Consider the following 115,343-nt stretch of genomic DNA (forward strand, 5'->3'; position numbering starts at 1 on the left):
CTACCGCTCCTTTTAATAAACTTTCTTGTTTCAGTTTATGCGAAGACATAATGTGTACCGAAATATGTTTGGTATGAGAATGATTTTTTAATTCTTCCAGAACCTGCCATCCACTTTTTATTGGAAGTTCGATATCCAATAAAATTCCGATTGGTCTATAAATTAAAGCAAAATTCAAGGCATAATCACCTCTTACTGCCACTACTCCTTTATAGCCTTTTTTCTGAGTGAAAGCCAATAATGATTTGGCAAAATTGATGTCGTCTTCTACAATCAAAATCACTTTATCATCTTCTACAATTGAATCTCTGTCATCTTCAATTTCTTGCGGAATAACTTCACTGATGTATTTCGGTCTTTCCTCATCACTTTCAGTTGTTACTTCGATTTCTTCTGCATGTGGAATTTTATTTACCGAAACTTTATTGATCGCAAATCCTAAAACGGGAAGACACAACGTAAACGTACTTCCTTCGTTTACTTTACTATGCAATACAATTTCTCCTCTTAGTAATTTGGCCAACTCACGGCTAATTGACAATCCTAAACCAGTTCCGCCATACTTGCGTTTTGTTGAACCGTCGGCTTGCTGGAAGGCTTCAAAAATTAAGGGCTGTTTATCTAACGGAATTCCGATTCCGGTATCTTTTACAATAAAACAGATTATTTTCTCATCGTCTGTATCTACTTTTATTTCAAGAGAAACGGTTCCTTTCTCGGTAAATTTAATGGCATTCGAAATCAGGTTTTTCAGAATCTGCTCCAAACGCATTTTGTCTGTTTTAATGACAATTGGCGCATCTTTGGCAATAATTTCAAAATTAATTCCCTTCTCTTTTGCAACCAGATAAAACAAGTTATATAGGTTATCTGTAATTTCTTTGGTCGAAACATCCAAGAATTCCAGATCCATTTTTCCAGCTTCAATTTTAGATAAATCAAGGATTTCATCAATTAAACCTAATAAACTATTTCCTGAACTCTGAATTACTTTTGCAAATTCAATTTCTTCATTGTTCATTGTTTTATTGTTATTCTCAGACAATAAACGACTCAGCAATAAAATCGAATTCAGCGGTGTTCTCAACTCATGAGACATATTGGCCAAAAACTCCGATTTGTAACGCGTAGTCAATTCTAAAGCTTCTGATTTCTTTTGGATTTCAGTGTTTTTTTCTTCTAATAAAACGCTTCTTTCAGACAATTCTTCATTAGTTTGTTCCAATTCTTCCTGCTGTACGCGAAGTTCTTCTTCCGATGCTTGCAGTTTTTCGGTCTGTGCTTCCAATTCTGCATTTATAGCTTCCAATTCGCTATGTTGAATCTGTAATTCTTCTGACTGAGATTTGGTTTCTTCCAGAAGTTCCATTACCCTTTTACGGTTTTGGGTCGCTTTAATCGCAATTCCAATATTATTTGCCACAATATTCAAGAATTCAAGCTGCAAAACAGAAAATCCGTAAATGCTAGCCAGTTCCACTGCGCCTTCAATCTTGAAATCCATTAATGGCAATGCCACGATATGCGTAGGTTTTATTTCTCCCAATGCATAATTGATCTGAATATCATCTGGAGAAAGCGTTTTAAGTTCCAGCATTTTCCCAGAAACAATAGACTGGCCAATTAACCCCTCGCCTTTCTTGATTCTTTCTCTGTTTTTACTCGGTATGTAACTGTAACCTCCTGTAACTGTCAATTCTTCTCCATCAATCACATACAAAACTCCGGCACTGCTATTGGTATATTGGCATAAAAATTCGATTACATCTTTAGATAATTTCTGGATTGTTTTTTCTCCCAGCATTTTATCGTTCAAAGTTGCAACTCCCGATTGAAGCCATTCTTTTTGAGATAATAATTCGAAAGAATCTTTTAATGAATCTTTCATATTATGAATGGATGCGCCCAAAGCTCCTAAAGTATCTGATTTTCTATCGTCTATCTGAACATCATAATTTCCTTTAGAAATTTGTGTTGCAATACCGCTTATTACATCAAGTCTTTCAGCTGTTTCTTTATCTTTTCTCTCTAATTCCAGCTGCAATAAAGTTCTCTCGTTGTAATCCTTCAGAATTCTGATTAGGAAAACAATAGAAATAAGAAAGGCTATAAAGAAAGCAACAACAATTAAAGCTAAGCTATAATTCCCGTAACGTTCTGAATTGGAGTTGCGTTCTTCTAAAAGTTTTTGTTCTGTATTTTCAACTTTCCTGACGATCGCCTTAATCTCGTTCATCATATTTCTGCCTTCATTCAAATCAAAAATCAACGTTTCTTTGCTTAAACGTTTTTTGACAATCTGATTGTTTAGATATTTAAAGAAACCGGAACGTTTAGAGCGTAATTCTTCTAGCAATTTTTTCTGTGAAGGATTGTCAGATGTAAGTTCGTCCAACTTATCAAAATAAGTATTTGATTTCGCTTCAGCATCATTAAAACGGTCCACAAACTGCTCATCGCCTGTAAGTAGATAACCTCTCATACTGGTTTGGGCTTCTGTAATAATTGAGGAACCTTCGTTTAGGTTATATATTACATCCTGAGTATGGTTTACCCAAAAGTTACTGTTTAGTAGACTTTTAATACTAATAAAAGAGGCAACAGAACTAATCGTAAGTACAAGCAGTGAAACTAGTGAACTGATTAATAAATTTCTTTTAAAATTACCATTCATATATTCTAAATTATTTTTATTCGTATTTTAAAGGAAGAACAATGATAAAGCTTGCACCTTCTCCCACTTTACTTTTAGCTGTAATTAATCCGTTATGTTTTTCGATTATTTTCTTAGCAATTGCCAGTCCAATTCCTGTTCCTTCGTAAGATTGACGATCGTTTAAACTTTGAAAGATAATAAAAATACGATCAAGATAAATCTCATCAAAACCAATTCCGTTATCTTTTACTGTAATCCTGCAAAATTTGCCTTCTGGCGAAGTCGGACTTTCGATTGATTTTTCTAAAATAGTTTCCGAAGTAATTTCAATTACCGCTTTTTCTTCATTACCCGAGAATTTCAAAGCATTTCCTATTAGATTTTGAAAAACCTGGCGCATCTGGCTCGGAATACTATCTATTGTTGGAAGTTCGTTGGTTTTTATTGTGGCATTTTTGCGCTCAATTAAATAATCAAAATCTCCCAACACTTCCTGCAGAACAACATTCAAATCTGTTTTTTCAGGTTTTACCTGAGCAGAAAGCCTTGAATAAGCCAAAAGATCGGTAATTAAAGTTTGCATTCTTTCTGCCGATTTTATTGTTCGGTCAACATAATCGATTGCTTTGTCGTCTGCCTTTAAGTAAAGGTCTTTTATTATTTTGATAAAGATTTGAATCTTTCTAATTGGCTCATTTAAATCATGCGATACCACCCAAGAAAACTGTTGCAATTCGTGATTTCGAAGTTCCAGTTCTTCATTTTTCTGAACCAGTTCTTTTGTTCTTTCCGCGATTTTTATTTCAAGATTGTCCTGCGCTTCTTTTCTAATTTTTATTTCTTTAGAAAGAAGGTCTTTCATGACTTTAAGTTCATTTTGCTGTTCGTAGATTTTAATGAAGGTTTTTACTTTTAAAATCAGTAAATCGCTATCTACAGGTTTGGTAATGTACTCCACAGCACCTGTTTCATACCCCTTAAAGATGTATTTTTTCTCGGTATTAAGTGCCGAAAGAAAAATAACAGGAATATCTTTTGTACGTATATTTCCAGAAAGAATTTTTACTACCTCAAAACCATCGAGTCCCGGCATTTGAACATCCATAATAATCAGACAATAATCTGTTTTTAGGATTTTCTTTAAAGCTTCTTCTCCAGATTCGGCACTATCGACATCGATATTATGCAGCTCTAATGTTTTCTTTAAGGCAATAATATTGGCCCTTATATCGTCTACAATTAATACCATGCCATGTTGAAGCTAAATCGGTTGTAAATCAAAACTCTTGAATTTAAAGTGAAATTTAAAAATTTTCTTATTTTTTTAAAGAATCGCCGAAGTAACTCTTAAAAATTATGTGGAAATTCTCAAATGTATAAAAAAAATAACGAGCAGGTTTTTTATCTAAATCGAAAATAGTTACAAAATTCCCATCTTTCACTATCACATGAAACATATTGCATGATTCTTAACTTATTAGAAATTTCTTATTTTTTTAACTTCACAGCCCATTAGATGTATTTTCATACAAGTTTTCCCTTTTTGATTTTATTGAGGCAAACAAAATATCTTTTAAGACAAGTAAAATTGCAGTTATCTGGTAATTTTAAATGACACTACAAGCTTAAAAAAGAGTAAATCATGAAAAAGAAACAAACATTTCCCGAGCAAAAACAAAATCTTCCCGGCAATGAACACATGATGAATCCGGAGCCTGAAATTATACGAGAAAACTATGTTGGAAGCGGTAAATTATTCGGAAAAACGGCTTTTATTACTGGTGGCGACAGCGGAATTGGCCGAAGTGTTGCGGTACATTTTGCAAGAGAAGGCGCTAATATTGCAATTGTATATTTAAAAGAAGATAAAGATGCACTTGAAACCAAAGCAATGATCGAAAAAGAAGGCCAGCAATGCCTGCTGATTAATGGTGATTTGAAAGATGAAAAGTTTTGTAAAAGTGCCATTAAAAAATGCCATACTACTTTTAAAAGTCTTGATGTTTTGGTAAATAATGCTGCAACTCAGTTTCCGCAAACAGAAATAGAAAAAATAACTTCGGCGCAGCTCCATAAAACTTTTGAAACTAATATTTATCCTTTCTTTTATATCACAAAAGCAGCGCTTGCTTTCTTAAAGGAAGGTGATAGCATCATAAATACTACTTCTGTTACGGCTTTTCGCGGAAGCGAACACTTAGCAGATTATGCGAGTACAAAAGGCGCAATTGTGAGTTTTACCCGTTCGCTTTCGACTATGCTGGCAAAAAAGAAAATACGCGTAAATGGCGTTGCACCTGGACCAATCTGGACGCCCTTAATTGTAGCCACTTTTGATAAATTATCTGATTTTGGAAAAGACAATCCGATGGAAAGAGCTGGACAACCTTCTGAAGTGGCACCAGCTTATGTATTTCTGGCTTGCGAAGACAGCAGTTATATTACAGGGCAATTTATTCATATTAATGGAGGGGAATTGGTTGGTTAGTTTCTAAGATGCTGAGATTCTGAGATGCTAAGGTTCTGAGTTTTTTAACCATCAAGAGCCCTAAAGATTTTGTGATTTTATCTCGCAAAGGCGCAGAGTCGCAAAGCCTTTTACTAAGCTAAGCTATAGAAACAAAACTTTGCGACTCTGCGCCTTTGCGAGATTATTTTAAACCAACTTAACAAATCTTAAAAAATGAATTTTATAGATATCATCGGACTTTTTGCTGGAGGGTGTATTACACTGTCTACGATTCCGCAAATTATAAAGGTTTGGAAGACCAAGAAAGTAAAAGAAATTTCGCTACGGATGTTCAGTATTTTGACCTTTGGAATCGCGGTATGGATTGTTTACGGAATTCTCAAAAAAGACTTTCCAATTATACTGACCAATAGCATTTCTTTCATTTTAAATCTCATCATGGTTTATTTCATTATTTACTATGAAAAAGAATAAATAATAAAATAAAAAAAACAGCTCGATCAAAGCTGTTTTTTTGAAAAGTGAAGAATATGGGATGCTTACTAGCTAGCTAATTTTTGGTTGTATGATTTTAATTCCAATTGGTATTTTCGAGGTTGTAAGTTTCGCTTTAAAAACTGTACGGGCGCTGTAATAGCGGCTAATTTCATATGAGATAATTTTTTAATCTCGCTTAATTGTTTTACTGCAAAGTTCAAAATAGGTTCAAACGGAGTAAAATAATTATAACTATGTTGCGCAATCTCAAGTTCTAAAACTTCGCGAAGAATACCTTTCATTAGTATATAACGAACTAATCCTTGAGTTGGAATTCTTTTAAGCTCTTGAAATTTCTCTCCTATTTTGTGGTTTTCATCTCCTATATAAATGTAATTTCCAGAATTGCTCGTAAATATTTTTTTTACTTGAGAAACAAAATCGCTTTCTTTATTTTCGATTGTGGTTGGCATTCCAATTAAAGAGAATTGAATATGCTGGTGACTTTGAAAATGCAATACACTGTTAATAGTAGAAGAATTGCTCATAATACCTGATTGCTGTTTTTTAAGGCAATGAGTTGCCCCATCGGCACCAAAACTATGCAAAACGTTTCCTTTCTCGCAATACGCAAAAAACACAGGCGCAAACGGATTCGATTCGATGCTTAAACTAAGTTCTTGAGTAAAAGTTAAATCAAAACTCAGATATGACATCTCTTTTTCAAAACGAACGCCAGAAATGCTTCCCTTTGCCCATTTTGATTTAATCGTCAAATTGTATTCATTGGCAGAAACTTTTAATTTCCCTCCAAAACTCTCTTTAAGATTATTAAAAACAGCATCAAAGCTTCCTGTATTTATGTAAAGTTTTTTCATTATATGGTTTGGTTTTAGTAAAAGCGGTTAGTTGTTTATTTACGTATAAAAACCAACCTTGGTTGCTAACTTTCTATAATCCAAATTTCGTTTATATTGTCAGTCAATTCTTTATACAATTTTGTGCAGATATTTCATAATTATTATTTTGAGGTTCTAAGGTGCTAAGATTCTAAGGTTCTGAGACTCTAAAAAGGTTTATAATCTTTGCCTTAAGCCTTTTTGATGAAGAAAAAATTTGAGGAGCTAAGGCTCATAGGTTTATAAATCTTTAGACAAAGAAAAACCTTAGTCCCTTAGTCCCTTAGCCCCTCAGAACCTTAAAAAAAAAAGCAGCTGCCTCAAATAAATTTGAAACAACTGCTCATCAGCAAAATAAAAATACCAATCTATTTTTATTCTTTTATGTTAATTCGTTTATGTCTGCATTTTTGGAATAATTGGCTTTCGGAATGTCTTTAAAAAATTCGGCTTCTTCCAAATCTGCCGTTGGACCATATCCTAATAAATGAGTTCCCTTGCCTCCGTCTTTAGTTTCTATTATGTATAAGATTGACATATCATCGGGATCACTCATACCTTCATAACGATGATGCGCCACAATAAAAATATCTTCTGGTTTATAGGCTACTTTGCTTTCTGAATTTATCAAATGGTCGTTTTCGAATAAATAATTTACCATGTATCCTTCCTCTTGATATCTCTTTATATTATCGGTTTCGTGTTTTGAATCTTCCCTTTTCATTGTTTTTTATTTTTAACTGTTATTCAAATTTCCGCATAGGAAAGCGATAAAATTAACTCTAACGATTTTAATCTTGCCTCATTTAAAAATCACTTTTCTGCGAATATTTATTTTCACTAATTTTAACAAAACATAATTCAAAAACAAGAATTTACTAAATTTAATACGAATGAAAAGTAGCTTGTTAACAAGACGAAAAATAAGATTTTAATGAATAGCAACAAATATGATTTTCTAGCAAACGGAGGAGAAATGGGTATGCTTACTCGCGACAAAGATTGGAGTAAAACTGCCATTGGACCTGTGGAATCATGGCCTCAAAGTCTTCGAACTACTTTAGGAATTCTTCTAAACTCTAAATTCCCCATGTTTTTATTTTGGGGACAAGATCATATTTGCTTTTATAATGATGCCTATCGTCCAAGTCTAGGAAATAACGGTAAGCATCCTTCTATTCTAGGCCAAAAAGGAGCCGATTACTGGCCTGAAATCTGGGATTTTATTAAGCCTTTAATCGATCAAGTGCTTCAAAACGGGGAAGCAACATGGCACGAAGACCAATTATTGCCAATTTATAGAAATGGAAAATTGGAAGATGTTTACTGGACATTTAGCTACAGTCCTGTAAATGATGAAAACGGAAAAACAAGTGGCGTTTTGGTAATTTGTAATGAAACTACCAAACAGATAAATACTCTTAAAAAACTCGAAGAAAGCGAAAGACGTTTTAGAAATACAGTTAAACAATTGCCTCTTGGAATTTGTGTTTTAAAAGGAGCCGATCTTATTGTCGAGATGGCCAATACCACTTATCTGCATATCATTGATAGAGAAGAAAGTGCCATATTAAACAAATCTATTTTTGAATCTGTTCCCGAAACTAGAGAAACTGCCTATCCTATTATAAAAAAGGTTTTCGAAACTGGCGAACCTTACTATGCAGATGAATTTGCTGTAACCTTAAATCGTTACAACCAAGAAGAACTAGCTTATTTCAATCTCGTCTTTTATCCTTTAACTGAAGAAAACGAGATTACGGGAGTTATTGTGGTTGCGTATGAAGTAACCGAAGAAGTAAAAGGCAGATATCTTCTGGCAGAAAATGAAAAAGCTTTTCGCAATATTGTAATAGATTCTCCTATTGCAATGGCAATTTTTAGAGGAAAAGATTTCGTTATCGAAATGGCCAATAAAGCCATGATGCATAACATTTGGCAAAAGGAAGAAAAAGAATGTATTGGAATTCCGTTACTAGATGTTTTTCCTGAATTGAAAAACCAAAAATATCCTGAATTATTACATGATGTTCTTAATGGAAAAACGATTCGGGAGAATGAGGCAGTCGCTTATGTTGACATTAAAGGAAGTCTAAAAAAATTCTATCTGGATTACGAATATACTACGCTATACGAAAAAAACGGAAAGGCATCTGGCATAATGTGTACGGTTTATGATGTAACTTCTAAAGTTAAAGCCAGAAAAAAACTGGAAACTGCCGAAGCAAGAACGCGTTTGTCTACTGAAATTGCCCAAATTGCCATGTGGGATTTAAATCTTAAAACAAAGAAACTAATCTACAGTGATACTATTCTAGACATTTTCGGATTTGAGAAAAACACAAAGATTGTGCATCAGGACATTCGAAGTCGTGTACTTCCAGAAGACGAGGATATTGTTCTAGACGCTTTCGCGGAAGCATTAAAAACAGGAATTTACAAATATGAAGCTCGAATTTTAAAAGTAGATCATTCGATTGCATGGATTAAAGTTCAGGGTAAAATCTTTTTTGATGAAAACAACGAGCCTTCTAAAATGTTGGGAACTGTGATGGATTTTACAATCGAAAAAGAAATTCAGCATGTTTTAATGAAGAGCGAACAAAAATTTAGACTTCTCGCCGATTCTATACCTCAATTTATTTGGACGAGCGATACCCTGGGAAATTTGAACTATTTTAATGAAACGGTTTATAGCTATTCTGGATTGTCTAAAGAAGAAATCGAGAAAAACGGCTGGCTCCAAATTGTGCATCCCGACGACCGCGAGGAAAATGTAAAACTATGGATGGAATCTGTAAAAACAGGAAATGATTTTCTGTTTATTCACCGTTTTAAGCGATATGATGGCGAGTACAGATGGCAGCTCAGCCGTGCAATAGCGCAATTGGATGAATTTGGAAAGATTCAAATGTGGGTTGGAACAAGCACTGATATAGAAGAACAAAAGAACTTTACCAATAAACTAGAAGATCAAATTATAGAGCGTACCACACAATTGGAACTCAAAAACAGGGATTTGATTAATATGAATATAGAATTGCAGTCATTTGCTTATATCTCAAGCCATGATTTGCAGGAACCGCTGCGAAAAATTCAGACTTTCGCAAGTCGATTGGCTACTTTGGACGAGCAGAATATTTCGGCAAATGCCAGATCTTATTTAGCTAGAATTGAGTTTTCGGCAAAGAAAATGCAAAATCTAATTCAGGATTTATTAACCTATTCCCGCACCAATTCTGCCGATCGTATTTTTACAACGGTTAAAATAGACGAAATTGCAGAAGAAGTAATAAGTGATTTTTCTGATCGAATTGAAGAAAAAAATGCTATTGTAGAATATCACGATTTAGGAGAAGCCAATCTTATTCAGTTTCAATTTAGACAGTTATTACATAATTTGGTAGAAAATGCCTTGAAATTTTCTATTCCTAGTGTTCCTCCAAAAGTGAAAATTTCTGCTACGCAAATTGATGGAAAATCGCTTCCTAATGCTGAATTTAAAGACAAAAATTACCTCCATCTTCAAGTTGAAGATAACGGAATTGGTTTTGAACCTATTTATAAAGAAAAAATCTTTGAAGTTTTTCAGCGCTTAAATACCGACAGTGAATACAAAGGAACTGGAATTGGTCTTGCAATCGTGAAAAAAATCGTTGAAAACCATAGAGGTTTCATCACAGTTTCTAGCGAAAAAGGCAAAGGCTCTACTTTTAATATTTACATTCCCGATTTGTCTGAAATTAATATTTAAACACAAAATTGGATTGATTAGGAATAAATTTTTCCCAATCAATTTGCATCGCGTGCTCTATAGATTTTATAATGTCTTTCATTAAAACTGGCTTTGTAATAAAGCAATTGGCGCCAAGTTTACGGCATTTTTCAATAATTCCAGGTTCGCTTGAAGTAGAATAAATTACAACAGGAATATCTTTTTTATAATCTGAAGTTCGAAGTTCTTCTAGAACATCAAACCCATTTTTTCCAGGCATGTTTAAATCTAAAAAAACGACATAAGGCGTAACAGGCGGATGGGAAATTGCGTTTAAAAAATTCTGCCCACCAGAATACGTTTGAAGTGTAATGTTCTGAGGTATAGATTCTACGGCATCAGCAAAAATACACAAATCATCTTCGTCGTCGTCGGTATAGAATATAGTAAACTCTCTCATGCGTCTTTTGGCTTAGAATTTTAATCTCTCAAATATAATGTAATTTTATGTAACAAACAGATTTTGAACTAATTTCTTACAAAAACAGCAAATTGAAATCTCATAATTTATAAGCTTAATTATATAATCTAAAAAAGGGTAAAAAGAGCCAACTTTACTTGTAGCTATTATCAACGACAAACAAAATAGTATTTGTCAAGCAATTAACTATAAAATATAACTTAAAAGTATACTATTATGGGCGATCATAAAGACCTTACAGACGAATTTGCAGTAGATAAAATAAAAGATCTAGCTGAGCACATTAAAACTTGTATGTTTTGTACATACAATGAATATAGATTACAGTCACGACCGATGTCTGTTCAGAAAATTGATGATTTGGGGCAGCTTTGGTTTTTATCTGACCGAAACAGCAGTCAGAATGCAGAAATTACTTTGAATCCGATGGTTGAAATATTCTTTTCTGAACCGCATGATAAATTTCTAACGCTTCACGGAACCGCAAGCATTTCATACGATCGAGAAACTATCGAAAAATTATGGAATCCTATAGTAAAAATCTGGATGCCTGGCGGTGTAGACGATCCGAATCTAAGTGTTATAAAAGTAGTCCCTGAAGATGGTTACTATTGGAACAACAAAAACGGAAAAATGGTTGCCATTGCTAAAATGACAGCGGCTTTTGTAACAGGAAAAACGATGGATGACGGAATTGAAGGAAGCTTGAAATTATAGCTTTTTTAAAGTTTTTTAACCGCAAAGAGCGCAAAGTATACGCTAAGTTCGCTAAGATTTTTTCTTTTGCTTGCCTTGTGTATACTTTACGCTCTTTGCGGTTATTTTTTTGCCATAGATTAAGAGGATTAAAAAGATTTAAAATAGATACGAATTACTTCGCCTATTCGTCCTTCATCCTCGAGTCATAAATTATTTTTCCCGCAGATTTAGCAGATTCAGTAGATTTTGAACATAGAATCAGCCTAATCTGCTAAATCTGCGAGAGAGAAATAACAAGTTAAAAAGTTATAATTTTGTGAAACAAATTATTCCGAAAGCAAATTAAACTCAAAGCTTTGCGAACTTTTTCACGCATGCATTAAGCCTTCAAAATAATAATAAAAAACTTTGCGCACTTTGCGTTAAAAAAAAACTGCTATCGGGAGCCTGAAACAAAAATTATTCAGCAAGCAAATTAAACTCAAAGCTTTGCGAACTTTTTAACGCATGCATTAAGCCTTCAAAATAAAAAAAAACTTTGGGAACTTTGCGTTAAAAAAAATACAGACAGACTTAAGCATTCATTCTCTTCAATTCCAGAGCATTCAAAATACCCGCTTCGCTTGCTGTATTATTAAAATATACAAATCCTTTTTTGGAATGAATCTGATGGTTTATTTGCTGTAATTCTTCTGTAGAATAACTAGAATGAAATAATTTCGGGATTCCGTGAAAACGAATGTAAAGCAGTGGAAAATCTTTAAAAATAGTTTTAGGAAGATTAGGATAACTTACACTGCAAAAGGTAATATTATTTTCTTTGAAAACAGTCCAAACCTCATCATTCCACCAGCTTTCGTGACGAAATTCGACTACATTTTTAAAATTATAATCCAAACTATTGATTATGGTTTCTAATTTTTCTCGGCTAAAAACGTAACTCGGCGGAAATTGAAATAAAACTGTTGCCAGCTTTTCCTTCATTCCTTCTTTACAAACTTCATAAAAGTCATTGAGAAGAGTTTCACATTCTTGCAATTTTTTTATATGCGTAATTTCTTTTGGCACTTTAACCGAAAACTTGAAAGATTCAGGCGTTTTATTATACCAATTTTGAAAAATACGAACGGTCGGAAATTTATAAAAACTTCCGTTAAACTCATACGTATCAAAATGATGGCAATAAAAATCAAACCATTGCTTTGAAGGCAGATTTTGAGGATAAAAAATATTTTTCCAAAAACTGTTATAAAAACTTGAACATCCTATTATTACTTGATTTTTCATTTGTATAGTTGTTGACAATTGGTGCAGAAAAAGCTTCTGCGTTTTCGTTCTCCCGTCTGTTTTTTTTCAAATGGCAGATTACATCGTAAGCAAATACTTTTGGTATAAGCTTCCCAATGTTGTTTCAGTTCAAATTTCTTTTTCCAGTATAAAAATTCAAAACTGTAAATAGAAGATTCAGCAATTAGCTGGCTTATAAGATGAGGCGGAATCTTCTCCACAATCGACTCTGGATGAACATAGCAGCGATACAAAACCTCATTTTTTATGATATTGCCCACTCCAGAAAAAATATCCTGATCTAATAGTACATCACAGATCATTTTCTCAGGCATTTTTTCAATACTCATCTGTGCTTTTTTCGGATTCCAATCTTCATTCATTACATCAACGCTCCAATCATAATTAGAATTGATATCGCCCTCTATGATTTTAACTGAGCAGGTGTAGAAATTAATTTCGCCCTTATCAAAAACCAAACTCAGTCTGGGTTTTGAAGTTTTGCGTTCGTTAACTCGATAGGTTCCAAACATCAGCATGTGAATTTTTACTGTAAAAGAATCAAAACAAATTAAAAAATGCTTCCCCCAGGTTTTAAAGGCAAGAATCGTTTTATCCTTCAGTCGAGAAATATCAATATGGGTATTTCCAGATACAGAAATTATTTTCTGTCCGGTAAATTGCTGCACTTCTTCTTTTAAGATTACTATAGACGGACCTTCGGGCATATACTGTATTTTTTATTCAACTAAAAAAAGTGCAGTTTTAGTACTGCACTTTTATTTCATTTTTCAAACCGCTATTCAATTTCGGCAGCTTCAAGATTCACTGCATTTACAGCGACTTCTGTAAGGGTTTTATCGGCTCCTTTTTCTTCATCGAGTGTTTGTTCCAATAAAGTTGCTGCTTCTGGCAAACCAAGCGTTTCTGCAAATTGTCTTAAAGTACCGTAAGTGGCAATTTCGTAATGCTCGATTTTCTGACTTGCCGCAATAATTCCTGCATCACGCACTACTCCAAGCTCCGTTTCTTCCAGCATTCCTTTGGCTTCTTCAATTAAACCTTCCATCGCATCGCATTTTTTTGCCGTTGCTTTTTTGCCAATAATTTTAAATACCTCTTCCAAACGGACAATTTGTTCTTCTGTTTCGGTTAAATGATTATCAATTGCATCTTTCAATTCAACAGAAGAAGCATTTTTAACCATTACAGGCAAAGCTTTTATCAGGGCTTTTTCTGCCCAATAGATGTCTTTAAGCCCGTCTTCAAATAATTCGGTTAATCCTGAAGCGGCATTAGATTTCGGCTTCGTAACGCCTCTCGGTGTAGTTTCTTTTGCAGCAGCTGCATTTTTACTATCTGTAGTTTTCATGGTAATAGTTTTTATGATTAATATGATGGTAAAATTACTGCCTGTACTATCAGACTGGTTATATGATTACAAGTTAAAATTCCATTCTAAACATCTGTTAATTATAGAATTACACTAAATAATTTTATAATATATTCCGCCAACTTCATGCTAGCTTTGTATATATAATCATTAAAAAACAGCGATCATGAATACTATAGATAAAAACAACAGCACAAATAAAGATTTCAAAAATCATTTCTCAAATGATCGAAACCTTGCAGAAGATCTTAAAGATGATATTAAAAAACCCGATAATGATAATCGCGAAATTGCAGAACGAGGTTATACGGTAAGAAACGGCTACAATCCGAACAGACCAAATCCAGATCAAGACGATTTTGTAAGTGATGATGATTTGGACGATCTAAACGACGATTTTCATACTGACAGAGATCTCGAAGACAACAACGACGATGTTTATGAAGTTGAACTGGAAGATGATAATTATGCCGAAGAAAATGACGAATTTGATAATCCTTCCGATTTAAAAGAAGACGAATACGACTTTAACGAAACCGAAGATGTTTTGGAAGACATTGATGATGAAGACGATGACGATGATGATGAAGACGAGTACATCGAAGAGGATATTGATGAAGAAGATGATACTGATTATATCGAAGACGATGTTCAGGAAGATAAGGATGATGAAAGGTATCCAGAAAATGATCCGCGAAGATTGTAATAGTTCATTCTACGAAAAAATAAAAACCGTCTCGTTAAACAACGAGACGGTTTTTTTGAGTCTAAAACTTAACTACTTAATCTCCAATAATTTTCAATACTGGAATATCGTCCATTCGGGCTAAACGCTCGGCTAATCCGGCTCTGGCTTCATTAAGCTCTTGCTCAGCTTTCCCTAATTCTATATACCATTTTTCTTTACCGACTGGCGATGACTCTATTTTTCTGATAATTTCATAAATCTCACCCTCTGCTTCCATTACTTTTAGCCTTTTATAATAAGTCAGACTTTCGGTCATGTGTGCAAGCGCAATCATAGCGGTCAAAAACGGATGGTTATTGGTCACATTTACATCTTTTACCCTACCGTGTTCCAACTCTACTTTTAATGCAAAAGCGAATTCTTCCATATTAAAAGCTTCATGTTTGCTTTTCGGATCCAGATAAGCTTTTATTGCATGAACATTATTCATTGTAGAAAGATCAACATCGGTGTGATTCTTATCATTTAAATCTTTAAAAACCACATTTGCAATAGCTCGTGCTTCTGCAGTTGTCGGATCATTTTCAGGATTTTCAAAATCACGTACCGACCAATCCCAATCTTTAGGATGAACAGGTTTTATATACTTTTCACAAAAATCTGTCACATCATTCTTTAGGCTTACCATTTCATCTTCTCTTTTGATATAAACATCCTGGTAAGCACCGCTTTTTGTTCCCATGACTTGGCTTTTTTTATTGAAACCACAAACGACACATTTACTAAATGAAATGTGCCGTTTTTGATTTGTTTGTATTTACTGATACTTCTTCTATACTCTTGTTGATCTTCCGCTTATTAAAGAAATAACAAAAAGAACTAAAAATATAAAGAATAAAATTTTTGCTATACTAGCAGCTCCAGCGGCAATTCCACCGAAACCAAATATTCCCGCCACTATGGCTAGAATAATAAAAGTGACTGTCCAACGTAACATAATAATAGTTTTTTAGTTAATAATGATTTTGTTTGTATTCCAAACTTTTGAAGCTTTTGGGAGAGATGCTCCAACTCTTTTTATTGACATGATGCTTCTAGATTGATCTCATAATTTTGAATCAATTCCGAGAATGCGCTTTCTGTTTTTGTAAAATATTTTTTAGTGCTTCTGCTTTTTTTGACCTTATCAAAATACTCCTGAATAGAACCATCTTCATAAGTCGAAATCAAAAGCGGATGAACGTAATAATCTTTGCATACTTTTCTGGTGTTTCCGAGCGCTTCGGCTGTCAGATCAAAAGCAGTTATAATATTCTGCTTGATTTCTTTTTCGTCTGAAGTCACTCCTATTTCCATCAGGCTTTCAAAGAAAATAATAGAGGCTGCCCAGGTTCTAAAATCTTTCGCGCTGAAATATTCGCCCGATATATTATGCAGATATTCATTGACCATATGACTGTCCAGTACTTTTTTCTCTCCGTTTTTATCGTAATATTTAAAAACTTCCCAGCCTGGAATTTCTTCACAACGGCTCACCAGTTTGATCAATTGTTTGTTTCGGGTCGTAATGGTATGCTGTTTTCCTTTTTTGCCAACAAATTCAAATCGAAGCGAATTCTTATTGATATTAATATGACGTTTTCTAAGAGTCGAAAGTCCGTACGATTTGTTGTCTTTGGCATATTTCTCATTTCCGATTCGAATATGCGTTTCTTCCATTAATCGAATGACCAAAGCGGTTACTTTTTCTTTAGACCATTCCTTCTGTTCCAGATCAAGATCAACTTGCTTTCTAATCGCTGGGAGTTTAGACCCAAATTCAGCAATTTTATAAAACTTGGTCTGATTTCGAATCAAATTCCATTTTGGATGATAACGATATTGTTTTCTATTTTTAAGATCAGTTCCTACGGCTTGTAAATGTCCATTTGTAATATCGGTGATACGAACATTCTCCCAAGCTGGCGGAAGTACCAGACTATTAATGCGTTTAATTTCATGTTTGCTTTTTACATTCTTTCCGTTCTTTTTATAAACGAAATTTCCTCCTTCGCGACAGCGTACAATTGTCAATTGATAATCATTGATGTACTCCAAATCTAGTTTTTCAATTACTAAATGTGGCGCTTTTATCAGCTGATTCATTAAGATTTCTTTTTTGGCTGTGGCGTTCATGATATTGCTATTTTTATCGCATTAATGTTTTGTTTTAAATTTTAGTTATTTCTTAAAGACTCAATCAAGGCTTTTTTATTCATATAAGATCTTCCTTTTATGCCAACTTTACTTGCTTGTTTCAGAAGTTCCTCTTTTGTCCATTCGTCATAAGGTTTTGCTTTTCCACCTTTCTTCCCCGCATCTGGAGTATTGGCAATACGAGCCGATTTTTCTTTGCTGTATCCTTTTTTTACCAATGCTTCATATTGCTCTTCATTCTTAATTCTTGGATTTGGCATGACTTAAATTTTTAATATTATTTCTAAAAATCTGATAAGTCAAAGTTCTTTAAAAAGTAAGGTGATTCTGTTATAGAATTTTGGCTGGAAATTTCATTTTTGTGGGATGGGAATTGTGAAAGGCGAAATGTAAAATTTTGTTTTTTTGTAAAAAGTGAAATGTTAGATTCAGAAATAAAAAAAAGATTGCCTTTGTGGGCAATCTTTTTTAAGTCGAAGATGGGAATTGTAAAAGTATATTTTGATAATAGAATGGAACTGTAATTATTCCGTCTTAACTTTTATGTATGCATAAGATATTTTATCTGATCCATTGTTAAAAATATTAATTTCATTTACACCTTCAATATTTTTCCATCTAATTAAATCTCGAGGATTTTTAAAATCTGGAACAGAATATGGCAAACCGAAAATCTCAATATTGTCCTCAGAAAAATCATATTTCGATAGGTCATTAATAGTTATCCAATCTGATTTTCCATTAATAAATATAATTTCAAATTTAAGCTAAACAATCCCCAAAAATCTCCTCCTACATCAATTTTCTGAATCAATTTATCGGTCTTTTTTTCGATGATTTTTACTCCCGAAATTCTTTTTTCTTTTGAAATAATTAATTTAAAATAATTCCCTTTTAAAGAAACGGGCTGTAGAATTTCCCTTTGTGTCCCTTCTTCACCATTATTATAATTAAGGTCAAATTCTTTTGTCAAACAAATTTTAAGTTCTTTTCCCGAAATCAAATCTTTCCAAATTCCGTTTAATTGATCGCTTTCTGCATTATAATTTTCGAAACTTAATTGGGCCGTTTCTTTATCATTTTTATCTTTTTCAGTGAATACCAAAGTAGTTCCTTTCAACTTAGCGTTTAAAACAATTGGAGTGTCATAATTGGAATAAGCATAAATTGCCGATCCTTGCCCGTCAGAATAAATATCGGTTACAAATTCAATTGGATATTTATCAATGAAACCTTTATAATTGATTTGGCCTGATACAAGAGCTGTAGCTAAAAGAAATAGAATTGTAATTTTTTGTTTCATGAATAATCTTTTTACTTCCTAATATACAAACATACATTTTCTAATTATAAAAGAGCATCCAAATCCTATAACAATCTCTCAAAATCCTGTAAGACATTCCTGTATGTTCTTAATAATTTTACATCATAACATTTAAACTATTAAAATCATGAAAAAGTTATTATTAGCCGGAAAAGCCATTTTAGGAGCAGGACTTATTATATTATTCCTTCAATCTTGTAAAAACGAAACTAAACAAGAGGATCCAAAAGAAGTTGCAGAAGATGCAAATGAAGCAAAATTTGATTCTATTGACAGCAAAGAAGATGATTCTGAATTTTTAGTAGATCAAGCTGAAATTAATTTAGCTGAAATCGAAATCGGTAAACTGGCACAAACAAAAAGTACAAACCCTGAAGTGAAAAAATTTGGTAAAATGCTTGTTGATGAGCACACTAAATCGGCTTCGGAAGTTAGTGCTTTAGCAAAAGCAAAAAACTTTACTCTACCAACTTCTCTAACTGAAGAAGGTCAAGAGGAATACAATAAACTAAACGAAAAAACGGGAGTTGATTTCGATAAAAAATTCGCAGACATGATGATTGATGGTCACGAAAAAGCGATTAAAAAACTAGATAAAGCTGCAAAAGATGCTAATGATCAGGAAGTAAGAACTTGGGCTTCTAACAATATTGCAGGTTTAACAGCGCACTTAGAACATGCTAAAATGCTGAAACAAAATCTAGACAAAAAGTAAAAATGTATTAAGACGCTAAGATTCTAAGGTCCTCAGATTCTAAGTTAAATTATCTAAGAACCTCAAATCTTTGCTAAAAAAACCCCTCAAGAGTTGAATTGCTTGAGGGGTTTGTTTTTTTTAGATGCTTTTTTTTAGATGCTAAGATTCTAAGTTGCTAAGGTTTTGAGTTTTCTCTTAGTTGCTTAGTATCTTAGCGTCTTAGAATCTCAGAAACTTACTTCCCAGCTATCTTCTGCAGATGTTCTGGGTATCTTGATCCTTCAATTGTAATTTTTGAAGCTGCATTTTCGATTTCTGCTAGATCTTGTGCAGAAAGTACTAAATCTGTTGCGCCAAGGTTTTCTTCCAAACGATGTAGTTTGGTTGTTCCTGGAATTGGTGCAATCCAAGGTTTTTGAGCCAAAATCCATGCAAGCGCTACCTGTGCGTTTGTTGCTCCTTTATCAGAAGCTATTTTAGATAATAAATCTACTAAAGCTTGATTTACTTTTCGGGCTTCTGGCGTGAAACGCGGAAGTGTATTTCTAAAATCTGTACTGTCAAATTGCGTGTTTTCATCAATTTTAGCCGTTAGAAAACCTCTTCCTAGCGGACTAAAAGGCACGAAACCAATTCCTAATTCTTCTAATAGCGGAAAAATTTCTTCTTCTGGAGTTCTCCACCAAAGAGAATACTCGCTCTGAAGCGCTGTTACAGGCTGAACTGCATGTGCACGTCGAATACTTTCTACGCCCGCTTCTGAAAGTCCAAAATGTTTTACTTTTCCTTCCTGAATTAAATCCTTTATAGTTCCTGCAACGTCTTCCATAGGAACATTTGGATCAACACGATGTTGGTAATACAAATCGATTACCTCGGTGTTTAATCTTTTTAAGGATCCTTCAATGCTTTTTCTAATCCATTCTGGACGGCTGTCTAATCCTTTTTTAGAATCGCCTTCCAAAAAACCGAATTTTGTGGCAATTACAACTTTATCACGAAAAGGCGATAATGCCTCTCCCAATAACTCTTCGTTCAAAAATGGTCCGTAACATTCTGCCGTATCAAAAAAAGTAATTCCTTTTTCGTAAGCAGAACGCAACAAACTTATCATTTCTTTTTTATCATGAGCTGGCCCGTAGCCAAAACTCATTCCCATGCAGCCCAGTCCCAACGCGGAGACTTCTAAGCCACTATTTCCTAGTTTTCTTGTTTGCATGTTTTTTTTTAAAGTTTCTAAGATGCTGAGATGCTAAGGTTGTAAGTTTTCTTTACTTTGTCTTTAAATCTCGGTTATTTTTTAAAGTTTCTAAGATGCTGAGACGCTAAGATTCTAAGTTTTTTTCTCTTTAATCCTACTTAATCTCTGCTCCTTGTTTTTTTACATAATTTCTAAATTAGCCAAGATTCTAAGCACTAAAGAGAAAACTTAGCATCTTAGTATCTTATATAATTTTCTTTACTTTGAGCTAAATCAACATCCTATTTTATCACTTTCTAAATTAGCCAAGATCTAAGCACTAAAGAGAAAACTTAGAATCTTAGAATCTTAGCAACTTAGCATCTTATTTAAGCGACTCCATATCAATTACAAAACGGTATTTAACATCTCCTTTTAGTAATCTTTCGTAAGCGTCATTTACATCGTTAACACCGATTACTTCAACGTCTGATGTGATATTATGTTCGGCACAGAAGTCTAACATTTCCTGAGTTTCAGCGATTCCTCCTATCAAAGATCCTGAGAAACTTCTTCTTCCTAAAATCAAGCTGAAAGAAGTTACAGGAAGCGGATCCATTGGCGCTCCAACTAAAGTTAATGTTCCGTCTACTTTCAATAAATTTAAATACGAATCAATACTGTGTTCAGCAGAAACGCAGTCTAAAATGAAGTTTAAACTTCTAGCGTGTGCTGCCATCTGCGCTTCATCTGTAGACAATACAACCTCATCTGCTCCAAGGCGTTTTGCGTCTTCTGTTTTAGATAAAGATGTAGTAAAAACCACAACGTGAGCTCCCATAGCCTTCGCTATTTTTATTCCCATATGGCCAAGACCGCCAATACCTACAATTCCAACTTTTTGACCAGGACCAACTTTCCAATGTTTTAATGGTGAATAAGTTGTAATTCCTGCACACAATAATGGTGCAACAGCAGAAAGTTCTAATTTATCTGAAATATGCAGTACAAAGTTTTCATCAACTACAATACTTTGAGAGTAACCTCCATAAGTTTGTCCTCCTAAGTGTTTGTCAGGCGAATTAAATGTTTGGATATTTCCTTCATCACAAAATTGCTCTAAATCATTTTTGCAGTGCTCACATTCTCGGCAAGAATCAACCATACAGCCCACTCCCGCTAAATCTCCAATTTTGAAACCTTTTACATGATCTCCAACTTTTGTTACACGACCTACAATTTCATGTCCAGGAACAATCGGATAAATTGTACCATGCCATTCATTTCTAGCTGAGTGTAAATCGGAGTGACAGATTCCGCAATATAAAATTTCGATTTCTACGTCGTGTGCCTGTACTGCTCTTCTTTTAATATCTAGGGTCTTTAACGGTGCTTCGGCAGCTTCGGTACCAAAGGCTTTAATGTCTTTTGTTTCCATAATTTATTGTTGTTTTTTGTTTCAAGTTTCAAGTTTCAGGTTTTAAAACTGTTGAAAAAAGGCATAGAAATTCTACCAAATCATATTGATTTACAAATAGTTATATAAATTTCGATTATTTTTACCTAATCAAAAAATATAATGTGTTATAAATCAGTAAAATCTGCGCAAAACTTAGAATCTCAGAATCTTAGAAACTTAGTGTCTTAGTATCTTAGAATCTTAGCAACTTAGCATCTTTCAAAAGAATAATATTCTTCATCAGTAACACTTTCCAGCCAAGTTCCATGACCTTTGTCTATTTCTGTTACAATGGTAATATGAGAATATTTTGTCGTTGGTGTTGCTCCGTACCAATGCTCAATTCCAGGTAAAACCGTGATTACTTTCCCTTTTTCGATAAGATTAATTTGTCCGCCTCTTTCTTGGTAATAGCCAACTCCATCTGTTACAATGATCAACTGCAGACTAGCGTTACTGTGCCAATTGCTTCTCGCTCCGGGTTCAAAAGAAATATCTTTGATAACAGTATTTTCAGGATGAATTTCGCTTGTCTGCTTTTTATATGACACTTCGCCTGTCATATAAGTATTTGGAATTTTACCTTCTTCGGTTACGGCAGTGAAATGTGTCGACATAATTTCGTTGTTTTTAGGTTAATAATTAATTTTTAAATTCTTATAAGCTTATTTGAATGAAATAATCAGTACATCGAATCTCTTGATAGAAGGAGATTTTGATTTTAATTAATACTTTAAAAATTTTATATTTTTCTATTATCAAAATTTAAAACTAAATGCAAAGCGGAGCATGCTTTTGTGAAGTGTTATTTAGTCATTAAAAAAACTGATACAAAGATTCGTTGTTTATTTCAGGGCAAATGTAGTACAATACTACAATGCCGAAATAACAATATTCAAACAAAAAATTAAGAAATTGAAACAATTTACATTCGAAGCGATTTCGGAACCGTTCCTGTAAGTCTTTTAAAATAATTATTGAAATAACTCGGATATTCAAATCCAAGCGAATAACCAATATCAGAAATACTCCAGTCTGTGTGCTGCAATAAAGCTTTTGCTTCATTGACAACTCTTTCTGTTATGTGTGCCGTGGTTGGTTTTCCTGTAACTTCTTTTACCGAACGATTTAAATGATTGACGTGAACAGAAAGGCTCTGTGCGTAATCTTGAGGTGTTTTTAAAGCTAAAGGTTGATCTTTGGTTTCTATGGGAAATTGTCTTTCTAATAATTCTAAAAACAAAGAAGTAATTCTCGAAGAAGCATTTTTATGTTTAAAGAAGTTCTCCGAAGGCTGCATTTTCATTGATTCATGAATAATCAAATTGACATAACTGCGCATTAAATCGTCTTTGAAGGCATAATCGGTTTCGTATTCTTCGATCATTTTTTGGAACAAGGAATCGATAAACACCTTTTGTTCAAGAGTTAACGTAAAAATTGGAGTTCCTCCTATTTTAAATAAAGGCGATTCCTGAAGGGTTTCAGAACGGTCTTTGGTTTTAAAAAATTCTTCGGTAAAAACGCAGGCATAACCTTCGAATTTCTCAGAAATAGTTTCCCAAGAATATGGAATAATCGGATTACCAAAAAACAGAATCGTCCCGTCAGTTTCTATTCCGCGGTCAGCGTATTGTATGATACTTTTACTAGTATTAATACAGATTTTATAAAAGTCTCTTCGGCTGTAAACGGGAACTTTACTGAAATCTCCATTTATAGGATAAACTTTAAAACCTTTCATCTTCAAATCTGAAGTGAAATCGCAATTCTGAGTTTCTGATTGATTATTCATTTTGCAAAGTTATGAAAATCAAACAATATTTTTTGTTTCAGGTTTAAAGTTTCAAGTTTTAAACCGCAAAGTTCGCTAAGAATTACGCAAAGGTTCGCAAATGAATTTACAGTTAAATTTAGAAATTCAGATTTGTCCTCCTGAGCGAAGTCGAAGGATATGCGCATTTTATATTGCATGTCGAGTCACTTACGTATCCTTCGACTTCGCTCAGGAAGACATAAATTGAGAAAAAACTTTGCGAACCTTGCGTAAATCTTAGCGTGCCTTGCGGTTAAAAAAACTACTTCACCACAATCACACTATTCTTTAATCCTTGCGCGGAAGCAGAAAGTACAGCTTCCTTCACATTTTCATCTTTCTGGATGATGATTTGCGCATAACCATTAAACAGCTTTCTTTTCCAAGGTTCTGCTGGCGTTATTACTTGAATAATTCCGGGATCGGTATTCATAACATCCCAGTCTTTTACTTTTTGCAAAGGCGTTGCTGCAATGTGAATCGTGTTTTTCCCTTCTTTTAAAATAGCCGAATTCAAAACATATTTTTGAGAATCATCTTTACTTGGTCCAACTTTATTTCCGTTGACGAAAACCACTGTTTCAACTCCTAATTTTTTGTAAAAGAAACTCACAACATTCGAAGCGGAGTTGTTTTTCAAATCAAATTCTCCTTTATAAATGTAAGACGACGCTTGTTTTTTGTAATCGCGATCTTTAAAAGCTTCTGTCCACTCTTTATCTGAATAATTAGACAATTCCTGAGGCAGAGAGGCAGTTGTTGCTTTTTGTTCCATAAAATTACTTATAGCAACCAAGGTGATATCATCAATAATTTGATCGCTTTCTAACGAAGTTGGATCTCCGTTTCCTACTCCTAAAATTTTACCGCCTTTAATAGAGAACATAATTTCATCGTTTGCTGTCGGAATGTGCAAGCCATTTTTATCTGTGGTTTCAACCGTTAAAACAGAAACATTTCCTTTCAATATATTTTCTTTATCTAAAGAAAGTTTGATGTTTTCTGCTTTTCCGGTAGTTTTGTGAACATCAGAAAGTACTTTTTTGCCGTTTTTATAACCAACCGCTTCCAAAGTTCCTGCAGTATACTTTACTTTCCATTCTAAATGACTATTTTGCTCCATTTTCTTTTTCCCCAAGCTCTTTTTGTTAAGGAAAAGCTCCACTTCATCACAATTCGAATATGCCCAAACATCAATTTCTTTGCCTTCCATTCCACTCCAATTCCAATGTGGCAATACATGCAAAACGGGTTCTTTTCCCCACCAAGATTTTAAATAGAAAACATTGTCTTTCGGGAAACCGCAAACGTCCATCATTCCGAAATAAGACGTTACAGACGGCCAACCATACGGCGTTGGCTCTCCGCGGTAATCAAAACCTGTCCAGATAAACATTCCTGCCAAATAAGGTCGTTCAGCATAAAACTTCCAGCCTTCTTCTATACTATAAAAAGTTGGTCGAGGTTTTTTATCGTAAGCACTTTGATAATGTTTGGCATCATCTGTAAAATAAATGCCTCGGGTTGCAAAAGTCGAACCTTCCTCGGTTCCCATTCCCGGCTGATTTTTAAACTGATTTCTATGCGCATCAATATCTCCGTTTCCGAGATAATTATATCCCATAATTTCTACAACAGAAGAGATTCCGCTTTTAAATCCGCTGCTGATTCCTACCGTTACAGGTCTCGTCCGATCGATGCTTTTACTAAAATCCTGCATGATATTGGTAATTCTTTCACCTGTAATTCCGCCCTCAATCTGCCATTCTTCATTTCCAACTGACCAGCAGAAAATACTCGGATGATTTCGGTCACGCTCCATCATTCGCTGTAAATCATTCAAATGATACTCATTGATTCCCATGAGACGGGTTTCGTCAATAACCAGCATTCCTAATTTATCGCAAGCATCAAGCAATTCAGGCGTTGGCGGATGATGCGAACAGCGGTACGCATTTGAACCCATTTCTTTCAGTTTTGCAATTCTATAATACTGAATTTCATCTGGAAGTGCTGTTCCAATTCCCGCGTGATCCTGATGGTTGTTTGTTCCTTTCAGTTTTACAGGTTTTCCGTTAAGGAAAAAACCATTTTCTGGATTAAACTCAATTGTTCTAATCCCAAAAGAGGTTTTATAGCTGTCAATTACTTCTCCATCCTTTTTTATTTCAGTAATTAGCTGATATAAATTAGGGGAATCAATATCCCACAAAAGCGGATTTTCCACTCGTAATTTTGAACTATAATTTATAGTTTGATAAAATTCTGGCGCCAATACATTTTCAGAAGAAATTGCAACCTGCTTGTTTTTATTATTTAAAATGGTTTGAACAACTTCTATCGAACCTTTAAACTTTCCGTTGTTTTTAATTTTTACATCTGCCGTAACTAATGCATCATTTCCCATCAATTCAGAAGTAACATAAGTTCCATTTTGAATTATGTGAATCGGATTCGTTTTTTGCAAATAAACATGTCTATAAATTCCAGCACCTTCATAAAACCAGCCTTCTTCCATAGAAGCATCTACCCGCACTACAATTGTATTTTCGCCTCCATAATTAACATAAGCCGATACATCATATTCAAAACCATTATAACCACTTTCTTCGGTTCCTAAATAAAATCCGTTGAAAAAGACTTTTGAATTTCTAAAAACGCCATCAAATTTTAGAGAAATAATTTTCCCTAAATCTTCATTCGGAATATTTATCTTTTTTCTATACCAGCCAATACTTTTCTCTGGGAAATTTTTGCCTGCTGATTTGAATCCGTGACTGAAACTTGCGGTTTCACTAAAAGGCTGTTCAACTGCCCAGTCATGTGGCAAATCCAATTTTCTCCAAGCGCGATCATCAAATCCAGAAGCCGCTGGTCCATCACCAAAGCCCGTTTTGGTTAAATACGAAAAATAACCTTCGGCGTGACCGAAATCTTTTTTGGTATCGTATTGATGACCAAATGAAAAGCTCCAATCTTTATCGATTAAAACAAGCGCTCTCCCCGATTTATTTTGAGCCAATAAATGGAATGAACAGACAAGAAAAAAACAGAGAATTGTTTTTTGAACAAAAGTGGTTTTCATAAGTTTGGTTTGTTAGTAAAATCAAATAGTGATAAAAATAAAGTTTTTAGAGAAGAAACATTAATAGTATTTTATCAAAATATGATAACTCGTTCATAACAAATGTTTCTAGAATAGGCTTTCAAAATTTAGAATGAATCTAATGGCTTCAGATTCAAAAATGATTTTCTTTTAATGTAATTTTATATTGAAATCTTAAAAAGCAATTCTACTATGAGTACTATTATGAATGAAAATAGACTCCAAACGACTTTCAAAAACCTTGATCATAAGATTAACAAACTTAATGATCAAAAGATTGTGGCTTTTTTTGAATCTTTAGGATTATTAGAAAGAAAAGACGTTCCGAAGGACTTTTTGAACTGGGAAAACATATTAATTGTGGTTCCCAATCGACATGTTTCTCACGAACTGAAATACTATAAATATACCATTTCACGAATTTCATTCTTAACAAATCCTTACGCAGATCAAATTCACATTTTTGATCTCAAAGATTGGAAAAGCGCATCGGGAAACAAAACGCAGTTTCAGATAAGAGAAATGCTGAAAACGAGTTTTGGAGGTGTAAAAAAAGTGATTAAAGAGTCTTAGAAATTAAAAGCCCAATATTATCGATTGGGCTTTTTTGTTTTTAACCGCAAAGAGCGCTAAGGTTTACGCAAGGTTCGCAAAGGTTTTAAATTCTTAGCGTGCTTAGCGTAAACCTTAGCGCTCTTTGCGGTTAAGGAAAATCTATTGAACCTCTAAAAGCTCTCTAATTTTATCTTCTAAAGCCTGTCCGTGAATATTTTTTGCTAAAATAATTCCGTTTTTATCAATTAAAAAATTCAATGGAATAGATTGCAACATATAATCTCCAATAACCGGAGATTGCCAGTATTTTAAATCACTCACATTTGTCCAAGGCAATTTTGCTTTTGCGATTGCTCCTATCCATAATGGCTTTTTGGTATCCATAGAAACTCCGTAAATTGATAGTTTGTCTGGATACGCATTGTGCAATTTTATTAATAGAGGTTGTTCTTTAATGCAAGGTCCGCACCAAGAAGCCCAAAAGTCTATTAAAACTAAAGTTCCTCTTAAAGAAGAAAGTGCAACTTTCTCTCCTTTTGTATCTGGAAGATCAATTTCTGGAGCAATATCTCCAATATCTACACCTACAACTTGAGCTTTAGAACTGGTAATTACACAACACAAGAACGCTACGATAAGTAAAGTTTTTTTCATAATAGATTAAGTTTTATTTGTTTTGGGGCATTTTATCGATTTGACTTGTCATTCTGAGGAACGAAGAATCACACTAGATATTCCACATGTAAAATCTCCAATCTTTGTAGAGTTTCTGGTGTGATTCTTCGTTCCTCAGAATGACAGAAATGACGTAAAATTGTTTGCGTCATTATCTGAAAAGCAAATATAATTTTTTTATCAAACCTTGCATAGTTCTTCCCTACCATTCTGCTCCCAATCATAAAATTATCCTAAATATTTTTCTTTAAATCCATATATCGGGAAAAGTCGATATATTTGCACCATGGAAACGATAGAAATTTTTAAAGCATTATCGAACAAATCCAGACTACAAATGCTGGAATGGTTAAAAGAGCCCGAAATTAACTTTCCGGGACAGCTTGAGCATGCCGGATTTGAGCATGGTGTCTGCGTTGGGCAGATTCAGGCCAAAGCTGGTTTGACACAATCCACAGTATCCGAATACCTGTCTATTTTACAGCGCGCTGGTTTTATTGAAGCCAAACGTGTTGGACAATGGACTTATTATAAACGTAACGAAGGTGCCTTTGAAGCACTCAGTAAATTAATTCAATCTAATTTGTAAAATTACTATGAGTACAAACAACCTATTTTCAGAACTTAACCTAAAATCGTTAAACCTGAAAAACCGAATCGTAATGGCGCCAATGACGCGCTCTTTTTCTCCTAACGGAGTTCCAACTGATGAAGTCGCAGCTTACTACCAAAAAAGAGCTGAAGGCGAAGTTGGTTTAATTTTATCTGAAGGAACTGTTATTGACAGAAAATCTTCTTCTAATGATGCGAATGTTCCTCACTTTTATGGCGATTTAGCTTTAAACGGATGGAAAAAAGTGATTAACGAAGTTCACTCTGCGGGTGGAAAAATGGGTCCGCAAATTTGGCACATGGGAATTATGGACAACCACCATTCTGGATGGGTTCCGCCAGTTCCTTTTGAAGGTCCGTCTGGATTAAACCGTCCTGACTTTAGAAATGGTGTTGCCATGACTGAAAAAGATATTGAAGATACTATTCTTGCTTTTGGAAAAGCTGCTGCTGATGCGAAAAGATTAGGCTTTGACACTGTTGAAATTCACGGTGCACACGGTTATTTAATTGACCAATTCTTTAGAGCTGAAACCAACTTGCGTGAAGATATTTATGGAGGAAAAACACTTCCTGAGCGTAACCGTTTTGCTATTGAAGTGGTAAAAGAAGTGAGAAAGCAAGTTGGAAACGACTTTGCTGTGATTATGCGTTTTTCTCAATTTAAACCTTCTGATTATAATTATAAATTAGCTAAAAACCCGCAGGAATTAGAAGCTTGGCTTACTCCTCTTGTTGATGCTGGTGTTGATATCATTCACGCTTCGCAACGTCGTTTCTGGGAACCTGAATTTGAAGGTTCTGATTTAAACTTTGCTGGATGGGCTAAAAAAGTAACTGGAGCGCCAACTATTACAGTAGGTTCTGTTGGACTTTCTGGTGATTTCTTTGGTGCATTTGCAGGAGAAAGTTCGCAACCGACTTCTTTAGAAGAATTAAACAGACGTTTCGACAGAGGCGATTTTGATTTGGTTGCCGTTGGAAGACCTCTTTTATCAGATCCGAATTGGGTTGCTAAAATCAAAGCAGGAAAAACTGAAGAATTAAAAGGCTTTACTAAAGAAGCTCTAAGCCAATTGGTTTTAGAATAATTTTTTTAAGATACAAAGTTACAAAGGTTCAAAGGGACAAAGTTTTTCCTTTGAACCTTTTTTATTTTCTAAAATATTAAGGGATAAATAGAATATTTATCTTTTCTTTCTCTGCTGAGGGTTATCCATTTCAAGCATTTAATGATATTTTGTTTAAAATGATTAAAATATGATGCCAATTCAATACATAAAATTTATCTTTGCAGTCGATTATGAAATTCTTGAACAGCATATTACGCCTTCCTTTTTTCAGCACTTATTATCATGCAATAATATCTGCTCGGATAGGCTATGCATATAATTCAACGTATTCACGACTATAAATTAAATAGATAAATTATATAAACCTTAAAGCCCGGGCATTGCGTCCGGGCTTTTTTATTTTCAAAAAAATGGAAACAATTCAAAAATTAAAAGAAAATGCGGCCATCTTTCTTCCCGAAAATGGCTTAGAAGAAAAAATCAATCAGGCTGAAAAAGAAAACAGAAAACTAATTATCAAACTGGGTTTTGACCCAACTGCTCCAGATTTGCATTTGGGACATGCAGTTGTCTTGAAAAAGTTGAAACAATTTCAAGATTTAGGGCATCAAATCGTAATCGTTGTGGGAAGTTTTACCGCAAGAATTGGTGATCCGACAGGAAAAAATAAAAGCCGAAAACCTCTTAGCATTGAGGAAGTTCAGCATAATGCGGAAACCTACATTTCGCAATTATCTAAAATTATTGATATTGAAAAAGCTAAAATTGTTTTCAATTCTGAATGGCTCGATGAACTTTCTTTTTCTGAAGTGATTCAGATCATGTCCAATGTGACGGTCGCTCAATTGATGCATAGAAATGATTTTAATAAACGATTTACAGAAAACACCCCAATTGCCATGCACGAACTGGTTTACCCAATTTTACAAGGTTTTGATTCGGTTAAAATTAATGCTGATATCGAAATGGGCGGAACAGATCAATTGTTCAACTGTACAATGGGAAGGCAATTGCAGGAGAGTTTTAAACTTTCAGGACAAATTGTGATGTGTATGCCTTTACTGAAAGGATTGGATGGAAAAGAAAAAATGAGTAAATCGCTTCATAATACAATCGGATTGATTGATGAACCGAATGAAATGTTTGGCAAAACCATGTCGATTCCTGACGCTCTTATTCTTGAATTTTTAGAATTGACAACCGATTTTTCATTTGAAGAAAAAGAAAAAATCAAGAAAAGATTAGAGGATGAAAATCCGATGAATATTAAAAAACTGATTGCCAAAAATATCATTTGCCAATACCATAATCAAACTGAAGCGGAACAAGCAGAACAATTTTTTATTAATCAATTTCAAAGTAAAAATGCGGAAACCAAATCATTTGTTCCTGTTTCCATTTCTTCTTTAGAAAGCAAAACCAATGAAATTGCATTAATTGACCTTTGTGCCTTTATAAAAAATGATATTACAAAATCAGCAAACAGAAGATTGATTGAAAGTGGTGCGGTTCAGATTAATAATGAAAAAATTATCGATCCATTTAAATTAATTCAGTTACGAAAAGAAACAAAGATTAAAATCGGAAAAAGGAGTTTTTATGAGTTACAATAATTGATTCTTTCATTTCAATCATCAATAAAAAAGGGATAAAACAAATCGTTTTATCCCTTTCTACATTTGCAACTAACAAAAATTACAAACTCTAAAAAAACTCATTATGCCTCGATTGGCTTTTTCTTTTGAAACTTATTTACAAGCCAATTTCTAACTGGCTCATCGTATAATTTTAAACATACAAAAGCTAGAATGATACTTACGATTAATACGCCGATTCCTTCCAAATAGCCATTTTCCATCGAAACTTTATTATCTACAACCCAAGCTGTAAACCAATAAATTAATGGATAATGCGTAATATAAATTGGGTATGAAATATCTCCAAGAAGTTTACAAATCTTAAGTGAGAATTCATTTTTGATCTCTCCTCCTGCTCCGATTGCTACAATAATTGGAAACATTACAATGATGCAGAAAGATTCGTATAAACCGTTGATCCAAAGACTATTTTCGTCTCCCAATCTTGGCAATGCTAAAACAATTGTGATTAAAATACTGCAAACCCAAAAAGCATTTTTAATATGAATTAATTTTCCTAAACGGCATAATAAAACTCCAGCAAAAAATGGATAAAGTAATCTTGTGAAACCAACATTCATTTGTTCCCAATTCAATGACCAGCCGCCGATTACATCTCCTTTGGGTCCAAAAACAGTATAATTAATTAACAGTCCGGCAAATATCAATACAAAAACTGACATTACTTTATTCGAAAATTTACGAAAGATTAAGGCGTACAAGATGTTTGCAATATATTCGAAAAAAAGCGACCATGCCGGACCATTTAAAGGATGCATTTCTCCCCAACCTCTAATTTCTAATGAAGGCGGAATTGGCAATAATGTAAACCCTATTACCATTGTCAAAATAACTTTCCAAACTTCCATACCTCCAATCATTGGAAACAATATATCTGAAGCTTGAAAATAATAGAATATGGCTCCAATGATCATTCCAAGAATTACCATGGGCTGTAAACGGATTAATCGGCGTTTGTAAAACTCCCATTGTCCCATTTTCCCCCAACGATCATCATACGCATATGCGACAACAAATCCAGATAAAAGGAAAAAGAAATCAACAGCAAGATATCCGTGATTTATAATTTGCACAAAACGATTTCCGCCTGCGAAAGCTTCAAAAATATGAAAAGCAACTACTAAAATAGCCGCCACTCCACGAAGTCCATCAAGAATTTCGTAATGTTTTTTTGGTTTAATATCAGATGAAATTGAACTCATTTGTTTTTTGGTTTAAGTTAGGTTAGGTTTTAATTGTAGATAGCAGAATTTAGATTTTCTGCAATCTTAAAATTCAAAAATTAAGTTTGGAATTTGGAATTTTTAAATTGAAATTTAATCTACTGGTGGTTTTTCAGCCATTCCGCTCTTCTCTGATCTGGTAAATGTTTTACCGTAAAGTTCTCAAATTTGGCTTCAAAACCTTTTCCGTCTGGAGAAGCGGCCATTAAACCAACCATAACTGGCGTGTTGTCTTGCAAAGGCGCATTTCTAGTCAAGATATAATTTTTATCATCAAAAGAATAGAATATTTCGACAGCATCTAATCGTCGCACGGCTTTAATCCAAATAAAAGGAGGCACTTTTTCTAAAGTTGTTACGCTCCAATCACTTTTATCATGTGTTACAACGGTACTTACATTAAATTTTCCGTCAACAAACTCTACTCCTGTTTTAATATAATTTTTTTCGTCAATGCGAATCATTAATCCCATTTGGTCAAAACGCGCAATGTAGTTTCCAGTCAATTTTACTTTTGCTTCAAATTCGCCCCCATAATTAGCATAATAAAAAGGTGCATCATCAACTGTGAATCCGTAGTGCGAGATTCTCCAATAATCGCTGTTTGCTGTCACATTCATAATCAAAGTATTGTTTTTAATTTCCCATTTTTCAGGTTCATTAAACCATTGCATTTTATTCAGACTTTGAGCCGAAAGGTTTTGAAATAGAACAAATCCAATCGTAAATAGTAGTATTCGTTTCATTATAATTTGATTCTTTATTAATAAAAAGCAAAACTTCTAACGTTTTACATTTAACTTTTAACTTTTTTAAGACAAAAGCAAAGCTGCAAATTTTTACACTTGCAGCTTTACAAACCAACCAATTTTTAGAAATAAAAAAACTTATTTAAGTGAGAAATTCACTTTAGATTTTATATCTGTAGATGAAGCGCCAATAATCGCTTCGAAATCACCAGGTTCTGCAACCCAGTCATGTTTTTTATCGTCAAAGAAACTTAAAGCCGTTTTATCAATTGTAAACGTTACTGTTTTTTCTTCTCCAGCTTTAAGAGCTACTTTCTCAAAACCTTTTAATTCTTTTACTGGACGTGGCAATGAAGATTTCACATCTGTGATGTACAATTGCACTACTTCAGAACCTTCTCTGCTTCCTGTGTTTTTAACATTAACTGAGAATGTAATTTTATCTCCAGCGTTCATTTGTTTTTTATCTGCTGTTACTTTTCCGTAAGCAAAAGTCGTGTAGCTTAAACCGTGTCCAAAAGAGAACAATGGTTTGATTTTGTTTTTATCTGCCCAACGGTAACCTACAAAAATTCCTTCATTGTATTTTACTGAATCGCCTCCTGGGAATTCGCCTAAAGCGTGAGCTCCATTATCTGCTAATTTTACTGGGAAAGTAAAAGATAATTTTCCTGACGGATTCACATCTCCAACCAAAACATTTGCTAAAGCATTTCCTGCCTCAGTTCCTAAAAACCATCCCTGAACAATTCCTGGAACTTCTTTAATCCAAGGCATTGCAATTGCATTTCCAGAAATATTTACGAAAACAATATTCTTGTTAACTTTCGCTAAATCGCTAATTAATTTATCCTGACCATAAGATAAATTCAATTCATTACGATCATGTCCTTCGTCATCTTGATTTGGACTTTTATTTAATCCACCAATGAAAAGAACAATATCTGCATCCTTAGCCACTTTTAAAGCTTCTGCAGTCAATTCTGCTGGAGAACGTTTGTCTTCTAAACTTACTTTAGCAACAACTCCGTTATAGTTACTTGTAGGATCTCCAACATAACCTCTTGCATATACAATTTCAGCTTGATTTCCGATTCTTTTCTTTAAACCTTCTAGCGGAGTGATTTCGTATCTTGCTTTAAGCGAAGAACTTCCTCCACCTACAGTCATCATTTTGATAGCATTTTCTCCAATTACAGCAATCTTTTTGGTTTTAGAAAGATTGATTGGAAGAATGTTATTGTTGTTTTGCAATAAAACAATTCCCTCTTCTGCAATTTTGCGTCCAGCAATAGCATGTTCTTCTGTTCCAAAAGATCCGAAAGGACGATTTCTATCCATTGTAGTCAAGAAAGACAAACGTAGAATACGGCGTACTTTTTCGTCTAATTCTTTTGTTCCAATTTCTCCTTTCCTGATCATTTCAGAATATGGTTTTGCTAAGTAATAATTGTCATAAGCATTACTTGTTCCCCAAGACAAACCATTTGTCCAAGAACCAAATTCCATATCCAAACCATTGTGAATAGCTTGTTTAGTATCGTTAACACCACCCCAGTCTGAAACTACAACACCTTTGAAGCCCCATTCTCCGCGAAGAATATCGTTTAACAAATATTCGTTATGGCAGCATTGCTGACCTTTGTATTTATTGTAAGCGCCCATAATCGACCAAACATCACCTTCTTGAACTGCAGCTTTAAAAGCCGGAAGATAAATTTCGTACAATGCACGATCGTCCACAATTACGTCAACCGAGTTACGATTGGTTTCTTGATTATTTAATGCGAAATGCTTCACGCAGGCAGCAACTCCATTGGACTGAACTCCCTTAATATAAGGAACAACCATTTTTGAAGCTAAAAACGGATCTTCTCCCATGTACTCGAAGTTACGTCCGTTTAATGGACTTCTGTAAATGTTTACACCTGGCCCTAATAATACGTTTTTGTTACGGTAACGTGCTTCTTCTCCAATAGATTTACCATATAAAGAAGCCAATTCTTTGTTCCATGTTGATGAAAGTGCTGTTAGCGCTGGAAAAGCAATACAAGAGTCGTTTGTCCATCCCGCCTGATCCCATTCGTCCCATTTTACCTCTGCACGAATTCCGTGTGGTCCATCGGTCATCCAGTTTTCTGGAATTCCAAGACGTTTTACACCAGGAGAACTAAATTTAGACTGCGCATGAATCATGGCAATTTTCTCATCGGTTGTCATTCGTTTAAGCGCATCTTCTACACGCTCTTCAATCGGTTTTTTATCGTCTAGATAAACTGGAACTTTGTTTTGGGCATTAGCTCCCAAAGAACTTAGTAAAAGTAAAACAACAATTGTTTTAACGTTTTTTAACATAACAGTAATAATTAAGCATTAGTTAGATAATATTATAAAGTCTATTATAAAAACTTTCTCTATCATATTGTAAAACTAAAACGTTATCGTACAAGTTACATTTTTAGATAGAAAAAAGTAGTGGTTTAAAAAATTAAAAAACTGATTTACAAATATTTAAAACAAAAACTATAGTAAAAAAAGTAGTGGTTTTAAAATAAATATTTATGCTTTCAAAGCCATCGAACCAATTTTCATGACCATTTCTTCGAAATCATTTCGCGAAACTGCAGCCTTATTTCGAGCTCGTGTGCGGTAGTTGTAAATTGTGCTTAAAGAATAACGTAAAAATGCTGCAATTTTAACACTGTCGGTAATTCCAAGTCTGATTAAAGCAAAAATTCGAAGTTCTGTGTTTAGCAATTCATTTTGTTTTAAAACAATCTGTTCTTCTGGAATCAATAAAGCATTAAAATCTTTAACGAATGTTGGATATAAATTCAGAAAGATAATATCAAAATTCTTGTATAATTCTTCTAACTCATTATCAACCAAAGTAGTTGACTTTAGAATTTTATAAATTTCATCGAATTGTTTTGCGGTTGCCTTCTTGTTTAAAATAATGCGATAATTCTCCAACTTATTGATATAAGTCGAACAAAGATTGAAGAAATGCGCAATATATTCTTCTTTAACCAAATTAGATTCAGACAATTGCAGGTTACTTTCCTGAAGCTGACTGTTTGTTTCGGTAATATCTTTGTTTAATTCTGCCAATTTCTGACTGGTTTCAAAAAGTTCCGATTTAATTCTGGAAACCTTTTTCATCTGTACATACACATAAATAACCGCAACGATCAAAAACAGAGAAAGCAAACTGATGCAGAGTAAATAAATCTGCAATTCGCTTTTTCTCTGCGCTTCGCGCTCCTGATAAACGGTATTGATGATAGAATACACTTCTGACATCAATAAAGTTCTAAACTGTACATTGCAGTACAATGCATCTTCAATGGCAGATTGTGTAAGTTTATAAGCCATATCGACATCGCCAATTTCGTAAAAAACTAATGCCAATTCTTGCAATGAAGCATTGTCTTTATTGGCATTTTTAATGTCTGAAGTGGCAGAAAGTGCGTAATATTTTTTTCTCGATTCTAAATCATGTGTAGCTTCTGCAATTTTACCTAATAAATAAGTAATCATTGCATATTGCGGACTTTCTTCTTTTGTTTTTCCTAATAAAGCTAATAATTGTTTTTTAGGTTCATCAAATTTTTTATTGAAAATGTCGTGCTGGATTCTGTTAATCTGATATTCTAAAGTATTCGGATTTAAAACACCCACTAACGAATCTCGATATTTGCCAATCTGATTTCTGTATTCCGGGCTATAACTGTTTGCGGCATAATGCTCGAAAAACTCGCGATAGGAAAAATAATAAATTGGAATCAAAGAAGGCGCTAGATTCTTCTTGTTGATACTTTTTAAAATTGCTTCAGATTCACGGTATTTTCCAGAAGAAGAATAAAGCGTTACTAATTGCAATTGCGCTAAATTAAAAAGGTCTTTATTCTGAAGTTCTTCGGCAATCTTGAGGTTCTTTTTTACATATTGAATAGCCGAATCTGAATTTAATTTCTGATACTCAAAATACAATGTTTTATTATAATTGTACTCCTGCTCTTTCGTCAGATTATCAGATTTTATTTTCTTGAAGTTCGCAATTCGTTCTTCTTTAATCTTTACGTAATGCTGTTTGTTTTTAATCGCTTTGTTTAATTCTTTTAAAATAATATCTGTACTTTCCGATGCAAAAAGAGGAAAGTTTAGGATAAGAAATAGAAATAAGTAATATTTTTTCAAAGCGATTTTAATATAAAGGAATTACAAATATAGCAAAGCGAAAATATAAAAAATGAATTATTTTAGTAGTGGTTATAATTAACCAAAAATGGAATTATATCCTTTTATGTTATAAATAATTCAGCAAACAGAATATCAATCCTATAAATAAATTTATAAAAGAAGAGCTTTATCAAAGCTTAAAACTTTGACAAAGCTCCTCTAAAATTATATAAAAATCTAAAGCGCAATCGGCGCCGCTAAACAGCTTTCTGGAATATCAAAAGCATTTACAAGAGCCACAGCATCGGGACGAATATCCCAACAAAGCTGATTTACAATTTTACGAACTGCTTTGGTTTTAACTGCTTCCATATAACCGTCTTCCAGATACCAAGCTTTATTTTTTTCGATTTGCGAAAGAGCATACAATTGATTCAATTTCGTCAAAATGGCTTTTGACGATTCATCTTCAACTGCTTTTATGGCAAGTTGAAACTGCTCTAAAACTATTCTTTCTAAATAGGCTTCAGCTACATCAATCATTTGGTGCTGAACGACATTAAATGCATCGTAAGGTTCTAATCCGCCATCGATTAATTTCTTGATACGTCGCGCTGCAGAAGCCAAAATTGTTTTCTCTCTGTGAACAAATGCCTGAAGATGAAATTCACTATCTAACAAATGCTCCTCGTCTGTTCTTCGTGTAGCTATTGGGTTTTTCTCTGAAATAGCCGTTTTTGCGTTTTCATACACATAATTAATAATTCCTAACGACCCCATTTCTCCAAATGATTTTCTAAATTCGGCTAAACGGTTTTTAGCTACTAATTGCATCAAAACAGTATTATCTCCTTCAAAAGTCGTGTAAATTTCAGTATCGTTTTTAAGCGCGTCAATTCTGTTTTCAGACAAATAACCTTTTCCTCCGCACGCTTCTCTGCATTCCTGCAGAATATCTCTCGTACTCCAAGTAGAATACGATTTCATTCCGGCTGCAAGAGCTTCAATTTCCTGCATTTCGGCTTCGGTTCTGTTTAAAAATCTGTTGGTTAAATATTGCAATGCAAAATGAACGGCATATGTTTTAGCCAAATGTGGCAATAACCTGCGTTGGTGCATTCTATAGTTTAAAATTGGAACCTCAGAACCTCCTTCTGGTCCAAATTGTCTTCTTTGATCGCTGTAGCGAATGGCAATTGTTAATCCAGATTTTGCTGCTGCTAAAGCCGACCGCGGAATCCCAATTCTTCCTCCAACCAAAGTTCCTAACATGGTAAAAAATCGTCTGTTATCACTCGGAATCGGACTTTCGAATTCTCCTTTATCATTTACAGAAGCAAAACGGTCCAGCATATTTTCTTTCGGAATCACAACGTTATCAAAACTGATGGTTCCGTTATCAACGCCGTTTAATCCCATTTTATGACCACAATCGCCAATTGTTACTCCATTTACCACATTTCCGTTTGGATCTCGCAACGGCACCACAAAAGCATTTACACCATAATCATGATCGTCAATAATTAATTTCGCAAAAACAGTTGCCATTTGCCCATGAACAGCTGCGTTTCCAATATATTCTTTTTGAGCGTTTTTATTTGGTGTATGAATGGTAAAAGTCTGATCGTTATGATTGTAAGTCGCTGTAGTTTCCAAACCTTTTACGTTCGATCCGTGATGTGTTTCGGTCATGGCAAAACAACCTGGAAGTTTCAGCGAACCAATATCTTTTAAATATTTAGCATAATGTTTTTCTGTTCCTAACGATTGGACGCTCATTCCCCAAAGTCCAAACTGAACACCAAATTTAATTACCAAGCTCAAATCATGATAACTCAACGTTTCCATAATCGCAAAATAATCTTCTACATTCCCTCCTCCTCCGTATTCCTTTGGGTACGCCATACTTCCAAGGTTTTCATCGGCTAGAATTTTGCACCATTTGTAAACCGTTTGTCTAAAAACGTTAATATCGGTAGAAGTTTCATAAGCAAATTCAGGTCTAGAAATCACCGATTTTACTCTTTTGATTATAGCCGCTTCTTTTCCATCTAAAATTTGAGTGATTTTCTGAATATCAAAACTTGCGTCGGTATGAGAATTGGCAGTAAAAGAACCTGCTTTGGTTTTGAAGTTTTGAAGTGCTTCTTCTCCTAAAATTCCTAAATCATTTTCTAGTTTTTTGAAATCTGATTCGATTGGCGTTAAATCCAAATCGTTTCCTGAAAGCGCTTTTGCAATATCAAAAATCGACTTGATCGAAGATTTGTCCTGAATACTTGTTTCAATATCCAATTTCCATTGTGTGAGTTCATTTCGCGAAGGCGGATTCGAAATATCTAGTTTAGAAAGCAGATATTCTTTTTCTTCTTCAGATAAAACATTTAAGGAATTTATAAACTCTTTTAAAGTTGTAAATTCTTTCTGAGTCAATAAATCATCTGACCACACTAAATAAAACAACGGAGTAAAGGCTTGAAGTTTGGTATTTTTCATATCAATAGTATTCGGTTTAGAAATAGTTTTTTTTTTAGCCACAGATTTTACAGATTAAAATGATTCTTTCTTCGCCACGAATTCCATTAATTTTCACCAATTTTATTCTCTATTCTAAAAATAATTTAATTCGCGAAAATTTGTGGAATTTGTGGCAACAATTTTTTGCACAAAGACTGTAATCCTTTTAATTTGTAAAATCTGTGGCTAAATATTTTTTTCGGCTTATCGCATAAAAAAAAACAGGAATGAAAAATACTCATTCCTGTTTAAACATCCTGTTAAGGTTCTTATAATTTTCGATTTTAAACCAATAAAAAATATGAAAACTAACCCTTATGAACCTTTGGATATTGAGGTCATTTTTTGCTTAATTGCAAAAATATGATGTGAATTAAAAACTAACACTGCGGTAAAAATGATACCATATGCTGTAATTTGTAAAGGTGTAATGTTTTCTCTGAAAAAGAAGGCCGCCAAACCAAATGCAATCATTGGATTGATGTTTAATAACATTCCAACTGTTGAAGAATTGATTCCAGAAAGTGCATATAAATTCAGGAAAAGCGGAATAATTGTAAACAAAATTGCAATTGTCTCGATACAGAAATAGAATTTAAACTCTGTTGGAACTGGTCCTCCGTAACTCGGATAAAATGGCAATAAACATAATACTGATAAAGTTATATGAAAAGTTAAAACAATAAACTTATCAAACCCTCTGTTGGCACGCTGACTTACTAAATAAGCAGCATACGTTAAGCCAATAATAATACTAAAAAACATATCCATTATATCGCTGTAAGAAAGCAGTATACATCCTGAAATGCTTAATCCTACAGAAAGCCATTGTGTTTTAAGGAGTTTTTCTTTCAGTATAAAATAAGCCAATAAAGTCGTTAAAATTGGACAAACCAAATAAGCTAGAGAAGCCGCTTTTACGCTTACATGATTTACTACATATATAAATGTAAACCAATTGGCCATTAAAAATGCGCTTCCGCCAATATTCAGAAGAATCGATTTTCTTTTTTCTGATTTTGGTAAAGCTTTAAAAATCTCAACGGTTTCTCTTATTTGTTTTCTTTTAAATAAAAAAGCAATTAAAAGCATTAAACCAGCACAACTAAAAACACGAAAAAACAAAATATCTAATGACGGATATTCATGTATTGGCTTTAAGACCAAACTAAAAAGTCCCCATATAATAAAGGCTGAAATCGCCGCGATATAATATTTTGTTGTCTTCACAAACTTGCTTTTTGAAATTGTTCTGTTTTGATTTGGCAAATTTCTTAAAAATAAAACAGCAATACAGATACAGTTTTTGTAAATTGCAGCATAACAGTTTTTATTTTATGAAAAATTCGAATTACTTATATCTTCAATTTGCTGACCGAATCGAGAAACAGATTAAATCGGGCGTTTTAAACGTTGGTGATAAACTGCCTTCTATACGGGAAGTCTGCGCCGAAACGGGTTACAGCATGAGTACCGTAAGTAAAGCCTATTATGAAATTGAAAGCCGTTCTCTTATCGAATCTCGGCCACAATCTGGCTATTATGTGAGTAATATTTCTGCTCGAGTAATTACTGAACCTTCGGCAAGCAAACCGCAATTAAGCCTAGAAAACATTGAACGCGAAGATTTAATCGATTTGGTTTACGGTGATATGCGAACTAAAGATGTTACAATGCTTTCGCTTGGTTTTCCGTCGAATGAATTACTTCCGATTGCTAAACTGAATAAAGGAATGGTGCAGGCAATGCGACAATTACCAAACAGCGGAACGAGTTATGAGGAAATTCAAGGAAATAGCAATTTAAGAAAAGAAATTGCGCGATGGTCGTTTACATGGGGCGGCTCTCTAACTGAAGAAGATATTATAACTACTCCTGGATGTATTTCTGCTATTTCAGATTGCTTATTAACACTGACTAAACCGGGAGATACGATTATTACAGAAAGTCCAGTTTATTTTGGAATCCTGCAATTGGCTCGATCTCTAGGCTTATACGTAATGGAACTTCCTACCAATATGACTACGGGAATCGAATTGGAAGCGGTCAAAAAAACACTTTCTACCAATAAGGTAAAAGCTTGCGTTTTGATGAGTAATTTTAGTAATCCGTCGGGAAGCATGCTGCCAAATGAACATAAAAAAGAAATTGTTCGTTTGATGGATTTCTACAATGTTCCGCTAATTGAAGACGATATTCATGGCGATCTATATTTTGGTACAAGTCGACCAACTAATTGCAAAACTTATGATGAAAGCGGCATTGTTTTGTGTTGCAGTTCTGTTTCTAAAACTTTAGCGCCAGGTTATCGAGTGGGTTGGGTTTCGCCAGGAAAATTTAAAAAAGAAGTTTTAAGAACGAAATTATATCATACTATTTCTAACACCACTATTACACATGAAGTGGTTGGAGATTTCTTGAAAAATGGCCGTTATGAGAATCATCTGAGAAAAATTCGACAGATTTTAAATCGAAATTGTACCAATTACATCAATACCGTTTTGGAATCTTTTCCAGCAGGAACAAAAGTGAGCCAGCCTCAAGGCGGTTTCTTTCTTTGGGTAGAATTGGATAAAAAAATCGATACCGCGGCTTTTTATCATTTAGCTCTGAAACACAATATTAGTATTGCGCCAGGGAGGATTTTTTCCTTTCAGAATCAATTTTCAAATTGCATGCGATTGAGTTTTGGATTGCCTTGGTCTAATGAGTTGAGAACTGCTATTCAGACATTGGGGAGATTGGCGAAACAGTTGTAATCGCCAATTTTTTGTCATTTCGACGTAAGGAGAAATCTTCGCGAGAAGCTCTACAAAGATTGGTGATTTTCTTTATGGAATTTCTAGTGTGATTTCTCCTTACGTCGAAATGACAAAACTTTGGGTTATTTCTGTATCTATTTACTTCGCGGAGTTTCTTGCGAAGATTTCTCCTCCGTCGAAATGACAAGACTGTAAGAATATTTTTTTTACAAAAAAACTGGACAGCGCAACTACACACTGTCCAGCCAACAATTAAAAGCAGACCAAAATTAATTAGTTATAAGACAAAATAAGCGTCTTTTTCGACTTTCTTAGGCTCGTCTTTTAAATCAAATTCTTTCAGGATATCAAATTCGCTTTGATATTCGTTTAGCATTTGTTTAATATTTTTTTCAATTGTATTTGCAATTGCGGTAACTGGAGTATCTGTTGGTCTGTTTTCAAACGGATCTTGCAAATGAATCGCCATTCTTTCGATCAAAAAGAAAGCAGCTCCAATAGCAGTAATCAACGGAATTGCAAACCAGCTTAAAACGCTCGTTAATCCGAAAGGCAATAGGAAAATGAACAAACACAAAGTCAATCTAATGTACATACTGTATGTTGTTGGGAAAATTGTATTTTTAATTCGCTCACATTTCCCCATTTCATCACATAATCTAGACAGAGTATTATCGATTTCAACCTGCTGATACATGTTGATTTTCTTTTCGTTTTTAGCAGTTCGTAAATCTCTTGCATGCAGCATCAAAATTGCATTTGGAACGTTTTGATGATTTTTGATATATCTGATTTCTTCTTCGCTAATTAAGCCTTCAATCGGTTTTATTGCATCTCTATTTCTAAGCGACTGACCTAAACTGTAACACCAAGCAATTTGTCTTTTAGCAAAATTTTCTTTGAATTCGCTTGCTTCAACAGAGAAATCTGGATCTTCGTAAAACGTTAAAACCTGACGAATCAAAGTTCTGGAGTCGTTTACAACGGCTCCCCAAACAATTCGTGCTTCCCACCATCTGTCATAAGCCTGATTTGATTTAAAAGCTAACAGTAAGGAAATTATGGTTCCGATCATGGTCGGAATGGCAATCGGGATATCTACAGGAAGATTGATGAAATAATGATGAAAAATCTCAAATAGTATGGTATATGCTAATACCAATACAATTTCTACTTTAATTTTCCCGAGAACGTACTTCATTGGTATTCTTTTCTTTAATAACATATTTTCGGTTTTAAATTAATATTTTTTAAGAGGCTAAGGGACTGAGGTTCTAAGGTTCTAAGGGCTGAAAAATTAAAAAAACTTAGAGACTTAGTACCTTAGAATCTTAGAATCTTAGAATCTTAGAACCTAAGATTCTCAAACCATCTCTTCGTACAATGAAAGAACAGGAAGCCCTAGTTTTTCATTGACATTTTCTTTTTTCGATTTTTTAAATTTGATTTTTTCGCCTTTTCTGGTTTCTACCAACATATCAATATTATGTTTTGAAATGGCTTCAGATAAGAATGGAGCAACTTTTTCATAGTCGTCTTCAAAACTGGCAGTTTGACTCACAATCTCAAAAGAGAAATTGGCGCTTAAGAAATCTTGAACATCTTTTACATGAATGTTCATACTAGAATTTTCTACGTAAAGTGCTTTATGGAAAACTTCTTTATTAATCTCTGTGCTTAAATGTAGAATTGGGCATTTTTGATTTCCTGCCAATTGCACCAAATACTGATGGATTCTTTTGGTTTCTTGTTTATAAGAATGGGTAAGAATGACCAATTTGACTGAAAAAGCTTCAATTAGCCTTTTAAAAATCGGTGCTGAAAGTCCGTATTGGTTGTGAACTTTTAATTTTATGTTTGAAGTGTGTTCAACAATATATCGGCAGGTTTCTAGAACTTCTTCCTGACTTCTGGTAAGTCCAGATTTCATTTCTCTCAAAAAACCAGAAGAAGAAAACGTATCGGGCGCTTCTGAAACTAATACTAAAATAATTTCTGATTCCGTATTTTTGGACTGATTCACCGCAGATTTAACAGCAGAGATTGTATCATCTTTTAATGTCGTAGGTATAAGAAAGTTTTTCATAAGTACATCTTTTAGTTTATACTTACAAAATAACTGTCCGCAAATTAGACCTTAATTAATCTAAAATTAGAATTTTCTAAAATTAAACATTAGATTTTTTAATGTTGCTTTTTTTAAAGATAATGGTAACGATTGTTCCTTTATTTTGCTCCGATTGCACTTGAAGTTCGCCATCATGCATTCTAATGATTTTAGATGCTAATGGAAGTCCCAAACCATATCCTATATACTTGGCAGCGATTTTACCTCTAAAGAAAGGCTCGTACAAATGCGGAATATCCTCAGGCGGAATTCCGATTCCGATATCATTAATCGATATTTTAATCATTTCTTTATTGGCAGAAAGACTCACAAACACTTCATTGTTATCAGAATACTTTACTCCGTTGGTAATAATATTATTGATTGCCAATTCTAAAAGCGGTTTATTGCATGGCAGCAATAATAGATTAGAATCTTCTGGAGCAAAATTAAGTCTAATGCTTACGCGATTGTCTGGATAAATTTTATCTAAATCTGATTTTACATCCAATAACAATTCGTCCATTCGGGCAATATCAGACACTTGTTTTTGTCCGTCATAACCCGTTTGAGTCAATTTCAGTAAGCTTTCTGTTAAGTTTCCTAATCTTGAAGCCTGACTGTAGATATTTTGTAGCGATTCTATATATTCTTGTTGCTCTCTTTCCTTCAGCAGCATAATTTCTGCTTCGGCAATAATAGTTGTAATTGGCGTTTTTAATTCGTGAGATGCATTATTAATAAAGTTAGCTTGAATCTCGAAAGAAGTTTCCAAACGATCCAGCATATTATTAAAAGTATTGGTCAAATCTGAAATTTCATCAGAATTTTTAACCTCTGGCAAACGATTATGAAGATTAGAAGCACTAATTCTTTTTACTTCTTTTGTAATTCTTGCCACTGGATCGACAACGCGTTTTGCTAAAAATCGTCCTAAAAGAAAAGCCAGAATCACAAAACCGATTCCACCAAAAAGCATAATTTTAACAATGTAAATAGTCGTATCTTTTCCCTTTCGATCTCTCGCGCCAACAATTACAATATATTTTTGATTGTTTTCTTGAAAAATCTGTCCCAAATAATATTTGTTATCTCTTTCAAAAGAATCTTTTCCTGTTCTTAAAATATTGGTATAAAAAGAATTTGGAAGATTTAGATTGGTATTGTAATCAAAACTATTGTGGCTGTTTATTTTCAATACATATTCTTCTTCCTCGATCAATTCTTCAAGACCATTCTTTTTAAGGTTCTTGTAATATTTGATCTTTTCTGGGTCTTTTTGAAAATGAATAGAAGAAACAATTTTTGCTCTATCATCCAGACGCTTCAAAAAATGATATCGATTGTTTTCTCTAAATAAGAAAAACACGATGATACACAATAGCGAAGTACTGAAGGTAGAAAGGGCAACGTAATTAAAAGTAATTTTTTTTCTAATATCCATATTATGGTTTTATAACATACCCCAAACCTTTCATAGTATGAATAAGTTTAGACGAATAAGGCTTATCTATCTTTCTTCTTAAGTATGTAATATAGACATCAACAACGTTGGTATTCATATCAAAATTAATATCCCAAACATTATCCAAAATCTGATCGCGCGATACGATTCTGCCTGTATTTTTAGCCAAATAATATAAAAGTTTGAATTCTTTGGCGGTTAAAATAATGTTTTCTCCATCTCTTTTAACGGTTTTGGCGCGTCCGTTTATTTCTAAATCAGCAATTGTGATGGTATCTATTTTTTCTGTTTCCTGTTGCGATCTTCTGTACAGCGCATTTATTCTGGCATCTAATTCGCCAAATTTAAAAGGCTTAACCAAATAATCATCGGCACCAGCATTTAATCCTGTTACAATGTTTTCTGAAGTTCCTAAAGCTGTTAAAAGTAAAATTGGCACAAAGTTTTTTGCAGCGCGAAGTCTTCTGCAAATTTCAATTCCATTAACATCTGGAAGCATAACATCCAAAATCACTACATCGAAGGTATAATTATGAATCATCTCCATAGCCGTTTTACCGTCCATAGCAACGCTTACTTCATTATTATTTTCTGCAAATCCTTTTCTTAATATTGATAATAGATTTGGTTCGTCTTCAACTATAAGTAATTTCATCTTAAGAAGTTTGTATATACAACAAAAATAAGAATACAATTTAACATAATTTGGCACATCAATACAAATTATGATTTAATTATGAAGAATCAAAAAAGCAGACACGATAGCCTGCTTTTTGATATTATTTTGCACGTAAAGTTTCTGATTCCTAATTTTTGAGATTAAAAAGTCTCTCCAGCATTCAAATAGAATCCTTTAGAATTGTTCCCCCACGCATAATCCAAAATCAAATTTGTTTTGGAAGCTTTATCAATTAAGATTCTCAAACCAACACCAGCCGCTGGTTGTATTGATTTAAATAATTTTAAATCATTATCAGAATTACTGGCGGTTACAAAATTGGTAAAAACCGTACCGCTTAACAATTGATTGCATGTAATGGGAAACCTAAATTCTGTAGACAAATAAACCAACCCATTTCCTCTAAATAATCCCTGTGTATACCCTTCTCCGCTCCTGCTGCGCTGATCCCAGCCAATTGCAGGAAGATTTAAATACGGAACTTTTCCTCTAGTCACAAATTGCCCGTAGGTCCAAATAGCTAAAATATAATGCGGATTTTTATGAGAAACAGGAATAAAATGGCGGTATTCTGCAAATAGAACATTGCTATAATCCTGATTATTAAACAGAACAGGATTAAATCTATAATTTATATTGGCAAACCAACCTTTTGACGCATTTACTTGATTATCACGAGAATCATGAACCAGATTCAGGCTAACTCCATTTAAAAAATATTCAGAATTATCAAATCCGTATTTTTGGCTGTAATTGTAATGATAGGTATATTTTCCGTTTGCAACATCCAATTCCTCATCTTGTATCCTTGAGTACCAGTCAATATTAATACCCCCTCCGACATAGTAGTTCTCTTTAACCTCAAAAGAAACCGTTTGATGGAACTTCAAATAATTATAATCCATTGCCTGAGCAAGAGAATCTACACTAAACCCTGGTGGACGGTCACGTCTGGGCGGAATAATATCGGTTCCTAAACCATAATTAGGTTGCGAAAACAAATATAATCGATAATCTCCACTCAAAAAGATTTTATTATTTTTCAGCAGAATATTGTTTTTAATGTTAACCAGCCACTGATTTTTTACCGTATAAGTAATCCCTATGTTGGCAATTGAGTATTTATCTTTTTCTTCTTTTCCTTTAAAGGTATACTGAGCCACAGCACCAAAAAAGAAACCCGTTGCAGGCTGTGAACCAATTGCGGGAATTAATAAAAAGAAATTGTTCTTTGTGGGTTTAACAACCAAAGCATCGTCTTTTTTCTTAAAAAGATCAAATAATGTTTTAGGAGGACAGATTGTTGGAGTTTCAATTTCAGAATTTTTAATTTCCTCTTGAGCAGATAAATTAAAAGAAATAAGAAGTAATAATCCTAAGATTTTAGACTTGTACTTAACGGCATTATTTTGAAAAAAAAGTACCATTTACAAAGTTTTGTTTTAGAAATAAAATCAAGCTCATTGTAAATATAAGTCTTATTTCCAACATCTTAAGCAATGAAACAAAATAATTTAAAAAATATTTTAACAAAAAAAGCCGTCAAAAAAAATTGACGGCTTTAATTTATACTATTGTTATTTTTATTTAGTGATAAATTTTGGATGAATTAGATTTTCTAAAGAATAAATCTCATCCCATTTTTCCTGTGTAATTAGTTTTCGTTCTAAAACAGCAATTTGATGCACGCTTTTACCCGTTTTTAAAGCTTCTCCAGCAATACTTGCACTTTCTTCGTAACCAATAATCGGATTCAATTGGGTTACAATTCCGATACTATTCATAACCATATTATAGCAATGATCCACATTTGCAGTGATTCCGTTGATACATTTATCAATTAAAGTCTGAATCGCATTTGAAAGATAATCTAACGAAGTAAACATCGCAAAAGCAATAACAGGCTCCATTACATTCAATTGCAATTGTCCTGCTTCTGCTGCCATTGTAACCGTTAAATCTTGCCCAATCACATAAAAACAAGTCTGATTTACCACTTCTGGAATTACCGGATTTACTTTTCCTGGCATAATAGATGAACCAGGCTGACGGGCAGGAAGATTAATCTCGTTTAAACCCGTTCTTGGACCTGAACTTAATAAACGTAAATCATTACAGATTTTAGAAATCTTAACCGCAGAACGTTTTAATGTTCCCATAATCTGAACGTAAGCTCCTGTGTCTACCGTTGCTTCAATCAAATCTGGCGAAAGTGTTAAAGGAATTCCAACCTCATCTGCCAAATATTTTACACAGATTTCTGGATAACCTTCTGGAGCATTTACTTTTGTTCCAATCGCCGTTGCGCCCATATTAATTTCCAACAATAATTCCTGAGCATTTTTCAAACGCTGAATATCTTCGCCAATTGTTGTCGCGTAAGCTTTAAACTCTTGTCCTAAAGTCATCGGAACAGCATCTTGCAATTGCGTTCTTCCCATTTTTAAAACTTCTTTAAACTCCACGCCTTTTTTAGCGAAAGCAACTTCTAGACCAGCTAAAGTTTTAATAAAGTTTTCCATTTTTAAATACAATGCAATTCTAAATGCCGATGGATATGCGTCGTTAGTAGACTGAGAACAATTTACATGATTATTGGGATGAAGGAAATTGTATTCTCCTTTTTTATGACCTAAATATTCTAGTCCGATATTGGCAATAACTTCGTTTGCATTCATGTTTACAGAAGTTCCCGCGCCACCCTGAATTAAATCACTCACAAATTCCTGATCAAATTTACCAGCAATAACCTGATCGCTTCCGTAACAAATTGCTTCTGCTATTTTTGCATCAATAGCCCCACAATCTTTGTTGGCTAAAGCTGCCGCTTTTTTTACATAACCTAAAGCTTTGATAAATAAAGGTTCTTTTGAAATTGGAATGCCTGTAATATTAAAATTCTCTACAGCTCTAAAAGTCTGGATTCCGTAGTATAAATGATTCGGAATTTCTAATTCCCCTAAAAAATCATGTTCCTTTCTTGTTGGTTCCATATAATAAAAATTGATATGTTTTAACTTAAAAAATAAGTGTAAAGCTACAGCATTTTATGGATTAAAAATGGGAATAGAATCAAAATCATTTATAATTTGTTCGCATTTTTCTATGGTAAATTATTACCTTTTCACCTTCAAATAATTATCGAAAAAGGTTGAAAAAAGAAAGCGAATATTTTCTTGATAAAGAATACAATACGATTGTTTACGCCAAAGATGATCTTAATTTTAAAGACTTCGAATGCTGTGTTTTTAACAATTGTAACTTCTCTGCTTGCACTTTTTTGGCTGTTACTTTTATCGATTGTGTTTTTAATGACTGTATTTTTAGTGAAGCAAAAATTAATTATGTCGCTTTTAGAACCGTAACTTTTAATCGTTGCGAAATTAAAGAAGTGAATTTTGCCATGTGTGACAAACTCATTTTTGAAGTTCGCTTTAATGATTGCATCCTTGACTTTTCTAAGTTTTATACTTTAAAATTAAAAGGAACTCCGTTTTCCAATTGCAGTTTAATAGCGGTAGATTTTATGGCCGCAGATTTAACCAGCGTAATTTTCGATAATTGCGATTTATACCGTTCCGAATTCAACAAAGCCATTGCCAACAAAGCCGATTTTAAAACAAGTTATAATTATACTATCGATCCTTCTAAAACGAAATTGAAAAAAGCTGTTTTTTCTTTGAATGAAGTGAAAGGATTATTATTTAAGCATGATGTGATTGTGAGTTAATCATAACCCTATTTATTTTTCACTATTCTTTTCTTTTTTTTGGAAGAGCCGATTTTGGCAGCAAAAATAAAATCAGAAGTACACTTATTAAACAAAACAAATGAATAAATGCGCCATAGAAAAAAGCGTTATAAAAATGCTTGAAATCTGTATTTCCTTTTACTAAATAGTAGAATACACTTCCTGTCAATGTAATTCCCAATGCACCAAACAATTGTTGTACCGTAGAATAAACACCTGATGCATTTCCAATCATATTCTGAGGCAGATTTTTCAAGGCAATATTAGCGAATGAGGGTAAAACCAGCGATACGCCAATACCATGTAGAAACATTATTAAATATCCTCTAAAATCAACTATTGGATAATAAAAAAGAAAAAGCTGCAAAATGATTGTTGAAATGAGAAGCAACACACCAAAAATCAATACCGATTTACCAAAACGCAGTACTAGTCTAGCTGATAAAAATGACGCCATAATAAATCCGCTTCCCTGAAATACAATAAAATATCCTGCCTGCATGGGAGAAAGCTGAATCCCTTCTTGTAAAAAAACAGCAAGTACAAAAAAGTAGGCATCAAGCATTAACATAAAAAGAGCAGACGCTGAAACCGCCATATTGAAATTCCGGTTCTTAAACAGCTCAAGGTTTAATAAAGGTTCTCTTTTACTTGATTTCCTTTTTATCTGCCTGAATATAAAAACACAAATAAATACGATTGATACTGGCAACGTAATTTTAACGAGACCGTTTTGTTCTAAACCAACAGCCATGGAAAAAACCAATAATGCGAGTCCAATACATAATATAAAAGCACTCAAATAATCCATTTGTAAAGAAGAATAATCTCGGGACGGATTAAGATAACGAATGGCCAGCAAAATCCCTGAAGCACAAATAGGAATATTAATAAGAAATATATACCTCCAGGATTGATCAATTAAAAACGGTTTGAGTTCTACCAGAAAACCACCCAGAAACTGCCCCAGCATAGTGCCAATTCCAATCGCAATTCCATACCAGCCCATCGCATAAGTGCGCTCTTTATGATCTTTAAAAAGAACTTGTATATAAGACAAAACCTGAGGAGACATCAATCCTGCGCTTATTCCCTGAAAAAACCTCAAAATAATAAGCTGGTCAGTTGAATATGCAAAACCACAGCCTGCAGAGCTAATCATAAATAAGAGCATTCCTAAAACAAAAATTTTCTTTCTGCCGAAATAATCTCCAGTCTTACCACCAATTATAAGGAAAGAAGCAAATCCAACCATATACATGGCTACAACTAACTGAATTTTTCCATTACTTGAACCAAGCCCACGTTGTATTGACGGAATAGCAACGTTTACAATAAATATATCTAAAATGGTAAGCAAATGTGCAAGTAGCAATATAAGGAGCGAAATGTATTTTCTATTTTTCATAATATATAGAATAGTCTATCTATTTTTAGTTAAAAAAAAATCAGAAAAACTGATTTATGGCTTTTTTTACTTCTTTTAGATCATTAGTATTACCGTTTATACTTGCCGAAACTACAGCTCCTTCTATCATTAAAAAAATACTGTTTTGCAGTGCATTTTTTTCTATTAAAAGCGTTTTTACTGTACTAATTTCGTCAACTAATCCATTAATATACTCACGCTGGCGCTCTTTATGTGCCAGAACAAACTGTTCTATTTTTTTATCTTCTCTACCTATTTCAGCATTTATTTTTATGAAATGGCATCCGGAAAAATTTGATTCTTCCTGAAGTTTAATACGGTAATCTATCAATTTTAAAAGCTTTTTTAACGGCTGTTTCTCATCTTTCAAATAGTCATCTAGATTGGCAAAATATTGTGTTTCCTGCTGCTCCAAATAATGGTATAATAAATCACTTTTAGATTGATAATGCTTATAGAGCGAACCAATAGCAATATCTGCCTCAGCAATAATCTGGTTAATTCCTGTACTATTAAATCCCTGATGATAAAACAGACGAGACGCTGTATCAAGTATTCGTTCTTTTACACTGCTTTTCTGTTTCATTTTTTTTATCAAAGATAAAATAAAAATAGATAGAGTTATCTATTTTATTTCAAAATAAAAAAAATCACAAAAGTTGTGATTTTAAATTTCATTGATTATGAATTATTTACAGAGCTTTCCCCATCACATAATCTTCCATTAAATATCCATTCCCAATTTCTATATCAACCGTTTCTTTGATATCAAAACCTAACTTTTTATAGAAATTTAATGCCGCATTAAAGCGATTTACGTTTAATAAAAGCTCTTTTGAATTATTCTCTAAAGCCATTTTTGCAATTTCTTCAAAAACAATTTTACCATAACCTTTTCCTTGCGTTTCTGGTAAAAGGTAAATTTTATGAATTTTGGTAATCGCTTCGCTTTTATAATTATGCTCAATTCCAATAAATCCGATTACAGCATTAGAATCTGAAATCAAATAAAAAAGCTGTTCTTTATTCTGGATTTGTTTTGATAATGCTTCATCAGAATAAATCAAATCCAACATATAATCCAATTGCTCTTCTGTTAAAATTTCGCCATACGTAATCGGCCAAGTTATGTGCGCTATTTCTTGAATTTTAGCAATATCTTCAACAAATGCTTCGGTAATTTTAATCATATTTATTTTGTAAAAACTTGATTTTCTTGCTCGCTTACGCGGATGAAAGTCGTTCGTTTAGTCAATTCTTTTAATCTTGAAGCTCCTACATAAGTGCAAGTACTTCTTATTCCGCCTAATATATCTAAAACAGTGTGAATCACATCTCCTTTAAACGGCACCTGAACTGTTTTTCCTTCGCTTGCTCTGTATTCTGCAACGCCTCCAGAATGTTTATCCATGGCAGTTTTAGAACTCATTCCGTAAAATTGTTTGAATTTTTCTCCTTTTAATTCTATTAATTCACCACCGCTTTCTGTGTGTCCTGCTAGCATTCCTCCCAACATTACAAAATCTGCTCCAGCACCAAAAGCTTTGGCAACATCACCCGGAGTTGAACAGCCGCCATCGCTGATAATATGGCCACCTAAACCGTGCGCTGCATCGGCACATTCAATAATTGCAGATAATTGCGGATAACCAACGCCTGTTTTAACGCGAGTTGTACAAACAGAACCAGGACCAATTCCAACTTTTACGATATCAGCACCAGCTAATAGAAGCTCTTCGGTCATTTCGCCAGTAACTACATTTCCAGCGATAATTATTTTGTCTGGATATTGTTTTCTAGTTTTCTTTAAAAATTGAACAAAATGTTCCGAATAACCGTTGGCAACATCAATGCAGATAAATTTCAGCAACGGATTTGCAGAAATTATTGCACCTATTTTATCAAAATCTTCTTTTCCTGTTCCTGTGCTTACAGCAATATAATCGTAAAAATCAAGAGTTACGTTCTTTAGAAATGCATTCCATTCTTCTAAAGTGTAATGTTTATGAATGGCTGTAAAGAGTTTTTCTTTTGCTAAAACTTTCGCTATTTCAAAAGTTCCAACCGTATCCATATTGGCAGCCATTATTGGAATTCCTGTCCAGCTTGCTGTACTGTGCAAAAATTTGAAATTTTGTTCTAGTGAAACTTCAGATCTGCTTTTGAGCGTTGATCTCTTAGGTCTAAACATTACATCCTTGAATCCTAATTTCAGGTCCATTTCTATTCTCATAGTTCGAGATTTTGGTTACTCTCAAATGTAAGGAATTTTATATTGTAGACTTTAGATTTTAGATTAACAAAAACTTGAACTTTTGAACAATTGATTTACTTTGCGTGGGCTTCGACTTCGCTCAGCCTGACAAACGTGAAAACTGAAAACTGCGACTGAAAACTTAAAAAACTACCCGTGAATCGTTTCTCCTTTTCCGTAATTGGTAATGATAGATTCTTCAAATTCTAACCATTCTCTCCAGCGTTTTTCAACGTCTATTCCTTTGCCGTATTTACGAGCGTATGTGATAAAAGTGGTATAATGTCCTGCTTCGCTTTCCATTAATTCTCTGTAGAAAACAGCTAATTCTTCATCTTTAATATTCTCAGAAAGCACTTTAAAGCGTTCACAGCTTCTAGCTTCGATCATTGCTGAGAATAATAATCTTTCTACAAGTCCAGAAACACGACTTCCGTCACCGCTTCTTTTCATGTATTGATATAGTTCGTTTACATAATCATCCTTACGCTCACGTCCTAGTTTTAGTCCTCTTTTGATGATGATATTATGAACCTGTTCAAAATGATCTATTTCTTCTTTGGCTAAAGCCAATAAATCTTTTACTAAATCTTGATGCTCCGAATTATTCGTAATAATCGTAATCGCGTTTGTTGCTGCTTTCTGTTCGCACCAAGCGTGATCTGTCAAGATTTCTTCAATGTTTTTCTCAACAATATTTACCCATCTTGGGTCGGTTGGCAATTGTAATCTTAATACGCCCATTTCTTTTAATTTGTTTCAGGTTTATTTTGTTTCAGGTTTCAAGTTTCTTTTCTAAACGAAAAAAAGTTTAAAGTTTCATAATGCGCTTATTCACGCATTACAAAACTTTAAACTTGAAACCTTAAACTTTAAACTAATTAATACGCAAAAATTGGTCTTTCGCTCATTAATTCGTTTACTTCTTCAGCAACTTCTTCGATAACATCCTCATTTGTATAATCAGTAAGAACTTTATCGATTAAAGCTACGATAGTTTCCATATCTTTTTCAACTAAACCACGAGTTGTGATTGCAGCTGTTCCAACACGAATTCCAGACGTGATAAATGGAGATTTATCGTCAAAAGGAACCATATTTTTGTTTACTGTAATTTCAGCTTTCACTAATGCGTTTTCAGCTTCTTTACCAGAAATATTTTTATTTCTTAAGTCAATAAGCATCATATGGTTGTCAGTTCCACCAGAGATAATGTTATAACCTCTTTTTACGAAAGCATCAGCCATTGCATTTGCATTTTTTTGCAATTGCATTGCATAAGTAAAGAACTCATCTTTAAGAGCTTCACCAAAAGCAACCGCTTTAGCAGCGATAATGTGCATTAAAGGTCCACCTTGATTTCCTGGGAAAACAGCTAGATCCAATAATGAAGACATCATTCTGATTTCTCCTTTTGGAGTTGTTAACCCTTGTGGATTTGGGAAATCTTTCCCCATTAAGATAAGACCTCCACGTGGTCCCCTTAATGTTTTGTGAGTTGTTGTAGAAACAATATGACAATGTGGAATTGGATCGTTTAATAATCCTTTTGCGATAAGACCAGCTGGGTGAGAAATATCAGCAAATAAGATCGCTCCTACGCTGTCAGCAATTTGTCTGAAACGAGCAAAATCCATATCACGAGAATAAGCCGAAGCTCCAGCGATGATTAATTTTGGCTGTTCTTTGGTTGCAATTTCTTGAATTTTATCATAATCTAAACGACCAGTTTCAGCATCTACACCGTAGAAAACTGGACGGTATAAACGTCCTGAGAAGTTTACTGGAGAACCATGAGTTAAGTGACCTCCGTGAGATAAGTCAAAACCTAAAATAGTATCACCAGGATTTAAACAAGCGTGATAAACAGCTGTGTTTGCTTGAGAACCTGAGTGAGGCTGTACGTTTGCATATTCAGCACCAAATAATTCTTTAGCTCTGTCAATAGCAATTTGCTCAATAACGTCAACTACTTCACAACCGCCGTAGTATCTTTTACCAGGATAACCCTCTGCATATTTATTAGTTAAAACAGACCCTGCTGCTGCCATTACTTCATCACTTACAAAATTCTCAGAAGCAATAAGCTCTAGTCCGTGAATTTGTCTTTCTTTCTCCTCTTGGATAAGATCAAAAATTTGTTCGTCGCGTTGCATTTTTTTGTTTTTCGTTAATTTCACGCAAAAATACAAAAAAACGTTTGTCAAACTGCTAGATTATGATATATTTGACAAGTAATTTTTCAACAAATAATTAACATTAAACATGCCAATAACTGCCAACGATACCAGTAGAAAATCATGGTTAGAAGTGCCAGAAAATAGCGACTTCCCCATTCAGAATATTCCTTTCGGTGTATTTCTTACTAAAGAAAATGTCGTTACCGTAGGAACGCGAATTGGCGATTACGCCATAGATTTAGGTGCTTTACAGCAATTAAACTATTTTGAAGGAATAGAATTAACCGATGATATGTTTATGCAGGATACGCTAAATGATTTTATTTCTGACGGAAAAAAAACATGGCGTTTAGTTCGAAATCGTATTGCAGATATATTCGACGAAACTAATCCACAATTAAGAGATTCAACAAAACATAGAGATATTGTTATATTTAAAATTGAAGATGTAGAGATGCAACTTCCTGTTTTAATTGGTGATTACACCGACTTTTATTCTAGTAGAGAGCACGCTACAAACGTGGGTAAAATGTTCCGAGATCCAGACAATGCTTTGTTGCCAAACTGGCTTCATATTCCAGTTGGATATCATGGAAGAAGTTCTACCATTGTACCATCTGGAATTCCAGTTCACAGACCGATGGGACAAACTTTGCCAGCTGGACACGACACGCCTGTTTTCGGTGCTTCACGTTTAGTAGATTTTGAATTAGAGACTGCTTTTATTACAACAGATGTAAATGTAATGGGCGAAAATATTTCAACTTATGAAGCTGAAGATTATATTTTCGGAATGGTTTTACTAAATGACTGGAGTGCTCGCGACATTCAGAAATGGGAATATGTGCCACTTGGGCCATTCTTAGCTAAGAACTTTGCGACTTCTATCTCACCTTGGATTGTGACTATGGATGCCTTGGAACCTTTTAGAACAAAGGGCCCTAAACAAGATCCAACACCACTTCCGTATTTGCAGACCAAAGGAAAAAAAGCTTTTGACATTCATTTGGAAGTTTCTTTAAAACCTGAAAATCAAGAAGAAGAAACTATTATTTCAAGATCTAACTTCAAATATTTATACTGGTCAATGAGTCAGCAATTAGCACATCACACTTCTAATGGATGCCGTGTAAACTCTGGCGACATGATGGGTTCTGGAACAATTTCTGGTCCAACTCCTGATAGTTTTGGTTCTATGCTAGAATTAACTTGGGGAGGAAAAAATCCATTGAAGTTAAAAGACGGAAGCGAACGTAAATTTATTGAAGATAATGATACTGTAATTATTCGTGGGTTCTGTGAAAATACGGAAGTAAGAATTGGTTTTGGAGAAGTTTCTAGCCAATTGCTACCTCCTTTCATTAAACAATGAAGAGCAGATAAAACTGAAGAGATATAAAACAAAAAACCTTGGTTATCCCAAGGTTTTTTTATGCTTTATTTAATCTCGTAAATTAAAAGGCAAAGTTTTATTTATTCCAAAACTATCTTTACCCAAACCAAACGATGATCTGAACTTGATTCGCGTTTTTCAACCAATTCCGACATTGGTTCGCCTTTGGCAGGCCAGAATACACCGCTGTTGAGAACCTTAAATCCAAGTCTGGATGGCAATACATAATCTGCACGCATTCTCCAAAAGGCTGTATGATTAACTCCAAAAGGATTTTCAGGACTAAATTCAGCACCACCTTTACTAGCGGGCGTAAAGTCATTATTAATTTTCGGACTGTCTATTAAAGACTTTATACCTTCCCTTATAGCATCCCCTTCAACTGGTGAAGCGTTTTGATCACCCATTATAACAAATCGAGAATTAGGAGACAAACCGCCTTTAACGCCTTTATCATCATAAATGTACGAAGCCGAATTGTCTGAAATATAGTCTCTCCAGAATCGAATTTCATCATGATTTCTTTTCCCATTGCGATCTTCAGCACCGTCAAAAGTAGGAGGAGTTGGATGACTGACTAAAACATGAACCGTTTCATTGCCTATCTGTACAGGGACATCCCAGTGAGATTTTGAAGATAATGGAAATTCCTTCCATGCTTTCTTACTGTACCAATCCGATCCATCTACTTTTTTGGTAAGCAATGCTCCCGGCATATCTTTCCATTTAAAATGTTGAAAAGTACGAACCGACTTAACATCAATAGGATATTTAGACAAAAGCATCATCCCATATTGACCAGGATACATACCAAATGCCCATGCATCATTTCCAAAACTATCCAACTTCCCATCATTGTTCAAATCGTAAGGACTTGGCTGACCCGTATTCACTGTTGAATAATAGTAGTAAGGATAATCAATAGGTGCTGCTCCGCCTTGGCTCACATTCAAATAATTTTTAATAAACGCCTTTACACCAAGTTCAGGGTTTTTAATATAATCAAATTCGTTTAGCAGAATAACGTCTGGCCTAACGGTCTGAATAATTTGGGCGATATTTCTGATTTGAGTATTATGCCCTGAATTAAGCTGATAAATCAATATCTGCTCCGATTTTCCCATTGCGCCTTTCGGAGAATAATTATCAGATTCCATACTTACATTGTAGGTAGCAAATGTAAGTTCTGGTTTTTCCTGCGACTCAGACTGCGAAAAAAGAATTCCGGAAGAAAGCACGGAAAGGATAAAAAATATTTTCTTCATATAAAATTAAATCTGCATTTCTGCATTATTGAACATACGAATATAAGAAGGATACGGGGACACACGGCAAATCTGTCTGTTAAATATACAACAAAAAAAAGCTGCCACTTTTGGTGACAGCTCAAATAATATAAGAAAGTCTCTGTATATCTGATAATTTTATCACAGATTAAAAAGATCAAAAGTGATTTTTTTTAATCTATTGCTACTATTTTTATGCAGGAATCTGCTGACTTAAACAATGCAATGTTCCAAATCCCCAAATAAAATCAATACAACTTATACCGATTACTTCACGATCAGGGAAACATTCAGCCAATATATTTAAAGCCACTCGATCATTACTATCATTGAATGTCGGAACTAAAACACAATTATTCAAGATCAAGAAGTTTGCATAACTTGCTGGTAAACGTAAATCTTCAAAATCTACACGTTTTGGCATTGGTAACGCAACAATTACTGGCGCTTTTCCGTTTTCTAATTTTGCGTTTTGCAAACGTTTCAAATTATCCTGCAAAGGTTTATAGTTTGAATCGTTTTTATCTGTTTCTACAATCGTAACAATGGTATCTTCATTTACAAATCGGCATAAATCGTCAATATGACCATGTGTATCATCGCCTTCAATTCCATCTCCTAACCAAATTACATTGGTAACTCCAAGATATTCTTTAAAAACAGCTTCGTAATCTTCTTTAGTAAAACCAGGATTTCTTACCTGAATTGTTGGGTGCATTAAACACTCTTCAGAAGTTAGTAAAGTTCCTTTTCCGTTTACATCAATTGCTCCTCCCTCAACAATTACTGGTTTTCCTTTGTACATCACTTGTGTTAAAGGAACATCAATAAAATCTGCCACTTTACCTGGAACAAATTTATCTAATTGATAGTTTTTATATTTTGCCCAGCCGTTAAAGTTAAAGTTAAGTGCTTCTCTTTTCGAACCGTTTTTTACGATAATTGGTCCTGAGTCGCGCATCCAGCTTCTGTTGGTTTTATGAATAATATAAGAAACGTTTTTAAGGTTTACGCGCGCTCTTTCAAGCATATCGGCAACTTTTTCTTTTAATTTTTCGTCGGCAACCACCAAAAAAACAGTTTCAAAAGTGGCTACTTTTTTTATAAATTCTACAAAAGCCCATTGAACAGCTTCGTATTTTCCTGGCCAATCGTTACCATTGTGCGGAAAACACAATACAATCCCTTGTTGCTTTTCCCATTCTGCTGGAAATCTTCTATTATCTGTTGACATAAATACGTTCTAATTTAGAAAGTGCAAAGATAAGCATTCGTTAGGATTTTAAAACATTTGAACCAAAATCGTGTGTTATTTCACAAAAAATATCCTGCAAAAATTAAGTTAAAGATTAAATAATACATCCTTAATATTTAACAGCGAGGCCCGAATTACTTTTGCAAAAACTAAAAACTAACACATGAAAAATTTATCAATCTCATTATTAGCTGTTCTTTTTATATTAGCAAGCTGTAACAATGATGAAAATTCGAACAACGAACCAGAAGTTGTTGTAAACGAAAACCCTGGAACTTTTAAAGAAATTGGCTCTATTACAATTGGCGGAGAAGCTGCTGCAGAAATCTCTGCTTACTGCGAGAAAACAAAAAGACTTTTTACGGTAAACAACAGCGGTGTAAACCAAATTGACGTTATTGATATCGCCGACCCAACAAAACCTCTTAAAGTCGGAAAAATTGATTTAGTTGCTTACGAAGGTGCTGCAAACAGTGTTTCTGTTTTTGACGGAAAATTGGCTGTTGCTTTAGAATCTACTGCAAACAAACAAGGAAACGGGAAAGTAGTAGTCTTTAATACTTCTGATTACAGTTTAATCAAACAAGTTACAGTTGGTGCATTGCCAGATATGATTACTTTTTCTCCAGATGGAAAATATATCATGACAGCTAACGAAGGCGAGCCAAATACCGATTATTCTCAAGATCCAAATGGAACAATTTCTATTATTGAAACTAACACTTACAATGTCACAACTTTAGATTTCAGCTCGTTTGCAGGTCAAGCTGCGGCATTGGTAAAAGATGGCTTCAGAATTTCAAAATTTGCTAAAACTAGTTTTGCTCAAGATATCGAACCAGAATACATTACTATTTCTGACGATTCTAAAACTGCTTGGGTGACGCTACAAGAAAATAATGGCGTTGCAAAAGTAGATTTAACTTCAAAAACTATTACAGCCATTTATCCTTTAGGTTTAAAAGATTACAATACTGCTGAAAATGCAATTGATGTAAGTGATAGCGATAATAAAATCGCCTTTAATCCGTGGAAAGTAAAAGGTCTTTATATGCCAGATGCCATCAGCCATTATACCTTAAATAATATTCCTTATTTTGTTACTGCCAACGAAGGTGATGCAAGAGAATACGCAGCTTACTCTGATGTGAAACGTATGAAAAGCATGACACTTGACGCAACCGCTTTTCCAGATGCTGCTACTTTAAAATTAGATACTAATTTAGGAAGATTAAACCTTGTTACAGATATGGGAGACACTGACGGAGATGGAGATCTAGATCAAATGGTAAGTTTTGGAGGAAGATCATTCTCTATTTGGAATGGAAACACTGGAAAAATCGTTTTTGACAGTAAAAATGATGTTGACAAAAAAACGAATGAAATTGGCACATACGACGATAAAAGAAGTGATGACAAAGGTTCTGAGCCAGAAGCTGTAGTTGTAGCAAAAATGGGAACTCAAAACATTTTATTTGTTGGTTTAGAAAGATCTGATGCGTTTATGGTTTATGATGCTTCAAATCCAACTTCTCCACAGTATTTACAAACTGTAAAAACAGGTGATGCACCAGAAGGCTTATTATTCATTCCGGCTTCAAAAAGTCCTACAAAAAGAAGTTTATTAATAGTAAGCAGCGAAGGAGATGGATCTGTTAAAATTTATCAGCCAGATTTGAAATAATTAATACTTTTTCAGGAGAGCAAAAGGACAAAATGTGAATTTTGTCCTTTTTTTATACTTTCTATTGTACTTATTTTAACGTATTTACATAATTAAATGCCAAAAGATGGGAATTATGTAAGGGTATATACAACGCATTCTAAGATTCGACTTCTAATTTTGTTCATGAGTTTAAAATAAAAACAATTTAATTTTTGATATCATGAAAAAGAAATTAGTATCAGCATCCTTATTATTACTATCATTTGCTGCAGGCGCTCAAAATATGGCTACCACTTCTACCAAACCTAATGTAGATCAAGAATACAACAAATGGTCGATCGAACTAAATGGTGGTGTTAACAAACCAACCAGAACTATGACTCCAGGTTATACTACAGAATCTGCAAACTTTTTTCACGGAGATCTTGGTGTAAGATATATGTTTAATCCAAAATTTGGGGTAAAATTAGACGTTGGTTACGACCAATTTAAAGAGAAAAAAGACACTCCAGATTTTGAAAGCCGTTATGTTAGAGCAAGTTTACAAGGGGTTGTTAATGTTGGACGTGCTTTAAATTTTGAAACTTGGACAAATACAATCGGTCTTTTGGCGCATGGTGGTTTTGGGGTTTCTCAAATTAGTACCGAAACAGGATTTGGAGGACAGGATTACATGGCTCACGGAATTGCCGGTTTAACTGGACAAATTAGATTAAGTGATCGTGTAGCTTTAACAGGAGATCTTACTGGAATTGTAAACGGAAGACAGAATTGGAACTTTGACGGAATGGGCAATACAACAACTGGTTCTTTTGACGGCGTTTTATTGAATGCTTCTGTTGGTTTGACTTTCTACTTAGGAAAAAATCAGAAACATGCTGACTGGGTTGGTGAAGAAGATAGAATTGGTGAATTGGAAAAAAGAGTGGACTTAATCGAAACTGGTCTTATCGATTCAGACAAAGATGGAGTTGCTGATTTATACGATTTAGAACCAAATAGCATTGCAGGAGTTGCTGTTAACACAAAAGGACAATCTATTGATACGAATCAAAATGGTGTGCCAGATGAGTTAGAAAGCTATTTAGACAAAACTTACGAAAAGAAAGGCGCTGGAACGGCTACAAACAATACTGTTGAAGAATTAATTAACGGTGGTTATGTAAACGTTTACTTCGATTTCAATTCGTCTAAACCTACAAACGCATCTTTATCAGGCGTAGATTTCTTAGTGAAATACTTGAAAAACAATCCAGGAAAATCGGCTGATATTATTGGTTATGCTGACGAAATTGGAAATTCAAACTACAACACTGAATTATCTAGAAAAAGAGCTGAGGCTGTTAAAAAAGTAGCCGTAAATGCAGGAATTGACGCATCAAGATTGAATGTAATTGCTAACGGAGAAGATACTTCTGTTAACAAAAATTCTAAAGAGGCACGTCAGATCGTGAGAAGAGTTACTTTCCAAGTGAAGTAATACATATAAAGCTAAAAACGAGAAGAGGAGCTGTTTCAATACGAAATAGCTCCTTTTTATTATAAAAATACACATAGAGCTTCGGAGAAGCGAAATATTTATAGAAAATAAGAAATATTTACAATATAAAGCTCCAGCGGAGCGACATATTTAGAACATAAGATTTCGCTCCGCTGGAGCTTTTTCCATTTGCACTATTAAAGTTCTATAAATATTTCGCTTCTCCGAAGCTTACAAAAAAGAGCTGTCTTTTTGAGACAGCTCTTTTTTCATATAATTTTAATCTAATTATTTATCAATTGCTCTTTTTGTAATATCTCCAAAAGCATCGATTCTTCTGTCTCTAAAGAATGGCCAGTTTTGACGAACGTTTTCTTGCAAATCCAAATCAACTTCAGCAATTAAAATTTCTTCTTTATCATGAGAAGCTTGAGCTAAAATTTCCCCTTGTGGTCCTGCAATGAAAGAAGCTCCCCAGAACTGAATTCCTTCTGTTCCTTCAAGATATTTTTCTAAACCAATTCGGTTAGCTGCTGCCACGAAAACACCATTTGCTACTGCATGTCCTTTCATAACGTTCATCCAAGCACCATATTGGTTCTCTCCGTATTGTTCTTTTTCTTTAGGATGCCACCCAATTGCTGTTGGGTAAAATAAAACCTCAGCACCTTTAAGAGCTGTAATACGAGCTGCTTCTGGATACCATTGATCCCAGCAAATTAAAGTTCCAACAGTACCTTTTTTAGTTTCGATTGCTTGGAAACCTAAATCACCTGGCGTGAAATAGAATTTTTCGTAAAAATGAGGATCGTCTGGAATATGCATTTTACGATACAAACCAGCTTCTGTTCCATCAGTATCAATGATGTAAGCACTGTTATGATAGATTCCTGCCATTCTTTTCTCAAAGAAAGGAACAATAATTACTACTCCTAATTCTTTTGCCAATTCGCTGAATGCAATAAATGAAGTGCTGTAAAGTGGCTCTGCTAATGCAAAATTATCTACATCTTCGCTTTGGCAGAAATAATGACTGCTATATAATTCAGGAAGTAAGATTACCTCAGCACCTTGACTTGCAGCATCTCTTACCCAGCTGATACATTTTTTAAGATTGTTTTCGGCAACATCATTCAGATTTAACTGAATAACCGATATTTTATACTTTCTTTTCGCCATGACATAAAATTTAGAGTGCAAAAATAATACTTTTTAAAGGAATGGCAAAGTGCGTTTACTTTACTTAAATATACGATATAAAAAAAGAGCTTAAAAGCTCCTTTTATGGTTGCTGTGTAAAATCTCTTTTGGTTGAAAATATTTTTGAGATATAAATTACTTCTTCTTCCACCAAATATAAAATCTTGTAATCCCTAACTATAATCCTCCTATATTCTGGCTCTATTTCGTCTTTTTGATATTGTTCACTAAAACGTATATTTTTTGTCGCATTCAGAATTTCATTTTTAATATTATTGGCACCTTGAACAGATTTCTCTTTATAGTAATTGTAAATTGTCTTTAACTGATTTTTAGCTGTATAAGTCCATACTACTTTCAAAAGTTTATCCATTACCAATTCTTAGCTTCGTCTTCTAAATCCTCTTGGGAAGTATATTCTCCTCTTTCAATTTCTAATTTAGCATCAGCCAGTTGCGCTTTATAATCACTTCTGGTAATTGGTTTTCCTTCCACTGAAAATGCAACTATTTCTTCTTCTTGATAACTCTCAATAACCGCTTTTACTACTTTTAAAAGACGTTCATCTGCAGTGTTAATATATTCTAACACACTTTCTCTCAACTCTAATGCTCCCATAATCATAGTTTTTTTGATCTTTCAAAGATAGAAATTTTCGTTCATCTTTTAAGTTAGAAAAAAGAAAACCATTTCACATCCATTTAAAATAAACTTCTGTAAAATGGCTTTTCAACCTAAAAAAATTCAACTAAACTTGTTGTTATTCGATCACTACTTTTTGAGTAAGGAATTCTGTTTCTGATTTTTTGAATTTGATTTCGAAAGTTCCTTTTACTTTAGATGAAAATTTGTAAACTGTTTTCTTAGGATCCGGCACTTGTTGCGTGCAAACTTCTGATGGGTATTTTGCAATTACTTGAAGACCTTTTTCAGATCCAATAGTTACTTCCGAGATCTTATCAAATTCAGCACAAGCGTTATCTACCACATACGTTACATCATAGCTTAATTCGTCGTTTACTTTTCCTGTTGCTGGCCCTTTAATTTCGGTTACCAAAGCTGCTTTTGTTGTTGGAGCTGGTGTATTGTTATCATCATCGCTACTGCATGAAACAAATCCAATTGATAAAAATAATACTACTAAAACTGATTTTAATCTAAACCTTTTCATATAAAATAATAATTAATTGTTAATTACTATGAAGACGTCTCTCAGTTGCAATGGTTGCTTTAAATAAAATGTTAAATAGTATTACCTAAATATTAATCAATTATAAATCAACAAGTTATTTGCTATAAAAATATTTAAAAAATACCGTTATTTCTTATAAAAACGAAGATTTCCTAGATAGCCCCGATCGTAGTGACATCCTTTTTCCTGCTTCTTTAGCAGGGAAAAGATATAACGCAGAGCGGGACTAATGTGCTTTTGAAAATGAATTGATATGCTTCTAAAACAAAAAAAAACATCAGTATAAACTGATGCTTTTAAATTATATTGATTGAAGTTGTATTTAAGCTGTTTTCTTTTTGAAAATCTTTTTGAAAATCTTTTTGAAAATCTTTTTGAAAAGATTCACAAAAAGTAAAACCACAAGTCCTAAAGTTAGTCCAACAGTAAATTCTTTGATAATTGAAGGGATTTTAATTTCTTCTGACAAGTGATGAAAAAATGGAATATAATGCACAAATATTCCTCCAGCAACCAAAAGCAAGGCAATTGTTCCAATTACTGTTAGTGCTTTTATAACTAGCGGAAGAGCTTTTACCAATAAATTTCCAATAAATCTTGATGGACTTTTTTCGCTTTTGCTAAATTTTATTAGCTTATAACCTGCTTCATCCATTCTAACAATGAGGGCTACAATTCCGTAAACCCCTATTGTTGCTACTAATGCAATTATAGATGTTACAACAATTTGTTGTGTTAGCGGTTCATCTATAACTGTTCCCAACGCTATAATTACGATTTCTACAGATAATATAAAATCGGTTACAATTGCCGATTTTATTTTTCCTTTTTCAATTTCTAAAATTTGTTCTTCTGTTAAATCTTCGTTTGTAATTCCTTCTGACTCTTCATGTTTATGAGGAAAAACAAATTCATAAATTTTTTCGGCTCCTTCATAAGCTAAAAATAATCCTCCAAGCACTAAAATTATTATGATTGCAATCGGTAAAAAAGCACTTAGCAAAAATGCAATTGGTAGAATAATAATTTTATTCAGTAACGAACCTTTACTAATTGCCCATAAAACCGGCAATTCTCTTGATGATGCAAAACCAGAAGCTTTTTCGGCATTTACCGCCAAATCATCTCCTAGAATTCCAGCTGTTTTCTTTGCAGCAACTTTACTCATTACTGCAACATCATCCATAATTGCTGCGATATCATCTAATAGAACAAAAAAACCTGAAGCCATTTTTAAATTTATTTTTATTTTAGTGATGCGAATCTAGACATTTTGACTTAATCTGCCCAATAATCTTACACCAAAATTTGTGTTTTTATTCGTAATTTTCTGTATTATGGTTTTTAGTTACATTGTCCTAAAAGAACCCACAAAATAATGAAAACGATAATTGTTCCAAAACATCCTCCTCCAAGCTTTTTAGCTCCGTAACCTGCCAATAATCCTCTAAATATATTGTTCATAATTTCTAATTTTAATTAATAATTTGCTGATTTTTATTTATTTAAAATTCATCCTTTTTTGAGAATATCTTGTTATATGAAATAGGTTAAAAGTTTCAAAATTTTGGGCAAAAAAAAAAGCATCAGCTAAAAAACTGATGCTTTTTTAAGATTAACATTAAAAAAATTAATTAGCGGTCTGGTTTCTAAAAACCAATTGGCCATCGAAAGCATCTAACAAAATGATGCTATCTGTTGTTATATTTCCTGCCAGAATTTCTTTTGACAGTTGATTTAAAACTTCTCTCTGCACAACACGTTTTACAGGTCTTGCTCCAAAATGAGGATCATAACCTTTGTCTGCCAAATAAGCAATTGCTTCTGGTGTTGCATCCATTGTAATACCTTGCAATGCCAGCATTTTTGTAACGCTTTTTAACTGCAGGCCTACAATTCTTGAGATGTTCTCTACCGTAAGGGGCGTAAACATTACAATTTCGTCAATACGGTTGATAAACTCCGGACGAACAGTTTGCTTCAATAATCCTAAAACTTCGTTTTTCGCAGCTTCTGTTGCTGCTTCTACTCCACCTTTTAGATTTTCAAATTTCTCCTGAATAATATTACTTCCCATGTTAGAAGTCATAATAATAATTGTATTTCTAAAATTGGCCAAACGTCCTTTGTTATCCGTCAATCGACCTTCGTCTAAAACCTGTAATAAGATATTAAACGTATCTGGATGTGCTTTTTCGATCTCATCTAACAGCACAACAGAATATGGTTTTCTACGAACAGCTTCTGTTAACTGACCACCTTCATCATAACCTACATATCCTGGAGGTGCACCAACTAGACGGCTCACGCTGTGACGTTCTTGATACTCACTCATATCGATACGCGTCATTGCATTTTCGTCATCAAAAAGATATTCGGCCAGAGCTTTTGCCAATTCGGTTTTACCAACTCCGGTTGTTCCTAAGAATAAGAATGATCCAACAGGTTTCTTCATATCCTGCAAACCGGCACGGCTTCGACGAACAGCATCACTCACGGCTTCTATCGCTTCTTCCTGACCTACTACACGTTTGTGCAGTTCATCTTCTAAATGCAATAGTTTTTCTCTTTCTGTCTGAAGCATTTTGGTTACTGGAATTCCAGTCCATTTTGCTACAACTTCTGCAATGTCTTCTCTAGTAACTTCTTCTTTAATTAAAGAATTTCCAGATTGGAATTCCTGCAATTGTTTTTGCAAAGTTTCCTGACGTTCCTGCGCTTCTTTTATTTTTCCGTAACGTATCTCCGCTACTTTTCCGTAATCACCATCACGTTCTGCACGTTCTGCTTCGTATTTAAAGTCTTCTATTTCATGTTTTACAGCCTGAATTCCGTCAACGATATCTTTTTCCTGTTTCCATTTCGCATAGATTTCGTTTCGTTCTTCTTTCAGGTTGGCCAATTCCATACCCAAAATTTTCAGCTTGCTTTCTTCTTTTTCACGTTTAATAGCTTCAATCTCAATTTCTAACTGCATGATTTTACGATCCAAAACATCTAATTCTTCAGGTTTTGAATTGATCTCCATACGCAATTTAGAAGCCGCTTCGTCCATTAAGTCAATCGCTTTATCTGGTAAGAAACGATTGGTAATGTAACGTTGTGAAAGTTCAACCGCTGCAATAATTGCCTCATCTTTAATTTGAACTTTATGATGCGTTTCATATTTTTCTTTAATTCCACGAAGAATCGAAACCGCACTTTCTGTATCTGGTTCATCAATAAGAACTTTTTGGAAACGTCTTTCAAGTGCTTTATCCTTTTCGAAATATTTTTGATATTCATCCAAAGTCGTAGCACCAATTGCTCTCAATTCTCCACGAGCCAAAGCTGGTTTCAAGATATTCGCCGCATCCATTGCGCCCTCACCTCCACCTGCTCCTACAAGCGTATGAATTTCATCAATAAACAAAACAATATCTCCGTCTGCAGCTGTAACTTCTTTCACAACCGATTTTAAACGTTCTTCAAATTCTCCTTTATACTTCGCTCCGGCAATCAAAGCTCCCATATCAAGAGAGAAAACGATTTTATCTTTTAAGTTTTCTGGAACGTCTCCGTCCACAATTCTATGCGCTAAACCTTCTGCAATAGCGGTTTTACCAACTCCAGGTTCACCAATAAGCATTGGGTTGTTTTTGGTTCTACGAGTTAGAATCTGCAATACACGACGAATTTCTTCATCACGCCCAATAACTGGATCTAATTTTCCTGTACGAGCTAATTCATTTAAGTTTTTAGCAAATTTATTTAGCGAATTATAGGTTTCTTCTGCTGAAGCCGAAGTTACTCTTTCGCCTTTTCTTAGTTCCTCAATAGCCGCTTTCAGACCTTTTCCTGTAACTCCCTGATCTTTTAAAATCTGAGAAACTTTACTTTTTGAGTCAAAAATGGCTAAAATTAAATGCTCGATCGAAACGTATTCGTCGTTCATTTTTTGTGCAATGATTTCTGCTTCATTCAAAGCTTTGTTTGCGTCTCTAGAAAGCATAACATCTCCTCCAGAAACTTTTGGAAAACTTTGAATTGTGCTATCTAAAATTTGTAAAAACAACGGCACATTTACATTTAATTTTTTAAGAATAAATGGCGCCACGTTTTCATCAACTTCAAAAATAGCTTTAAAAATGTGTTCATTTTCAATTTGTTGCTGACCATTTCGTTGCGCTAATTGCTGCGACAACTGAATGGCTTCCTGCGATTTGATTGTAAATTTATTTATATTCATATCTTTTGATTTTGATTGATTTAACTGTTTAAAATATATAGGATTAAAGTTACGATTTATTGAGGTAAATAGTTCGCTCAAATAATTTAACTTTGTATTCGAATAGACAAATTATATTCCACAGTAAAAAAAACAGACAAAAAGACAGTTGAAATCAGTTTTTAACGCTTTTAACACGTCAAAAAGTCATAAAACAAGCCAAATATGAGTTTTTTTAATTCAATCTTCGGAAGTTCAGAGAACTCAGAAGCAGCAAAAAGTAAAGTAAACTGGACTGAATTAACAGATATGCTTCAATTAATAGAAATAGAAGCAATCTCAAATGAAAAACCAGTTGTCATTTTTAAGCATAGCACAAGATGCAGCATCAGCCGAATGGCTCTAAAACAATTTGAAAGAGAATATGATCTTGAAGGTGTTGTTGACGCTTATTTTTTAGACTTAATAACATACAGAGATATTTCAAATGAAATTGCAAGCAAATTTGGAGTTTATCATGAATCTCCTCAATTGATATTGATCAAAAACGGAAAAGCAGTTTACGATGTTTCGCACAGCGATATTGATGCAGAAGCATTGAAGAGTAAGATCTGAGTTATGAGTCAACTTAGACTACAACAAAATTAAAAGCCTGAAATTATTTGTATAATTTCAGGCTTTTAATTTTTTATGTCAACTCTAAATTTTAATCCAAATTAGCGCTCAACTCATAATTCATAATTAAACTTAAAAACTTCCGTCTGACCCTCCACCGCTGAAACCTCCTCCTCCAAATTCCATTGGAGAAGCTGTCTTAACTTCTGGTTTCATTCCAAAAGTTGAGGCTACAACTAAAGCTTCTGCATTTAATAAACTGTCTGAATGGTTTATTCTATCTGGTTTAAAGGCCAGACCGCTTTCTTTTTCCTTTAATTTTCTAATTGAAAAATATGCTATTGCAAATAAAACTACACCGCCAAGCGTAAGCGCTACTTCGATTGGTAAAACCGAATGGTAAAATCGAACGGTATAGATTGAAAATGCAATTGCCAAAAAGCTCAACCAAAGCATTATTCTGTCTTTTGTTTTTAAAGCTTGCACCAAGTAAACAATCGGCACAATAAAAGTAAACCCATAAAAGAAAAATGCAAACGGAATATCTGTTCCAGGTTTTACTTCTGTTCCTAAAAGTTCTGCAGAAAGTTCTCTTACAACCAAATAATTACAAGAAAGATAAAATAAAACCAAGCAAAAACTATTTGCCAATAATAATCCGTTGTAATAGTAACTTTTACTTAGATGATTCATCCTCTTTTTGGTCAAAAAATAAAACAATCCTGCAAAAATCATTGCTACAAATGGCAAAATAGCTTTTCCAATGTCTCCAAATTTAAACATTCCGAAAAACAAAAAGGCGGTTGCCGAAATGCAAAATACAAGCATTGACAATACGTGCAGATACCTCAAAAACATAAAAAGCGATCCAATTGCTACAAAAAAAGCAATTACTATTTCATGACCTTCAGTTGTTATTGCTACTGCTGCGCCCAAACATAAAAGCGCATTTAATATAAAAGCATCATCTAAGCCATGATTATGATAATTTTGATTTGCAAGCAATTCTACTCCTGCAAATCCAACTATAGTAAAAATATAGCAGCAGATTTGAAAAAACACATTTTCTGCGCTTAATCCAAATAAAGAAATTGCTCCACAAATTGAACCATACAACAAGCAACCAAGCAAAAAGAAGCCTATTCTAACCAAAATATTACTCTGACTTTTTAAAACGGGCAGTTCTTTTTCTATAAATTTCTTCTGTTCTTTACTAATAAAACCTCCTTTGTACAAAGAATCTGCTTCATCGACCAAAATTTCATTATCTAATAATTGTTTGCTGTATACTATCATTCTGCGATCTCTTTATGAAATTTTTTAATCAATTTAATGAACATTATAATCGAACCAACAAAATAAGCTGGCAGTAAGAAAACTAATAATTCCCAAATATCAGAGAAATCAACATTTTCAAAAATTCTAAACAAAACAATATTTCCACCGATATAAGCATAAACAATCATAAATACATATAGCGACATTGCTTTATATTGGTAGCTCACTTTATAAAAATAATAGGTTGAACCAGCTAAAACTAAAGCAAATATTACCCATATTAAGGTATCATAACCTGTTAAGTTACTAATTGCAGCGATACTTACAATGTGCAATGCAAAAGTGAGAAAAACTAAACCAAAATGGGTTTTAAGCGAAATTCGACTACTGTAGATTGTCCATAAAATAAGTAAAACTCCCAACATTACTGCCGAATAGCTTAAACTTTGGCTTGCATACAAATTATTACTGTCGTTAAATATGTCTTGTGGCGTAACCGAAAGTCCCACATAAGCGGCCAGACCCGTAATTGCAATCGTTAAAACACTTCTATTGTCAAAATAGTAAGCACAAAAGAAACTTACAACAGTTGGCACTAAAGTCGCTAATCCGTAATGCTCTCCAAAAGGTTTATATTGAAACTGAAGATATCCAATAAAAATACAAGTCAAGATATTGCCCGCCAAAACCAGATATTCTAAAACAGGATGCTCAAAAGTTGTTTCTGCTTTCTGAAAACCTTTAGAATGCTTGAAACAATAAAAAAAGCAGACTGCAATCACAATTAAAAGCAACGATAGAATAGCGATGTGTCCTATAGTATCAATATTTTCATAAATCAGAATTCCAATTCCGGAAGTAAATAATAATACTGATAAATAAAGGAATAGCTTTAATTCTGCATTTAATGAAAAGATATGTAGGCTTCGATAGGTTTTCACTTCTTCCAACTGGTTTTGTGTAATTAAACCCTTCTCGAAAAGATGAAGCGTAGATTGATCTTTAAATTTTTCCATTGGTACGTTTTAAACTGGTACATCAAATATATGTATTTAGCATGAATTTTCTCCTTTTACTTTAAAACCTTTACTGTTTTCTAAAAAATATCTCCAGATCGTATTACAATTAAATAGTGTAAAAACAACACTTATAAATCTATAAATCAAAACTTTAAAACATAAATATTTGAAAAATTAATTTGAAATTATTTTAATTCTTTTACATTTGTGCAATCGATTACATTGACTATTAAACCACAAAAAACCACACTTAAATGAAAACAAAACTTATTGCATTGGCGTTACTTCTGCCTTGCTCCTTTCTGTTTGCACAAAACTATTTTATGAGCGCACCAGAAGGATTTGGAGCTTCAGCAACTGGAGGCGGAAATGCAGCTCCTGTAACCGTGACTACTTTAACCGATTTAACAGCAAAATTAAAGCTGACTACTCCGCAGGTTATTTTAGTTTCAGGAACCATAAATTGTACCTACACTAGTCTGCTTGTGAATGACAAAACCATTATCGGTCTTCCTGGCGCTAGATTAGTAAACTTAGATCAAACCGCTGCGGGTTCTGGAATTTTAAGTTTAAAACCGGGATCAAATAATATTATTATTAGAAATCTAATTTTTGAAGGACCTGGTGCGTATGATGTAGACGGACGTGATAATCTTACTTCTGAAGCAACAAATATCTGGATAGATCATTGCGAATTTCAAGACGGAATGGATGGAAATTTTGACAATAAAGGCGCTGCTGATAATATAACGGTTTCTTGGTGTAAATTTATTTATTTGAAAGCACCGAAAGCTGGAGGCTCTGGCGGAGCAGATGATCACCGTTTTTCTGATTTAGTTGGTTCTTCCAAAACTGATGCTCCTTCTGACGGACATTATAGCATCACTTTTAAAAACTGTTATTGGGCTGAAGGCTCTAAAGAAAGAATGCCTAGAGCAAGAAATGCCGAACTTCATATTTTAAATTGTTACTACAATACAACCGTTTCCGGATCACTTGCAATTGGTTTAGGCGGCGGAAGCAACAACACAACGTGTTATGTAGAAGGAACTGATTTTGCCAAAATCGGAACAGCTTTTAAAAACTATGTAAGCACAGATGGTGGAACAATTGGAGTTGCTTTTACTGATTGTTTGAATGCGCCAGCAAATTCGGGAACAGCAGTTACAAAGCCTTCTTATACATATAGCGTTTTACCCATTGCCAATGTTGCAGGATTTATTTCAAATGCTTCTTGCGGTGCTGGAGCAACACTTCAGGTTACTTCTCAAGGCGCTGTATCTACGAGCTGTAACAATTTGGGCTTAAATGATAATGTAAACAATCTGGATTTAAAATATTATCCTTCTGTTATCAATCGTTTTTTGAATATTGATTTTTCAAGTTCGGACAATGGTTTGGCAGAAGTGGATTTATTTTCTTCAAATGGATCAAAAGTATATTCTCATTCCAAAAATGTTTCTCCTGATGAAAAACTAGAATTGAATGTTGGAAATCTTGCTAAAGGAATTTATGTATGCAAAGTTCAGATTGACAACCGAAGCAAAACTTTTAAACTGGTAAAAAACTAAATTTTACTTCATAAAAAAAGGTCATTGAAAAATCAATGACCTTTTTACATTTTATATCTTACTTTTCACATCTCACTTAAAAAGCATCTTTCATTTTATCTTTTATCGCATCAAGACATAAGTTATTAATACTTCCTTCGTGCGTGTGTTTGGTTTCTTTTGGAGATTTGTATGTTCCTGCTTCCAATTGTTCTGCAACAGCTTTGTAAGCGTCTCTAAAAGGCATTCCTTCTACCACCATTTCGTTTAAAGTATCTACAGTAAACAAGTAATCGTATTTTTTATCTTCTAAAATATGATCTTTCACCGTAATATCTTTTATAGAAAATATTGCAATATCCAAACAAGCTTTTAGGTTTTGAATTGCTGGAAACAAACCTTCTTTTAACAGTTGTAAATCTCTGTGATAACCGCTTGGAAGATTATTGGTAATTAAAGTGATTTCGTACGGAAGTGCCTGAATCTTATTGCATTTCCCTCTGATTAATTCGAAAACATCTGGATTCTTTTTGTGAGGCATAATGCTTGACCCAGTTGTAAGATGTGCCGGAAGACCAATAAAATCAAAGTTCTGGCTCATATACAAACAAACATCCATGGCAAATTTTGATAAAGTTCCTGCAACACTTGTCATCGCAAAAGCAACCGTTTTTTCTGCTTTTCCACGGCTCATTTGTGCTGCTACAGCATTGTATTTTAAGGTTTCAAAACCTAATTCCTGTGTTGTAAATGTTCTATTAATTGGGAATGAACTTCCGTAACCTGCAGCAGAACCTAACGGATTCTGATCTACAATTTTAGAAGCGGCGTTCAACATTGTAATATCGTCAATTAAACTCTCTGCGTAAGCAGAAAACCACATTCCGAATGACGATGGCATAGCGATTTGCAAATGCGTATAACCTGGCAATAAAACGTTTTGATGTTTTTCAGCCGATTCCATTAATAAGTCAAACAATGTTTTTACTTGCTCTTTTATTGCTTTTAATTCGTCTTTTAAATACAAATGAACATCTACCAAAACCTGATCGTTACGAGAACGTGCGGTATGGATCTTCTTTCCTGCATCGCCTAGTTTTACGGTTAGAAGATATTCGATTTTAGAATGTACATCTTCAAAACTGTCTTCGATTTCGAAATTTCCAACTACAATATCTGCAATGATTTCGTTTAAGGCATCAACCAAAGAAGTTGTTTCTTCCTGAGTTAATAAACCAATCTGTCCCAACATTTTGGCGTGAGCAATTGAACCTAAAGCATCGTATTTTGCTAAAACTAAATCCAGTTCACGATCGTTTCCAACGGTAAATTGTTCGATTTGTTTATCTGTTGGTATTCCTTTTTCCCAAAGTTTCATAGGTCATGTTTTTTTACCGTCAGTTTTTTATTTAATTAACTGACTTTTTTTTACTTTTAAAATTTCTTTATCAAAATCCGAAATGTAATTTTTATCTTGAATTATCCTGAATTTTTCAAACTCAGATTCTGCTTTTATTTTTGCTTCTAATTGTGATATTTTTCCGTTATCCAGTAAAATTGGGTAATTAGAAAGTTGAAGGAAATTATTTAAAAAATTACTCCAATCTTCCATTTTCATCAATAATTGCCTTTTAGCATTATTTTCGGCTAAATCTAAATATGCAGAAACAATCCTATTTAATTCCTGAATATGATTTTCACTTAAATAATTCTTTGCTATTATAACATCTGTTCTTTGAATTTTTCCATGTGGAGCATCTTTCCAAGTAGACAAACCCATATGAATCTTTTCTGCATCAGCTTCTGTATAAATAATTTCAGCAGCAGTCTTACCAGAAATTGCCCAATGCAATTTATTTTGAACAGAAGTGAAAAAGTTTTTTGTCGCTATTGCAGTATTATCATAATCTGCTGAAAGAGCATAGATATCGGTTATTTTCTGATAAAATCTTCTTTCTGATGATCTTATCTCTCTAATCTTATCTAATAATTCCTCAAAATAATCTTTTCCAAATGATGAACCATTTTTTAGCATTTCATCGTTTAAGACAAAACCTTTTCTAATGAATTCATTTAAAGTCTTTGTTGCCCAAATCCTAAATTGAGTTGCTTGTTTTGAATTTACTCTATAACCAATAGCAATAATGGCATCAAGATTATAAAAATCAATTTCACGATTTACTTCACGATTTCCTTCTTTTTGAAGTACTCGAATTTTTCGAGTAGTTGAAATTTGCTCTAATTCCTCGCTTTTAAAAATTTCTTTTAAATGATATGTAACAGTATTTGACTCAACGCCAAAAAGTTGTGCAATAGCTTTTTGATTCAACCAAAAGCTCTCATCAATATATGTTACTTCAACATTTATATTGCTGTCTGCTGTTTGATAAAGTAAAATAGGCTTTTGCATATTTAATTGTATTTTATAATTTAAAGAAATCGGTTAGTATTTTAATATACAAGTCGACTCCTTCTTCTATTTCGTTTACAAAAATAAATTCGTCTGCTGAATGCGAACGCAACGTTTCTCCTGGTCCTAGTTTTAAAGACTGACAGCTTAAAACAGATTGATCTGAAAGTGTTGGCGAACCATAGGTTGTTCTTCCTAACGCAATTCCAGCCTGAACCAAACCGTGTTCGATTGGAATAGACGATGCGTTTAAATGCATTGATCTTGGCGTTACTTCGGCATTTACATTTGCTTTAACAACTTCCAAAATTTCAGCGTTTGTATAACGGTCTGTTACACGAATGTCTACAACCAAATCACATTCTGATGGTACAACATTATGTTGTTTCCCTGCGTTGATTTGTGTTACAGTCATTTTTACTGGACCTAGAACGTCTGAGATTTTATCGAATTTATAGTTTTTAAACCATTCCATTACTGGAATTGATTTGTATAATGCGTTATCGTCATTTTGATGTGCAGCGTGGCTTGCGGTTCCTTTTACTTTTACATCCAAAACTAGTAAACCTTTTTCTGCAACCGCTAATTGCATTAATGTTGGTTCTCCAACAATGGCGCAATCTAATTCTGGCAAGCTTTTTAAAACGCTGTTTAATCCATTTTTTCCGCTGCTTTCTTCTTCGGCTGAAGCCACAATTACGATATTATGTGACAGATTTTGATTTTCGTAAAAATGAACAAAAGTTGCTAATAACGAAACCAAGCATCCACCTGCGTCATTACTTCCCAAACCAAATAGTTTTCCGTCTTTTTCTATTGCTTTAAACGGATCGTTTGTATATGCCTGATTAGGACGTACCGTATCGTGATGTGAGTTTAATAAAAGTGTTGGTTTGTTTTCGTCGAAATACTTGTTGAAAGCCCACACATTATTGTTTTCTCTCTTGAAAGGAATTTCATTCTGATTGAACCAATTTTCGATTAAAAGAGCCGTCTGATCTTCTTCACTTGAAAATGAAGGGGTTTCGATTAGGCTTTTTAATAAACTAATTGCTTCTTGGGTAAGCGTATCTATATTTTTCATTTTTGTTAGGTTCTGAGGCTATCCCGATAGCTATCGGGACTGAGATTCTAAGTTTTTTTAAGCAATGACTTTACTAAATCTTAGCCAGAAAATTAATTGGCGCAAATTTCTTAAATTATTATTTAAAAGCACTGCGCAGTCCTGTTTTTTTGCCACTAATTGCACGAATTTTCACAAATTATCTTTTTGTGAGAGAATTAAAATCAAAATAAACTTTTTGATGTACGTCTAAAATTATTTTCTCTTTTAACAGAAAAAATAGAGTCAATTTGTGGCAACATTTTTTATAATGTAATCGTTGTATGCGGAATATCTGAATTTTGAAGCATTTTATGATGTCCAATTTTGATTTTCTGCACACCTCTTGATAAACTATTGAAGCAATTGTCCAATTTCGGAATCATTCCAGAATGGATTACTTTTTCTTCTTTTAGCGTATTGTATAATGCTTCGTTGATTTCTGTAATTACAGACGAATCGTCTTCTGAATCTTGCAAAACACCTTGTTTTTCAAAGCAATATGTTAGTGTAACATCAAAAACTTCAGATAATGCAATTGATAATTCGCTCGCAATCGTATCAGCATTGGTATTTAGCAATTGTCCATTTTTGTCGTGTGTAATTGCACAGAAAACGGGAACAACTCCTGCTTCTAATAAAGTTGCCAGTAATTTAGTGTTGACTTGTTTTACATCGCCTACAAATCCATAATCGATTGTTGGGTGATTTCTTTTTGTTGACTGAATTAAATTTCCGTCAGCTCCAGAAAAACCAATCGCGTTATTGTCTTTTGCCTGCAATTGCGCTACAATATGTTTATTGATTTGTCCGGCGTAAATCATTACGACAACATCAAGCATCGGGGCATCTGTAATTCGGCGTCCGTCAATCATTTGCGGAACCAAACCAATACTTTGAGCCATTTTCGTAGCCGATTTTCCACCGCCGTGAACTAAAACTTTATAGCCTTCAATTTTAGAAAAATCGGTTAAAAATTGCTCTAATTCTGCAGGATTGTCGATGATGTTTCCACCTATTTTTATTACTGATAATTGCATAAGATTCTAAGGTTCTGAGATTCTAAGATACTAAGTTTTTTTGTGCAAAGTTTCTTAGCATCTTAGTAGCTCAGAATCTTAGCAACTTTAAAAAAAATTACATTTTTTTAAGAATCTTCTGTAAAACTAATTGTGCTGAATACGTTCTGTTATTCGCTTGTTCGATTACGATTGAATTTTCTCCGTCAAGAACTTCGTCACTTACAATTACATTACGACGAACTGGAAGACAGTGCATAAATTTTCCGTTGTTGGTTAGAGCCATTTTTTCCGCTGTAACGGTCCAATTTGGATCGCTGTTGGTTACTTTTCCGTAATCGTTGAAATTACTCCAGTTTTTTACGTAAACGAAATCTGCATTTTCAAAAGCCTTATCTTGGTTGTATTCGATTGTGCAGTCTTTTGTAATTTCTGGGCTTAATTCGTAACCTTCTGGATGTGTGATTACAAAATCCATATCTTTTTGCATCTGCATCATTTCTACGAATGAATTGGCAACTGCCTGAGGCAACGCTTTTGGGTGTGGCGCCCATGAAAGCACTACTTTTGGTTTGTGTTTGGTTTTGAACTCTTCCATTGTAATCGCATCTGCCAAAGACTGTAACGGGTGACGCACAGCACTTTCCATGTTTACAATTGGCACAGTAGCATACTTCAAAAATCCTGAAATTACAGTTTCCTGATAATCTTTTTCTTTATCTGCTAAACCTGCAAAAGCACGAATTGCGATAATATCACAATATTGAGAAACTACTTCTGCAGCTTCTTTAATATGTTCTGAAGCACCAGAATTCATAACGGCTCCGTCTTCAAATTCTAAAGTCCATCCTTCGTTAGTAAAATTCATTACCATAACGTTCATTCCTAAATTTAAAGCCGCTTTTTGTGTGCTTAAACGCGTTCTTAAACTTGGATTGAAGAATAACATTCCAAGAGTTTTATTTTTTCCTAAACTTTGATTTTTAAGCGGATTCTTTTTGATTTTAATCGCTTGTTTTACCCATTTTGATAATGAGTTGATGTCTTTTATTGAGATATAGTTCATTTGTTTTTTTAATTTAGATAATGTGATAATTAGAAAATTGGATAATTGTGCTTTATCTAATTAACTAATTTTCTAATTAATTCATTAGATTATTTTAGTAAACGGAATTTCGTCTTTTAATGCCTTTAAAATAAAATTATCATTTAATCCATTGACAATCCAGGTTTCGATATTCGCTGCTTTTGAAATTGCAGCCGCTTCTATTTTGGACTGCATTCCTCCTGTTCCGTGTGATGATTTTGATTCGCTGATTTCTTTCTCGAGCGTTTTTAAATCATTTACCAATTTAATCGTTTCTGGATTTTCATCATGAATAGATTCTTTGGTATAAATTCCATTTGTATTAGTGGCAATAATCAGAATATCAACATTTAAAAGAACTGCCGTTAAAGCTGCTAATTTATCATTATCCCCAAACCGAATCTCATCTGTGGCAACGGTATCATTTTCATTGATAATCGGAATGTAATTGTTTTTAACCAATACATTAATCGTATTTACAATATTCTTTTTGGTCTGTTCTTTTTCGAAATCAGAATAAGAAAGTAAACACTGCGAGGTATTTAATCCTAGATCTTTGAAATTTTCATTGTAAATCCGCATTAAATGAGGCTGTCCTATGGAAGCTAAAGCTTGTTTTACAAAAACATCTTTATCTTGATTATCCAGCTTTACAAACTGCTTTGCCGCCGCAATTGCTCCAGAACTCACTATGATAAATTCATACTCGTCGTTTAAAGCTGCAATCTGTATTCCGAGGTCTTCAATCTTTCCCCGCGAAATATGATTGGTTTCTTTGGTTAAAGTATTACTTCCTATTTTTAATAAAATCCGTTTTTTTGTCATTTTATTTAAAGATACTAAGGTTCTAAGATGCTGAGATTCTAAGTTTTTTTTTAGAATTATCTAATTATCTAATTGCCTCAATTTTCATATTATCTCAATTACCTAATTTGTCCTTCTCCATACACGTACCATTTGTTTGTTACGAGATGTTGAAGACCAATTGGACCTCTTTGGTGAAGTTTATCGGTACTTATTGCTAATTCGCCACCAAGTCCAAATTGTCCTCCGTCTGTAAAACGGGTTGAAGCATTTTGGTAAACTGCTGCAGCATCTATTGCTTCCATAAACTGCTGTGCCGTTTCGTCGTCTCTTGTTATAATTGCTGCAGAATGTCCTCCACAGTATTTATTAATCATATCGATTGCATGATCCTGAGAATCGATGGTTCCAATTACAATTTTATAATCTAAAAACTCTTCGTACCAAATATCTTCGTTTTGAAGTGTTTTCGTATTTTCGAAATTCTCTAATGATTTATCTACAATAACTTCCACTTTTGCTTCTATTAAAGCCTCAATCAGCATTGCTGTGAAGCCTTCAAAATTAGGAAGTTTCGAATCTATTAAAACTTTATCTAAAGCATTACAAGCTGAAATTTTAGCTGTTTTAGCATTTAAAATTACTTTTAAAGCCAAATCTGTATCTGCTTTTTCATTAACGTAAACAAAATTATTTCCGCGTCCGCTTACAATAACAGGACAAGTTGCGTGTGCTTTTACAAACTCAATTAATTTTTCTCCACCTCTCGGAACAATTAAATCGACTTTTTGAGTTGGTTTTTCTAAAAACGCCTGAGTTTCTGTTCTGTTGTAATTCAGATATTCAACCCAATCTTTTGAAACTCCGTTTTCTTCTAAAGCTTTGTGCCAAAGACTTACGATTTTCAAATTTGATTTTAAAGACTCTTTTCCTCCTTTTAATAAAATTTTATTTCCTGATTTAAACGCAATTCCGCCCGCTTCTATTGTAACATCTGGACGAGATTCGTAAATGATTAAAATCGTTCCGAAAGCAGCGGTTTTATTAATGACTTTTATTCCATTATCATGAGTAAAATGAAAACGCTCAACACCAACGGGATCTTCTTGAGAAGCTAATTGGTTTAATGATAAAATCATTTCGTCAACTTTTTTATCATCTACTTTTAGGCGTTCTTCCATCGCTAAATCTGAACCGTCATAATCTGCAAGATCTTCCTGATTGGTCAAGATTATCTCATTCCGCTCCTGCTCGACCAGCTTTGCCATAGAGCGCAAAACTGCATTGCGTGTTTCAATTGATAATGGTTTCATTTTTTTGGTTTAATTGGTTAATCGTTAATTCGTTTAATCGATTAACCAGTTAAACGATTAAACGAGTTAACAGTTATAGGCAAACTTATTTTTTAAGTTCTTCTAAACTTTCTTTTAAAGCTTTTACAAACGTATCAATATCAGCTTTTTTCACAGTTAATGGCGGTAAAATTCTTAATAGATTTTTATTGTTGGCACTTCCTGTAAAAATGTGTTTTTCGATGATTAATTTCTTTCTTAAAGCAGCTACATCAAAATCAAACTCAACTCCAAGCATTAATCCTTTTCCTTTTACTTGTTTGATGCCTTCAACTTCTTTGATTTTCTCTAAGAAATATTCATAAACTTCGTTTACATTTTTCTGTAAATCTAGTTTTTCGATTACATCTAAAACCGCAATTCCCGCTGCACAAGACAAATGGCTTCCGCCGAAAGTCGTTCCTAATAATCCGAAACTTGCTTCAAATTTTGGAGAAATTAAGATCGCCCCAACAGGAAATCCATTCCCCATTCCTTTTGCAACAGAGATAATATCAGCATTGATTCCGTGATGTTGGAAAGCGAAGAATTTCCCGCTTCTTCCGTATCCTGATTGTACTTCATCTAAAATTAAAACAACATCGTGTTTTTTACAAGCTTTTTCTAAAGCCTGAAAAAACTCAGTTGTTCCTTGGTCTAAACCTCCAACTCCTTGAATTCCTTCGATAATTACTGCTGTAACATCTCCTTTAGCCAGTTCAGCTTCAACTAATTCGATTTGATTTAAAGGTAAAAAAGTAACAACTTGCTGCGCATTAATTGGCGCAACAATTTTCTTATTATCAGTAACCGCAACTGCTGCAGAAGTTCTTCCGTGGAAAGAATTATCAAAAGCCACAACTCTCGATTTTCCGTTGTGGAAAGAAGCTAGTTTTAAAGCATTTTCATTTGCCTCAGCACCAGAACTGCATAAAAACAATTCGTAATCTTCAAGACCAGAAAGTTTTCCTAATTTCTGTGCCAATTCAACCTGCAAAGGATTCTGAATTGCATTCGAATAAAATCCTAAATGATCTAATTGATTCTTCAATTTTGCTACATAATCCGGCTGCGTGTGTCCGATAGAAATCACACCATGTCCGCTGTATAAATCTAAATATTCTACTCCTTTATCATCAATAATGGTACAATCAATTGCTTTTACTGGAGTTATGTCGTATAATGGGTAAACGTTGAATAAGTTCATTTTTTGTTTTGTTTATTTTGTTTCAGGTTTCATGTTTCAAGTTGTCTACAGAACGTGCAACTTGAAACATGAAACTTGAAACTATTATTAAAATCCGCTTGGTTTCAAATGTAAACCTGTGGTTTCTTCTAATCCGAACATTAAATTCATGTTTTGAATTGCTTGTCCTGAAGCACCTTTGGTTAAGTTATCGATAATTGATGTTATGAGAACCCGGTTTCCTTTTTTCAATAAACTAATAATACATTTATTCGTCTGCACCACCTGTTTCATGTTGATGTTTGTTGTGGTAACGGTTACAAAAGGCTCATTTTTATAAAACTCTTCGTATTTCGCTACTAATTGCTCCAAACTATCATCACATAATGTATATAAAGTTGCAAAAATTCCTCTTGGGAAATCTCCTCTGTTCGGAATAAAAAGCAATTCGCTGTCAAAATCATCTTGCAACTGAACCAAACTTTCTGAAATCTCACCTAAATGCTGGTGTTCAAAAGCTTTATAATGTGACATATTATTGTTTCTCCAACTGAAATGAGAAGTTTCTGAAAGACTTACTCCTGCTCCAGTACTTCCGGTTGTGGCATTAATATGAACATCATTATTCAATAGATTATGTTCTGCTAAAGGCAATAAAGCCAATTGAATAGCAGTTGCGAAACAACCTGGATTTGCGATATAATTTGCTTTTTTGATTTCGGCTTTATTGATTTCAGGCAATCCGTAAACAAAATCTTTTCCTTCAAAATGAGCGTCTTTATTTAATCTGAAATCATTTCCTAAATCGATGATTTTGGTATGGCTTGCAAACTGATTTTCTTTCAAAAATGAAATCGATTTTCCGTGACCTAAACACAAGAAAACAACGTTCACATTTGGATTGATTTCATTCGTGAAATTCATTTCGATATCGCCCATCAAATCTTGGTGCGCCACAGAAAGCGGCTTTCCAGCGTTTGTTGTGCTGTAAACAAAATCGATGTTTACTTTGGGGTGATACATTAAAATTCTGATGAGTTCTCCGGCCGTGTAGCCCGAACCACCAATAATTCCGACATTAATCATGATCTAATTTGTTTACAGATGAGAAAATATTTTGTGCATTTCCTAAAATCTTAATAAATCCTTTTGCATCGTCAGATGTCCAAGCATTGTTCATTTCGCCATATTGACCGAAACCTGTGTTCATTAAATCATTTTCAGATTCAATTCCATCAAGTGAGAAATGATATGGTTTTAAAGAAACTGTTACCGTTCCGTTTACTGTTTTTTGCGTGTCTTGCAAGAACGTTTCAATGTTTCTCATCACTGGATCTAAGAACTGACCTTCGTGGAATAACATTCCGTACCAGTTTCCTAATTGTTCTTTCCAGTATTGCTGCCATTTTCCAAGAGTATGTTTCTCTAATAAATGGTGCGCTTTGATGATAATTAACGGAGCTGCAGCTTCAAAACCAACTCTTCCTTTAATTCCAATAATCGTATCTCCAACGTGAATATCTCTACCAATTGCGTAAGCACTTGCCAGTTTTTCTAGAGCTACAATATTATTTGATGGTTTGTCCGTTTTTCCGTTTAAACCAACTAATTCTCCTTGCTCAAAATGAAGCGTTACTTTCTCTTCTCCTTCTTTTTGCAATTGAGAAGGATACGCTTCACTTGGCAACGGTTGTCCTGAAGTTAAAGTTTCTTTTCCTCCAACACTTGTTCCCCAAAGTCCTTTATTGATAGAATATTGTGCTTTTTCCCAAGAATAGTGAACTCCGTTTTGAGCTAGATAATCCACTTCTTCTTGTCTTGACAATTTTAAATCTCTAATCGGCGTAATGATTTCGATTTCTGGAGCAATAGTCTGGAAAATCAAATCAAAACGAATTTGGTCGTTTCCTGCACCAGTACTTCCGTGAGCGATTGCAGTTGCTCCTACTTTTTTCGCATATTTTATAGCTTCAATTGCCTGAAAAACACGCTCAGCACTAACTGATAACGGATAAGTATTGTTTTTTAATACGTTTCCAAAAATCAAGTATTTTATAGCTTTATCGTAATATTTATCTAAAATTGTTAAGTTGGCATGTTGTGCACTTCCTAATTCGTAAGCTCTTTTTTCTATTGCTGATAATTCTTCTGCGCTAAATCCTCCTGTATCAACAAGAACGGTATGAACCTCATAACCTTTTTCGTTCTTTAAATATTTCAAACAATACGAGGTATCTAATCCTCCGCTATAAGCTAATACTACTTTTTTCATTTTTTATAATTTAGGCTAATACTTTCGTATATAGCAGTTTGAGATTTCTTTTTAATTAAATTTTAAATAAAAAAACAAATGACAATATTTTGTTTAAAAATAAAGCTTGTTTGATTTTTTTAAGTCTGCTTAAAACAGCCTCATTAAAAGGATGTCTTGGCGGTGTTTTTTGTTTTTCTTTTGGATCGTACAACATTCCAGTGCAAAGACACATTTTGTTTTCTTTGCTCTGTAAAATTGGGAAGTTAGTACAGGTTTTACAGCCCGCCCAGAAACTTGGATCGGTTGTCAATTCTGAGAAAGGAACTGGTTTATAGCCTAATTCAGAGTTAATTTTCATAACAGCTAAACCTGTAGTAATTCCAAATATCTTAGCATCTGGAAATCTTTTCAAAGAATAATCAAAAACTTTGGATTTTATTTTTTTTGCCAAACCATGACTTCTATAATCTGGATGTACAATTAATCCTGAATGAGCGACAAATTTTCCGTGCTGCCAGCTTTCTATATAGCAAAAACCTGCAAATTTTCCGTCTGCCAAAGCAATCATCGCATCACCATTTGCCATTTTTTTCTGAATGTACTCAGGAGTCCTTTTAGCAATCCCCGTACCTCTTAATAAGGCAGACGATTCTATCGTATCGCAGATTTCCTGCGCATACTTAAAGTGTTCTTCTTGAGTTACAACAATAGAGATCTTCATTTCAATTATTGAAGTTAGAGTTAAAAATTAAAGCATATTGATTCGCTTGAAATCCAGAATTGAATCCAATAAAATTAAGCATAAAAGAAGTAACTTCTTCAAAACCAAAACATTGATTAAGAAAATTTACAAAATAATAAATACTTTTAGGATGCGTTTGTCCAATGGACAAATTATGTGATTTCAAAATGAAAAATGGATATGAATAAATATACGGCTATAAAACTCAGTGAACACTATAGAGATAGTGTCCGTACTTCGGGAGAAGTAATCGGTGAGTTTGTCCGTGACAAAGAAGTTATATGTAAACTTATTTTATTCATCGGTGCAAAAGTACATTATTTTTTTATTTACAAAACAAAAAATTAAAATTCTAACATTTTTTTTAGTTTTTGTTAATATATGCAAAAATAAAAACCCGATAATTATTTCTAATTATCGGGTTTTAAATAGGTTATATCTCTATAATTTTTACTTCTTAGTAAACTGCATTATTTGTCCATTATCTAAAATTGTCATGTCAAACGCATTTTTAGCTTCATTAAATTTAAATTTTAATCCCGCTCTTTTCGATTCAAATGTGTCTTTTTCGCCTGCTACAGGTTCTAATGTAAACTTAGGATAATTTGGAAGTTCGGCAACTAAAGCACTATTTTTTTCTGTCAGTTCAATAGTTAAAGGAGATTTTGCTGTAGCATATTTACCTAAATATCCATCTAAAATAATATCTTTTTCCAATTTACCTTTTGCTGCTGTCCAAACATTATTTGAGTCGTTATTATCTGGAAAAACATGATCAGGATCTAACGTAATACTTTCAATTTCTTCTGTAGAATTGTGTTTGAAAGACCAGCTTTTATTACGCTGCCATACTTCTACCGGAAGATTAACTCTAGTCACTTTTCCGCCTTTTGTTTTCACATCTAAAACAATTGGCATTGGCATTTTATCAAAATTTTCAACTGTAATTATGGCACCTTTAGCAGGATCGTTTTTCACATATTTTACAGAATTAACACCTTGATCAAAACGCCAATTATTTACGTACCAGCTTCTCCAGAACCAGCTTAAGTCTTCACCAGCCACATTTTCCATAGATCTAAAGAAATCATCTGGTTGTGGATGTTTATATGCCCAACGCTGAATATAGGTTCTAAAAGCAGTATCAAAACGCTCTTTTCCTAAAATCTGTTCTCTTAAAATCACTAAACCTGCGCTTGGTTTAAAGTAGCATAACATACCAATATTAGCTTCCTTCATGTTATCAGGAGAACTCATAATCGTTTCTAAGTCGGGTCTAGTAAACGGTTCTGCTTGTTCGTGCAAATCTGTTGGCTGTTCTTTGTACTCTCCATTATTAAATGCAGCAGTGCTTAACGAGTTAATAAAAGTGTTAAATCCTTCATCCATCCAAGCAAACAATCTTTCATTAGAACCAACAATCATTGGAAACCAAATATGTCCAAATTCGTGATCTGTAACTCCCCATAAATCTGCTCCTTTAGATTTCCATCCGCAGAAAACAATTCCAGGATATTCCATTCCTCCTTCATTACCTGCAACGTTTGTAGCTGCTGGATAAGGATATTCGAACCATTGTTTAGAATAATGTTCGATTGAAGCTTTCACATATTCTGTAGAACGTCCATAAGCACCTTGCCCATCACTTTCAACTGGATAAGCAGACAATGCTAATGATTTTTTACCGCTTGGAAGGTTAATTTTAGCGCCGTCTAAGATAAAAGCCGGAGAAGATGCCCAAGAAAAATCACGTGCATTTTTGATTTTATAATGCCATGTTTTTTCAGTTCCTGAATTGCTATTTGCTGTTGCGTTAACTTCATCAGCAGTACGGATCATAACTGTTTTATCACTGTTTGAAGCGTCTTTATATCTTTTTAATTGCTCAGCAGAAAATACTTCCTGACCGTTTAGCAATTCTCCTGAAGCTACAACGTAGTGATTTCCTGGAACTGTAAGTTTCACATCAAAATCTCCATATTCTAAGTAAAACTCAGACGCACCTAAATAAGGAGCTGTATTCCATCCTCTAACATCATCATACACACACATACGTGGGTACCATTGTGCAATTGTGAAGATTTTTCCGTTTTTAGTTTCCAAAACTCCCATTCTATCAGACCCCTCGAAAGGCGCGATGAAAGAAAATTCGATTTTAACTTTTACAGAGCCTCCTTTTGCAGCTAATTCTTGTGGAAGGAAAATCTGCATTCTTGTGTCTGTAACTATATATTTAGCAACTGTTTCTGTTTTAGTTTTTCCACCAGTAATTACTTTTACAGATTTAATTTTATTTCCACCATCAAAAACTTGTCCTTGGGCTCCGTTACGGCTTCCTGTCAAAGGCACGATAGCGTTTCCTCTAGAATCTTCTTTAAATAAGTTCTGATCTAAATTCAGCCAAAGAAATGATAATTTATTAGGGCTATTATTAGTATAAGTAATTTCATCTGTCCCTACAATCTCATTTGTAGTTCCGTTTAATTTTGCCGTAATCTGATAATCGGCTCTATTCTGCCAATACTCAACTCCTGGCTCACCACTTGCAGTACGAGTTGATGTAGCATTTTTGGTGTAAAAATGAGGTCCAAAGGCATCATGATAATTGTAATTGTTTACCGGATTTGCTGCTGTCGCTGACGGGGTTTGCTGCGCCCATACTGAAGAAATCCCAAAAAATAAAGCCGCGGTTAAAATGGCTTTTGCAGATTGCTTTTTCATATTTTTTAGCTGTTTATGTAGCAAATTAATGAAAAAAAAAGCTATTTACAGAGAAACTTTAAAACATAAATTCAATTTTAGCAAAATTTTATCAATAAAATAATTTAAGCCTTTTTCTTAAAAAACTAAATTTTATAAAATATATTTACATCTCTATAAAAAATATTCATTTTATATTTAACATTGTGACTACAACTATTTCAAATTCAATATTAAAAGCTTCCATTAAACATGCTGGAGCTGAATTATTTTCATTAAAAGACAATCAAGAAAACGAATATATCTGGGAAGGCAATCCAGATTTTTGGGGCAAACATTCTCCCGTACTTTTTCCAATTGTAGGAACTTTAAAAAATAACACTTACACAATCAGCGAAAAAGAATACCATCTGCCACGCCATGGTTTTGCTCGTGACATGGACTTTGAATTGATTGAAAAAACGGAAAACAAAGCCGTTTTCTCTCTTCAATCTTCTGAAGAAACATTGCAGAAGTATCCTTTTGAATTTGAATTACAGCTTATTTATACGCTTAATGAAAACGCATTGGAGCTTGAATACAAAGTCATTAATAAAGGAAAAGAAAAAATGCCTTTTTCTATTGGAGCGCACCCAGCAATTGCTCTTCCTAATCATTTTGAAGATTATGCTCTTCAATTTGAAAAAGAGGAAAGTTTAAAATATTACCTTCTTGAAAACGATTTGATTTCGTCTAAAACTAAAATTTTAGAAACAAAAGACAATTTAGTTCCTTTAAATTATGAGCTATTTAGTAACGATGCTCTAATCTTTAAAACATTAGAATCAAAATCTTTAACTATTTTAAACAATTCAAAACCTTATATAAAAGTTGATTATAAAGATTTTCCAAGTTTAGGAATCTGGACAAAAGAAGACGCACCTTTTATTTGTATTGAACCATGGCTTGGATATTCTGACACTGATGAAAACACAGGTGATTTATACCAAAAAGAGGGAATTTTGACATTGGAAGCCAACAAAGATTTCAGTGCAAAATTTAGTATAACAACATTATAATAAAGAAAATGTTAGATTTTAACTTTACTCCATTTCCTGTAATAGAAACAGAACGCATAATTCTAGACCGCCTTAACAACAAAGACGTACAGGAAGTATTTGAGCTACGTTCTAATCCTGAAATCATGAAATTTATTCCAAGACCTTTGGCAAAAAATCATGAAGATGCTTTGGAGCACATCAAAATAATCAATGATAAAATTGACGATAACACTGGAATAAATTGGAGTATCAGACTAAAAGGCAACCCTAAGTTGCTTGGAATTATTGGTTTTTACAGATTGCAACCTGAAAATTACCGAGCAGAAATAGGCTATATGCTTTCACCCGATTATCATGGAAAAGGAATTATTCCAGAAGCTGTAAACCGACTAATTAAATTTGGTTTTGAAGATTTAAAACTTCATTCTATAGAAGCTGTAATTGATCCAGAAAATTATGCTTCAGAAAAAGTATTACAAAAATGTGGATTTGTTAAAGAAGCTCATTTAAAAGAATCAGAATTTTGGGAAGGAAAATTTCTTGATAAGGTAATCTATTCATTATTAGAAAAGTAGATTTTCATTCTTGTTAAAATAATCTTATAGCCAATTGTTCTCTAGCATTATACGTTATATTTGCGCTCGAAATCAGCAAAAAAAAGCTGTTTTGAATCCAAAACATTTTTATGAAAAAAATACCCGCCCTACTTGTTCTTTTATTTTGTATACAATTACAAAGTCAGACATTTGTAAAATTTAACGGAGCAACTGCTTTATTAGCGATCCCAAATATTGGTATAGAAACTAGCATTGGAGAGAAAACCACATTTAGTGCCGATGTAATGGCTTCTTTCTGGGAATCGTTTAACGGACAAAATCCAATGAAATTTATTACTGTTACTCCAGAAGTACGTTACCATTTTAAAGAAAAATATAACGGTTTTTATGTAGGAGGACATATTGGAGCTGATAAATACGAATTGCAAAAATGGAACTATTGGGACAGTAATCACTATGAAGACGGTTTTGGCTACAGACTTGGTGCTACAGTTGGTTACAACCTAAAACTAAGTGATAAGTTTTTACTTGACTTTTTTGTAGGCGGTGGATGGCACCAAGGTTTTTATAAAGGATATTATAATGATGGAACTCCAGGAAGGTATGAAAAAGCCCCGAATTATAATAAAAGTGGTGAATGGCTTCCGTACCGTGGAGGAGTTATGATTTCATACAAATTATAAAATCAGGTTAACTTAGGAAGCGTTTTTACATAAAGCTCTTCTACTTTTTTACGAGCCCAATCTGTTTTTCTCAAGAATGTAAGACTCGATTTTACACTCGGATTTGAAGTAAAACATTTTACTGGAATTAATTCTCCTAAAGTATCAAATCCATAATAATTGACTAAAGTTTCGACAATTTTTTGAAGCGTGATTCCGTGAAGAGGGTCTTTAAATTGATTTTGCATTTTGTACTTTTTAGATAATAAATCAAAAAGACCGTACTAGGAAAAGTACGGTCTTTTCTTTTTGCAAAATTACTAAAATAGAATTTTACGATAATCAAATAAAGAATAAATTAGAATACGAATTTAAATCCGACAGAAACAGGAGAAGTCAAATTTGGGTTACTTCCTGCTAAAGCTGTGTTGTAAAAGGGATCTACATTGGCAACATGTGCTAAACCAAAATTGGTAACTGTAGTTTTGTCTCCAGTTTTAGGATCAAGTGTTGTTGATGTAAAGTTTGCCAGATCATAAGAAAACTCCACAGAGAAATTCTTAGTCACGAAATAATCAAATCCGCCTGATAGAGACAACCCAACTTGATTTACTTTTAACTCACTTTCTTTTTCTTTACCAGTAATAATAGGCACTGCCAATTGTCCGAAGAAATAAAGTGAACCAGCAACATTCCAATATTTTCTAACTAAAGGCTGCGCTACAAATAGATTTGTTTTTGCTGCAGTTCCAGCATCAGAATCTGCTTTAATGTTGATAAAACCAATTCCTGCACCTACAGCAACAGATGGCGTTACAAATGTTCCAACAATTGGCAGCACAGATAATGTAGTATTTTTTTCATCTGCCGTTTTAGTTTGTTGATAACCGAATTGGGAGGTTGCAAACCATGCACCTTTTAGTCCTTGAGTTGAATCTTGGGCTTTAGCAGTTAAACCGATTAATACCATACTCACTAATGTTACAATCTTTTTCATTTTATTTCGTTTTTTTTTTTAAATTACAAGACAAACTTATGTGTAAGCTTTTTGCTCAAGACTGATTAAAATCATAGATTAAAAAAAAACTTTAATTATATTTAACTGCCACATTTTTTTCAATTTTGTCTTACATTTGCAGCTATGATAAAATCAGTCAATATACTTAACAAAAGAGCCCGATTCGATTACGAAATAATCGATACGTACACTGCTGGAATTGTTTTGGCAGGAACAGAAATTAAATCTATACGTTTAGGGAAAGCAAACATTACCGAAAGTTTTTGTGAATTTAGTGGTATGGAACTTTTTGCCATTAATACTTATATTGAAGAATATTCTTTTGGAAATCAATTCAATCATAAATCTAGAAGTGAGCGAAAATTACTTTTAAACAAAAAAGAGTTAAAAACGCTACATAAAAGTGTTCAGGCAAAAGGACTTACTATTATCCCTTTGAAATTATTTACAAATGAAAAAGGTTTAGCCAAATTACAGATCGGTCTTTGCAAAGGAAAGAAGAACTATGACAAACGTGAATCTCTAAAAGAGCAAGACACTAAACGAGATTTAGACCGTATTAAAAAAGCTTACAACTAGTAAGCTTTTTTATTTTCACACAAAACACTTATAATTAACATTTTATATTTATTTTTACTTATAACCAATTTAACTGTAAAATATGAAAAAGTACTTAGTTTTGTTTTTCGCTATTGCAGCGTTTTCAAGTTGTGGCAGTAATACTTCTATTGTAAACAGCTGGAGAGATCCTGATGTAACGATTGCTCAGGAACAATTTAAAAAAGTTTTGGTTGTCGCTTTAGTCAAAGATGAAGCTTCGAGACGAATTACAGAAAACAGAATTGCTGCAAGCAATCCAGTATTTAAAACTTCGTATCAATACTTAAATGCAACTTCACAATTATCACAAGAACAAAAACTAAAGGTTTTACAAGACGAAAATTTTGACGGAGTAATCAGTATGCGATTAGTCAGCAAAGAAAAAGAAGTTAATTATGTTCCTGGCACTTATACAGGAATGTACTATGGCGGTTTTGACGGAATGTATACAGGAATGTACGGTTATGGTTTTGGAAACTGGTACGGAATGTATTCTCCAAACTTTTACGATCCTGGATATTACCAAGAAACCACATCTTATATGGTAGAAACCAATGTGTTTTCACTAAAACAAAACAAATTAATCTGGACAGGAACTACAGAATCGCAATATGTTACCGATTTAGGACAAACCGTTGATGCGATAATGCAAGCTGTTGTAAAAGAAATGAGAAAGGACGGATCGCTTCCTCCCAAATAAAACATCAAGAGCAGTATTTCAAAAATGCTGCTTTTCTTTTGCCTAAAAAATTGACTAATTTTGTCAAGACTAAATCTTTCATAGAATGAAATCACTTTTAAAAAACGCTAGAGAACAGAAAGGTTTAAAAACTCGTGAGTTAGCTCAGCTTGCTGATATTGATCAAGCTTTGATTAGTAAATTTGAATCTGGAACTCGAAAACCAACAAAAGAGCAAGTAACCAAATTATCTCAACTTTTAGAGATTGATTATGAGACTTTAATGGTTGCTTGGCTTAAAGAGAAAATTCTTTATGAAATTGGCAATGAAGAATTTGCATTGAAAGCCTTAATTTTAGCCGAACAAGAAATTCAAAACAATAGAAAAGAAATCAACTCAGCATTACTATCTTCTATTCAAAATATCTTGGATGAAATTGAAATCTTAAAAAGTAAAATCCATTCTTTTAATCATTTTGAGTACCGTCAAATTTCAAAAACTTTAGAAATAGAATTTATTTTTAAAAGTATTCATTTAAACAAGAATCCACTAACCTTGGAAGAAACTAAACTAGTCTTAAATGAAGGATTGACCATTTCTGGAAAAAGTATGCAAAATCATCTTGAAGCCATTAATTTTCAAGAAGCAACATTTTACATTAAAGATCTAACTCAAAAGAAAACATCATTTAATGAAAAAGATTTTCTTTTGCTTCATACTTTTATTTTTAAAGGATTTGAATCTGAAAGTTCTGGAAAATATATCAATGATAAACTTATTATACGCGAAATGAATTTATTTTTTAATTGGTACGAATCGCAAAAAAACAATCTTCATACCTTAATTCTCGCATCTGAAGCTCATCTAAAAATAGCTGAAATTAAGCCTTTTGAAAATGGAAATCTTCAAATGGCAAATCTAGCATTAAACTGGATTTTAATCCAACATAATTATACATATGTCACAATTGATGAAAATCAAAAGAGTATAGATGAGTATTTTTCTGTTTTGGAGGAAAGTCAGATTCAGAATGATAAATCAATTTTTATTAATTATATAATTAGTATCGAAAAAGAAAATCTAAAAAGAGCGATACAATTAATCGAAAAATAAAAAAGCCCAGCTAAAACTGGGCTTCGTATTAATTTTTATCTTCTAATAAAGGAACAAATCTAAACTCTCCAAACTCATGTTTTTCAAATTGAGTTTCATTCTTTCTAATTAATAAAGTCATAATCTGAACATCTTCTCCTAAAGGAATAACAAGCCTTCCCCCTATTTTCAACTGAGCCATTAAAGGCTGCGGAATAAAAGGCGCACCTGCTGTAACTATAATACTATCAAACGGAGCAAAATTTGGCAATCCTTTATATCCATCTCCAAAAGAAACATGCTTTGGACGAATGTTTAATTTTGGAAATAAGTTAGAAGTTGCTTTAAACAATTCACTTTGTCTTTCAACGGTAAATACTTTAGCGCCTAACATAAATAAAACGGCAGTCTGATAACCAGAACCCGTTCCTATTTCCAAAACTTTATGATCTTTCTTAACTTCAAGCAATTGCGACTGAAAAGCCACCGTATAAGGTTGAGAAATGGTTTGCCCTGCACCAATAGGAAATGCCTTGTCTTGATAAGCGAAATCTTCAAAACTTGAATTTAAAAAAAGGTGTCTTGGGATTTTTTTAATGGCATCCAAAACCGCTCTATCAGTAATTCCTTTTTGTTCTAAGGTGGTTACTAATTGATTGCGAAGTCCTTGATGTTTGGCAGTATCTTTCAAAATGGGTAGGTTTTATTTTCGCAAAAATAAGAAACAAAACAGGATTTCAAATATTGATTTTTAAATATTAAATTAATAAAGCTAAAAGTTGAAATGTGAATTGCGAAATATAAACCGTAAAACGTAAAATGTCGACCGTTAAATACCGAAAGTCATAACTCATATTTACATTTCACATTTCACAATTCGATAAATTCATTTTCAGGTTAAACAAATAAATTATATTTTTGTTTAAAATACATTCTCATGTTAAAAGTAGGAGTTTTAGGTGCTGGTCATCTTGGTAAAATACATTTACGCTTATTACAACAATCTGACAAATACGAATTAGTTGGATTTTACGACGAAAATCAAGAAAATGCCGAAAGAATCTCTAAAGAGTTTGGCTATAAAAACTTCAGCACAATTGCAAAACTTATTCACGCTGTCGACGTGATTGACATTGTAACTCCAACACTTTCACACTATAAATGTGCAAAAGTTGCCATCAAATCAGGAAAACATATCTTTATTGAAAAACCAATCGCTAATACAGTTGAAGAAGCCGAAGAAATTATTGCTTTGGCAAAAGAGTACAATGTAAAAGGGCAAGTTGGTCACGTAGAGCGTTTTAATCCCGCTTTTATCGCTACAAAAAACATGATCGAAAACCCGATGTTTATTGAAACGCATCGTTTGGCCGAATTTAATCCGCGCGGTACAGACGTTCCTGTGGTTTTAGATTTAATGATTCATGATATTGATGCCATTTTAAGTGTAGTAAATTCAAAAGTAAAAGATATTCACGCCAGTGGAGTATCTGTAATTAGCGATACTCCAGATATTGCCAATGCCAGAATTGAATTCGAAAATGGTTGTGTAGCCAACTTAACAGCAAGCAGAATCTCATTAAAAAACATGCGTAAGTCACGTTTCTTCCAAAAAGATGCTTACATTTCTGTTGACTTCTTAGAAAAGAAATGCGAAGTAGTACGTATGAAAGATGCGCCAGAAGTTCCTGGAGATTTTGACATGATTCTTCAAAACGCTGAAGGTGTAAAAAAACAAATCTATTTCACCAATCCAGATGTGGAGCAAAACAATGCAATTCTGGACGAATTAGAATCTTTTGCAAATGCAATCAATACAGATACTACACCAGTTGTAACATTGGAGCAAGCTACAGATGCTTTGCGCGTGGCTTATCAAATTATTGATTGTTTCGATAAATAATTAAAATAATTTTAAAAATAAATTAGCCACGAAATTCGCGATCAAGTTGCGAATTCGTGGCTAAATAGTAAAATATAATATACTAAAGGTAATATGAAAACAATAGCTGTAATTGGAGCAGGAACAATGGGTAACGGAATTGCACATACTTTTGCGCAAAGCGGATTTACTGTAAAATTAATCGACGTTTCTGAAAAATCATTAGATAAAGGAATGGCAACCATTGCTGCTAACCTAGATCGTATGCTTTCTAAAGGAACAATTACTCAAGAAGATGTTGCTAAAACTATCACCAATATTATTACTTACACAGATATAAAGGACGGTGTTGTTGGTGTAGATTTAGTAGTTGAAGCAGCAACTGAAAACGTTGAATTAAAACTAAACATCTTCAAACAATTAAACGAATATTGCTCGCACAACACCATTTTAGCAACCAATACTTCTTCTATTTCAATTACACAGATTGGAGCTGTTGTAGCACATCCTGAACGTGTTATCGGAATGCACTTTATGAATCCGGTGCCGATTATGAAATTAGTCGAAATCATCCGCGGATACAATACAAGCGATGAAGTAACTAAAATCATCATGACTTTATCTGAAAAATTAGGTAAAGTTCCTGTTGAAGTAAATGATTATCCAGGTTTTGTAGCAAACAGAATCTTAATGCCAATGCTAAATGAAGCAATAGAAACGTTATACAACAAAGTCGCAGGAGTTTACGAAATTGATACCGTAATGAAATTAGGAATGGGACACCCAATGGGACCTCTTCAATTAGCTGATTTTATTGGTCTTGACGTTTGTCTAGCAATCTTAAATGTAATGTACGACGGATTCAAAAATCCAAAATATGCTCCTTGTCCATTATTAGTAAACATGGTGAGAGCTGGTAAACTTGGAGTAAAATCTGGAGAAGGTTTTTACGATTACAGCGAAAGTAAAAAAGCAGAGAAAATCTCCAAGCAATTTTTGTAAAATCTGATTTGTTCAATGAAAAAAATAATCTTTCTAGTCATTCTAATAATTTTTAGTTTAATTACTCTTTATTATTACAAACCAGTGACTATTGATTATTTATTTGGAATAACTAGAACTTTAAAGCAAGAAAATGGATATCAACTGAATATCAACAACAAAAGGTATGACAATTGTGTCTTTAAAAGTACCGAGAGTTTTGATAAAAAGCGAAAACACAATTTTGTAATTTTATATTTAAGGGATTTAAATATAAAATCAGACTTTGAAATAATCGTTGTAAATCTTGATGATAAAGTAGTAGGCTATTTTTGTGGTTCTGATAAGTGCTATGACAAAGTATTTGGCACTCTTTTTCAAAGTGATATGGGTTCTTTTTATACTCCTTTAGAGGATGATGCAAAAGGGCCTGGATTCGATACTAAATTAAAAATGGAAAATGAAAAGATCGATTTTTACATTCCATCAGAAAGAAATGAAAGCTTACACATTCAGCTTTCAAAAAAATAAATAAAATGTCAATAGCATCAAACTTACATACAATCAAAGCAACTTTACCTGAACAGGTAACTCTTGTTGCCGTTTCTAAAACAAAACCTGTTTCAGACTTAATGCAAGCGTACGAAGCAGGCCAACGCATTTTTGGAGAAAACAAAATTCAGGAAATGACCGAAAAATGGGAACAAATGCCAAAAGACATTCAATGGCATATGATTGGTCATGTTCAGTCCAATAAAGTCAAATTTATGGCTCCGTACGTGACTTTGATTCATGGTGTTGACAGTTTAAAATTATTACAGGAAATCAATAAACAAGCTTTAAAAAATAAAAGAATTATAGATTGCCTTCTTCAAATTTATATTGCAGAAGAAGAATCTAAATTTGGTTTGGATGAAAACGAATTAAATGAACTTTTAACTTCTCCAGAGTTTAAAGAGTTAAAAAATATTCGTATCTTAGGTTTAATGGGAATGGCAACTTTCACAGACAATCAAAACCAGATTAAAAAAGAATTTACCCATTTAAAATCCATTTTTGATTCTATCCAAAAACTGCAGATTGTTGATTTAAAAACAATTTCAATGGGAATGTCTGGAGATTATCAATTGGCAATAGAATGTGGAAGCACAATGGTTAGAATTGGAAGCAGCATTTTTGGAGGCAGATAATTTCAAAACCAAGACTGTAAGTGTGCAGCGATACGCCTACACAGCAAACTGAATACTAAAAACTGAACACTGATTACTGAATTTGTACGCAATACTAGACATAGAAACTACAGGAGGACAATTTAATGAAGAGGGAATTACTGAAATCGCCATCTATAAATTTGATGGGCATGAAGTAGTAGACCAATTCATCAGTCTTGTCAATCCTGAAATTCCGATTCAGCCTTTTGTGGTAAAACTGACAGGAATCAATAATGCGATGTTGCGTTCTGCTCCAAAGTTTTACGAAATCGCCAAACGCATTATCGAAATTACTTCAGACTCTGTAATTGTGGCTCACAATGCTTCTTTTGATTATAGAATCCTTAGAACAGAATTTCGCCGTTTAGGCTACGATTTCGAAGCCAGAACACTTTGTACAGTAGAATTAGCCAAAAAACTAATTCCAGAACAACCTTCATACAGTTTAGGAAAACTAGTGCGTGCACTCGGAATTCCTATGGCAGACAGGCATCGTGCAAGTGGAGATGCTATGGCAACGACAAAGCTGTTTAAAATGCTTTTGGAAAAAGACACTGAGAAAACAATTGTAAAAGATTTTATAAAACTCGAAGTCGAAAAAGGAATTTCTCCAAAACTCTTAGATATCTTAAATCAAATGCCAGCCAAAACAGGCGTTTATTATATTTATAACGAAGGGGGAACTTTGATTTATATTGGCAAAAGTCAAAATATCAAAAAAAGAGTCAATCAGCATTTTACTGGAGTTACAACCAAAAGCAAAAGAATTCAGGCTGAAGTCTTTACTATAACTTACGATGAAACTGGAAGCGAATTAATCGCCCTTTTAAAAGAAAGTCAGGAAGTAAAAATAAATCGTCCGAGATACAATCGTTCGCAAAAGAAAACTGTTTTTCCTTTCGCCTTGTATGCCGAAAAAGATGAAAACGGATACATCAATTTAAAACTTGAAAAAGCAGACGGACGTAAAAAAGAAATAACCTCTTTTGCTTCTTTGCAAGAAGGTAAAAATGCACTTTTTAGGTTTACAGCAAAATATCATTTGTGCCAAAAACTAACCGGTTTATATCAAACCAAAAAAGAGTGTTTTCAATATAAAATCAAAGAATGCGATGGAGCTTGCGTTGGCGAAGTTACACCTGAAGTTTACAATTTAAGAGTACAGCAGTTTATCTCAGAAAACAGTTTCGAAAATAAAAGCATGATCTTAATAGACAGAGGCCGAAATGTAAACGAAAGAAGTGCGATTTTAATAGAAAACGGAACCTATCAAGGTTATGCTTATTACGATTTGAATCATCAAATCACCAATATTGATATCCTCAAAAACATTCTGATTCCAATGCCGCACAATCGTGATGTGAAAAATATCATTCAGAATTACATCCGAAAAAGCAAATCATTAAAGATACTTCATTTTTAACAAAACAAAACTTTCATTATCTTTAGTGATATGAAAAATAAAAAATCACAATACGAAATCTTCAGGGAAAAAGTCAAAATTATTCTATATGGTACCAATACCATTTTAGGACGAATGTTCGATTTAGTATTGCTGGGTTTAATCCTGCTGAGTGTTCTCCTAATAATGCTTGACACCGTTGAAGGAGTCAGTTCTAAATATCATGAACAATTATTGATATGCGAATGGATAATTACAGTTTTTTTCACCATCGAATATATACTGAGAATTATTTCTATTCAAAAACCAGTTAAATACGTTTTCAGCTTTTACGGAATCATCGATTTGCTTGCCGTATTACCCATGTATTTATCGATCTTTTTTCCCGGTGCGAGTATTCTATCCATTGTAAGAGCACTCCGTTTTCTTCGATTGTTCAAGATTTTGCATATTCCGCAAATTAATCATCAATCTTTACAATTAAAAGAAGCTATAGAAGCTAGCAAAGAAAAAATTCTAGTTTTCATTTATTTTGTCTTAATCAGCACTGTTATAATCGGTACAGTCATGTATTTGGTTGAAGGCAGAGAATCAGGATTTACAAGTATCCCCATGGGAATTTATTGGACAATTGTTACTTTAACAACCGTTGGTTATGGCGACATTTCTCCTCAAACTCCATTAGGACAATTTATTGCAGCATTTGTAATGATTTTAGGTTACGGAATAATTGCTGTTCCAACAGGAATTGTTACAGCCGAATTTGCAAAAAGCAGCCTAAGAAGCAATTCAGTAAGCGGAAAAAAAACATGCCGAAAATGTCAGTCGCAAGTTCATTTTGACAATGCAAAATATTGTTACGAATGCGGAACAGAATTGCCAAATAATTAATTTAGAGAAGCTAATCCAGCTGTACATTGCAACTCCTCCTTATATTTGTAATTTTTTAAGGCATAAAAGGAGCTTCCGTTGGTCGCTCTTTTACACCAAAAAAATGCAACAAATATAAGTCCGGGGTTTCCATTTCCATCTGGGCTAAAAAATATGAAATATCTAATTACCATTGTCGGACCAACAGCTATCGGGAAAACAGCCCTGAGCATTGCTTTGGCACAGCATTTTAAATGCGAAATTGTTTCTTGCGACAGCCGTCAATTTTTTAAAGAAATGACAATTGGAACCGCTGTTCCCAGTCAGGAAGAATTAAGTGCTGCAAAACACCATTTTATTCAAAACAAATCTATTCTCGAAATTTATACCGTTGGCGATTACGAAAAAGAAGCACTTTCAAAACTAGAAGAATTATATCAAAATAATGATTTTGCAATTTTAATTGGCGGATCAGGTTTATACGTCGATGCTATATTAAAAGGTTTTGACGAATTTCCAGAAATTGCTCCAGAAATTCGTACCGAAGTAAATTCAAACTATGAAAAATTCGGAATCGAATATCTTCAAGAACAATTACAAAATTTAGATCCAGATTATTATCAAAAAATAACAATCCAAAATCCGCAGACCTTACAAAATCCGCAACGAATGATGCGTTTTGTAGAAGTTTGCATTGGATCGCAAAAACCCTATTCTTCATTTCTAAATTTGAAGAAAAACAACAGAAACTTCACTCCTATTTTAATTGGCTTAGATGCCGACAGAGAAATCATCTATAGCAGAATAAACCAACGTGTCGATATTATGATGGATATGGGATTATTGGAAGAAGCCAAATCACTTTATCCTAACAAAGAGTTAAATGCTTTACAAACGGTCGGTTATAGAGAATTATTTAGTTATTTTGACGGAGATTTCACTTTGCCATTCGCAATTGAAGAAATAAAAAAGAACACACGTCGATTTTCTAAAAGACAATTAACGTGGTTTAAACGAAATGAAAACACCAAATGGTTTGATTATTCGACTGATAGAAATGAGATTATAAATTACATAGAAAATCTTCTAAAATAGAAGTCTTTTCTCTTTCATCTTTATTCTATTTTCCACAGGAAAAATCTAAAATCAACAATCTAAAAATCTAAAATTAAAAATGCCTATATCACCAAATTTCACATCAGTTTTAAGTAAAGACTGGGAAATTAATTTTACACAATGTACGCCAAATGGCTACTTAAAATACACCGATTTATGCAATCTTTTACAGCTTACGGCTGCTGCACATTCAGAAGTTGGCGGAATCAGCTTTACAGATATGCAGGAATTTGATCAGGCTTGGGTTTTAAGCAGAATGCGTGTAGAAGTAACTGCGTTACCAAAATGGCAAGATGTTGTAACAGTAAAAACTTGGATTAATAGTCTTGAAAATTCACGTTCGGTTCGTGCACTTGAGATGTATGTAAATGGGAAAAAGATTGTTGGAAGCGAAACCTATTGGGCGGTTTTTAATACCAAAGCACGTCGTCCAGAAGCTTTAGCTTTGCCTTATGAACATTTCGAATTGTTCCCAGAAAAAAGAGCAACAACAGAAGGTTTTTCTAAAATAAATATCAACCACGAAAAAGAAGCTGTTTTCGAAAAAACAGTTTATTTATCAGATTTAGATATTGTAAACCACGTAAATAACGTAAAATACTTAGAGTGGTGTCTGGACCATGTCGATCCAAGAAGAATTATAAAACAAGAAGTAAAAAGCTTCGAAATGAATTTCATGAAAGAGCTTTCATTACAAGATAATGTGATAATTCACGAAAGCGAAGACGACGATCATACAACAGCAACATTCAGTATTACGAAAGACGATAAAACTTGTTTTGCTTTGGAGCTGCACTGGAAGTAAAAGAAGTTTATAAACAAGTTTTCTTTCCTATTTTCCCGCAATATTGTCATTTCGACGAAGGAGACCCGAGCGATAGCGAATAGGCGAAGCAAATCTCCACAAGAAGCTCTACAAAGATTGTACATTCGTTGCGGAGTTACTCGCGGAGATTTCTCCTTCGTCGAAATGACAAACTTTATCTAAATATTCTTCATAGAACACAAAAAAAAACGATGCTAAATCGCATCGTTTTTTTGTTTAAAAATTACTTTGATTTCTTTTTAGAGCCTTTCTTAGATTTATCCTCTTTCTTCTCTTTCTTCTTTTTCAACAAACCAACTTTACCTTTAATTCTTTTCTCAACTTCACTAATTCCAGAGTCATAATCATGCTGAATAGAATATAATTTTGCTTGCTTAATTTCTTTTAAAGCTTCTTTAAATTTGTGCTGTACTTCTAACAGAATTGTTTTTTTGATGTAAATTTCAGACTTGTTTATTCCTTTTACAGTTAAAGCAAAATCAATTAGCTTTTGAGCTTCTTCATAATCTTCATTCACAATCAAGGTTTGCAAATAATACGGATATACTTCAAGAGCATGAATATTAATAGATAAAGCTTGCTGAAAATAAGATTTCGCCTCTTCATAATTCATTAATTGTTCTGCCTGAATTCTTCCGTATAAACACAAAACCATTGTATTTTTTGAATCATAAGAAAAAGCATAATCCAAAGATTCTATAGTTTCTTCAAGCGAATAAGGATAATTATCCAACGCTTGAAAAAGGTATTTATCAATTGTTTTCATTTTATGTGTCTATTTATTGTTTTTTTGGTCGCTTACAATTTGCATATCACCATTCTTTTCTGCGACCAAGTTTTTAATTATGCTCATTTCGTAAATCGTTTTTTAATTTCTGACGAGTCCCTTTGTAACTTTTCTCCACTTTATTCTTTTTAAAATCACTTCCGGCAAAAACTCTCACTGGATTTCCTCGTTGTACATTGAGCTGATTTTCCCATTGTTGTCCCACATGATTTTTAAGCTGAATCAGTTTCTCGTCTTCTAGTTTTTTAAGCAACCTTTCTGTTGCCAATTTTTTGTTTTGGTGCTGCGAACGGCTGTCCATAGAAACTACTGCAATTCCGGTTGGAATATGCGTTGCTCTGATTGCCGAACTTACTTTATTTACGTGCTGACCACCCGCACCAGAACTTCTCATGGCCTGATATTGAATATCATTTTCAGAAAATAAGTTATTTTTCTGTTGTTCAATTTCAAAGATTCCAATAAACCAGTTTTTGCGTTTGTGCATTTTCCTAAACTGACTTTGTCCAATCCATTGAACTGTTCCTATCCAAGAATTCACAAACTGATCAGCGTTCTTTCCTTTTATAGCGATTGAAGCTGTTTCTACAGTTCCGTTTTCAGTTCCTGCTTCTCTTTGCAGCAAAACAGTTTCCAATTGCTGTTCTTGTGCTTCTTCAAGTACTTTTTTAAGCACTTGGGCAACTACCCAAGTGCATTCTGCAGGTCCGCGACCCGCTGTTATCTGAATTATTTTTTCCATTTCTTTAAAACTTTTAGCAGCTTTTCTCTATTTTTTGCTGCTTTTACAAATTGCGGTAAGCGAGAGACTAGGCTTGAATTGTAATTTGCTTTTGAATTGCGTTCTCTTAAATCAGCCTGAATATATCTTTCCAGATAATCAATATGATCTTGATTATAAGCCCAGAAAACATTTCCGCCAATCTCTTTTTGAAACCAAAGCGGTAAGTTATAGTGTTGTTCCATTGCTAAACCATCTTCTACTTTTGAATCCTGTAAAAACACTTTAATTTTTGGTTTCCATTCTTCGTGAAAGCTACAATGCGGACATTTTGCTCTATACTTCTCTGGTTTTTCTTTTAATGGTTGTGATTCAAATTCATATTGTTCATAACAATTGTTGCAATATGGATTTCCATAAGCTACGTATTGACAAATAGGTTTTTCAAGCTTGTAAAAGCAATTTTTACATTCAAAAACATTCGAATAATTATAACATTTACCACATTCACAATCTATTTTACTTCTCTTGACACTAGATTTAGATTCACATTTTGGACATCTTACAAAAATCTCATTTGCAAAATGTCCTAACCATTTATTTTCATCTTGAAATCTTTCCATAATCTTAATTTTTAGCGGTCCATTCTAACAATTTTAGGCGTAAATGTTCCCAAAACTTCCACTAATTCTGTTTGGTTAGCCATTACTTTTTCAATGTCTTTGTATGCCATTGGCGCTTCGTCAATATTACCGCCAATTAAGGTTACATCGTTGGCTTTCAAAACCTTTTTGATTTCACTTTGCGTAAAAGTACTTTTGCATTTGGCTCTCGAAAACAAACGTCCAGCACCATGCGAAGCAGAGTTTAAACTTTCAGCATTTCCTTTTCCTTTTACAATAAAACCTGGCGCTGTCATAGAACCTGGAATAATTCCCAATTGTCCTTCACCCGCAGGTGTAGCTCCTTTTCTATGTACAATACATTCCTGACCATTTACCATTTCTTTCCAAGCAAAATTGTGGTGATTTTCTATTGTTACCACTACTCTTTTTCCAATCGCTTTGGCAATTCTTCTATGAATATCATCATGACAAGCCTTTGCATATTCTCCAGCCAAATTCATAGCCAGCCAATATTCCTGACCATCATGTGTATTCAAGTCTAGCCAAGCTAAATGTTGTACATTTTTTGGCAACGGACATTGTTTTGTGGCCAAATAAGTGTAATGTTTCGCAATATTAGCACCCAATCCGCGGGAACCACTATGTGATAAAACAGCAAAATATTCTCCTTTTTCCAATTTCCATTCGTTTTCTGGATTATCGATTTTTGCAATTCCGAATTCTACAAAATGATTTCCTCCGCCTGAAGTCCCCAATTGTTTGTAAGCTTTTGGTAAAAGATTCTTTAACAACGGAATATCCTTGAATTCACTTTTATAAAATACTTCATGATCTACTCTTGAAGCATGCGTCTCGTACATTCCAAACTTTGTATTGTCTTTCAAAATAGCTTCTAATTGATGTTCTTTTCCTTTGAAATGAGAAGCTGGCAAATCAAAAATGGAAAGACTCATTCTGCATCCAATATCAACACCAACTCCGTACGGAATCACAGCATTGTCCGTTGCTAAAACGCCTCCAATTGGCAATCCGTAGCCTGAATGCGCATCTGGCATTAAAGCTCCAGCAACTGATACTGGGAGTTTCAGCGAATCGTACAATTGAAATTTAGCCTGTTCGTCTATTTCATTCTCACCAAAAATTTTAAAAGGCGCTCTTGTATTTTTAAGTTGATGCATTCTTACCTGAACAGGTTTGATTAAACCTTCGGCTACTTTACCCCAAGTTCCATTTCCTTCATATTTTTCAGGATTTAACAATACATCTTTTGCTTCTGTTAGAATAGATTCCTTTTTTTCTCTTTTTCTATATCTGTTTATCTGCCCTAAGGCGATATTTATTGAATTGTTTTTTGGAAAACCTAATTTAATCAGGTCTTTTCCAGATAATTTATTTCCCATGATTTTCTATCATTTCATCTGCATATTGCTGATATAAAGCATGCAGACTTTTATTTTTAATTGGGCTTATCTCTTTTGGATTCTCCTTTTCATAGTAACTCCATTTATGAGAACTGCCGTGTATTAATCTATTTATTTTATCTCTCAGATTATGATTAACAATATAATTGTCAAGAAGCTGAATTTCACTTTCCAAATCCGAATCGACCATCTTAGTATGTGTTATCATATAAGGGCTTACGCGAAGAACATATCGCCAAGGTTCGTTAAATACATAATGAATTCTGTATCGTTTAAAATTGCTGCACCAACGTTCCCTTTTATAAAAATGTGCTTTTTCTTTTTCGGTCAATTCTAATTTTGAACTTCTCCATTCCCATTCCGAAAATTCTTTTACCGTTTGGAGTTTTTCAACATACAGATGTTTTCTTTTTCTCTTTTTCTTTCGTTTAAAAGATTTTTCAGAAGAAAACTGCCATGTGTTTATTTTTTCCAATAATTCTCTGTAAAACGGAGCTTCACTAGATCTAGCAATATCATCTCTTAATTTAAAATTACGTTGCCAGCCTTTTTGATACGGAATTTCCAAAGGAACCAATGGTAAGTCTTTACGCTTTTTCCAAAGGTCGATTTCAAGTTTTCTTAACTGGATTAATTGTTTTTCAAAATCTTCTTTTACTAATCTTTTCTTTTTTCTTTTACTTTTAAAACGAGTACATAATGAATACTCGTCTACCGTATAATTTTCCATAAAAAAATTATCGTGCATTAAATTAATAGCCCCAAAAGGCCAAACTATTTATCCTGACGGATAAATTCTAAAAATCGATTTTCGGGAAAATTTTGAAGAGTCTAGAATAAAAAAAAGCCCGAAACTTATTGTCTTCGGGCTTTTTTATATATCTAAAAATATATTTCTAGGATTGAAATAAGCCACGAAGAATTGCTTCACCAAATACGTTTGGTGTAAAGCTCTGAGATGTCAATGTAAGTACAAACATTTTTTCTTCGTTTTTAAAGGGTTATTATTTTTTTCTTGTGCAAATATTCATAATACTTTTTTGATTTTCCAAATTTATTTAAAGAAAATCCTTCAAAATAAATTTCACCAATATATTTTGAGCTTTTAAAACCAACACTATTGTTTTTAGAATCAAACAATTAAAAGCAAATCTATATCACAAAAAATAAATCAAAATATTTTAATTTAATGCATAAAAAAAGCCCTGATTTCTCAGAGCTTATCTATTTTTTTTTGCTGAATGATTATTCAGAAACTTTGCTTTTTATTACCAATCTGAAACCTTCACCGTGAATGTTTAAGATTTCAACATCTTCATCTGCTTTTAGATATTTTCTCAATTTAGCGATGTAAACGTCCATACTTCTCGATGTAAAATAGTTATCATCTCTCCAGATTTTTGTTAAAGCTAATTCTCTTGGCATTAAATCATTTTCATGAAGAATAAGCATTTTTAACAATTCATTTTCTTTTGGAGACAATTTAATTGGCTCTTCATCTTGGAAAGTCAAGAATCTTAGTTTTGAATTTAGGTGGAATTTTCCAATATTAAACTCAAACTGTACTTGTTCTGCTTTTGTATCAGCTGATTTTCTCTGAATGATTGCTTTAATCTTCATCAAAAGTACTTCTGAATCAAAAGGTTTATTTAAATAGTCGTCTGCACCAGCTTTATACCCTTTTAACACATCTTCTTTCATAGATTTTGCTGTTAAAAAGATAATTGGCACTTCACTGTTCTTCTCTCTAATTTCTTTGGCCAAAGTATAACCATCTTTATAAGGCATCATTACGTCAAGAATACATAAATCGTAAACATCTTTCTTGAACTTCTCGAAACCTTCCATACCGTTTTTAGCTAAAGTAACTTCAAAGTCATTTAACATTAGATAATCTTTAAGAACCGCCCCAAAATTTAGGTCATCTTCTACTAAAAGTATTCTTTTGTTAGTATTTTCCATATTTTAATTTATTAATGGTATTTTTATTATAAAGGTGCTACCTTTTCCTTTTTCGCTTTCTACATATACTTGACCATTGTGATCCTCTACTATTCTTTTCACGTAAGCAAGTCCTAAACCGTGTCCTTTTACATTATGAAGATCTCCTGTGTGTTCTCTGTAAAATTTCTCAAACACTCGTTTTTGAGCTATCTTACTCATTCCCAACCCATGATCTCTCACTTTTATCAAAATCATATCTTTAATATTTTCAGTAAAGATTTCGATCTCTGGTGCATCTGGAGAATATTTAATGGCGTTTTCCAAAATATTAACCAGCACGTTTGTAAAGTGAACTTCGTTTATCAAACAAGTTGTTCTTGCTGCGTTATAATGCTTTACTACAGAACCGTTTCTGTCTTCTAAAATAAGATTCACATGCTCAATAGCATCGTCAATTATATCTGTAACTACAGTTGGCTCTTTCGTTATGTCAAGTTCTCTTTTTTCTAATTTTGAAATACGAAGAACATTCTCAACTTGAGCGTGCATTCTTTTGTTTTCATCTCGAATCATTTGAAGATAACGATACACTTTTTCTTTATCTTCAATAACTTTCGGACTTCTAATAGCATCTAATGCTAGATTTATAGTTGCAATTGGAGTTTTAAACTCATGCGTCATGTTATTAATAAAATCTGTCTTGATTTCAGAAATATGTTTCTGACGCAATAATTGATTTAACGCACTTGTGTATGCAACTATTATAATTAATGTAAAAACTATTGATAAAATAGTAATACTTAATAATTCAGATAATAAGAATTTCTTTTTGTGGGGAAAAGTAACTGATAACTCATATTTGCTATTCCCTTCATTATCTGTATAAATTGGAATATCGTATGTAGATTCTTTATCAAAATGAAATCCATCGGATTTAATCTTTGTTGGAACACCACTACTATATATTCCGAATTCAAATTTGGTTTTTACACCATATTCTTCAAGCTCTTTTTTTAATAATTTATAAAGCTTCTCCTTTGATATTCTTCCTTCAATTGGAGTCAAAGACGCGATATCTTTGTATTGAATCTGCTGCTGAACTTTATTTAAAATATCTAAACTTCCTGATTTTTCAATTTTAAGATCAGGAATAATACTTTGTCCTAAACCATTATTATCAATTCCGCTGTTGTTATTATAAACTTCTGTTACTCTTTTTGAACTAAAATTTTTAAAACGTTCGCTACTGAATTTTTTGTTAAAAACTGAGCCATTAATATCGTAATCTTCCGATGTCAATGTGCTTGAATAAACGATTGTTTTATTCGTTTTTGTGTTTCTTTGTACATAAAGTACTTCTAGTAAATCTTCTTTTTTTGGAATTTTACCCGTACTGTCTTTAATACGGTTGTATTTGTCGTAGAAACTGTACTCTTCTTGTTGTTCCAGCTTATCTGCAACATTTCCAATTACTTGAGTAACGTGGTATTTAAATTGCTCTTCATTATTTTTGAACGAAGAATTGAACCAAAACACTTGCACCAGAATTATCCCTATCAAGGACAAACTCATCAATAAAACAAGTATTCTAAAAAATAATTTATTCATCGAAACAAAATTAATATTTTAACAATATACTAAATAATACATTAACCAAATATTAACATTTAAGACTGTTTTTGTTTTATATTTAAAATTTTAAGAATTTTAACAACTTCTTCTTTAGCATTTTTAAGATTATTGTTATTAATCACGAAATTGCTCTTAGAAATTCGTTTTTCATCATTCCACTGCATTTTCATTCTACTTAAAACTTCTTCGCGGGTGGTTTTATCTCGTTTTATAACCCTATCAATTCTTACCTCTTCGGGTGCTGTTACGGTTATAATTACGTCACAATCTTTATATCGGCCGCTTTCAAATAAAATAGCAGCTTCATACATTACATAATCATTATTCTTGTGCTCTTTTACCCAATCATCAAAATCTAATTTTACCGCTGGATGCACAATCGCATTTAATTTTGCCAATTGTTCTTTATCATTAAAAACAATTTGAGCTAGTTTAGCACGATTTAAAATATCATTATCAAAAATATTGCCACCAAACGCAGATTTTACTTCTGCCAGAATATTTTTTGACTGCATTACTCTTTTAGCACCGTCATCGGCAATATAAACAGGAACGCCCAATTCTTGAAAATAGTTTGCAATAGTCGTTTTTCCGCTGCCAATTCCTCCTGTAAGACCAATAACTTTTGTCATTCTTATAATTTAAAAAACATACGCGGAAAAGCCTCTTGTGGTTTTTTCTTTAATAAAATTACTTTAATGTAGGATTTTAAAAATCCTGTTCCGTAACCAAAAAACTGTTTCCACACTGCAATTACAGATAGATATCCAATTTTGATACTTTTATTTTGAATACTGGCTGTAAGAAAAATTATAACGAAATATACGAAATATAATTGTAATAAAATATCGATATTGAAAATTAACAATAAAAAAGCTAATAATAATCCGAGTATAAAGAAAGTTGGAAAGAAAAAAGTTAACTTATTATGCTCTGGATACCAACTATTTAAAATCGGTCGCGCAATCCCAAATTTGTTTACTTGGATCGAGAATTTTTCCCAATCGATTCTTCTTTTATGATATACATAAGCTTCTTTAAAAAGCCTTGTCTCGAAGCCTAAATTCCACAAACGAATTGATAAATCTGGGTCTTCACCCGGATGAATGTTTCCAAATCCTTTTGATGCCTCAAAAGCTTTCTTAGAAATCCCCATATTAAAACTGCGTGGCTGAAACTTGTTTATCTTCTCCGAACCACCTCTAATTCCGCCTGTAGTCAAGAAAGAAGTCATAGCAAAATTGATGGCTTTTTGAATATCAGAAAAACTATCTAATGCTTTATCTGGCCCTCCAAAACAGTCTACATAATTTGCATCTAATTCTTTACGAACTTCAGTTAAATATTGTGATGGAATAATGCAATCTGAATCAAAAATGATAAAATAATCACCTCTAGCTCTCTGCATCCCAAAATTTCTAGAATCTCCAGGACCAGAGTTTTCTTTAAAATAGTATGATATATTTAATTTTCCTTGATAATTCATCACTACATCCCGACATGGAATAGAAGATCCATCTTCGACAAGAACAATTTCAAAAGCTTCATTATAATCAGATTTTGAGAGACTTTCCAAAAGCTCATCAACTTCATCAGGACGATTATACACGGGTATAATTAAAGAAAAAATCATAGCAGAATGTGCGTTATTAAAGGGTATATTTTTATTGTTGTAAAATTTTAACAAAGATATGGTATATTCACAAAAAAACCATCAACTTTTGGCTGATGGTTTTTCGTTTTACTAAGTAAAAATATATTATTTGATACTTTCAATCTCAACGACTTCGTTAGTGTCTGCATTGTAATCAACACCAGGAACCTCGAATCCGAATAAATTTAAGAAATCACTTCTGTAACCAGCTAAATCACCAATTTCTGGCAATGTTTCAGTTGTAGCTTCCAACCAAAGTTTAGCCACTTTTTCCTGAACATCTTCACGCATTTCCCAGTCATCAATTCTGATTCTTCCTTTTTCATCAACAGGAACTTCAGAACCATTATACAATCTGTCTTGGAATAAACGCTGGATTTGCTCAATACAACCTTCATGAATCCCTTCTTCTTTCATGATTTTATACAAAAGAGAAATATACAATGGAATTACTGGAATTGCAGAACTTGCTTGAGTAACTAAAGCTTTATTTACAGAAACATACGCTCTTCCTCCGATAGATTTTAAAGAATCTTCGATAGTAAATGCCGTAGCCTCTAAGTGATCTTTTGCACGACCGATTGTTCCTTTTCTGTAAACCGCTTCAGTTAAAGCTGGCCCGATGTAAGAATAAGCAACTGTTGTAGCTCCTTCAGCTAATAAATTTTCAGCTTTCAAGGCATCAATCCACATTGCCCAGTCTTCACCTCCCATAACAGCTACTGTATTTTCGATATCTTCCTCATTTGCAGGATTGATAGAAACATCTGAAACTTTTCCTGTGTGAAAATCAACAGTTTTGTTTGTAAAAGTTTGTCCTATTGGTTTTAAAACTGAACGATGCGTAACCCCTGTATTTGGATTTGTACGTACTGGAGACGCTAAACTATAAATTATAAGATCTACTTGTCCTAAATCTGCTTTAATCAAATCTAAAGTTTCTCTTTTGATTTCGTTTGAGAACGCATCACCATTGATACTTTTTGCATATAAACCTGCTTTATGAGCTTCTTTTTCGAATGCTGCAGAATTATACCATCCTGGAGAAGCTGTTTTTCCTTCAACTGGTGGTTTTTCAAAAAACACTCCAATTGTTGATGCACCAGAACCAAAAGCACTAGTAATTCTTGAAGCCAATCCGAAACCTGTAGAAGCACCGATTACTAAAACTTTTTTAGCACCAGCGATTTCTCCTTTAGATTTTACGTATTCGATTTGATTTTTTACATTTTGTTCAGCTCCCGTTGGGTGGGCAGTCAAACAAATAAATCCTCTCATTCTAGGTTCTATAATCATCTTGCAATTATTTTTTTTTGTATTATTTCAATTTCAGTTTTAATTTTTCAAAAATAGACATTTTATCCTTAACCCTTTTCATATTAGCCTTCATATTGTCAATAAAATTTGGGTTTAATGCATTCCTCTTTGCTTCTTTATAAAAATTAAATGCTTTAGTATATTGGCTTTCATACTCCGCCATTCTCCCTAATTCACTGTTATACGTAGAGTTATCTGCATTTTCTAAATTAGCCAATGTAAAATTAATATGCTCTTTTGCTTCTGCATATCTCCCTATATCAATGAGCAGATAGGTATAATTTAAATATGGAGCTGGATATTTAGAGTCAAACTTCATGGCCAATTTATAATGATAGATCCCTCTTTCGAAGTCACTTAATTTATTATAATAAATCCATCCCAAATGATTATGAGCTTTACCAAAATCAGGATACTGAGATAAAATTTCTTCCAGCAGCTCTTTTGCATCTGCTGAATTTCCTTCAGAAATTAAAGCGTCTGCCTTAATAAATTGATTTTCGTAAAAACTCAAACTTTCCATTCCTTATTTTAATTCAATAATTCTTTTGCGTGATTTAATGCTGAGTCAGAGATGTTTGCTCCTGATAACATTTGAGCTATTTCTATAATTCGGTCTTCTTGCGATAAAAGTTTCAATTCCGATTGTGTGTCGTCGCCAACTGTAGACTTAGAAACTTTAAAATGAGAATCTCCTTTTGCCGCAATTTGAGGTAAATGCGTAATGGCAAATATCTGCATTGTGGCACTCATTTCTTTCATGATTTCTCCCATTCTGATCGCAATTTCTCCAGAAACTCCTGTATCGATTTCATCAAAAATTAAAGTTGGAAGTTTTGAATATTTCGCTAAAATCGCTTTCACAGCCAACATAATACGAGACATCTCTCCACCTGATGCTACTTTTTTAAGCAAGCCAAAATCGGTTCCTTTATTTGCTGAGAACAAGAATTGCAATTCGTCTTTTCCGTTTTGAAAATACGTTTCAGAAGGCTGTAATTCCATATTAAAACGTGCATTAGGCATTCCTAAAGTCTCAAGAATTGAAACCAATTGCGCTGATAGTGTTGGAATTGCATCTAATCTATTTTGATGTATTTTTGATGCGTAAATATCAAGCTCTGTTGCTTTTTCCTCGATAATTTTAGTCAGTGAAGCTATTTCTTCATCCATATTATCAAGTTCAAGCAAAGAATTTCCTAAATCGGACTGAATTTGCAACAATTCGTCTACAGTATTTACCTGATGTTTTTTCTGTAAATTATAAATCGACTGCAATTTTTGGTTGATCAATTCTAATTGTGCAGGATCGTTTAATAATTTTTCTGAGCAATTTTCCAATTCTTTAGAAACATCATCAAACTCTATAGTCAAACTTGTTATTCTTTCAAACAAATTTTGGTATTCTACAGAGAAAGGAGCCACTTTTTGCAAGGCATTTTTCATTTCATTTAAACTATGAAAAACACCAAATTGCTCTTCATTGGCAATTGTCAAAGATTTATCTAGAGATTCTTTAATTATTTCGACGTTATTCAGTTTTTCGTAGTCTGCTTCTAACTCTTCCTGCTCTCCAGATTTCAATTGAGCCGCAACCAGTTCATTCAATAAAAATGTATGATATTCCTGCTCTTTCCCAGCATCACTTTGTTTTTTAAGCAAAGCATTTAACTTCGATTTATCTGACTTATAAGATTTAAGCAACTTCTGATACTCAGCAATTATGTCATTATTGTTTGCAATGGCATCAATAATTTTAAACTGAACATTTTCATCTGACAATTCTTGAGTTTGCTGCTGTGAATGAATATCAATCAAATACAAACTCAAATCTTGCAATTCTTGAAGATTTACCGGACTATCATTTATAAATGCACGAGATTTTCCAGAAGGTAAAATTTCCCTCCTAATGATCGTTTCATCTTCATAATCCAAATCATTAGCTTCAAAAAACTCCTTTAAATTATATTTTCCAATTTCAAATTGTGCCTCAATAACACATTTTTCTTCTTTATTTTTTAATGAAGTCAGATCTGCTCTTTTACCCAAAACAAGACCAATAGCCCCTAAAATAATTGACTTTCCCGCACCTGTCTCACCTGTAATTATAGAAA

At 33.5% G+C, this 115,343-nt stretch carries 106 protein-coding genes (2 of these 106 running past the window's edge); 32 read left to right on the forward strand and 74 right to left on the reverse strand.

What is annotated here, in order from left to right; translation table 11 throughout:
• Window positions 1–2,674: the 5' portion of a response regulator gene (locus BSF41_RS00625; RefSeq protein WP_095927600.1), read on the reverse strand. 893 nt of this gene lie to the left of the window's left edge; the window shows 2,674 of its 3,567 coding nt (coding positions 1–2,674); the start codon lies at window positions 2,672–2,674; its stop codon lies off the left edge, out of view.
• Window positions 2,675–2,690: 16 nt separating this feature from the next.
• Window positions 2,691–3,905 carry a response regulator gene (locus BSF41_RS00630; protein ID WP_095927601.1) on the reverse strand — a complete coding sequence of 405 codons (1,215 nt, stop codon included), beginning with the start codon at window positions 3,903–3,905 and terminating at the stop codon, window positions 2,691–2,693.
• A gap of 393 nt (window positions 3,906–4,298) precedes the next feature.
• On the opposite strand from BSF41_RS00630, the gene BSF41_RS00635 reads away from it, so the two are divergent.
• Entirely contained in the window at window positions 4,299–5,144 is an 846-nt protein-coding gene (locus BSF41_RS00635; protein ID WP_095927602.1) for an SDR family oxidoreductase, read from the forward strand.
• Between the two features lie 195 nt (window positions 5,145–5,339).
• Window positions 5,340–5,600 (forward strand): SemiSWEET family sugar transporter, encoded by a 261-nt coding sequence (locus BSF41_RS00640; RefSeq protein ID WP_095927603.1) that lies wholly within the window; start codon window positions 5,340–5,342, stop codon window positions 5,598–5,600.
• Window positions 5,601–5,668: 68 nt separating this feature from the next.
• Here the strand turns inward: BSF41_RS00640 and BSF41_RS00645 are convergent, their stop codons facing one another.
• Complete coding sequence (locus BSF41_RS00645; protein WP_095927604.1) at window positions 5,669–6,481, reverse strand: hypothetical protein; 813 nt, start codon at window positions 6,479–6,481, stop codon at window positions 5,669–5,671.
• 403 nt (window positions 6,482–6,884) lie between these two features.
• Window positions 6,885–7,226 (reverse strand): hypothetical protein, encoded by a 342-nt coding sequence (locus BSF41_RS00650; protein WP_095927605.1) that lies wholly within the window; start codon window positions 7,224–7,226, stop codon window positions 6,885–6,887.
• Between the two features lie 210 nt (window positions 7,227–7,436).
• Between BSF41_RS00650 and BSF41_RS00655 the strand changes: the two genes are divergently transcribed.
• A complete protein-coding gene (locus tag BSF41_RS00655; protein ID WP_095927606.1) occupies window positions 7,437–10,256 on the forward strand; it encodes a PAS domain-containing protein in 2,820 nt (939 codons plus the stop codon).
• Here BSF41_RS00655 and BSF41_RS00660 read toward each other — a convergent pair.
• On the reverse strand, window positions 10,246–10,677 hold the full coding sequence (locus BSF41_RS00660) for a response regulator (RefSeq protein WP_095927607.1): 432 nt from the start codon (window positions 10,675–10,677) through the stop codon (window positions 10,246–10,248). The two genes, BSF41_RS00655 and BSF41_RS00660, sit on opposite strands and share 11 nt — an antisense overlap.
• Window positions 10,678–10,914: 237 nt before the next feature.
• Here BSF41_RS00660 and BSF41_RS00665 point away from each other — a divergent pair, with 237 nt between their 5' ends.
• On the forward strand, window positions 10,915–11,415 hold the full coding sequence (locus BSF41_RS00665) for a pyridoxamine 5'-phosphate oxidase family protein (protein WP_095927608.1): 501 nt from the start codon (window positions 10,915–10,917) through the stop codon (window positions 11,413–11,415).
• A gap of 555 nt (window positions 11,416–11,970) precedes the next feature.
• Here the strand turns inward: BSF41_RS00665 and BSF41_RS00670 are convergent.
• The 3 genes from BSF41_RS00670 to BSF41_RS00680 form a co-directional block, all read right to left on the reverse strand.
• A complete protein-coding gene (locus BSF41_RS00670; protein WP_095927609.1) occupies window positions 11,971–12,684 on the reverse strand; it encodes a DUF72 domain-containing protein in 714 nt (237 codons plus the stop codon).
• Window positions 12,681–13,412 (reverse strand): DNA-formamidopyrimidine glycosylase family protein, encoded by a 732-nt coding sequence (locus tag BSF41_RS00675; RefSeq protein WP_095927610.1) that lies wholly within the window; start codon window positions 13,410–13,412, stop codon window positions 12,681–12,683. Before BSF41_RS00675 ends, BSF41_RS00670 begins: the two co-directional genes overlap by 4 nt.
• Window positions 13,413–13,483: 71 nt before the next feature.
• On the reverse strand, window positions 13,484–14,056 hold the full coding sequence (locus tag BSF41_RS00680) for a ferritin-like domain-containing protein (protein ID WP_095927611.1): 573 nt from the start codon (window positions 14,054–14,056) through the stop codon (window positions 13,484–13,486).
• Between the two features lie 187 nt (window positions 14,057–14,243).
• On the opposite strand from BSF41_RS00680, the gene BSF41_RS23665 reads away from it, so the two are divergent.
• Window positions 14,244–14,783 carry a hypothetical protein gene (locus BSF41_RS23665; RefSeq protein WP_172426832.1) on the forward strand — a complete coding sequence of 180 codons (540 nt, stop codon included), beginning with the start codon at window positions 14,244–14,246 and terminating at the stop codon, window positions 14,781–14,783.
• Window positions 14,784–14,859: 76 nt separating this feature from the next.
• On the opposite strand, the gene BSF41_RS00690 is transcribed toward BSF41_RS23665, so the two are convergent.
• The 5 genes from BSF41_RS00690 to BSF41_RS00710 form a co-directional block, all read right to left on the reverse strand.
• A complete protein-coding gene (locus tag BSF41_RS00690) occupies window positions 14,860–15,507 on the reverse strand; it encodes a DUF5661 family protein (protein ID WP_095927612.1) in 648 nt (215 codons plus the stop codon).
• Window positions 15,508–15,597: 90 nt separating this feature from the next.
• Window positions 15,598–15,762, reverse strand: coding sequence for a DUF1328 domain-containing protein (locus BSF41_RS00695; RefSeq protein WP_008463190.1), 165 nt, complete (start codon window positions 15,760–15,762; stop codon window positions 15,598–15,600).
• Between the two features lie 80 nt (window positions 15,763–15,842).
• A complete protein-coding gene (locus BSF41_RS00700; RefSeq protein ID WP_095927613.1) occupies window positions 15,843–16,940 on the reverse strand; it encodes a DNA topoisomerase IB in 1,098 nt (365 codons plus the stop codon).
• A gap of 41 nt (window positions 16,941–16,981) precedes the next feature.
• Window positions 16,982–17,221 (reverse strand): Rho termination factor, encoded by a 240-nt coding sequence (locus tag BSF41_RS00705; protein WP_095927614.1) that lies wholly within the window; start codon window positions 17,219–17,221, stop codon window positions 16,982–16,984.
• A gap of 461 nt (window positions 17,222–17,682) precedes the next feature.
• A complete protein-coding gene (locus BSF41_RS00710) occupies window positions 17,683–18,264 on the reverse strand; it encodes a hypothetical protein (protein WP_095927615.1) in 582 nt (193 codons plus the stop codon).
• A gap of 148 nt (window positions 18,265–18,412) precedes the next feature.
• Between BSF41_RS00710 and BSF41_RS00715 the strand changes: the two genes are divergently transcribed.
• A complete protein-coding gene (locus tag BSF41_RS00715) occupies window positions 18,413–19,000 on the forward strand; it encodes a DUF4142 domain-containing protein (protein ID WP_095927616.1) in 588 nt (195 codons plus the stop codon).
• Between the two features lie 217 nt (window positions 19,001–19,217).
• Here the strand turns inward: BSF41_RS00715 and BSF41_RS00720 are convergent, their stop codons facing one another.
• From BSF41_RS00720 to galA, 5 genes are all read right to left on the reverse strand, one after another.
• Complete coding sequence (locus BSF41_RS00720; protein ID WP_095927617.1) at window positions 19,218–20,201, reverse strand: aldo/keto reductase; 984 nt, start codon at window positions 20,199–20,201, stop codon at window positions 19,218–19,220.
• A gap of 346 nt (window positions 20,202–20,547) precedes the next feature.
• Window positions 20,548–21,600 carry an NAD(P)-dependent alcohol dehydrogenase gene (locus tag BSF41_RS00725; protein ID WP_095927618.1) on the reverse strand — a complete coding sequence of 351 codons (1,053 nt, stop codon included), beginning with the start codon at window positions 21,598–21,600 and terminating at the stop codon, window positions 20,548–20,550.
• Window positions 21,601–21,830: 230 nt separating this feature from the next.
• A complete protein-coding gene (locus tag BSF41_RS00730) occupies window positions 21,831–22,238 on the reverse strand; it encodes a cupin domain-containing protein (protein WP_095927619.1) in 408 nt (135 codons plus the stop codon).
• 308 nt (window positions 22,239–22,546) lie between these two features.
• Window positions 22,547–23,416, reverse strand: coding sequence for an AraC family transcriptional regulator (locus BSF41_RS00735; protein ID WP_095927620.1), 870 nt, complete (start codon window positions 23,414–23,416; stop codon window positions 22,547–22,549).
• 283 nt (window positions 23,417–23,699) lie between these two features.
• The gene (gene galA, locus BSF41_RS00745) at window positions 23,700–26,522 is read right to left on the reverse strand and encodes a beta-galactosidase GalA (protein WP_095927622.1); all 2,823 of its coding nucleotides are present in this window, start codon (window positions 26,520–26,522) and stop codon (window positions 23,700–23,702) included.
• Between the two features lie 213 nt (window positions 26,523–26,735).
• On the opposite strand from galA, the gene BSF41_RS00750 reads away from it, so the two are divergent.
• Window positions 26,736–27,116, forward strand: a complete 381-nt coding sequence (locus tag BSF41_RS00750) for a hypothetical protein (protein ID WP_095927623.1) — start codon at window positions 26,736–26,738, stop codon at window positions 27,114–27,116.
• 141 nt (window positions 27,117–27,257) lie between these two features.
• Here the strand turns inward: BSF41_RS00750 and BSF41_RS00755 are convergent, their stop codons facing one another.
• A complete protein-coding gene (locus tag BSF41_RS00755) occupies window positions 27,258–27,752 on the reverse strand; it encodes a TlpA disulfide reductase family protein (RefSeq protein WP_095927624.1) in 495 nt (164 codons plus the stop codon).
• A 307-nt stretch (window positions 27,753–28,059) separates the two neighbouring features.
• Here BSF41_RS00755 and BSF41_RS00760 point away from each other — a divergent pair, with 307 nt between their 5' ends.
• From BSF41_RS00760 to tyrS, 3 genes are all read left to right on the forward strand, one after another.
• A complete protein-coding gene (locus tag BSF41_RS00760) occupies window positions 28,060–28,362 on the forward strand; it encodes a helix-turn-helix transcriptional regulator (protein WP_091496855.1) in 303 nt (100 codons plus the stop codon).
• 7 nt (window positions 28,363–28,369) lie between these two features.
• Window positions 28,370–29,476: an NADH:flavin oxidoreductase gene (locus BSF41_RS00765; protein ID WP_095927625.1), complete on the forward strand. Its 1,107-nt coding sequence runs from the start codon at window positions 28,370–28,372 to the stop codon at window positions 29,474–29,476.
• Window positions 29,477–29,868: 392 nt separating this feature from the next.
• Entirely contained in the window at window positions 29,869–31,071 is a 1,203-nt protein-coding gene (tyrS, locus tag BSF41_RS00770) for a tyrosine--tRNA ligase (protein WP_095927626.1), read from the forward strand.
• A 104-nt stretch (window positions 31,072–31,175) separates the two neighbouring features.
• On the opposite strand, the gene BSF41_RS00775 is transcribed toward tyrS, so the two are convergent.
• From BSF41_RS00775 to BSF41_RS00800, 6 genes are all read right to left on the reverse strand, one after another.
• Window positions 31,176–32,318 carry an acyltransferase gene (locus tag BSF41_RS00775; RefSeq protein ID WP_095927627.1) on the reverse strand — a complete coding sequence of 381 codons (1,143 nt, stop codon included), beginning with the start codon at window positions 32,316–32,318 and terminating at the stop codon, window positions 31,176–31,178.
• Window positions 32,319–32,437: 119 nt separating this feature from the next.
• Window positions 32,438–33,085 carry a DUF1349 domain-containing protein gene (locus tag BSF41_RS00780; RefSeq protein WP_095927628.1) on the reverse strand — a complete coding sequence of 216 codons (648 nt, stop codon included), beginning with the start codon at window positions 33,083–33,085 and terminating at the stop codon, window positions 32,438–32,440.
• A gap of 141 nt (window positions 33,086–33,226) precedes the next feature.
• On the reverse strand, window positions 33,227–35,443 hold the full coding sequence (locus BSF41_RS00785; protein WP_095927629.1) for a glycoside hydrolase family 3 C-terminal domain-containing protein: 2,217 nt from the start codon (window positions 35,441–35,443) through the stop codon (window positions 33,227–33,229).
• Window positions 35,444–35,647: 204 nt separating this feature from the next.
• Entirely contained in the window at window positions 35,648–37,288 is a 1,641-nt protein-coding gene (locus BSF41_RS00790) for a DUF6377 domain-containing protein (protein WP_095927630.1), read from the reverse strand.
• A gap of 219 nt (window positions 37,289–37,507) precedes the next feature.
• Entirely contained in the window at window positions 37,508–39,766 is a 2,259-nt protein-coding gene (locus BSF41_RS00795) for an acyl-CoA dehydrogenase (RefSeq protein ID WP_095927843.1), read from the reverse strand.
• A gap of 336 nt (window positions 39,767–40,102) precedes the next feature.
• Entirely contained in the window at window positions 40,103–41,017 is a 915-nt protein-coding gene (locus BSF41_RS00800; RefSeq protein WP_095927844.1) for an EamA family transporter, read from the reverse strand.
• Window positions 41,018–41,124: 107 nt separating this feature from the next.
• On the opposite strand from BSF41_RS00800, the gene BSF41_RS00805 reads away from it, so the two are divergent.
• Window positions 41,125–42,546, forward strand: coding sequence for a PLP-dependent aminotransferase family protein (locus BSF41_RS00805; protein WP_095927845.1), 1,422 nt, complete (start codon window positions 41,125–41,127; stop codon window positions 42,544–42,546).
• Between the two features lie 280 nt (window positions 42,547–42,826).
• Here the strand turns inward: BSF41_RS00805 and BSF41_RS00810 are convergent, their stop codons facing one another.
• From BSF41_RS00810 to aspA, 6 genes are all read right to left on the reverse strand, one after another.
• Window positions 42,827–43,774, reverse strand: a complete 948-nt coding sequence (locus tag BSF41_RS00810; protein ID WP_095927631.1) for a bestrophin family protein — start codon at window positions 43,772–43,774, stop codon at window positions 42,827–42,829.
• A gap of 138 nt (window positions 43,775–43,912) precedes the next feature.
• Window positions 43,913–44,635, reverse strand: coding sequence for a hypothetical protein (locus BSF41_RS00815; protein ID WP_095927632.1), 723 nt, complete (start codon window positions 44,633–44,635; stop codon window positions 43,913–43,915).
• An 82-nt stretch (window positions 44,636–44,717) separates the two neighbouring features.
• Entirely contained in the window at window positions 44,718–46,100 is a 1,383-nt protein-coding gene (locus BSF41_RS00820; protein ID WP_095927633.1) for a HAMP domain-containing sensor histidine kinase, read from the reverse strand.
• 1 nt (window position 46,101) lies between these two features.
• Window positions 46,102–46,776, reverse strand: coding sequence for a response regulator transcription factor (locus tag BSF41_RS00825; protein ID WP_095927634.1), 675 nt, complete (start codon window positions 46,774–46,776; stop codon window positions 46,102–46,104).
• 164 nt (window positions 46,777–46,940) lie between these two features.
• Window positions 46,941–48,227, reverse strand: coding sequence for a BamA/TamA family outer membrane protein (locus tag BSF41_RS00830; RefSeq protein ID WP_095927635.1), 1,287 nt, complete (start codon window positions 48,225–48,227; stop codon window positions 46,941–46,943).
• A 156-nt stretch (window positions 48,228–48,383) separates the two neighbouring features.
• On the reverse strand, window positions 48,384–49,793 hold the full coding sequence (gene aspA, locus BSF41_RS00835; protein ID WP_095927636.1) for an aspartate ammonia-lyase: 1,410 nt from the start codon (window positions 49,791–49,793) through the stop codon (window positions 48,384–48,386).
• Between the two features lie 158 nt (window positions 49,794–49,951).
• Between aspA and BSF41_RS00840 the strand changes: the two genes are divergently transcribed.
• Entirely contained in the window at window positions 49,952–50,530 is a 579-nt protein-coding gene (locus BSF41_RS00840; protein WP_095927637.1) for a pentapeptide repeat-containing protein, read from the forward strand.
• Between the two features lie 22 nt (window positions 50,531–50,552).
• Here the strand turns inward: BSF41_RS00840 and BSF41_RS00845 are convergent, their stop codons facing one another.
• The 6 genes from BSF41_RS00845 to glyA all read right to left on the reverse strand — a co-directional run bounded on the left by BSF41_RS00845 (window position 50,553) and on the right by glyA (window position 56,390).
• Window positions 50,553–51,959, reverse strand: a complete 1,407-nt coding sequence (locus tag BSF41_RS00845; RefSeq protein ID WP_095927638.1) for an MFS transporter — start codon at window positions 51,957–51,959, stop codon at window positions 50,553–50,555.
• Between the two features lie 40 nt (window positions 51,960–51,999).
• A complete protein-coding gene (locus tag BSF41_RS00850) occupies window positions 52,000–52,566 on the reverse strand; it encodes a TetR/AcrR family transcriptional regulator (protein WP_095927639.1) in 567 nt (188 codons plus the stop codon).
• A gap of 106 nt (window positions 52,567–52,672) precedes the next feature.
• Window positions 52,673–53,170 (reverse strand): GNAT family N-acetyltransferase, encoded by a 498-nt coding sequence (locus BSF41_RS00855; RefSeq protein WP_095927640.1) that lies wholly within the window; start codon window positions 53,168–53,170, stop codon window positions 52,673–52,675.
• Window positions 53,171–53,172: 2 nt separating this feature from the next.
• Window positions 53,173–54,213, reverse strand: a complete 1,041-nt coding sequence (locus tag BSF41_RS00860; RefSeq protein WP_095927641.1) for a GMP reductase — start codon at window positions 54,211–54,213, stop codon at window positions 53,173–53,175.
• Window positions 54,214–54,384: 171 nt separating this feature from the next.
• The gene (locus tag BSF41_RS00865) at window positions 54,385–54,978 is read right to left on the reverse strand and encodes a tRNA-(ms[2]io[6]A)-hydroxylase (protein WP_095927642.1); all 594 of its coding nucleotides are present in this window, start codon (window positions 54,976–54,978) and stop codon (window positions 54,385–54,387) included.
• A 137-nt stretch (window positions 54,979–55,115) separates the two neighbouring features.
• A complete protein-coding gene (gene glyA / locus BSF41_RS00870; protein ID WP_095927643.1) occupies window positions 55,116–56,390 on the reverse strand; it encodes a serine hydroxymethyltransferase in 1,275 nt (424 codons plus the stop codon).
• 109 nt (window positions 56,391–56,499) lie between these two features.
• Here glyA and fahA point away from each other — a divergent pair, with 109 nt between their 5' ends.
• Complete coding sequence (fahA, locus tag BSF41_RS00875; protein ID WP_095927644.1) at window positions 56,500–57,786, forward strand: fumarylacetoacetase; 1,287 nt, start codon at window positions 56,500–56,502, stop codon at window positions 57,784–57,786.
• 101 nt (window positions 57,787–57,887) lie between these two features.
• Here the strand turns inward: fahA and BSF41_RS00880 are convergent, their stop codons facing one another.
• Window positions 57,888–59,072: an endonuclease/exonuclease/phosphatase family protein gene (locus BSF41_RS00880; protein ID WP_095927645.1), complete on the reverse strand. Its 1,185-nt coding sequence runs from the start codon at window positions 59,070–59,072 to the stop codon at window positions 57,888–57,890.
• A 214-nt stretch (window positions 59,073–59,286) separates the two neighbouring features.
• Window positions 59,287–60,327, reverse strand: coding sequence for an agmatine/peptidylarginine deiminase (locus BSF41_RS00885; protein WP_095927646.1), 1,041 nt, complete (start codon window positions 60,325–60,327; stop codon window positions 59,287–59,289).
• Between the two features lie 184 nt (window positions 60,328–60,511).
• Here BSF41_RS00885 and BSF41_RS00890 point away from each other — a divergent pair, with 184 nt between their 5' ends.
• Together BSF41_RS00890 and BSF41_RS00895 are read left to right on the forward strand one after the other, a co-directional pair.
• Window positions 60,512–62,032 carry a choice-of-anchor I family protein gene (locus BSF41_RS00890; protein WP_095927647.1) on the forward strand — a complete coding sequence of 507 codons (1,521 nt, stop codon included), beginning with the start codon at window positions 60,512–60,514 and terminating at the stop codon, window positions 62,030–62,032.
• Window positions 62,033–62,234: 202 nt separating this feature from the next.
• The gene (locus BSF41_RS00895) at window positions 62,235–63,494 is read left to right on the forward strand and encodes an OmpA family protein (protein ID WP_095927648.1); all 1,260 of its coding nucleotides are present in this window, start codon (window positions 62,235–62,237) and stop codon (window positions 63,492–63,494) included.
• Window positions 63,495–63,782: 288 nt separating this feature from the next.
• Here BSF41_RS00895 and BSF41_RS00900 read toward each other — a convergent pair whose 3' ends face one another.
• The 6 genes from BSF41_RS00900 to clpB form a co-directional block, all read right to left on the reverse strand.
• Window positions 63,783–64,673 (reverse strand): carbon-nitrogen hydrolase, encoded by an 891-nt coding sequence (locus tag BSF41_RS00900; RefSeq protein WP_095927649.1) that lies wholly within the window; start codon window positions 64,671–64,673, stop codon window positions 63,783–63,785.
• Window positions 64,674–64,776: 103 nt separating this feature from the next.
• Complete coding sequence (locus BSF41_RS00905; RefSeq protein ID WP_095927650.1) at window positions 64,777–65,067, reverse strand: type II toxin-antitoxin system RelE/ParE family toxin; 291 nt, start codon at window positions 65,065–65,067, stop codon at window positions 64,777–64,779.
• Window positions 65,067–65,312, reverse strand: a complete 246-nt coding sequence (locus BSF41_RS00910; protein WP_095927651.1) for a hypothetical protein — start codon at window positions 65,310–65,312, stop codon at window positions 65,067–65,069. The genes BSF41_RS00905 and BSF41_RS00910 overlap by 1 nt, the downstream gene beginning before the upstream one ends.
• 142 nt (window positions 65,313–65,454) lie before the next feature.
• Window positions 65,455–65,865, reverse strand: coding sequence for a hypothetical protein (locus BSF41_RS00915; RefSeq protein ID WP_095927652.1), 411 nt, complete (start codon window positions 65,863–65,865; stop codon window positions 65,455–65,457).
• Window positions 65,866–66,208: 343 nt separating this feature from the next.
• Window positions 66,209–67,117: a DUF808 domain-containing protein gene (locus tag BSF41_RS00920; protein ID WP_095927653.1), complete on the reverse strand. Its 909-nt coding sequence runs from the start codon at window positions 67,115–67,117 to the stop codon at window positions 66,209–66,211.
• Between the two features lie 399 nt (window positions 67,118–67,516).
• Entirely contained in the window at window positions 67,517–70,114 is a 2,598-nt protein-coding gene (gene clpB / locus BSF41_RS00925) for an ATP-dependent chaperone ClpB (RefSeq protein ID WP_095927654.1), read from the reverse strand.
• Window positions 70,115–70,318: 204 nt separating this feature from the next.
• Between clpB and ytxJ the strand changes: the two genes are divergently transcribed.
• Window positions 70,319–70,708: a bacillithiol system redox-active protein YtxJ gene (gene ytxJ, locus BSF41_RS00930; protein ID WP_095927655.1), complete on the forward strand. Its 390-nt coding sequence runs from the start codon at window positions 70,319–70,321 to the stop codon at window positions 70,706–70,708.
• A 132-nt stretch (window positions 70,709–70,840) separates the two neighbouring features.
• On the opposite strand, the gene BSF41_RS00935 is transcribed toward ytxJ, so the two are convergent.
• Together BSF41_RS00935 and BSF41_RS00940 are read right to left on the reverse strand one after the other, a co-directional pair.
• On the reverse strand, window positions 70,841–72,004 hold the full coding sequence (locus BSF41_RS00935; RefSeq protein WP_095927656.1) for a hypothetical protein: 1,164 nt from the start codon (window positions 72,002–72,004) through the stop codon (window positions 70,841–70,843).
• Window positions 72,001–73,002 carry a DUF2157 domain-containing protein gene (locus tag BSF41_RS00940; RefSeq protein WP_095927657.1) on the reverse strand — a complete coding sequence of 334 codons (1,002 nt, stop codon included), beginning with the start codon at window positions 73,000–73,002 and terminating at the stop codon, window positions 72,001–72,003. The genes BSF41_RS00935 and BSF41_RS00940 overlap by 4 nt, the downstream gene beginning before the upstream one ends.
• 257 nt (window positions 73,003–73,259) lie before the next feature.
• Between BSF41_RS00940 and BSF41_RS00945 the strand changes: the two genes are divergently transcribed.
• Entirely contained in the window at window positions 73,260–74,576 is a 1,317-nt protein-coding gene (locus BSF41_RS00945) for a T9SS type A sorting domain-containing protein (RefSeq protein ID WP_095927658.1), read from the forward strand.
• Between the two features lie 76 nt (window positions 74,577–74,652).
• Here the strand turns inward: BSF41_RS00945 and argH are convergent, their stop codons facing one another.
• From argH to BSF41_RS01000, 11 genes are all read right to left on the reverse strand, one after another.
• Window positions 74,653–75,933, reverse strand: coding sequence for an argininosuccinate lyase (gene argH / locus BSF41_RS00950; RefSeq protein ID WP_095927659.1), 1,281 nt, complete (start codon window positions 75,931–75,933; stop codon window positions 74,653–74,655).
• Window positions 75,934–75,960: 27 nt separating this feature from the next.
• Entirely contained in the window at window positions 75,961–76,965 is a 1,005-nt protein-coding gene (locus BSF41_RS00955; protein ID WP_095927660.1) for a virulence RhuM family protein, read from the reverse strand.
• 13 nt (window positions 76,966–76,978) lie between these two features.
• Complete coding sequence (locus BSF41_RS00960) at window positions 76,979–78,049, reverse strand: M20 family metallo-hydrolase (RefSeq protein WP_095927661.1); 1,071 nt, start codon at window positions 78,047–78,049, stop codon at window positions 76,979–76,981.
• 284 nt (window positions 78,050–78,333) lie between these two features.
• A complete protein-coding gene (argB, locus tag BSF41_RS00965; protein WP_095927662.1) occupies window positions 78,334–79,107 on the reverse strand; it encodes an acetylglutamate kinase in 774 nt (257 codons plus the stop codon).
• A gap of 97 nt (window positions 79,108–79,204) precedes the next feature.
• Window positions 79,205–80,152 (reverse strand): N-acetylornithine carbamoyltransferase, encoded by a 948-nt coding sequence (locus tag BSF41_RS00970; RefSeq protein WP_095927663.1) that lies wholly within the window; start codon window positions 80,150–80,152, stop codon window positions 79,205–79,207.
• Window positions 80,153–80,236: 84 nt separating this feature from the next.
• Entirely contained in the window at window positions 80,237–80,998 is a 762-nt protein-coding gene (gene proB, locus BSF41_RS00975) for a glutamate 5-kinase (RefSeq protein WP_095927664.1), read from the reverse strand.
• A 98-nt stretch (window positions 80,999–81,096) separates the two neighbouring features.
• Entirely contained in the window at window positions 81,097–82,290 is a 1,194-nt protein-coding gene (locus BSF41_RS00980) for a glutamate-5-semialdehyde dehydrogenase (protein ID WP_095927665.1), read from the reverse strand.
• An 85-nt stretch (window positions 82,291–82,375) separates the two neighbouring features.
• Window positions 82,376–83,515: an aspartate aminotransferase family protein gene (locus tag BSF41_RS00985; protein ID WP_095927666.1), complete on the reverse strand. Its 1,140-nt coding sequence runs from the start codon at window positions 83,513–83,515 to the stop codon at window positions 82,376–82,378.
• 87 nt (window positions 83,516–83,602) lie between these two features.
• Window positions 83,603–84,580: an N-acetyl-gamma-glutamyl-phosphate reductase gene (gene argC, locus BSF41_RS00990; RefSeq protein ID WP_095927667.1), complete on the reverse strand. Its 978-nt coding sequence runs from the start codon at window positions 84,578–84,580 to the stop codon at window positions 83,603–83,605.
• Complete coding sequence (locus BSF41_RS00995) at window positions 84,573–85,766, reverse strand: argininosuccinate synthase (protein WP_095927668.1); 1,194 nt, start codon at window positions 85,764–85,766, stop codon at window positions 84,573–84,575. The genes argC and BSF41_RS00995 overlap by 8 nt, the downstream gene beginning before the upstream one ends.
• Before the next feature lie 55 nt (window positions 85,767–85,821).
• Complete coding sequence (locus tag BSF41_RS01000; RefSeq protein ID WP_095927669.1) at window positions 85,822–86,469, reverse strand: GNAT family N-acetyltransferase; 648 nt, start codon at window positions 86,467–86,469, stop codon at window positions 85,822–85,824.
• A gap of 201 nt (window positions 86,470–86,670) precedes the next feature.
• Here BSF41_RS01000 and BSF41_RS23670 point away from each other — a divergent pair, with 201 nt between their 5' ends.
• Complete coding sequence (locus tag BSF41_RS23670) at window positions 86,671–86,838, forward strand: hypothetical protein (protein WP_162615021.1); 168 nt, start codon at window positions 86,671–86,673, stop codon at window positions 86,836–86,838.
• 102 nt (window positions 86,839–86,940) lie between these two features.
• On the opposite strand, the gene BSF41_RS01005 is transcribed toward BSF41_RS23670, so the two are convergent.
• Window positions 86,941–89,211 (reverse strand): M1 family metallopeptidase, encoded by a 2,271-nt coding sequence (locus tag BSF41_RS01005; protein ID WP_095927670.1) that lies wholly within the window; start codon window positions 89,209–89,211, stop codon window positions 86,941–86,943.
• Between the two features lie 185 nt (window positions 89,212–89,396).
• Here BSF41_RS01005 and BSF41_RS01010 point away from each other — a divergent pair, with 185 nt between their 5' ends.
• The 3 genes from BSF41_RS01010 (at window position 89,397) to BSF41_RS01020 (ending at window position 91,470) form a co-directional block, all read left to right on the forward strand.
• Complete coding sequence (locus tag BSF41_RS01010; protein ID WP_095927671.1) at window positions 89,397–90,248, forward strand: aldose 1-epimerase family protein; 852 nt, start codon at window positions 89,397–89,399, stop codon at window positions 90,246–90,248.
• 8 nt (window positions 90,249–90,256) lie between these two features.
• A complete protein-coding gene (locus BSF41_RS01015) occupies window positions 90,257–90,805 on the forward strand; it encodes a GNAT family N-acetyltransferase (RefSeq protein ID WP_095927672.1) in 549 nt (182 codons plus the stop codon).
• Between the two features lie 110 nt (window positions 90,806–90,915).
• A complete protein-coding gene (locus tag BSF41_RS01020) occupies window positions 90,916–91,470 on the forward strand; it encodes a DUF3575 domain-containing protein (protein ID WP_095927673.1) in 555 nt (184 codons plus the stop codon).
• 2 nt (window positions 91,471–91,472) lie between these two features.
• Here the strand turns inward: BSF41_RS01020 and BSF41_RS01025 are convergent, their stop codons facing one another.
• A complete protein-coding gene (locus BSF41_RS01025; RefSeq protein WP_095927674.1) occupies window positions 91,473–91,697 on the reverse strand; it encodes a VF530 family DNA-binding protein in 225 nt (74 codons plus the stop codon).
• Between the two features lie 110 nt (window positions 91,698–91,807).
• The gene (locus BSF41_RS01030) at window positions 91,808–92,446 is read right to left on the reverse strand and encodes an outer membrane beta-barrel protein (protein ID WP_095927675.1); all 639 of its coding nucleotides are present in this window, start codon (window positions 92,444–92,446) and stop codon (window positions 91,808–91,810) included.
• A gap of 144 nt (window positions 92,447–92,590) precedes the next feature.
• Between BSF41_RS01030 and smpB the strand changes: the two genes are divergently transcribed.
• From smpB to BSF41_RS01045, 3 genes are all read left to right on the forward strand, one after another.
• Window positions 92,591–93,046, forward strand: coding sequence for an SsrA-binding protein SmpB (smpB, locus tag BSF41_RS01035; protein WP_095927676.1), 456 nt, complete (start codon window positions 92,591–92,593; stop codon window positions 93,044–93,046).
• A gap of 82 nt (window positions 93,047–93,128) precedes the next feature.
• Window positions 93,129–93,767, forward strand: coding sequence for a hypothetical protein (locus tag BSF41_RS01040; protein WP_095927677.1), 639 nt, complete (start codon window positions 93,129–93,131; stop codon window positions 93,765–93,767).
• A gap of 85 nt (window positions 93,768–93,852) precedes the next feature.
• Complete coding sequence (locus BSF41_RS01045; protein ID WP_095927678.1) at window positions 93,853–94,860, forward strand: helix-turn-helix domain-containing protein; 1,008 nt, start codon at window positions 93,853–93,855, stop codon at window positions 94,858–94,860.
• A 28-nt stretch (window positions 94,861–94,888) separates the two neighbouring features.
• Here the strand turns inward: BSF41_RS01045 and BSF41_RS01050 are convergent, their stop codons facing one another.
• Window positions 94,889–95,530 carry a protein-L-isoaspartate(D-aspartate) O-methyltransferase gene (locus BSF41_RS01050; RefSeq protein WP_095927679.1) on the reverse strand — a complete coding sequence of 214 codons (642 nt, stop codon included), beginning with the start codon at window positions 95,528–95,530 and terminating at the stop codon, window positions 94,889–94,891.
• Between the two features lie 246 nt (window positions 95,531–95,776).
• On the opposite strand from BSF41_RS01050, the gene BSF41_RS01055 reads away from it, so the two are divergent.
• From BSF41_RS01055 to BSF41_RS01090, 8 genes are all read left to right on the forward strand, one after another.
• A complete protein-coding gene (locus BSF41_RS01055) occupies window positions 95,777–96,742 on the forward strand; it encodes a Gfo/Idh/MocA family protein (protein WP_095927680.1) in 966 nt (321 codons plus the stop codon).
• A gap of 93 nt (window positions 96,743–96,835) precedes the next feature.
• Window positions 96,836–97,723, forward strand: coding sequence for a 3-hydroxyacyl-CoA dehydrogenase family protein (locus BSF41_RS01060; RefSeq protein ID WP_095927681.1), 888 nt, complete (start codon window positions 96,836–96,838; stop codon window positions 97,721–97,723).
• 15 nt (window positions 97,724–97,738) lie between these two features.
• Window positions 97,739–98,233: a hypothetical protein gene (locus BSF41_RS01065; RefSeq protein ID WP_095927682.1), complete on the forward strand. Its 495-nt coding sequence runs from the start codon at window positions 97,739–97,741 to the stop codon at window positions 98,231–98,233.
• 5 nt (window positions 98,234–98,238) lie between these two features.
• Window positions 98,239–98,892, forward strand: coding sequence for a YggS family pyridoxal phosphate-dependent enzyme (locus BSF41_RS01070; protein WP_095927683.1), 654 nt, complete (start codon window positions 98,239–98,241; stop codon window positions 98,890–98,892).
• An 82-nt stretch (window positions 98,893–98,974) separates the two neighbouring features.
• The gene (locus tag BSF41_RS01075; protein ID WP_095927684.1) at window positions 98,975–100,336 is read left to right on the forward strand and encodes an exonuclease domain-containing protein; all 1,362 of its coding nucleotides are present in this window, start codon (window positions 98,975–98,977) and stop codon (window positions 100,334–100,336) included.
• Window positions 100,337–100,366: 30 nt separating this feature from the next.
• Window positions 100,367–101,206, forward strand: a complete 840-nt coding sequence (locus BSF41_RS01080; RefSeq protein WP_095927685.1) for an ion transporter — start codon at window positions 100,367–100,369, stop codon at window positions 101,204–101,206.
• A 153-nt stretch (window positions 101,207–101,359) separates the two neighbouring features.
• Window positions 101,360–102,280: a tRNA (adenosine(37)-N6)-dimethylallyltransferase MiaA gene (miaA, locus tag BSF41_RS01085; RefSeq protein ID WP_095927686.1), complete on the forward strand. Its 921-nt coding sequence runs from the start codon at window positions 101,360–101,362 to the stop codon at window positions 102,278–102,280.
• 79 nt (window positions 102,281–102,359) lie between these two features.
• A complete protein-coding gene (locus tag BSF41_RS01090) occupies window positions 102,360–103,106 on the forward strand; it encodes an acyl-[acyl-carrier-protein] thioesterase (protein ID WP_095927687.1) in 747 nt (248 codons plus the stop codon).
• 244 nt (window positions 103,107–103,350) lie between these two features.
• On the opposite strand, the gene BSF41_RS01095 is transcribed toward BSF41_RS01090, so the two are convergent.
• From BSF41_RS01095 to recN, 12 genes are all read right to left on the reverse strand, one after another.
• A complete protein-coding gene (locus tag BSF41_RS01095; RefSeq protein ID WP_095927688.1) occupies window positions 103,351–103,893 on the reverse strand; it encodes a hypothetical protein in 543 nt (180 codons plus the stop codon).
• Between the two features lie 73 nt (window positions 103,894–103,966).
• Window positions 103,967–104,656: a peptide chain release factor H gene (gene prfH, locus BSF41_RS01100; RefSeq protein ID WP_095927689.1), complete on the reverse strand. Its 690-nt coding sequence runs from the start codon at window positions 104,654–104,656 to the stop codon at window positions 103,967–103,969.
• Complete coding sequence (locus BSF41_RS01105; protein ID WP_095927690.1) at window positions 104,644–105,258, reverse strand: hypothetical protein; 615 nt, start codon at window positions 105,256–105,258, stop codon at window positions 104,644–104,646. The genes prfH and BSF41_RS01105 overlap by 13 nt, the downstream gene beginning before the upstream one ends.
• Window positions 105,259–105,269: 11 nt before the next feature.
• Window positions 105,270–106,661: an RtcB family protein gene (locus tag BSF41_RS01110; RefSeq protein ID WP_095927691.1), complete on the reverse strand. Its 1,392-nt coding sequence runs from the start codon at window positions 106,659–106,661 to the stop codon at window positions 105,270–105,272.
• The gene (locus tag BSF41_RS01115; RefSeq protein ID WP_141248102.1) at window positions 106,651–107,412 is read right to left on the reverse strand and encodes a hypothetical protein; all 762 of its coding nucleotides are present in this window, start codon (window positions 107,410–107,412) and stop codon (window positions 106,651–106,653) included. Before BSF41_RS01115 ends, BSF41_RS01110 begins: the two co-directional genes overlap by 11 nt.
• 515 nt (window positions 107,413–107,927) lie before the next feature.
• The gene (locus BSF41_RS01120; protein WP_095927693.1) at window positions 107,928–108,644 is read right to left on the reverse strand and encodes a response regulator transcription factor; all 717 of its coding nucleotides are present in this window, start codon (window positions 108,642–108,644) and stop codon (window positions 107,928–107,930) included.
• Between the two features lie 3 nt (window positions 108,645–108,647).
• Window positions 108,648–110,234 (reverse strand): sensor histidine kinase KdpD, encoded by a 1,587-nt coding sequence (locus BSF41_RS01125; RefSeq protein ID WP_095927694.1) that lies wholly within the window; start codon window positions 110,232–110,234, stop codon window positions 108,648–108,650.
• Between the two features lie 59 nt (window positions 110,235–110,293).
• On the reverse strand, window positions 110,294–110,890 hold the full coding sequence (gene coaE / locus BSF41_RS01130) for a dephospho-CoA kinase (protein WP_095927695.1): 597 nt from the start codon (window positions 110,888–110,890) through the stop codon (window positions 110,294–110,296).
• A gap of 2 nt (window positions 110,891–110,892) precedes the next feature.
• Window positions 110,893–111,891: a glycosyltransferase family 2 protein gene (locus tag BSF41_RS01135; protein WP_095927696.1), complete on the reverse strand. Its 999-nt coding sequence runs from the start codon at window positions 111,889–111,891 to the stop codon at window positions 110,893–110,895.
• A 126-nt stretch (window positions 111,892–112,017) separates the two neighbouring features.
• Window positions 112,018–113,208 (reverse strand): enoyl-ACP reductase FabV, encoded by a 1,191-nt coding sequence (fabV, locus tag BSF41_RS01140; RefSeq protein ID WP_095927697.1) that lies wholly within the window; start codon window positions 113,206–113,208, stop codon window positions 112,018–112,020.
• 22 nt (window positions 113,209–113,230) lie between these two features.
• Window positions 113,231–113,752, reverse strand: a complete 522-nt coding sequence (locus BSF41_RS01145; RefSeq protein WP_095927698.1) for a tetratricopeptide repeat protein — start codon at window positions 113,750–113,752, stop codon at window positions 113,231–113,233.
• Between the two features lie 8 nt (window positions 113,753–113,760).
• A protein-coding gene (recN, locus tag BSF41_RS01150; protein ID WP_095927699.1) for a DNA repair protein RecN crosses the window boundary here: on the reverse strand, window positions 113,761–115,343 show its 3' portion. The gene runs 70 nt beyond the window's last position; only the last 1,583 of its 1,653 coding nucleotides appear in the window; its start codon lies off the right edge, out of view; the stop codon is at window positions 113,761–113,763.

This window comes from Flavobacterium sp. ACN2 (genome assembly GCF_002303885.1).
In the GTDB taxonomy this organism is placed as follows: Bacteria; Bacteroidota; Bacteroidia; order Flavobacteriales; family Flavobacteriaceae; genus Flavobacterium.

Bases quoted from the DNA above. Each gene is read 5' to 3' on its own strand.
- BSF41_RS00630 (WP_095927601.1), bottom strand. From the start codon at position 3,905: ATGGTATTAATTGTAGACGATATAAGGGCCAATATTATTGCCTTAAAG.
- BSF41_RS00635 (WP_095927602.1), top strand. From the start codon at position 4,299: ATGAAAAAGAAACAAACATTTCCCGAGCAAAAACAAAATCTTCCCGGC.
- BSF41_RS00640 (WP_095927603.1), top strand. From the start codon at position 5,340: ATGAATTTTATAGATATCATCGGACTTTTTGCTGGAGGGTGTATTACA.
- BSF41_RS00645 (WP_095927604.1), bottom strand. From the start codon at position 6,481: ATGAAAAAACTTTACATAAATACAGGAAGCTTTGATGCTGTTTTTAAT.
- BSF41_RS00650 (WP_095927605.1), bottom strand. From the start codon at position 7,226: ATGAAAAGGGAAGATTCAAAACACGAAACCGATAATATAAAGAGATAT.
- BSF41_RS00655 (WP_095927606.1), top strand. From the start codon at position 7,437: ATGAATAGCAACAAATATGATTTTCTAGCAAACGGAGGAGAAATGGGT.
- BSF41_RS00660 (WP_095927607.1), bottom strand. From the start codon at position 10,677: ATGAGAGAGTTTACTATATTCTATACCGACGACGACGAAGATGATTTG.
- BSF41_RS00665 (WP_095927608.1), top strand. From the start codon at position 10,915: ATGGGCGATCATAAAGACCTTACAGACGAATTTGCAGTAGATAAAATA.
- BSF41_RS00670 (WP_095927609.1), bottom strand. From the start codon at position 12,684: ATGAAAAATCAAGTAATAATAGGATGTTCAAGTTTTTATAACAGTTTT.
- BSF41_RS00675 (WP_095927610.1), bottom strand. From the start codon at position 13,412: ATGCCCGAAGGTCCGTCTATAGTAATCTTAAAAGAAGAAGTGCAGCAA.
- BSF41_RS00680 (WP_095927611.1), bottom strand. From the start codon at position 14,056: ATGAAAACTACAGATAGTAAAAATGCAGCTGCTGCAAAAGAAACTACA.
- BSF41_RS23665 (WP_172426832.1), top strand. From the start codon at position 14,244: ATGAATACTATAGATAAAAACAACAGCACAAATAAAGATTTCAAAAAT.
- BSF41_RS00690 (WP_095927612.1), bottom strand. From the start codon at position 15,507: ATGGGAACAAAAAGCGGTGCTTACCAGGATGTTTATATCAAAAGAGAA.
- BSF41_RS00695 (WP_008463190.1), bottom strand. From the start codon at position 15,762: ATGTTACGTTGGACAGTCACTTTTATTATTCTAGCCATAGTGGCGGGA.
- BSF41_RS00700 (WP_095927613.1), bottom strand. From the start codon at position 16,940: ATGAACGCCACAGCCAAAAAAGAAATCTTAATGAATCAGCTGATAAAA.
- BSF41_RS00705 (WP_095927614.1), bottom strand. From the start codon at position 17,221: ATGCCAAATCCAAGAATTAAGAATGAAGAGCAATATGAAGCATTGGTA.
- BSF41_RS00710 (WP_095927615.1), bottom strand. From the start codon at position 18,264: ATGAAACAAAAAATTACAATTCTATTTCTTTTAGCTACAGCTCTTGTA.
- BSF41_RS00715 (WP_095927616.1), top strand. From the start codon at position 18,413: ATGAAAAAGTTATTATTAGCCGGAAAAGCCATTTTAGGAGCAGGACTT.
- BSF41_RS00720 (WP_095927617.1), bottom strand. From the start codon at position 20,201: ATGCAAACAAGAAAACTAGGAAATAGTGGCTTAGAAGTCTCCGCGTTG.
- BSF41_RS00725 (WP_095927618.1), bottom strand. From the start codon at position 21,600: ATGGAAACAAAAGACATTAAAGCCTTTGGTACCGAAGCTGCCGAAGCA.
- BSF41_RS00730 (WP_095927619.1), bottom strand. From the start codon at position 22,238: ATGTCGACACATTTCACTGCCGTAACCGAAGAAGGTAAAATTCCAAAT.
- BSF41_RS00735 (WP_095927620.1), bottom strand. From the start codon at position 23,416: ATGAATAATCAATCAGAAACTCAGAATTGCGATTTCACTTCAGATTTG.
- galA (WP_095927622.1), bottom strand. From the start codon at position 26,522: ATGAAAACCACTTTTGTTCAAAAAACAATTCTCTGTTTTTTTCTTGTC.
- BSF41_RS00750 (WP_095927623.1), top strand. From the start codon at position 26,736: ATGAGTACTATTATGAATGAAAATAGACTCCAAACGACTTTCAAAAAC.
- BSF41_RS00755 (WP_095927624.1), bottom strand. From the start codon at position 27,752: ATGAAAAAAACTTTACTTATCGTAGCGTTCTTGTGTTGTGTAATTACC.
- BSF41_RS00760 (WP_091496855.1), top strand. From the start codon at position 28,060: ATGGAAACGATAGAAATTTTTAAAGCATTATCGAACAAATCCAGACTA.
- BSF41_RS00765 (WP_095927625.1), top strand. From the start codon at position 28,370: ATGAGTACAAACAACCTATTTTCAGAACTTAACCTAAAATCGTTAAAC.
- tyrS (WP_095927626.1), top strand. From the start codon at position 29,869: ATGGAAACAATTCAAAAATTAAAAGAAAATGCGGCCATCTTTCTTCCC.
- BSF41_RS00775 (WP_095927627.1), bottom strand. From the start codon at position 32,318: ATGAGTTCAATTTCATCTGATATTAAACCAAAAAAACATTACGAAATT.
- BSF41_RS00780 (WP_095927628.1), bottom strand. From the start codon at position 33,085: ATGAAACGAATACTACTATTTACGATTGGATTTGTTCTATTTCAAAAC.
- BSF41_RS00785 (WP_095927629.1), bottom strand. From the start codon at position 35,443: ATGTTAAAAAACGTTAAAACAATTGTTGTTTTACTTTTACTAAGTTCT.
- BSF41_RS00795 (WP_095927843.1), bottom strand. From the start codon at position 39,766: ATGAAAAATACCAAACTTCAAGCCTTTACTCCGTTGTTTTATTTAGTG.
- BSF41_RS00805 (WP_095927845.1), top strand. From the start codon at position 41,125: ATGAAAAATTCGAATTACTTATATCTTCAATTTGCTGACCGAATCGAG.
- BSF41_RS00810 (WP_095927631.1), bottom strand. From the start codon at position 43,774: ATGTTATTAAAGAAAAGAATACCAATGAAGTACGTTCTCGGGAAAATT.
- BSF41_RS00815 (WP_095927632.1), bottom strand. From the start codon at position 44,635: ATGAAAAACTTTCTTATACCTACGACATTAAAAGATGATACAATCTCT.
- BSF41_RS00820 (WP_095927633.1), bottom strand. From the start codon at position 46,100: ATGGATATTAGAAAAAAAATTACTTTTAATTACGTTGCCCTTTCTACC.
- BSF41_RS00825 (WP_095927634.1), bottom strand. From the start codon at position 46,776: ATGAAATTACTTATAGTTGAAGACGAACCAAATCTATTATCAATATTA.
- BSF41_RS00830 (WP_095927635.1), bottom strand. From the start codon at position 48,227: ATGGTACTTTTTTTTCAAAATAATGCCGTTAAGTACAAGTCTAAAATC.
- aspA (WP_095927636.1), bottom strand. From the start codon at position 49,793: ATGGAACCAACAAGAAAGGAACATGATTTTTTAGGGGAATTAGAAATT.
- BSF41_RS00845 (WP_095927638.1), bottom strand. From the start codon at position 51,959: ATGAAAAATAGAAAATACATTTCGCTCCTTATATTGCTACTTGCACAT.
- BSF41_RS00850 (WP_095927639.1), bottom strand. From the start codon at position 52,566: ATGAAACAGAAAAGCAGTGTAAAAGAACGAATACTTGATACAGCGTCT.
- BSF41_RS00855 (WP_095927640.1), bottom strand. From the start codon at position 53,170: ATGATTAAAATTACCGAAGCATTTGTTGAAGATATTGCTAAAATTCAA.
- BSF41_RS00860 (WP_095927641.1), bottom strand. From the start codon at position 54,213: ATGAGAATAGAAATGGACCTGAAATTAGGATTCAAGGATGTAATGTTT.
- BSF41_RS00865 (WP_095927642.1), bottom strand. From the start codon at position 54,978: ATGGGCGTATTAAGATTACAATTGCCAACCGACCCAAGATGGGTAAAT.
- glyA (WP_095927643.1), bottom strand. From the start codon at position 56,390: ATGCAACGCGACGAACAAATTTTTGATCTTATCCAAGAGGAGAAAGAA.
- fahA (WP_095927644.1), top strand. From the start codon at position 56,500: ATGCCAATAACTGCCAACGATACCAGTAGAAAATCATGGTTAGAAGTG.
- BSF41_RS00880 (WP_095927645.1), bottom strand. From the start codon at position 59,072: ATGAAGAAAATATTTTTTATCCTTTCCGTGCTTTCTTCCGGAATTCTT.
- BSF41_RS00885 (WP_095927646.1), bottom strand. From the start codon at position 60,327: ATGTCAACAGATAATAGAAGATTTCCAGCAGAATGGGAAAAGCAACAA.
- BSF41_RS00890 (WP_095927647.1), top strand. From the start codon at position 60,512: ATGAAAAATTTATCAATCTCATTATTAGCTGTTCTTTTTATATTAGCA.
- BSF41_RS00895 (WP_095927648.1), top strand. From the start codon at position 62,235: ATGAAAAAGAAATTAGTATCAGCATCCTTATTATTACTATCATTTGCT.
- BSF41_RS00900 (WP_095927649.1), bottom strand. From the start codon at position 64,673: ATGGCGAAAAGAAAGTATAAAATATCGGTTATTCAGTTAAATCTGAAT.
- BSF41_RS00905 (WP_095927650.1), bottom strand. From the start codon at position 65,067: ATGGATAAACTTTTGAAAGTAGTATGGACTTATACAGCTAAAAATCAG.
- BSF41_RS00910 (WP_095927651.1), bottom strand. From the start codon at position 65,312: ATGGGAGCATTAGAGTTGAGAGAAAGTGTGTTAGAATATATTAACACT.
- BSF41_RS00915 (WP_095927652.1), bottom strand. From the start codon at position 65,865: ATGAAAAGGTTTAGATTAAAATCAGTTTTAGTAGTATTATTTTTATCA.
- BSF41_RS00920 (WP_095927653.1), bottom strand. From the start codon at position 67,117: ATGGCTTCAGGTTTTTTTGTTCTATTAGATGATATCGCAGCAATTATG.
- clpB (WP_095927654.1), bottom strand. From the start codon at position 70,114: ATGAATATAAATAAATTTACAATCAAATCGCAGGAAGCCATTCAGTTG.
- ytxJ (WP_095927655.1), top strand. From the start codon at position 70,319: ATGAGTTTTTTTAATTCAATCTTCGGAAGTTCAGAGAACTCAGAAGCA.
- BSF41_RS00935 (WP_095927656.1), bottom strand. From the start codon at position 72,004: ATGATAGTATACAGCAAACAATTATTAGATAATGAAATTTTGGTCGAT.
- BSF41_RS00940 (WP_095927657.1), bottom strand. From the start codon at position 73,002: ATGGAAAAATTTAAAGATCAATCTACGCTTCATCTTTTCGAGAAGGGT.
- BSF41_RS00945 (WP_095927658.1), top strand. From the start codon at position 73,260: ATGAAAACAAAACTTATTGCATTGGCGTTACTTCTGCCTTGCTCCTTT.
- argH (WP_095927659.1), bottom strand. From the start codon at position 75,933: ATGAAACTTTGGGAAAAAGGAATACCAACAGATAAACAAATCGAACAA.
- BSF41_RS00955 (WP_095927660.1), bottom strand. From the start codon at position 76,965: ATGCAAAAGCCTATTTTACTTTATCAAACAGCAGACAGCAATATAAAT.
- BSF41_RS00960 (WP_095927661.1), bottom strand. From the start codon at position 78,049: ATGAAAAATATAGATACGCTTACCCAAGAAGCAATTAGTTTATTAAAA.
- argB (WP_095927662.1), bottom strand. From the start codon at position 79,107: ATGCAATTATCAGTAATAAAAATAGGTGGAAACATCATCGACAATCCT.
- BSF41_RS00970 (WP_095927663.1), bottom strand. From the start codon at position 80,152: ATGAACTATATCTCAATAAAAGACATCAACTCATTATCAAAATGGGTA.
- proB (WP_095927664.1), bottom strand. From the start codon at position 80,998: ATGACAAAAAAACGGATTTTATTAAAAATAGGAAGTAATACTTTAACC.
- BSF41_RS00980 (WP_095927665.1), bottom strand. From the start codon at position 82,290: ATGAAACCATTATCAATTGAAACACGCAATGCAGTTTTGCGCTCTATG.
- BSF41_RS00985 (WP_095927666.1), bottom strand. From the start codon at position 83,515: ATGAACTTATTCAACGTTTACCCATTATACGACATAACTCCAGTAAAA.
- argC (WP_095927667.1), bottom strand. From the start codon at position 84,580: ATGATTAATGTCGGAATTATTGGTGGTTCGGGCTACACGGCCGGAGAA.
- BSF41_RS00995 (WP_095927668.1), bottom strand. From the start codon at position 85,766: ATGAAAAAAGTAGTATTAGCTTATAGCGGAGGATTAGATACCTCGTAT.
- BSF41_RS01000 (WP_095927669.1), bottom strand. From the start codon at position 86,469: ATGAAGATCTCTATTGTTGTAACTCAAGAAGAACACTTTAAGTATGCG.
- BSF41_RS23670 (WP_162615021.1), top strand. From the start codon at position 86,671: ATGAATAAATATACGGCTATAAAACTCAGTGAACACTATAGAGATAGT.
- BSF41_RS01005 (WP_095927670.1), bottom strand. From the start codon at position 89,211: ATGAAAAAGCAATCTGCAAAAGCCATTTTAACCGCGGCTTTATTTTTT.
- BSF41_RS01015 (WP_095927672.1), top strand. From the start codon at position 90,257: ATGTTAGATTTTAACTTTACTCCATTTCCTGTAATAGAAACAGAACGC.
- BSF41_RS01020 (WP_095927673.1), top strand. From the start codon at position 90,916: ATGAAAAAAATACCCGCCCTACTTGTTCTTTTATTTTGTATACAATTA.
- BSF41_RS01025 (WP_095927674.1), bottom strand. From the start codon at position 91,697: ATGCAAAATCAATTTAAAGACCCTCTTCACGGAATCACGCTTCAAAAA.
- BSF41_RS01030 (WP_095927675.1), bottom strand. From the start codon at position 92,446: ATGAAAAAGATTGTAACATTAGTGAGTATGGTATTAATCGGTTTAACT.
- smpB (WP_095927676.1), top strand. From the start codon at position 92,591: ATGATAAAATCAGTCAATATACTTAACAAAAGAGCCCGATTCGATTAC.
- BSF41_RS01040 (WP_095927677.1), top strand. From the start codon at position 93,129: ATGAAAAAGTACTTAGTTTTGTTTTTCGCTATTGCAGCGTTTTCAAGT.
- BSF41_RS01045 (WP_095927678.1), top strand. From the start codon at position 93,853: ATGAAATCACTTTTAAAAAACGCTAGAGAACAGAAAGGTTTAAAAACT.
- BSF41_RS01055 (WP_095927680.1), top strand. From the start codon at position 95,777: ATGTTAAAAGTAGGAGTTTTAGGTGCTGGTCATCTTGGTAAAATACAT.
- BSF41_RS01060 (WP_095927681.1), top strand. From the start codon at position 96,836: ATGAAAACAATAGCTGTAATTGGAGCAGGAACAATGGGTAACGGAATT.
- BSF41_RS01065 (WP_095927682.1), top strand. From the start codon at position 97,739: ATGAAAAAAATAATCTTTCTAGTCATTCTAATAATTTTTAGTTTAATT.
- BSF41_RS01070 (WP_095927683.1), top strand. From the start codon at position 98,239: ATGTCAATAGCATCAAACTTACATACAATCAAAGCAACTTTACCTGAA.
- BSF41_RS01080 (WP_095927685.1), top strand. From the start codon at position 100,367: ATGAAAAATAAAAAATCACAATACGAAATCTTCAGGGAAAAAGTCAAA.
- miaA (WP_095927686.1), top strand. From the start codon at position 101,360: ATGAAATATCTAATTACCATTGTCGGACCAACAGCTATCGGGAAAACA.
- BSF41_RS01090 (WP_095927687.1), top strand. From the start codon at position 102,360: ATGCCTATATCACCAAATTTCACATCAGTTTTAAGTAAAGACTGGGAA.
- BSF41_RS01095 (WP_095927688.1), bottom strand. From the start codon at position 103,893: ATGAAAACAATTGATAAATACCTTTTTCAAGCGTTGGATAATTATCCT.
- prfH (WP_095927689.1), bottom strand. From the start codon at position 104,656: ATGGAAAAAATAATTCAGATAACAGCGGGTCGCGGACCTGCAGAATGC.
- BSF41_RS01105 (WP_095927690.1), bottom strand. From the start codon at position 105,258: ATGGAAAGATTTCAAGATGAAAATAAATGGTTAGGACATTTTGCAAAT.
- BSF41_RS01110 (WP_095927691.1), bottom strand. From the start codon at position 106,661: ATGGGAAATAAATTATCTGGAAAAGACCTGATTAAATTAGGTTTTCCA.
- BSF41_RS01115 (WP_141248102.1), bottom strand. From the start codon at position 107,412: ATGGAAAATTATACGGTAGACGAGTATTCATTATGTACTCGTTTTAAA.
- BSF41_RS01120 (WP_095927693.1), bottom strand. From the start codon at position 108,644: ATGGAAAATACTAACAAAAGAATACTTTTAGTAGAAGATGACCTAAAT.
- BSF41_RS01125 (WP_095927694.1), bottom strand. From the start codon at position 110,234: ATGAATAAATTATTTTTTAGAATACTTGTTTTATTGATGAGTTTGTCC.
- coaE (WP_095927695.1), bottom strand. From the start codon at position 110,890: ATGACAAAAGTTATTGGTCTTACAGGAGGAATTGGCAGCGGAAAAACG.
- BSF41_RS01135 (WP_095927696.1), bottom strand. From the start codon at position 111,891: ATGATTTTTTCTTTAATTATACCCGTGTATAATCGTCCTGATGAAGTT.
- fabV (WP_095927697.1), bottom strand. From the start codon at position 113,208: ATGATTATAGAACCTAGAATGAGAGGATTTATTTGTTTGACTGCCCAC.
- BSF41_RS01145 (WP_095927698.1), bottom strand. From the start codon at position 113,752: ATGGAAAGTTTGAGTTTTTACGAAAATCAATTTATTAAGGCAGACGCT.